Origin of the sequence: Lysinibacillus sp. RC46, from assembly GCF_041262385.1 — a bacterium.
Taxonomy (GTDB): Bacteria; Bacillota; Bacilli; order Bacillales_A; family Planococcaceae; genus Lysinibacillus.
Map to the genome: position 1 here is coordinate 57672 of NZ_JBGCCF010000001.1, position 115343 is coordinate 173014.

115 protein-coding genes, 1 pseudogene and 2 riboswitches (2 of these 118 cut by a window edge) are annotated in these 115343 nt (G+C 36.5%); of the genes and pseudogenes, 26 read left to right on the forward strand and 90 right to left on the reverse strand.

The annotated features are described in order from the left end of the window. The 3 genes in view from liaF to ABH966_RS00340 are tightly spaced (each overlapping or abutting the next) and all read left to right on the forward strand, a layout consistent with a single transcriptional unit that may run on beyond the window. Window positions 1-99 carry the end of a cell wall-active antibiotics response protein LiaF gene (gene liaF / locus ABH966_RS00330; RefSeq protein ID WP_370075067.1) on the forward strand. It extends 585 nt beyond the left edge of the window, so only the last 99 of its 684 coding nucleotides appear in the window; its start codon lies off the left edge, out of view; its stop codon occupies window positions 97-99. After that, window positions 96-1133 (forward strand): sensor histidine kinase, encoded by a 1038-nt coding sequence (locus ABH966_RS00335; protein WP_370075068.1) that lies wholly within the window; start codon window positions 96-98, stop codon window positions 1131-1133. Before liaF ends, ABH966_RS00335 begins: the two co-directional genes overlap by 4 nt. Then, window positions 1108-1740 carry a response regulator transcription factor gene (locus ABH966_RS00340; protein ID WP_370075069.1) on the forward strand — a complete coding sequence of 211 codons (633 nt, stop codon included), beginning with the start codon at window positions 1108-1110 and terminating at the stop codon, window positions 1738-1740. Before ABH966_RS00335 ends, ABH966_RS00340 begins: the two co-directional genes overlap by 26 nt. Before the next feature lie 172 nt (window positions 1741-1912). Here the strand turns inward: ABH966_RS00340 and ABH966_RS00345 are convergent, their stop codons facing one another. Both ABH966_RS00345 and ABH966_RS00350 read right to left on the reverse strand, forming a co-directional pair. Then, on the reverse strand, window positions 1913-2572 hold the full coding sequence (locus ABH966_RS00345) for an HAD family hydrolase (protein ID WP_370075070.1): 660 nt from the start codon (window positions 2570-2572) through the stop codon (window positions 1913-1915). Between the two features lie 26 nt (window positions 2573-2598). Further along, window positions 2599-3585, reverse strand: a complete 987-nt coding sequence (locus ABH966_RS00350; protein ID WP_370075071.1) for a serine hydrolase domain-containing protein — start codon at window positions 3583-3585, stop codon at window positions 2599-2601. A gap of 130 nt (window positions 3586-3715) precedes the next feature. Here ABH966_RS00350 and ABH966_RS00355 point away from each other — a divergent pair, with 130 nt between their 5' ends. Further along, complete coding sequence (locus ABH966_RS00355; protein ID WP_370075072.1) at window positions 3716-4063, forward strand: hypothetical protein; 348 nt, start codon at window positions 3716-3718, stop codon at window positions 4061-4063. A gap of 28 nt (window positions 4064-4091) precedes the next feature. Here the strand turns inward: ABH966_RS00355 and tkt are convergent, their stop codons facing one another. The 3 genes from tkt to ABH966_RS00370 all read right to left on the reverse strand — a co-directional run bounded on the left by tkt (window position 4092) and on the right by ABH966_RS00370 (window position 7319). Then, on the reverse strand, window positions 4092-6086 hold the full coding sequence (gene tkt / locus ABH966_RS00360; RefSeq protein WP_370075073.1) for a transketolase: 1995 nt from the start codon (window positions 6084-6086) through the stop codon (window positions 4092-4094). A 126-nt stretch (window positions 6087-6212) separates the two neighbouring features. Further along, entirely contained in the window at window positions 6213-6446 is a 234-nt protein-coding gene (locus ABH966_RS00365) for a DUF896 domain-containing protein (protein WP_132363207.1), read from the reverse strand. Between the two features lie 255 nt (window positions 6447-6701). Then, the gene (locus ABH966_RS00370; protein WP_370075074.1) at window positions 6702-7319 is read right to left on the reverse strand and encodes a CPBP family intramembrane glutamic endopeptidase; all 618 of its coding nucleotides are present in this window, start codon (window positions 7317-7319) and stop codon (window positions 6702-6704) included. 180 nt (window positions 7320-7499) lie between these two features. Between ABH966_RS00370 and ABH966_RS00375 the strand changes: the two genes are divergently transcribed. From ABH966_RS00375 to def, 6 genes and pseudogenes are all read left to right on the forward strand, one after another. After that, window positions 7500-7931 carry a LytTR family DNA-binding domain-containing protein gene (locus ABH966_RS00375; RefSeq protein WP_370075075.1) on the forward strand — a complete coding sequence of 144 codons (432 nt, stop codon included), beginning with the start codon at window positions 7500-7502 and terminating at the stop codon, window positions 7929-7931. Window positions 7932-7936: 5 nt separating this feature from the next. Then, window positions 7937-8362 (forward strand): DUF3021 domain-containing protein, encoded by a 426-nt coding sequence (locus ABH966_RS00380; protein ID WP_370075076.1) that lies wholly within the window; start codon window positions 7937-7939, stop codon window positions 8360-8362. Window positions 8363-8406: 44 nt separating this feature from the next. Then, entirely contained in the window at window positions 8407-8919 is a 513-nt protein-coding gene (locus ABH966_RS00385; RefSeq protein WP_370075077.1) for a GNAT family N-acetyltransferase, read from the forward strand. 70 nt (window positions 8920-8989) lie between these two features. Next, window positions 8990-9529, forward strand: a complete 540-nt coding sequence (locus tag ABH966_RS00390; protein ID WP_370075078.1) for a DJ-1/PfpI family protein — start codon at window positions 8990-8992, stop codon at window positions 9527-9529. A gap of 202 nt (window positions 9530-9731) precedes the next feature. Continuing rightward, window positions 9732-9923, forward strand: coding sequence for a helix-turn-helix transcriptional regulator (locus ABH966_RS00395; RefSeq protein WP_370075336.1), 192 nt, complete (start codon window positions 9732-9734; stop codon window positions 9921-9923). Beyond that, window positions 9916-10493, forward strand: a pseudogene (gene def / locus ABH966_RS00400) (peptide deformylase). The gene ABH966_RS00395 and the pseudogene def overlap by 8 nt, the downstream one beginning before the upstream one ends. 199 nt (window positions 10494-10692) lie before the next feature. On the opposite strand, the gene ABH966_RS00405 reads toward def, so the two are convergent. Both ABH966_RS00405 and yneA read right to left on the reverse strand, forming a co-directional pair. Next, complete coding sequence (locus ABH966_RS00405) at window positions 10693-11370, reverse strand: YneB family resolvase-like protein (protein WP_370075079.1); 678 nt, start codon at window positions 11368-11370, stop codon at window positions 10693-10695. Further along, window positions 11367-11681: a cell division suppressor protein YneA gene (yneA, locus tag ABH966_RS00410; RefSeq protein ID WP_370075080.1), complete on the reverse strand. Its 315-nt coding sequence runs from the start codon at window positions 11679-11681 to the stop codon at window positions 11367-11369. The genes ABH966_RS00405 and yneA overlap by 4 nt, the downstream gene beginning before the upstream one ends. A gap of 162 nt (window positions 11682-11843) precedes the next feature. Here yneA and lexA point away from each other — a divergent pair, with 162 nt between their 5' ends. Further along, window positions 11844-12461 carry a transcriptional repressor LexA gene (gene lexA, locus ABH966_RS00415; RefSeq protein WP_370075081.1) on the forward strand — a complete coding sequence of 206 codons (618 nt, stop codon included), beginning with the start codon at window positions 11844-11846 and terminating at the stop codon, window positions 12459-12461. A gap of 200 nt (window positions 12462-12661) precedes the next feature. Here the strand turns inward: lexA and ABH966_RS00420 are convergent, their stop codons facing one another. The 10 genes from ABH966_RS00420 to ABH966_RS00465 all read right to left on the reverse strand — a co-directional run bounded on the left by ABH966_RS00420 (window position 12662) and on the right by ABH966_RS00465 (window position 22523). Beyond that, the gene (locus ABH966_RS00420; protein WP_370075082.1) at window positions 12662-13384 is read right to left on the reverse strand and encodes a gamma-glutamyl-gamma-aminobutyrate hydrolase family protein; all 723 of its coding nucleotides are present in this window, start codon (window positions 13382-13384) and stop codon (window positions 12662-12664) included. A 94-nt stretch (window positions 13385-13478) separates the two neighbouring features. Continuing rightward, on the reverse strand, window positions 13479-14231 hold the full coding sequence (locus ABH966_RS00425; protein WP_370075083.1) for a prepilin peptidase: 753 nt from the start codon (window positions 14229-14231) through the stop codon (window positions 13479-13481). Window positions 14232-14288: 57 nt separating this feature from the next. Continuing rightward, on the reverse strand, window positions 14289-15014 hold the full coding sequence (locus ABH966_RS00430; RefSeq protein ID WP_370075084.1) for a potassium transporter: 726 nt from the start codon (window positions 15012-15014) through the stop codon (window positions 14289-14291). Then, entirely contained in the window at window positions 15011-15604 is a 594-nt protein-coding gene (locus ABH966_RS00435) for a PilN domain-containing protein (protein ID WP_370075085.1), read from the reverse strand. Before ABH966_RS00435 ends, ABH966_RS00430 begins: the two co-directional genes overlap by 4 nt. Beyond that, window positions 15604-16575 carry a type IV pilus biogenesis protein PilM gene (pilM, locus tag ABH966_RS00440; protein WP_370075086.1) on the reverse strand — a complete coding sequence of 324 codons (972 nt, stop codon included), beginning with the start codon at window positions 16573-16575 and terminating at the stop codon, window positions 15604-15606. Before pilM ends, ABH966_RS00435 begins: the two co-directional genes overlap by 1 nt. A 100-nt stretch (window positions 16576-16675) precedes the next feature. Continuing rightward, a complete protein-coding gene (locus ABH966_RS00445) occupies window positions 16676-17101 on the reverse strand; it encodes a prepilin-type N-terminal cleavage/methylation domain-containing protein (protein ID WP_370075087.1) in 426 nt (141 codons plus the stop codon). Between the two features lie 99 nt (window positions 17102-17200). Further along, window positions 17201-18406 (reverse strand): type II secretion system F family protein, encoded by a 1206-nt coding sequence (locus ABH966_RS00450; protein WP_370075088.1) that lies wholly within the window; start codon window positions 18404-18406, stop codon window positions 17201-17203. Then, window positions 18403-19452, reverse strand: a complete 1050-nt coding sequence (locus tag ABH966_RS00455) for a type IV pilus twitching motility protein PilT (protein WP_370075089.1) — start codon at window positions 19450-19452, stop codon at window positions 18403-18405. The genes ABH966_RS00450 and ABH966_RS00455 overlap by 4 nt, the downstream gene beginning before the upstream one ends. A gap of 14 nt (window positions 19453-19466) precedes the next feature. Further along, on the reverse strand, window positions 19467-21137 hold the full coding sequence (locus ABH966_RS00460) for a GspE/PulE family protein (RefSeq protein ID WP_370075090.1): 1671 nt from the start codon (window positions 21135-21137) through the stop codon (window positions 19467-19469). Between the two features lie 18 nt (window positions 21138-21155). Then, window positions 21156-22523 carry a VanW family protein gene (locus ABH966_RS00465; RefSeq protein ID WP_370075091.1) on the reverse strand — a complete coding sequence of 456 codons (1368 nt, stop codon included), beginning with the start codon at window positions 22521-22523 and terminating at the stop codon, window positions 21156-21158. A gap of 308 nt (window positions 22524-22831) precedes the next feature. Here ABH966_RS00465 and ABH966_RS00470 point away from each other — a divergent pair, with 308 nt between their 5' ends. Genes ABH966_RS00470 through ABH966_RS00480 form a run of 3 tightly spaced genes read left to right on the forward strand, consistent with a single transcriptional unit; the run spans window position 22832 to window position 25521 of the window. After that, window positions 22832-23287 carry a type IV pilus modification PilV family protein gene (locus tag ABH966_RS00470; protein WP_370075092.1) on the forward strand — a complete coding sequence of 152 codons (456 nt, stop codon included), beginning with the start codon at window positions 22832-22834 and terminating at the stop codon, window positions 23285-23287. Beyond that, a complete protein-coding gene (locus ABH966_RS00475) occupies window positions 23280-23849 on the forward strand; it encodes a PulJ/GspJ family protein (protein ID WP_370075093.1) in 570 nt (189 codons plus the stop codon). The genes ABH966_RS00470 and ABH966_RS00475 overlap by 8 nt, the downstream gene beginning before the upstream one ends. Window positions 23850-23871: 22 nt before the next feature. After that, window positions 23872-25521, forward strand: coding sequence for a hypothetical protein (locus ABH966_RS00480; protein WP_370075094.1), 1650 nt, complete (start codon window positions 23872-23874; stop codon window positions 25519-25521). A 153-nt stretch (window positions 25522-25674) separates the two neighbouring features. On the opposite strand, the gene ABH966_RS00485 is transcribed toward ABH966_RS00480, so the two are convergent. From ABH966_RS00485 to queF, 7 genes are all read right to left on the reverse strand, one after another. After that, window positions 25675-27210: a DUF7305 domain-containing protein gene (locus ABH966_RS00485; protein WP_370075095.1), complete on the reverse strand. Its 1536-nt coding sequence runs from the start codon at window positions 27208-27210 to the stop codon at window positions 25675-25677. Next, window positions 27211-27630: a hypothetical protein gene (locus ABH966_RS00490; protein ID WP_370075096.1), complete on the reverse strand. Its 420-nt coding sequence runs from the start codon at window positions 27628-27630 to the stop codon at window positions 27211-27213. Between the two features lie 44 nt (window positions 27631-27674). Beyond that, window positions 27675-28118, reverse strand: coding sequence for a type IV pilus modification PilV family protein (locus tag ABH966_RS00495; protein WP_370075097.1), 444 nt, complete (start codon window positions 28116-28118; stop codon window positions 27675-27677). A gap of 342 nt (window positions 28119-28460) precedes the next feature. Next, the gene (locus tag ABH966_RS00500; RefSeq protein WP_370075098.1) at window positions 28461-30566 is read right to left on the reverse strand and encodes a DUF2339 domain-containing protein; all 2106 of its coding nucleotides are present in this window, start codon (window positions 30564-30566) and stop codon (window positions 28461-28463) included. A gap of 94 nt (window positions 30567-30660) precedes the next feature. After that, window positions 30661-30912 carry a phage holin gene (locus tag ABH966_RS00505; RefSeq protein ID WP_370075099.1) on the reverse strand — a complete coding sequence of 84 codons (252 nt, stop codon included), beginning with the start codon at window positions 30910-30912 and terminating at the stop codon, window positions 30661-30663. Between the two features lie 359 nt (window positions 30913-31271). Further along, a complete protein-coding gene (locus tag ABH966_RS00510; RefSeq protein WP_370075337.1) occupies window positions 31272-31907 on the reverse strand; it encodes a queuosine precursor transporter in 636 nt (211 codons plus the stop codon). Next, window positions 31907-32407, reverse strand: a complete 501-nt coding sequence (queF, locus tag ABH966_RS00515; RefSeq protein WP_370075100.1) for a preQ(1) synthase — start codon at window positions 32405-32407, stop codon at window positions 31907-31909. The genes ABH966_RS00510 and queF overlap by 1 nt, the downstream gene beginning before the upstream one ends. A gap of 318 nt (window positions 32408-32725) precedes the next feature. Between queF and ABH966_RS00520 the strand changes: the two genes are divergently transcribed. The 4 genes from ABH966_RS00520 to ABH966_RS00535 all read left to right on the forward strand — a co-directional run bounded on the left by ABH966_RS00520 (window position 32726) and on the right by ABH966_RS00535 (window position 35287). Further along, a complete protein-coding gene (locus ABH966_RS00520; RefSeq protein WP_370075338.1) occupies window positions 32726-33043 on the forward strand; it encodes a GntR family transcriptional regulator in 318 nt (105 codons plus the stop codon). Window positions 33044-33046: 3 nt separating this feature from the next. Further along, window positions 33047-33913 carry an ABC transporter ATP-binding protein gene (locus tag ABH966_RS00525; protein ID WP_370075101.1) on the forward strand — a complete coding sequence of 289 codons (867 nt, stop codon included), beginning with the start codon at window positions 33047-33049 and terminating at the stop codon, window positions 33911-33913. After that, window positions 33910-34593: a hypothetical protein gene (locus ABH966_RS00530; protein ID WP_370075102.1), complete on the forward strand. Its 684-nt coding sequence runs from the start codon at window positions 33910-33912 to the stop codon at window positions 34591-34593. The genes ABH966_RS00525 and ABH966_RS00530 overlap by 4 nt, the downstream gene beginning before the upstream one ends. A 91-nt stretch (window positions 34594-34684) precedes the next feature. After that, on the forward strand, window positions 34685-35287 hold the full coding sequence (locus ABH966_RS00535) for a DUF7010 family protein (protein ID WP_370075103.1): 603 nt from the start codon (window positions 34685-34687) through the stop codon (window positions 35285-35287). Between the two features lie 207 nt (window positions 35288-35494). On the opposite strand, the gene ABH966_RS00540 is transcribed toward ABH966_RS00535, so the two are convergent. Together ABH966_RS00540 and ABH966_RS00545 are read right to left on the reverse strand one after the other, a co-directional pair. Further along, window positions 35495-36052 carry a hypothetical protein gene (locus tag ABH966_RS00540; RefSeq protein ID WP_370075104.1) on the reverse strand — a complete coding sequence of 186 codons (558 nt, stop codon included), beginning with the start codon at window positions 36050-36052 and terminating at the stop codon, window positions 35495-35497. A gap of 155 nt (window positions 36053-36207) precedes the next feature. Beyond that, window positions 36208-37563: a YjiH family protein gene (locus ABH966_RS00545; RefSeq protein ID WP_370075339.1), complete on the reverse strand. Its 1356-nt coding sequence runs from the start codon at window positions 37561-37563 to the stop codon at window positions 36208-36210. Window positions 37564-38459: 896 nt separating this feature from the next. Here ABH966_RS00545 and ABH966_RS00550 point away from each other — a divergent pair. After that, window positions 38460-38867 carry a hypothetical protein gene (locus ABH966_RS00550; RefSeq protein WP_370075105.1) on the forward strand — a complete coding sequence of 136 codons (408 nt, stop codon included), beginning with the start codon at window positions 38460-38462 and terminating at the stop codon, window positions 38865-38867. A 146-nt stretch (window positions 38868-39013) separates the two neighbouring features. Here ABH966_RS00550 and glnA read toward each other — a convergent pair whose 3' ends face one another. From glnA to ABH966_RS00565, 3 genes are all read right to left on the reverse strand, one after another. After that, window positions 39014-40348, reverse strand: a complete 1335-nt coding sequence (gene glnA, locus ABH966_RS00555) for a type I glutamate--ammonia ligase (RefSeq protein ID WP_370075106.1) — start codon at window positions 40346-40348, stop codon at window positions 39014-39016. An 83-nt stretch (window positions 40349-40431) separates the two neighbouring features. Next, entirely contained in the window at window positions 40432-40806 is a 375-nt protein-coding gene (locus ABH966_RS00560; protein WP_370042727.1) for a MerR family transcriptional regulator, read from the reverse strand. A gap of 248 nt (window positions 40807-41054) precedes the next feature. After that, window positions 41055-42305, reverse strand: coding sequence for a methionine gamma-lyase family protein (locus ABH966_RS00565; protein WP_370075107.1), 1251 nt, complete (start codon window positions 42303-42305; stop codon window positions 41055-41057). 277 nt (window positions 42306-42582) lie between these two features. Here ABH966_RS00565 and ABH966_RS00570 point away from each other — a divergent pair, with 277 nt between their 5' ends. Next, complete coding sequence (locus ABH966_RS00570; protein WP_370075108.1) at window positions 42583-43188, forward strand: trimeric intracellular cation channel family protein; 606 nt, start codon at window positions 42583-42585, stop codon at window positions 43186-43188. 107 nt (window positions 43189-43295) lie between these two features. Here ABH966_RS00570 and cobT read toward each other — a convergent pair whose 3' ends face one another. Continuing rightward, complete coding sequence (gene cobT, locus ABH966_RS00575; protein WP_370075109.1) at window positions 43296-44351, reverse strand: nicotinate-nucleotide--dimethylbenzimidazole phosphoribosyltransferase; 1056 nt, start codon at window positions 44349-44351, stop codon at window positions 43296-43298. 114 nt (window positions 44352-44465) lie between these two features. Beyond that, window positions 44466-44642, reverse strand: a riboswitch (cobalamin riboswitch). Between the two features lie 268 nt (window positions 44643-44910). Next, the gene (locus tag ABH966_RS00580) at window positions 44911-45675 is read right to left on the reverse strand and encodes a YheC/YheD family protein (RefSeq protein ID WP_370075110.1); all 765 of its coding nucleotides are present in this window, start codon (window positions 45673-45675) and stop codon (window positions 44911-44913) included. A gap of 671 nt (window positions 45676-46346) precedes the next feature. Then, window positions 46347-46445, forward strand: a riboswitch (purine riboswitch). Window positions 46446-46509: 64 nt separating this feature from the next. Between ABH966_RS00580 and add the strand changes: the two genes are divergently transcribed. Next, window positions 46510-47502, forward strand: coding sequence for an adenosine deaminase (gene add, locus ABH966_RS00585; protein ID WP_370075111.1), 993 nt, complete (start codon window positions 46510-46512; stop codon window positions 47500-47502). 207 nt (window positions 47503-47709) lie between these two features. Here the strand turns inward: add and ABH966_RS00590 are convergent, their stop codons facing one another. From ABH966_RS00590 to miaB, 11 genes are all read right to left on the reverse strand, one after another. After that, window positions 47710-48480 (reverse strand): DMT family transporter, encoded by a 771-nt coding sequence (locus ABH966_RS00590; RefSeq protein WP_370075112.1) that lies wholly within the window; start codon window positions 48478-48480, stop codon window positions 47710-47712. Window positions 48481-48844: 364 nt separating this feature from the next. Further along, window positions 48845-49147, reverse strand: a complete 303-nt coding sequence (locus ABH966_RS00595; protein ID WP_370075113.1) for a rhodanese-like domain-containing protein — start codon at window positions 49145-49147, stop codon at window positions 48845-48847. A 100-nt stretch (window positions 49148-49247) separates the two neighbouring features. Continuing rightward, a complete protein-coding gene (gene hfq / locus ABH966_RS00600) occupies window positions 49248-49478 on the reverse strand; it encodes an RNA chaperone Hfq (RefSeq protein ID WP_370075114.1) in 231 nt (76 codons plus the stop codon). Between the two features lie 91 nt (window positions 49479-49569). Next, window positions 49570-50472, reverse strand: coding sequence for a tRNA (adenosine(37)-N6)-dimethylallyltransferase MiaA (gene miaA, locus ABH966_RS00605; RefSeq protein ID WP_370075115.1), 903 nt, complete (start codon window positions 50470-50472; stop codon window positions 49570-49572). After that, window positions 50459-51373, reverse strand: a complete 915-nt coding sequence (locus ABH966_RS00610) for an alpha/beta fold hydrolase (RefSeq protein WP_370075116.1) — start codon at window positions 51371-51373, stop codon at window positions 50459-50461. Before ABH966_RS00610 ends, miaA begins: the two co-directional genes overlap by 14 nt. 3 nt (window positions 51374-51376) lie before the next feature. Further along, window positions 51377-53023, reverse strand: coding sequence for a glycerol-3-phosphate dehydrogenase/oxidase (locus ABH966_RS00615; RefSeq protein ID WP_370075117.1), 1647 nt, complete (start codon window positions 53021-53023; stop codon window positions 51377-51379). A gap of 564 nt (window positions 53024-53587) precedes the next feature. Further along, the gene (gene mutL, locus ABH966_RS00620; RefSeq protein ID WP_370075118.1) at window positions 53588-55483 is read right to left on the reverse strand and encodes a DNA mismatch repair endonuclease MutL; all 1896 of its coding nucleotides are present in this window, start codon (window positions 55481-55483) and stop codon (window positions 53588-53590) included. Window positions 55484-55497: 14 nt separating this feature from the next. After that, window positions 55498-58104 (reverse strand): DNA mismatch repair protein MutS, encoded by a 2607-nt coding sequence (gene mutS / locus ABH966_RS00625; protein WP_370075119.1) that lies wholly within the window; start codon window positions 58102-58104, stop codon window positions 55498-55500. A gap of 120 nt (window positions 58105-58224) precedes the next feature. Beyond that, window positions 58225-58839, reverse strand: coding sequence for an outer spore coat protein CotE (gene cotE, locus ABH966_RS00630; RefSeq protein ID WP_370075120.1), 615 nt, complete (start codon window positions 58837-58839; stop codon window positions 58225-58227). A 162-nt stretch (window positions 58840-59001) separates the two neighbouring features. Further along, entirely contained in the window at window positions 59002-59439 is a 438-nt protein-coding gene (locus ABH966_RS00635; RefSeq protein ID WP_370075121.1) for a YlbF/YmcA family competence regulator, read from the reverse strand. Continuing rightward, complete coding sequence (gene miaB / locus ABH966_RS00640; protein ID WP_370075122.1) at window positions 59440-60984, reverse strand: tRNA (N6-isopentenyl adenosine(37)-C2)-methylthiotransferase MiaB; 1545 nt, start codon at window positions 60982-60984, stop codon at window positions 59440-59442. Window positions 60985-61185: 201 nt separating this feature from the next. Between miaB and ABH966_RS00645 the strand changes: the two genes are divergently transcribed. The 4 genes from ABH966_RS00645 to ABH966_RS00660 are packed head-to-tail and all read left to right on the forward strand — an operon-like array spanning window position 61186 to window position 62632. After that, complete coding sequence (locus ABH966_RS00645) at window positions 61186-61476, forward strand: hypothetical protein (RefSeq protein ID WP_370075123.1); 291 nt, start codon at window positions 61186-61188, stop codon at window positions 61474-61476. Continuing rightward, the gene (locus ABH966_RS00650) at window positions 61477-61689 is read left to right on the forward strand and encodes a hypothetical protein (RefSeq protein ID WP_370075124.1); all 213 of its coding nucleotides are present in this window, start codon (window positions 61477-61479) and stop codon (window positions 61687-61689) included. Next, window positions 61643-62263, forward strand: a complete 621-nt coding sequence (locus tag ABH966_RS00655; RefSeq protein WP_370075125.1) for a hypothetical protein — start codon at window positions 61643-61645, stop codon at window positions 62261-62263. The genes ABH966_RS00650 and ABH966_RS00655 overlap by 47 nt, the downstream gene beginning before the upstream one ends. Beyond that, window positions 62264-62632 (forward strand): hypothetical protein, encoded by a 369-nt coding sequence (locus ABH966_RS00660; protein WP_370075126.1) that lies wholly within the window; start codon window positions 62264-62266, stop codon window positions 62630-62632. Here ABH966_RS00660 and ABH966_RS00665 read toward each other — a convergent pair. From ABH966_RS00665 to ABH966_RS00745, 17 genes are all read right to left on the reverse strand, one after another. Continuing rightward, window positions 62565-63572: a histidinol phosphate phosphatase domain-containing protein gene (locus tag ABH966_RS00665; protein WP_370075127.1), complete on the reverse strand. Its 1008-nt coding sequence runs from the start codon at window positions 63570-63572 to the stop codon at window positions 62565-62567. The two genes, ABH966_RS00660 and ABH966_RS00665, sit on opposite strands and share 68 nt — an antisense overlap. Then, window positions 63565-64353: a DeoR/GlpR family DNA-binding transcription regulator gene (locus ABH966_RS00670; RefSeq protein WP_370075128.1), complete on the reverse strand. Its 789-nt coding sequence runs from the start codon at window positions 64351-64353 to the stop codon at window positions 63565-63567. The genes ABH966_RS00665 and ABH966_RS00670 overlap by 8 nt, the downstream gene beginning before the upstream one ends. Further along, a complete protein-coding gene (locus tag ABH966_RS00675) occupies window positions 64350-65351 on the reverse strand; it encodes an ABC transporter ATP-binding protein (protein WP_370075129.1) in 1002 nt (333 codons plus the stop codon). The genes ABH966_RS00670 and ABH966_RS00675 overlap by 4 nt, the downstream gene beginning before the upstream one ends. Then, window positions 65348-66133 (reverse strand): ABC transporter permease, encoded by a 786-nt coding sequence (locus tag ABH966_RS00680; RefSeq protein WP_370075130.1) that lies wholly within the window; start codon window positions 66131-66133, stop codon window positions 65348-65350. The genes ABH966_RS00675 and ABH966_RS00680 overlap by 4 nt, the downstream gene beginning before the upstream one ends. After that, on the reverse strand, window positions 66133-66975 hold the full coding sequence (locus ABH966_RS00685) for an ABC transporter permease (RefSeq protein ID WP_370075131.1): 843 nt from the start codon (window positions 66973-66975) through the stop codon (window positions 66133-66135). Before ABH966_RS00685 ends, ABH966_RS00680 begins: the two co-directional genes overlap by 1 nt. A gap of 280 nt (window positions 66976-67255) precedes the next feature. Continuing rightward, a complete protein-coding gene (locus ABH966_RS00690; RefSeq protein ID WP_370075132.1) occupies window positions 67256-68092 on the reverse strand; it encodes an alkaline phosphatase family protein in 837 nt (278 codons plus the stop codon). Further along, a complete protein-coding gene (locus tag ABH966_RS00695; protein ID WP_370075133.1) occupies window positions 68082-69170 on the reverse strand; it encodes an ABC transporter substrate-binding protein in 1089 nt (362 codons plus the stop codon). Before ABH966_RS00695 ends, ABH966_RS00690 begins: the two co-directional genes overlap by 11 nt. A 224-nt stretch (window positions 69171-69394) precedes the next feature. Then, window positions 69395-69772, reverse strand: a complete 378-nt coding sequence (locus ABH966_RS00700; RefSeq protein ID WP_370075134.1) for a 2-oxoglutarate ferredoxin oxidoreductase subunit beta — start codon at window positions 69770-69772, stop codon at window positions 69395-69397. A gap of 530 nt (window positions 69773-70302) precedes the next feature. Continuing rightward, window positions 70303-71688, reverse strand: coding sequence for a sensor histidine kinase (locus ABH966_RS00705; RefSeq protein WP_370075135.1), 1386 nt, complete (start codon window positions 71686-71688; stop codon window positions 70303-70305). Further along, window positions 71676-72338: a response regulator transcription factor gene (locus ABH966_RS00710; RefSeq protein ID WP_370075136.1), complete on the reverse strand. Its 663-nt coding sequence runs from the start codon at window positions 72336-72338 to the stop codon at window positions 71676-71678. The genes ABH966_RS00705 and ABH966_RS00710 overlap by 13 nt, the downstream gene beginning before the upstream one ends. A 22-nt stretch (window positions 72339-72360) precedes the next feature. Further along, complete coding sequence (locus tag ABH966_RS00715; protein ID WP_370075137.1) at window positions 72361-73116, reverse strand: lantibiotic immunity ABC transporter MutG family permease subunit; 756 nt, start codon at window positions 73114-73116, stop codon at window positions 72361-72363. A gap of 3 nt (window positions 73117-73119) precedes the next feature. Beyond that, window positions 73120-73848 (reverse strand): lantibiotic immunity ABC transporter MutE/EpiE family permease subunit, encoded by a 729-nt coding sequence (locus ABH966_RS00720; RefSeq protein ID WP_370075138.1) that lies wholly within the window; start codon window positions 73846-73848, stop codon window positions 73120-73122. A 1-nt stretch (window position 73849) separates the two neighbouring features. Beyond that, window positions 73850-74557 (reverse strand): lantibiotic protection ABC transporter ATP-binding protein, encoded by a 708-nt coding sequence (locus ABH966_RS00725; RefSeq protein WP_370075139.1) that lies wholly within the window; start codon window positions 74555-74557, stop codon window positions 73850-73852. Between the two features lie 644 nt (window positions 74558-75201). Next, a complete protein-coding gene (locus ABH966_RS00730) occupies window positions 75202-76401 on the reverse strand; it encodes an MFS transporter (protein WP_370075140.1) in 1200 nt (399 codons plus the stop codon). After that, the gene (locus ABH966_RS00735; protein ID WP_370075141.1) at window positions 76394-76603 is read right to left on the reverse strand and encodes a hypothetical protein; all 210 of its coding nucleotides are present in this window, start codon (window positions 76601-76603) and stop codon (window positions 76394-76396) included. Before ABH966_RS00735 ends, ABH966_RS00730 begins: the two co-directional genes overlap by 8 nt. A 308-nt stretch (window positions 76604-76911) precedes the next feature. Next, on the reverse strand, window positions 76912-77058 hold the full coding sequence (locus ABH966_RS00740; protein ID WP_370075142.1) for a hypothetical protein: 147 nt from the start codon (window positions 77056-77058) through the stop codon (window positions 76912-76914). Next, the gene (locus ABH966_RS00745; protein ID WP_370075143.1) at window positions 77048-77953 is read right to left on the reverse strand and encodes a DMT family transporter; all 906 of its coding nucleotides are present in this window, start codon (window positions 77951-77953) and stop codon (window positions 77048-77050) included. The genes ABH966_RS00740 and ABH966_RS00745 overlap by 11 nt, the downstream gene beginning before the upstream one ends. Window positions 77954-78098: 145 nt before the next feature. On the opposite strand from ABH966_RS00745, the gene ABH966_RS00750 reads away from it, so the two are divergent. After that, window positions 78099-79424, forward strand: coding sequence for an aminotransferase-like domain-containing protein (locus ABH966_RS00750; RefSeq protein ID WP_370075144.1), 1326 nt, complete (start codon window positions 78099-78101; stop codon window positions 79422-79424). 168 nt (window positions 79425-79592) lie between these two features. Here ABH966_RS00750 and ABH966_RS00755 read toward each other — a convergent pair whose 3' ends face one another. The 31 genes from ABH966_RS00755 to ymfI form a co-directional block, all read right to left on the reverse strand. Further along, a complete protein-coding gene (locus tag ABH966_RS00755) occupies window positions 79593-80459 on the reverse strand; it encodes a 2-oxoacid:ferredoxin oxidoreductase subunit beta (RefSeq protein WP_370075145.1) in 867 nt (288 codons plus the stop codon). Further along, entirely contained in the window at window positions 80459-82198 is a 1740-nt protein-coding gene (locus tag ABH966_RS00760; protein ID WP_370075146.1) for a 2-oxoacid:acceptor oxidoreductase subunit alpha, read from the reverse strand. Before ABH966_RS00760 ends, ABH966_RS00755 begins: the two co-directional genes overlap by 1 nt. Window positions 82199-82508: 310 nt before the next feature. Beyond that, window positions 82509-82775 (reverse strand): stage V sporulation protein S, encoded by a 267-nt coding sequence (locus ABH966_RS00765; RefSeq protein WP_010858535.1) that lies wholly within the window; start codon window positions 82773-82775, stop codon window positions 82509-82511. 441 nt (window positions 82776-83216) lie between these two features. Then, a complete protein-coding gene (locus tag ABH966_RS00770) occupies window positions 83217-84014 on the reverse strand; it encodes a TIGR00282 family metallophosphoesterase (protein WP_370075147.1) in 798 nt (265 codons plus the stop codon). A 115-nt stretch (window positions 84015-84129) separates the two neighbouring features. Further along, on the reverse strand, window positions 84130-84837 hold the full coding sequence (locus ABH966_RS00775; RefSeq protein WP_370075148.1) for a CpsD/CapB family tyrosine-protein kinase: 708 nt from the start codon (window positions 84835-84837) through the stop codon (window positions 84130-84132). 2 nt (window positions 84838-84839) lie between these two features. Continuing rightward, window positions 84840-85553 (reverse strand): YveK family protein, encoded by a 714-nt coding sequence (locus ABH966_RS00780; RefSeq protein ID WP_370075149.1) that lies wholly within the window; start codon window positions 85551-85553, stop codon window positions 84840-84842. A 301-nt stretch (window positions 85554-85854) separates the two neighbouring features. Then, complete coding sequence (locus tag ABH966_RS00785) at window positions 85855-87207, reverse strand: glucose-6-phosphate isomerase (protein ID WP_370075150.1); 1353 nt, start codon at window positions 87205-87207, stop codon at window positions 85855-85857. A 45-nt stretch (window positions 87208-87252) separates the two neighbouring features. Further along, complete coding sequence (gene galU / locus ABH966_RS00790; RefSeq protein WP_370075151.1) at window positions 87253-88146, reverse strand: UTP--glucose-1-phosphate uridylyltransferase GalU; 894 nt, start codon at window positions 88144-88146, stop codon at window positions 87253-87255. A 443-nt stretch (window positions 88147-88589) separates the two neighbouring features. Further along, complete coding sequence (gene rfbA / locus ABH966_RS00795) at window positions 88590-89480, reverse strand: glucose-1-phosphate thymidylyltransferase RfbA (RefSeq protein ID WP_370075152.1); 891 nt, start codon at window positions 89478-89480, stop codon at window positions 88590-88592. A 278-nt stretch (window positions 89481-89758) separates the two neighbouring features. Further along, window positions 89759-90532, reverse strand: coding sequence for a glycosyltransferase family 2 protein (locus ABH966_RS00800; protein WP_370075153.1), 774 nt, complete (start codon window positions 90530-90532; stop codon window positions 89759-89761). Window positions 90533-90541: 9 nt separating this feature from the next. Then, complete coding sequence (locus tag ABH966_RS00805) at window positions 90542-91579, reverse strand: glycosyltransferase family 2 protein (protein ID WP_370075154.1); 1038 nt, start codon at window positions 91577-91579, stop codon at window positions 90542-90544. Between the two features lie 25 nt (window positions 91580-91604). After that, entirely contained in the window at window positions 91605-92825 is a 1221-nt protein-coding gene (locus tag ABH966_RS00810; protein WP_370075155.1) for an O-antigen ligase family protein, read from the reverse strand. Between the two features lie 238 nt (window positions 92826-93063). Then, window positions 93064-93999, reverse strand: a complete 936-nt coding sequence (locus tag ABH966_RS00815) for a glycosyltransferase family 2 protein (RefSeq protein ID WP_370075156.1) — start codon at window positions 93997-93999, stop codon at window positions 93064-93066. 425 nt (window positions 94000-94424) lie between these two features. Further along, window positions 94425-95396 (reverse strand): UDP-glucose 4-epimerase GalE, encoded by a 972-nt coding sequence (galE, locus tag ABH966_RS00820; protein ID WP_370075157.1) that lies wholly within the window; start codon window positions 95394-95396, stop codon window positions 94425-94427. Window positions 95397-95780: 384 nt separating this feature from the next. Further along, complete coding sequence (gene rfbB / locus ABH966_RS00825) at window positions 95781-96797, reverse strand: dTDP-glucose 4,6-dehydratase (protein WP_370075340.1); 1017 nt, start codon at window positions 96795-96797, stop codon at window positions 95781-95783. 151 nt (window positions 96798-96948) lie between these two features. Further along, on the reverse strand, window positions 96949-97641 hold the full coding sequence (locus tag ABH966_RS00830) for a WbqC family protein (RefSeq protein ID WP_370075158.1): 693 nt from the start codon (window positions 97639-97641) through the stop codon (window positions 96949-96951). A gap of 260 nt (window positions 97642-97901) precedes the next feature. After that, on the reverse strand, window positions 97902-98993 hold the full coding sequence (locus tag ABH966_RS00835) for a DegT/DnrJ/EryC1/StrS family aminotransferase (RefSeq protein WP_370075159.1): 1092 nt from the start codon (window positions 98991-98993) through the stop codon (window positions 97902-97904). After that, window positions 98990-100231: an ATP-grasp domain-containing protein gene (locus ABH966_RS00840; RefSeq protein ID WP_370075160.1), complete on the reverse strand. Its 1242-nt coding sequence runs from the start codon at window positions 100229-100231 to the stop codon at window positions 98990-98992. Before ABH966_RS00840 ends, ABH966_RS00835 begins: the two co-directional genes overlap by 4 nt. After that, window positions 100228-101715 (reverse strand): lipopolysaccharide biosynthesis protein, encoded by a 1488-nt coding sequence (locus tag ABH966_RS00845; RefSeq protein WP_370075161.1) that lies wholly within the window; start codon window positions 101713-101715, stop codon window positions 100228-100230. The genes ABH966_RS00840 and ABH966_RS00845 overlap by 4 nt, the downstream gene beginning before the upstream one ends. Beyond that, the gene (locus tag ABH966_RS00850; protein ID WP_370075162.1) at window positions 101700-102674 is read right to left on the reverse strand and encodes a glycosyltransferase family 2 protein; all 975 of its coding nucleotides are present in this window, start codon (window positions 102672-102674) and stop codon (window positions 101700-101702) included. The genes ABH966_RS00845 and ABH966_RS00850 overlap by 16 nt, the downstream gene beginning before the upstream one ends. A 332-nt stretch (window positions 102675-103006) precedes the next feature. Further along, entirely contained in the window at window positions 103007-103990 is a 984-nt protein-coding gene (locus ABH966_RS00855; RefSeq protein ID WP_370075163.1) for an ATP-grasp domain-containing protein, read from the reverse strand. A 211-nt stretch (window positions 103991-104201) separates the two neighbouring features. Continuing rightward, window positions 104202-105911 (reverse strand): phospho-sugar mutase, encoded by a 1710-nt coding sequence (locus tag ABH966_RS00860; protein WP_370075164.1) that lies wholly within the window; start codon window positions 105909-105911, stop codon window positions 104202-104204. 192 nt (window positions 105912-106103) lie between these two features. Next, a complete protein-coding gene (locus ABH966_RS00865; protein WP_370075165.1) occupies window positions 106104-106868 on the reverse strand; it encodes a tyrosine-protein phosphatase in 765 nt (254 codons plus the stop codon). A gap of 331 nt (window positions 106869-107199) precedes the next feature. Continuing rightward, a complete protein-coding gene (rny, locus tag ABH966_RS00870) occupies window positions 107200-108759 on the reverse strand; it encodes a ribonuclease Y (RefSeq protein ID WP_370075166.1) in 1560 nt (519 codons plus the stop codon). A gap of 646 nt (window positions 108760-109405) precedes the next feature. Beyond that, a complete protein-coding gene (gene recA, locus ABH966_RS00875; RefSeq protein ID WP_370075167.1) occupies window positions 109406-110470 on the reverse strand; it encodes a recombinase RecA in 1065 nt (354 codons plus the stop codon). 454 nt (window positions 110471-110924) lie between these two features. Continuing rightward, the gene (locus tag ABH966_RS00880) at window positions 110925-112181 is read right to left on the reverse strand and encodes a competence/damage-inducible protein A (protein ID WP_370075168.1); all 1257 of its coding nucleotides are present in this window, start codon (window positions 112179-112181) and stop codon (window positions 110925-110927) included. A 17-nt stretch (window positions 112182-112198) separates the two neighbouring features. Further along, window positions 112199-112777 (reverse strand): CDP-diacylglycerol--glycerol-3-phosphate 3-phosphatidyltransferase, encoded by a 579-nt coding sequence (pgsA, locus tag ABH966_RS00885; RefSeq protein ID WP_370075169.1) that lies wholly within the window; start codon window positions 112775-112777, stop codon window positions 112199-112201. Between the two features lie 47 nt (window positions 112778-112824). Then, window positions 112825-113739, reverse strand: coding sequence for a helix-turn-helix domain-containing protein (locus ABH966_RS00890; protein ID WP_370075170.1), 915 nt, complete (start codon window positions 113737-113739; stop codon window positions 112825-112827). Window positions 113740-113764: 25 nt separating this feature from the next. Next, window positions 113765-114553 carry a DUF3388 domain-containing protein gene (locus ABH966_RS00895; RefSeq protein WP_142507413.1) on the reverse strand — a complete coding sequence of 263 codons (789 nt, stop codon included), beginning with the start codon at window positions 114551-114553 and terminating at the stop codon, window positions 113765-113767. 228 nt (window positions 114554-114781) lie between these two features. After that, window positions 114782-115039: a DUF3243 domain-containing protein gene (locus ABH966_RS00900; protein WP_370075171.1), complete on the reverse strand. Its 258-nt coding sequence runs from the start codon at window positions 115037-115039 to the stop codon at window positions 114782-114784. A gap of 44 nt (window positions 115040-115083) precedes the next feature. Continuing rightward, window positions 115084-115343: the end of an elongation factor P 5-aminopentanone reductase gene (gene ymfI / locus ABH966_RS00905; protein WP_370075172.1), read on the reverse strand. 469 nt of this gene lie beyond the right edge of the window; 260 of the gene's 729 nt are visible here — the last part of the coding sequence; its start codon lies off the right edge, out of view; the stop codon is at window positions 115084-115086.

Genomic DNA, 115343 nt, shown 5'->3' on the forward strand with positions numbered 1-115343 from the left:
AGTGTAAGTTTTTCAGATGGGAACCCTGAGGATGCAAAACGTACACTTGTCATACACGTTGCAACATGGCTCGGGGACTTGGAGGTGCTACGTAAATGATTGCCTTTATCTCAAGAATATTTACTTTACTTTTTATGTTGATGAGTGCTACATTCGGTCTCCTTGTCGCTGTTTGGGGCGAGCCAAACGAGAAAACATGGGAGCCATTATGGCAACAGAATTATAATAATATTCCACTCGGTGGTTTTATTGTCGTCACCCTTTTTGCAATTAGTTTACTGGTTGCAAGCTGGATTAGTATGACTGCCCGTGCAAGAGAAGCTCAGGCAACCCGCATCGTGAAACAGCTAGTTGAACCTGATTTTGTATTACCAAAAAAACAGCCTTTACCAAAGCCTTTGAAAAAAGCTTTAGTTCAAACAAGCGAGCTAATTGATACTCAACGAAAAAGCCTACAGCGCTTATCCAATGAACGTGCAGAAGCTAACGATAAAATTATTCAAGAGCGCATTATTGCTGAACGTCAACGCCTTGCTCGTGAGCTCCATGATTCTGTATCACAGCAATTATTTGCCGCTTCGATGTTACTGTCCGCATTAACCGAAACCGATGAAAATGCTACAAGCTTAAAGCAGGTTGAAAAAGTTGTGCAACAGGCACAGCTTGAAATGCGCGCACTATTATTACATTTACGTCCAGTAGCTCTGCACAATAAAACGCTAGCACAAGGTCTTGAGGAGCTCATTATTGAGCTACAACAAAAAGTATTCTTTCATATTGAATATGAGCTTGAGGAAATGGCATTATCCAAAGCGGAGGAGGATCATTTATTCCGTATTGCACAGGAGGCGTTATCGAATACGCTACGCCATGCCAAAGCGAGCGAAGTTGAATTACTGCTCGTTGCCCGCGATGATTTAGCCATTTTACGTATCCAGGACAATGGCCTCGGCTTTGATGTCGAAGCCGATAAATCTACTTCTTACGGACTTCAAAACATTGCTGAACGTGCTGTAGAGATTGGCTGTACGTACAAAATTGTATCAGTGCCTGGAGAAGGTACAATTGTAGAGGTTAAAGTTCCTCTACAAAAGGAGGTTGAAGTGAATGATTCAAGTGTTAATAGTGGATGACCACGAAATGGTGCGGATTGGTGTTTCTGCCTATCTATCAGCACAACCAGATATCACTGTTGTAGGTGAAGCTGAAAATGGTAAAGAGGCAGTGGAACGTGCTCTTGAGCTGCGTCCTGACATTATTTTAATGGACAATGTAATGCCAGTCATGACAGGAGCTGAAGCGACAGCTGAAATTTTAGCAGCATGGCCAGAAGCAAAAATTATGATGGTAACAAGTTTTTTAGATGATGATAAAGTTTACCCTGCATTAGAGGCTGGTGCAGTCAGCTATATTTTAAAAACATCAAATGCGAAGCAAATCGCTGATGCCATTCGTAAAACAATGGGCGGTGAAACTGTTTTAGAGCCAGAAGTAACATCAAAAATGATGCATCGCATGCGCCACGGCAATAGTACACCACTGTATGAGCAACTTACCGAACGTGAAATGGAAGTATTATTGCTAATGGCTAAAGGCAAAGCAAATCAGGAAATTGCCGACGATTTATACATTGCATTAAAAACCGTAAAAACACATGTCAGCAATATTTTAGCGAAGCTCGATGTTCAAGATCGCACACAAGCCGTTGTCTACGCTTTTCAAAACGGACTTGCGAAGTAGTTTTTCTTGAGTCGTTTGGTTTATCAGCGATATTGTTGGGTTTATCAGCGATTTTTGCACTTTTATCAGCGATTCTACCTGGGCTATCAGCGATTTTCGCGCTTTTATCAGCGATTCTATCTGTTTTCCAAAAAAATACGAAACTGCATTTTTCCAATGCAGTTTCATTTTTTTAACCTAATCTATTAAAAAGTTCTTGTAGCTCGTTTACACTGTTCACTATGTATGTTGCTTGTGCATCCGTTAATTCTTCGAGTGAGCCATAACCATAAGTAACACCGATAGAATCAATTTGATTTTCATGTGCCCCAACAATATCGTATTTACGATCTCCAATCATAATTAATTGATCAATATTAACCTCGTTATAATGTTCACGTGCAAATGCGATAACTTCTCCTTTAGCTGATCGTGTACCATCTAAATTACTACCAGCGACAAAGTCAAAAAAACGTTCAAGGTTGAAATATTGTATAATTCGTTCTGCAAATACAGTTGGCTTAGATGTGGCTATTGCTAATTGATAACCCTCCTTTTGTAAATATTCTAATAAAGATGATATATTTTGATACAATTTATTCTCATATATGCCGGTTTGGATAAAACGTTCACGGTAATAAGCAATCGCTTGCTGTATTTGAACATCATCCATTCCATATATTTCTCTAAATGATACTTGCAGCGGTGGCCCAATGAACGTTTCAAGATGATCTAGGTCTTCTTCAACTATACCGATTTTTTCCAAAGCATATTGAACAGATTTCGTTATCCCTATTTTAGGATCAGATATTGTACCGTCTAAATCAAATAACACTACGCTATACTTTTTCATTACTAGCTCCTTTTTTTATTATCCCTTTATTGAATTGATTGATATACGCTAGAACCAAAATCATGAATATCCTTGATGTAATCAAACCCTTCAGGTGAACCAAAGCTATTAAATCCACGAACTGCCACAATATTTTCTTTAGGAATTACCAATAGAGCAACACTTGTGAAACCAAGTAGTTGAAAGCTTCCTTGTGGTAATATTGGGCTTAACTCTGTAATCCCTTCTCTCTGTTGTGGCTGAACAAACCAGAAAAAACCATTAGTTGGCAAGTTCTTTGGTTTAGTATTCGGGGATTGAATTGTCGTTAATAACTGTATAATTTCTTCAGGTATAATTTGTTTTCCGTGTAATCTCCCTTTATCAAGATGCACTTGTCCCCACTTAGCTAGCTCTCTTAAGGTGCTATACATATTCATTTTGCTGCCATCACATACGTCGCTTTCATACCAAAATGGACTATCATTATGTATTACTTCTATTTGCTGTTCGTTTTTTTCACTGAACCAATTTGTTTCAGTAATAGACAATGGCTGAAATACTTGCTCATCCACAATTTCTGCAATAGTTTTTCCAGTTGCTTTAAAAATGACTTTAGCAAGTAGTTCTACATTGATATCTCGGTATGCCCAGTTATATCCTGCTTTGAATTCCTCCATTACTTTTTCATTTTGCCTACGCAAACCGTGAGTATGGGTGAGTAGATGTCTAATTGATACATCAGCAAATATTTTTTCATTCTCTAAATAATCACTTAGTTTATCATCTATTGAAGCAATATAGTTATGATAAAGAGCATATGCTACAGCAAATCCTACATATGTTTTACGAACAGAAGCAAGATGAAAAAGAGTATGTGGTCCTACACTTTTGGCGTCTTTTTGTTGTCCTTGCACAACAAAATATTCTTCTAGTACGGTTTGACCATGCTTATTAATAATAACTCCGCCACCTGTACAATCTAATTGCGAGAAAGTTTTCTTTACTTGTGTAAGTATAGCTTGTGAATTCATTTAAATACCTCTCAACATTTCTAGTTCGATGCCTACATTTATTATTGTATACCAAATGGAAATTAATACTAGATGAGTTTCAAGAAACCTTTTATTACCAAAAACGTTATTAATTTTAAGGAGGGGTTGTGTGGATACTCAATTTACTTATAAGCATTTCGTAAATGAAAATACGTTTTCACTTCTTGATCCGATTTTTGAAGCTACCCTACTTTTTGCTGTTTTACTACTTATTATTGTGATTGTAAAAAAAGTATCTATTTGGTTTTGTATACTTTTTGCAAGCCTCTCAGTAATTGTCACAGGTCAGCTTCTTTGGTTTAGTGGCATTATAGCTGATGAGCTAAACCTTGGAGGAGGTACCAAGGGCTTTTACTGTTTTGTCATTATGCTGCTAATTCATTGTGCAGCTATTTGGATTTCTTTAGTGAAGTCCTCTAAACATGAAAAAATACCGCAGTACTCAGAGGAGATTTAACCTACTGAGTATTGCGGTATTTTATAAATTATAGAGCTTTTACCTTCGCTACAACATTTTCTACTGTGAATCCGTATTTTTCCATTACTAATTCACCTGGTGCAGAAGCGCCGAACTTGTCAATTGCAAGAACGTCCCCTTCAAAACCAGTGTATTTATGCCAGCCGAATGATGAGCCCATTTCGATTGCAAGACGTTTTGTTACAGCTTTTGGAAGAACAGATTCTTTGTAGGCTGCGTCTTGTTTTTCGAAGCGATCCATAGATGGCATTGAAACAACTGCCACATCTACACCATCAGCTTTTAATGCTTTTTGTGCTTCAACTGCAAGTGAAACCTCAGAGCCTGTTGCAATTAAAATGGCATCTGCCACTTCTTTTGTAGCAGGAGACACTGTATAAGCACCTTTAGTAACACCGTCACGTACTGTATCAATAGATGCGTCAAGAACAGGTAAGTTTTGACGAGATAATACTAAAACAGTTGGTGTTTTTTCAGATGCTACTGCTAGTTCCCATGCAACTGCTGATTCATTTGCATCAGCTGGGCGAACAACAGATAAATTTGGCATTGCACGTAAAGATGAAAGGTGTTCGATTGGTTCATGTGTCGGGCCATCTTCCCCTACAGCAATTGAGTCATGTGTAAATACATAAGTAACAGGAAGACCCATTAGTGCAGAAAGACGTACAGCTGGACGAACATAATCAGAGAATACGAAGAATGTACCACCGAATACGTTAACACCACCGTGAAGTGCCATACCATTCATAGCAGCACCCATTGCAAACTCACGTACACCGAACCAAATATTACGGCCAGCATAATCGTCAGCAGAGAAATCTCCAGCGTCTTTCATCGTTGTTTTATTTGAGCCAGCAAGGTCAGCTGAACCACCGAAGAATGATGGAGTTTTCTTCGCAATGGCATTGATTGCATCTCCAGAAGATGAACGAGTTGCTACTGATTTACCTGCTTCATAAACTGGTAATTCTGAAGCGAAATCCTCTGGTAGTTGACCATTCATTGCATTTTCAAATTGTGCTGCTAATTCTGGGAACTCTTGCTTATATGCTTCAAACTTAGCATTCCAAGCCTCTTCGGGTTGTGCCCCTTGTACTTCAGCAGCTGCTGCGAATGTATCATATGCTTCAGCAGGAATATGGAATGGCTCGTGTGCCCATTCATAAGCTGCTTTTGTTAAAACGACCTCATCTTGACCAAGTGGTGCACCGTGAGAAGCAGCTTTACCTGATTTGTTTGGTGAACCAAAACCAATAACAGTTTTCACTTCGATAAGTGTTGGCTTGCCAGTTGATTTTTTAGCTTCTTCGATAGCTGCGTTAATTGCTTCAACATCTGTACCATCAGCAACTTTTAAATAGTTCCAGCCGTAAGATTCAAAACGTTTTTGAACATTTTCTGAGAATGATTTTTCTAAATCGCCATCTAAAGAAATATCGTTTGAATCATATAAAACGATTAACTTTTCAAGTTTTAAGTGACCTGCTAAAGAGATAGCTTCAGCTGCTACACCTTCCATTAAATCGCCATCGCCACAAAGTGCAAATGTATAGTGATCAACGATGTCATGTCCTGGTTTATTGTAAGTAGCTGCTAAATGGCGCTCAGCCATTGCCATACCAACTGTCATAGCAATACCCTGACCTAGAGGACCTGTTGTTGCCTCTACCCCAACAGTATGACCATATTCAGGATGTCCTGGAGTTAATGAATCCCATTGACGGAAGTTTTGAATTTCTTCCATTGGTAAGCCGTAGCCACCTAGATGAAGTAGGCTATATAAAAGCATAGAGCCATGACCTGCAGACAGTACAAAACGATCGCGGTTAAACCATTTTGGATTAGCCGGATTATGGCGAAGTTGTTTTGTCCAAAGCGTATAAGCCATTGGCGCTGCCCCCATCGGTAAACCTGGGTGACCTGAGTTTGCTTTTTCAATTGCATCGATTGACAAAGTTCGGATAGCATTAATCGCTAGTTGATCCGCATGTTGAGTCATTATTTTGTGACATCCTTTCTCGTCCTATATATTGTTCTTATACAGTTTAGTCAACATTACTTCAGAAAACAATGGTTTTGTTATACTATTAACGTTTTATTACATACTTTATAGAAATGTGACACATTAATTTAGAAATTTATTTTTTTTCGCTTGTTTAACTTTTTCTGGCGTTACATCATTTCCTTCAGCATCTACCACTTTTACGTTTTCAATTGTATCACGCATAGTTGATCTAAATGTATCTAGATATTCTTTACGAAGCGCTGATCGTTCCTTAGCTTCTGCCTCTGTTAATGTACCACTTTTAGCCTTAGCAGAAAGTTCATTGATTCGGTTAATTTTTTCTTTTGATAACATAGTTACACACCTTTCAATACATATCTTAATGAATATGGTATGCAAAGTATAGCATGTTTTCCCTTGAAATGCAGTTACACCAACCTTTCAAGTATCAGTTTATTCTTTAGTGTAGTATAAAGAGAATTTCTAGAAACATTACTCGAAACTCACTTGGAAGGAAATAAAAACACAGGTTAAGGACAATTAGCAAGCTAGGTAGCCTAACACGCTGTCATGGCTACACGTTTTTATAAAATATAAATACATAATCAATTAGTTACCATCCCATTTTCCAGAAACTGCAGATAACATTAGCCATGGTTCAATAAACATATTAATTAAAATATGAGCTACAATTGGTGCAAAGGTACTTCGTCCAGTTATAATATAAAGCGTTGCGAGAAGACTTCCTAATATTGTGGTACTTATAATAGCAGGTAATGCAAACTTCCAATCCCCTTTCAAAAGTACCCATACACCATGAGCAATTCCAAAAAGCATCCCTGAAATTAGTATTTGTGTCACGTCTGACAATGCAAGAGTTAATAAGTATTCCATAAGTAAATGTCTGAAAACAACTTCTTCTACTATTCCTGTCACAATGGCAGCCCATATTCCAATTACTTTAAGCCAAGAAATAGTCAATAAATGAGCTTTTACAAAAGGTATTGCAATGAGTGTATAAGCAATGTATCCCGTTATGATAAAAAGCGTAAAAATCCAAATAAATATATTCGAAAATACATCTGTCCTAAAGCCAATTCCATTTTCAATAAAACCTTCAGGATTATTATAGAACCAAAGGATTATACTCGCTGTGAGCATAGTTGAAATACTTGCTAATATCCAACCAGTTTTATTTCTTTCACTTGAAGTAGTTAATTCATTCATAATATCCATAGCCCCCTTTTAACTGAACTCAATATATCGAACGAAATGTACCCCAACAATACGTTTGGAGTAACATGTTGTTATGATTGTGTAAGATGCCTTTTTCAAAGAATGACCTGCATTTTCCAAAACGATGTATATGCTATAATTTTTTGAGAGGTGATAAAGCTGAAAATAGAGGTGAAAATAGATTCAGAGTATGAAGAGCCACATGTAACAATTTGTACAGCAAAACTTACTCCTACGATACAAGCTGCTATTTCTTTATTACAACAAGAGCAAGAAGAACAAATTTTAACAGGGATAGCAAATAATAAAACATATATCATTGATCCAAATTCAATAATTGTTATTCGAACGGAAGGAAGAGAATTAGCTTTATATGATGTAGATAATAATCGTCTCATATTGAATAAACCTTTATATGAATTAGAGCGACAATTAGGGAATGATTTTATACGGATTTCTAAATCCGCAATTATAAATCTAACAAAAGTTAAAAATATTGAAGCCTCATTTAATGGAACAATGGAAATTGAGTTAGTTTTAGGCATTAAAGAAGTAATTTCTCGTAATTATCGAAAGCAATTTAAAAACCGTTTGGGGGTTTAATATAGGTGCATTTTTTTAAAAATGTAGCGTTTGGGGTAAGTATGGGCTGTACAGTTTTTGTTTTTATTAATCTTTTTGGTTCTTGGATTTTTGGAGATATTTTTTTAGAAGCTATTACGGCAGACTTTATACAACAATCTCTAGGTTCAATTATTGTGGGGCTTGCTTGTGTATTACCATCATATATTTATCAAGTAGAACGTTTAACGTTTTTACTACAAACAGCTATCCATTTTGCAATTTCTTTAGGTACTTTTATTGTTGTTGCACTATTTTTAAATTGGCTTCCCACATCATCTATAGGAATAACTATGTTAATGCTATTCTTTAGTGTTTTGCTATTTACTCTAATTTGGCTGTTATTTTATCTATATAACAAATCAGAAGTAAAAAAAATGAATAAAAAGATTGATGAGCTGATAAATAAATAGAAAGTAAAACAAATGTGAAATTTCTTGACTTGGGGGAAAATGAAATGTTTATCAAAACAAAAAGACTATTAATAAGAGAATTTGAGGTCCAAGATTGGCAAGCTGTCTATGAATATACTTCGAATCCAAATGTGATGAAGTATATTCCCGAGGGAGTTTTTAATGAGGAAGAAGCTAAAAAGTTCGTTTCAGAAAATAGAGGTGAAAAAGCAAAATACTTCCCTATTATTTTAGTAAGCGAAAATATTGTTATTGGTCATATTGTTTTCCATCAATATTTTGGTGACCATACATATGAAATTGGCTGGGTATTGAATCCGAACTATTACAATAATGGATATGCCTCTGAAGCAGCAAAAGCTGTACTGGATTACGGATTTAAAGAAAAGAAACTTCATAGAATTATTGCAACATGCCAACCAGAAAACATCCCATCCTATCGAGTAATGGAGAAAATCGGCATGAGGCGAGAGGGTTATTTTAAAAAATGCATACCAAACGGAGATGAGTGGTGGGATGAATACTACTATGCTGTCTTAGATGAGGAATGGGCATAAGATCCTTTCAGGTATTAATAAAATCTACCTTACTACTATGTCTATTTCGATTTCTAGAGGAGAGATTTATATGAAAAAGACCGCTGTATTATTGTATCCCCAATTTAGTGAATATGAATTGAGCGTAGTATTATCTATATTAATGCAAGGAGATAAACCCGTTATAACTGTTGGATTAAACAGCGAAAAAATTAAAGGGGAGTCTGGGTTATCTTGTATAGCCGATACACAAATAAGTGAAGTTAATCTTGACGAAATCGATAGCCTGATATTACCTGGGTGTATGGATATAGCTTTACTAATACACGAGCAAAAATTAATTGATTTTATTGGAAATGCAAATGCCAAAGGTGCGATCATTGCAAGCATCTCTAGCAGCCCAACTCTTTTAGCAAAAGCTGGAGTATTAAAGAACAAAAAATATACTGTAGGATTATCACCAGAAGGTATGGATAAGTTAGGTTTCTTTGATCTTAATCATTTCTCTGAAGAACTAGTTGTACAAGACGGCAACATAATAACTGCGAGAGGTAGAGGTTTTATAAAGTTTGGCATTACTGTGGGTAAAGCCCTCCATCTCCCTTTTGATGAAAATTGGTACCTGGAATAACGAAATAGAGCTAATTAATATGAAAACTTAGTTATAGTAATAGATGATATAAATGTTTTTCAACATTATAGAGAATTCATGAGGAAGAGAGGTAGAATTCGCTACTTCTCTTCTTTCATTCCCAAAATGTCCAATACGTTGGACATTTGTGAATTTATTTCTTATAATGGTGTCCAATACTTTAGATAAAAGAGGGATAAATCTGAAAAACATTATTAAAGCTTTAAGAAAAAAATTAAGAATGACTCAAGAGGCCCTAGCAAGGGAGTGTAGCGTCGTAAGACAAACCATTAATTGTATTGAAAATGATAAGTATGACCCTACTCTTGAATTAGCCTTTAAAATTGCTAAAGCTCTTAATAGAAAAGTAGATGAGGTGTTTATATATGAGTAAGTTCCGTCCAGCGTATATGATAACAATGAAAGATTTCGTTAAAGAGAGTGCTGCAATATTACGTAAGAATACCCAAGAGGTTACGTTACCTGTATCAGAAGATGATAAAGATAGTTTATTATGCATGCTTCAATACTTGAGAAATAGCCAAGATCCGGATCTTTCCAAAAAACACAAATTGCGTCCTGGATCAGGGTTATCGGCTAATCAAATTGGTCTAAAGAACGAATGTTTGCTGCATTTTTTCAAGATGGAGATAAAAGTCATGAATATATGTTAATTAATCCAAAAATCATTAGTCACTCTTTAAACATGATTTATTTACCTGAGGGGGAAGGATGTCTTTCGGTTAATAGAAGAGTTAGTGGATTTGTTCCAAGATATGAGAGAATTAAAGTCAAAGCATACGATATACATGGGCAAGAAGCCATATTTCAATTTAATGGATATGGTTCAATCTTAATGCAACATGAAATAGATCATTTAAATGGGATCATGTTTTATGACAGAATAAATAAAGAAAATCCATTCAAACTACCAGACAATGTGACTATTGAAAGTTTGTATTAATTTATTACTTAAGGATAGATGGAACTTAGTTATTCCTTGTACCTATCATTTTGATGGTAAAACCCGTCTCTACGGTTCTTCTATCCTTTACTTCGGTTGCTGTATCCATCAATTCGCTGTTCTATCCATCACTTCTCGGCCCTTCACCAACATCTAGTGCCTTAAAAAAAAAACAGCGGGACGATAAAACTCCCACTGATTAAAACGTCACTTTATTTTGCCCGCTTCCCTCTTGATGTTCCCGATATCTCCTATGGACTGTAGCTTTGCTTACTTCAAAACCTAGACCTCTAAGAGTCATGGCGATTTCCTCAAAGGTGAAGCCTCGATTACGTAGGTTGACAATTTCGTCTACAGGGACTTCCTTACGTTCTTGACCATTTGGATTTCCACGGTTAGATAAATTGTTTTCTGGGCGATAGCCATTTTCAACGGCACGACGCATGCCACGACATATTTTAGCATTATGGATTCTGCGCTGGTACTCCTCTACGATTGCTAAAATTTCTAGGAGCATCGTATCCATTTCATTTAATTGTATTGGCCCCTCGTCTCGCATAGAAAAAACATCAGTTTCAGTTTTCTGCAATAAATGCAATACTGCCATTCGAGCATTCCCACGTCCTAAGCGTGTTTCATCCTGCACAAATAAAGCTTCTATCTCTTTTTCTTTAATGAAATCGAGCATTTCTAGTAAACCTTCACGTTCCACATCATAACCGCTATGCTTGTCCTTAAAAACACGCATGACTTCGTAGCCCTGTTCTTTAGCATAGCGCATCAACTCCTCTTGCTGACGCTCCAACGAGGAACTTTGTGTCTCTTTTTCTGTACTCACACGGCAATAGACAACAGCCGATTGTTGATTCATCATCATTTTTCGTTTCTCGCAATTTCAATTGAATTTATAGGATAGGATTGGTCACCCACTACTGGAATCACTAGGGATTTGCCTGCAATAATTTGTATGTTCGATAATTCATTTTCTGTTTTCACAAGCTTAATCCATTCATCCGTTTTCATTTTACCACGGTATTGATCGGCTAACGACCATAAGCTATCACCATGTGCGATTTCAATTTCTGTGTACGTTACATCGCCTGGGTCTGTTATAAAAAGGTATGCTGCAAAAAGTAGACAAGCTCCTAATAAAGTTGTAATATGTGGATTTTTCTTTAACCAGTTCATGTTTAAAACCCCTTTTCTAGAATGTTTGTTCGGAATATATGTTCTCATATTAATACGAACAAACGTTTTTGTCAAACACTTTTCGAACCTATGTTTGCTTAAGTGTTCGCATTCTGCTATACTATTAATAAGTAGAATGATTAAAAAAAGAGGTGAGCAATTATGAAAAAAGTTTCGAAAAGACAAGAGGCCATATTAGATTTCATTAAAGAAGAAGTACGAGCAAAGGGGTATCCACCATCTGTACGTGAGATTGGTGAGGCAGTTGGACTTGCTTCAAGCTCAACAGTTCATGGGCATTTAGCTCGTTTAGAACAAAAAGGCTTGATTCGACGCGATCCAACTAAACCACGTGCTATTGAAATTTTAGAGCCAGAGGATTCTATTCAAAAGCAACATGTTATTCATGTCCCATTAGTCGGGAAGGTTACTGCAGGTTCTCCGATAACTGCTGTTGAAAATATCGATGAATATTTCCCACTACCAGATATTTATGGGACAAGTGAAGATCAATTATTTATGCTAGAAATTATGGGTGAATCAATGATTGAAGCTGGCATTTTAGACGGAGATTTAGTAATTGTTAAACAAAAATCAACAGCTGATAATGGTGATATTGTCGTAGCAATGACTGAAGAGAATGAAGCAACTGTAAAGCGTTTCTTTAAGGAAAAAAGTCATTTTCGTTTACAGCCTGAAAACTCAACAATGGAGCCAATTATCGTAGATCAAGTTTCTATTTTGGGACATGTTGTAGGTCTATATCGTCGTGTACATTAAAAGTATCTCAATTTTAAAATATAAAAAGAGGATATTATGTTCACAAATGGGCATATACCTCTTTTTCTTATGTTTTGAGTGCTATTTTATACACTAAAAAAGAACCCACTTTACAATGGATTCTTTACACCTAGCAATGTATTCATGTTTATCACGAAGGTTATCTTAGCCTTGGATAAAAAAATAATGCTTATAAAGTTTTATGCCTCTACTTTAAACTTTAAACTTGCCTTTACAAATGCAGCAAATAGTTTCTTTGATACTCCATCTCCTGCAATGGCTAGCTCTTCAGGATGCCATTGTACTGCTAGACAAAATGGTAAATCAACATGCTCTACCGCTTCAATGATACCATCACTTGATTTTGCTACCACTTTCAACTTTTCTGCTACTACATTTATTGCCTGATGATGAAATGAATTCACAGCAATTTTTTCTTCCTCAATAATCGTTTTTAATAATGTATCCGGTGTTAAATTTACATAATGTGTTGCAACACCTCGCGCTGCTTGTTGCACATGCTTTATTAATTTTTTACTATGATACTCACTTTCAATATCCTGATAGACTGTGCCTCCAAAGGCAACATTTAGTATTTGAAGCCCTCGACAGATTCCGAGAATCGGCATTTTCCGAATATTGGCTGCATTAATTAAAGCAAGCTCCACTGAATCTCGTTCAGGATGAACCTTCCCTAATTTCGGTGTAGGTTCTGCGTCAAAGAGGAATGGATGTACATCATAGCCACCCGAAAGTAATAATCCGTCCGTCAATGATAAAATTTGTGCTACATCCTCTTCAACGCCAAGTGGAATTATAAGTGGAACTCCCCCTGCTTCAATTATACTTTTGCTATATGCAGCATTTAATCTTGAGGACAAATCATCCTCCGCAAAAGCCGTTATTCCGATAATTGGTTTCATCCTATCCCCTCCATGATCTTTATCTTGCAATAATTGCCTGTAAAAGCCAAATTGGTGAAGATATTAATCATTGAAGGAATCCATCACTGATTAATTACCAAAATCCAAGATACCAATTCATCAACGCATCCCCATAGAAATAGATGATAATAGCTGCCAGAGCAATAGAAGGTCCGAATGGTATAGGCGTTTTTCTTCCCTGTCCGCGTACCTTTAATACAACGATGCCAACAATCATGCCAATTACTGCCGCTACAAATAACGTCAGAATTGTATGTATTGTCCCGAGTACGAGACCAAGTAAAAAGAATAATTTAATATCACCACCACCCATTCCACCTCTTGATAGAACAGCTATACAATATAATATGCCAAAACCTACGACAGCACCAACTATACTGTCCCACCACGGTGACAAAGGAGATATCACGCGTCCAAAAACTAGCAATGGTAAAAAGAATAATAGCACCTTATCGGGAATTAGCATATACGCAAAATCCGATACAACAATAATGACTAATAATGAAATCAATAATAGCGCTACAAAAAATTCTGCACTAAAGCCTAATTTCCAATAAGCAAAAGCAAATAATAGGCCTGTTATAAGTTCCATCAGTGGATAAATCCAAGAAATTTTTTGCCTACAGCTACGGCATTTTCCACCTAAAAATAAATAAGACAAAACAGGCACCAAATCAAGCGCCGTCAACTGTCTCTTACAAGAAGTGCAATGCGAGGGTGGACGCACAATGGACTCTTTCAAAGGCACCCGTAAGCCAACCACATTAAAAAATGAGCCAAGAACAAGCCCAAATATTAAAACTGTAATTGTATAAGCAATTTCCATTTTATGTCCTCCTATACTAATAGACGCCCATACATTTAAGTATGCGCGCCATTTAGATTATTGTTGTCCTTCATAATAGAACGTCGTTACTTGTATGGTTGCTTTTAAGGTTGAATCAGCGTCCTCCTTGAATTTCGCTTCTTCACCAGTTAATGTGAAATCGATCGCATCAATTTTCATCACACGATCAATTTTTTCAATCTCTTTTATAAACTCAACCATTGCTTTATTATCCATTGCGACAACATCAATATCAAATGTTACTAGTTTTAATTCCGTTGGTAAGGATTCTTTAGTAAAAGTAGCAGTTGGCATTTTATCTTTCACTTCAGGAGTTTCATCATTCTTAGCAACAGCTTGTTCATCCGCTTCAGTTGCGGATTGCTGTGTATCAGCCTGTTCATCAGAATTTGTCGAGTTGGGATCTGTAATAGTAGAATCCGCTACGAGGGAATCATAATTATTAAAGTCCATAGCTTCTACCCGTGTCCCTGTCACCACTTCTATCTCTTCAATATTTCGAATTACCTCATCAATAGCTCGAGTTTGAGGTACTTTTTTACGCAATGTTAAATTACTTGCACCATTTGATTTGCCATTCTTTTCAATTAAAGCAATCTGCTCCTGAATAGTAGATATTTCTTGTTGAAGGGCGATATTCGAGCTTTCTTTCGCATCTACTTCTTCTAATTTAGGTGTTACTATATAGTAATATAGCGCAAATAAAATGGCTGCAATGAATGCTGTTAAGATAAGAATCGTTGAATTTTTACTACTTGTCATGATTCTCTACCTCCAGCGAGAAATTTAAAATCAATTCCTAATGTAATAGTTGCAGAATAACGTGGTATTTCCTTAAACTTGTTCTTTGCACTTTTTTCCTCTTGGTTTCCAATAACAACATCAAAATTAGAAATAGTATCAACCTGTATATCATTGAAATAGTGGCTTGCAGTTAGCTTTTCTAAATAAGATGATATAGCTGACATCGTTTCAAAATCAGCTGTAATTTCAACATTTTTCTCACCAAATACATAGTTCCTTAAATACGTTTGCTCTGGTAACAATACTTGTGTTTCATCCATTAAAGGTGTCACAGGATAGGATACGTTTTCCACAAATTGTACGGATTGCTCCAATGAGCCTTGGTTCGCATTTCGCTTACCATCTAACTCCATTTGAAGTTGTTCGCGTTGCGATGAAAGCTCCACTTCCTGTGCATTTAATTTTGTAAAATCACTTTTTGCTTGGAAAAACAAGAAAATCATATATCCTACTATCATACCAATAAGAATAATAAATACTACATATATTAAAGTAGGTGTTGAATGCTTCTTCTCCAAATTCGGCAAGAGGTTAATTTCTGGTACCATCAGTTAACCTCCTTTAATGCAAGTCCAATTAAGCTTGCAAATTTCTCCGAAAATTGAGGGAAAGATTTTTGAATAACTGAATCATTTAACATAATAATTGGTGTCGAAAAATTATTTTCTAAAAACTCTTTAACGGTTGAAAGTAGTGGATTATCTCCTAAAATGATAATCTCATCTACACTTTTCTCACCTTTATGTAAGGAAAACTTAAAAAAATTCATAATACGATCGATTTCAAGCATTTGATCAGTAAGAATCATACGATACTCATCTTCGACTTCTAAACGATAAGAAAAACGATACTCTTCAATCTCTTCAGGCTTCCATTTCGATAAATCTGTATCAAATGATTGGTATCGTAAAAACTCCAGTTGACCAAATGAAAAAATACTTATCGACAATTCATTGATTGACCAATCCGCTATTAAATAAGTTCGATTGTCCTTTATTAACTGCAAATACTCTAACAGACGAATATTACACAATGCTCGAATATCAGCTGCTTGTGGTTCTAATGTAGCATCGAGTAAAAGCCCAATCATTTTAGAAACTTCTTCTGAAGGTGCTGCAAATAGCATGGCCTGTCCATCACTAGGATTTGGGTCATACACATCAATAAGAGGCTCTTGAAATGGAAGATGAATGGAATGACCAAGTTCCATCTCTACATAACCTTTTAATTCATTCCACTCTATATCATCAGGATGCTCAAAGCTCTTCAACAAAACGGAAGTATCCGGTACAAAAATACGCGCATTTTGCTTTTTACCAGCCCATTTTGCCACATCATTTTTCATTACATCAAACAATTCCATTTCATCATGAATAACAGATCCTTCAACAATTCCCTGTGCTAACGGCATTTCATAGCCTTTCCATTGCGACGGATCAGCACCTTTTGCCACAATCGCACGCAATATATAATCTTTTATTTCAATAGACACATGCGATTTTTTCTTTTTTGTAAACATATGAAAAGATGCCTCCTTTTGAACTTAAGCTCTAATAATTAACCATCCATTTCCCAACCAGAAGCGCAGATAAACTACGCCTCTGAGTGGGTTGGGAGGGTTAATTACCATCTAGTATTGCTTTCATTTTTTCTTCTGTATAATCATCTTTACCTAATGTATATTTTGTTCCCTTAAAATCACCGTATTTAGAGAATTCAGTTAACGTCCAAACATTTCCCTTTAAAGTAACAGTATATGTTGGACTTCCAGTAATCCCCTCTACATAGTCTCCTATTGTTTTGTCACTACAAGGCTTCGTATCACCATCACAAACGCCATCCATTTTAGCAATTTTTGCTCCTGAGATAATATTTAATCCCTCTGAAATTATTGCTTTGTCTCGAGAATTATTAATAATATTCCCGATTGCAGGAATTGCTATAGCAGCAATAATCGCTAGAATGACGATTACAGCTAATAGCTCGATTAGCGTTAAACCTTTTTGATTTTTTAATAGTTTTTTGTTTAAGATTTTTTTGAACATCAGTGTTCCTCCTTATAAATTGTTATGATTAGTCCGAAAACATGTACACCTATTACTACTGCAGTCTTTTCTATACCACCCCCTTTAAAGTTAGTACGCTTACATATTTTCGTATAATGCGAACATTGGTAGGAAAATTGCTGCGACAATCACACCTACAACCGCTGCTAAAATTAATATCATCAATGGTTCTACGAGCGATTTTAATGTATCCACTGAGCGATCTACCTCATCCTCATAGAAATCGGCTATCTTCTCGAGCATATAATCAAGAGAACCTGTTTTTTCCCCGATTGATGTCATTTGGGTTACTAACGGAGGAAATATCCAACTTTTTTCTAATGGCTCAGATAAGGTACCGCCTTTTTCTAGGTTATCTCTTGCCTCCAGTACAACCTGTCCTACTACTGGATTGCCTACAATCTTTTCTACAATTGTAAGTGCCTGTAGAATTGGTACTGAACTACTGAACAAAGAAGATAAGGTTCTAGTCATACGAGCAATTACATTTTTTTGCATCAAAATACCAAATACAGGTATTCTTAATAATGCATAATTTACATTGTAATGAAATTGCTTATTATTTTTATAGAAAAATCTAAATAGAATAATGGATAGTAAGAGAATCCCAATTGCAAAATACCAGTATGCTATTAACCAATCCGAAATACTAACAACAATGACAGTTAAGATTGGCATTTCTATGTCCATTTCTTTAAAAGTAGCCATAAACGTTGGAACGATAAATACCATTAGAAACATACCTACTGCGATTGTCAGCACAGATAAAATAGCCGGATATGCCAATGCCGATTGTACTTTCTTCTTAATTTTAAATTGTTTTTCCAGTGTCCCTGCTAAACGCTCTAAAGTCACATCAATATTCCCTGTTGCCTCACCTGAGCGCATCATATTAACAAACATTACAGGAAAAACCTTTGGGTGTTTGGCCGCTGCTTCAGAAAACGCTGTTCCCCCGCGTATATCCTCTTCCACTTGTTCTAATGCTTTTTTCAATGCTTTACTTTTCGTTTGAGCACTTAAAATATGTGTCGCTTCTACAATTGAAACGCCGGCACGGATTAGTGTTGCATATTGACGACAGTAAATAACAAAATCCTGGTGCTTTACTTTACCGCCAATATTTAAGTCTTTGTGTAAAATGCTTTTAGACTCTTCCAGCTCACGGGCATTAATGCCTTGTGCTCTTAATTTTTCAAGTGCTACTTTTTTGTTAATCGCGTCAATGATTCCTTTTTTGTGTGAACCAGTTTTTGTGCGTCCACTATATCGAAAAACGGTCAATTATAATCCCCCGCATTCATATATGGCCTTGCTTCTTCCAAAGAGATTTTCCCCATTGCTATTAGCTGCTGCATAGAGGATTCTAAAGTATGCATACCTAAAGCTTTACTCGTCTGCATAACAGTAGGAATTTGGTGAACTTTTTCATTTCGAATTAAATTTGAAATAGATGGTGCTTGTACTAATATTTCAGTTGCAGCAATACGTCCCTTGGCATCCTTACGTACAAATAATCGTTGTGAAACAATGCCCACCAAAACATTCGCTAGTTGTACACGAATTTGTCCTTGCTGATGTGGTGGAAAAACATCTATAATACGATCAATCGTAGTCGGAGCACTACTTGTATGTAATGTCGCCATCACTAAATGGCCCGTTTCTGCCGCTGTAATGGCTGTTGAAATCGTTTCATAGTCCCGCATCTCACCTACTAAAATAATGTCGGGGTCCTGACGAAGAGCAGCACGCAAACCATTGGAAAAGCTCTGAGTATCAACCCCTACTTCACGTTGATTGATAATTGATTTTTTATGTGCATGTAAATATTCAATCGGGTCCTCAAGTGTGATAATATGCTTTGATTTTGTTTCATTAATATGATCAATCATTGCAGCAAGTGTTGTAGATTTACCCGAACCTGTTGGACCAGTCACTAAAATAAGTCCCTGTGGTTTTTCTGCTAATTGATACAGTACCTGTGGCATATTTAACGATTCAATGGAAGGGATTTCTGCTTCTATTAAACGGGCAGCTATTGTCACTTCATTGCGTTGATGATATGCATTTACACGAAAACGACATTTCCCGGGCAATGAATAGTTAAAATCAGTTTCCCCTTTATCGTGAAATTCTTGTAATTTATGTTCTGGTAAAATAGTTTTCACCATTGTCTGTAATTCTTCGGAAGTTAGTAATTCACTCCCATAATGTTCAAGTTGTCCATGGATACGATAAACAGGCGGGATCCCTTTTGTTAAATGAAGGTCAGACGCTTTTTCTTCAAATGCGCGCGTTAATAGCTCATCAATATTTCTACATGTTGTCATGAACGATTCACATCCTAATCTACATTTGCTACACGCAATACTTCTGAAGTAGTTGTTTGTCCTTCTACTACTTTTAACAACCCATCTACTAGTAATGTGTAATAGCCTTCTTGTTTCATATAATTGCGGATCACACTATCGCTACTTCGGCTTAAAATCATTTCTTTAATATTGCGGTCGATTGGTAAAATTTCATGAATAGCCATCCGTCCACGATACCCTGTTTGATTACACGAAGGGCAGCCTCTTCCACGTCTACCACGTGTTACACCTTCAATGCCGTTGTTACGCATTATTTCCAATTCGTGGTTGGTAAAAGTATAGTCTTCTCCACAATCTCGACAAATTCGTCGTACTAAGCGCTGTGCCATAATTCCTACAAGTGAGGAGGATAATAAAAATGGCTCTACCCCCATATCCTGAAGTCGAGAAATCGACTCGACTGCACTATTTGTATGTAAAGTACTTAAGACTAAATGCCCTGTTAACGAGGCACGTACTGCTATTTGCGCCGTTTCGAAATCCCTAACTTCACCTATCATTACAATATCTGGATCCTGACGCAAAATTGAACGCAATCCAGTGGCAAAAGTTAAGCCTACTTCTTCTTTCACTTGAATTTGGTTTATCCCATCAAGCTGATATTCAACCGGATCCTCAACTGTAATAATGTTGACACCCTCTTCATTCAAGTTAGTTAAAGCAGCATATAATGTTGATGATTTCCCTGATCCTGTAGGGCCGGTAATGAGCAGAATCCCATTCGGATTGGCAATCATGTTTCGGAAAAGGGCCTCGTTTTGCTCTGTAAAACCAAGCTTATCAATAGAATTGGCAACACTACTTAAGTCTAAAATACGCATTACCACTTTTTCTCCATAAACAGTTGGAAGTGTCGAAAGTCGAATATCTACTGGCCTGAAATTAACATTCGTTTTAATACGTCCATCTTGAGGAATTCGATTTTCCGTAATATTTAAATTCCCCATAATTTTAATACGTGCTAACACTATATTTTGCATATGTTTCGGTAACGAGCGCTCTGTTCTCAAAACGCCATCCACTCGATAACGAACCCTTAACTCCGTCTCCTGTGGGTCAAAGTGGATATCGCTCGCACGTTGGGCAACTCCGTTTGCGATGATCTGGTTAACTAGGCGAACAATTGGAGAATCCTCTCGTTCAATTTCCTCCTGAGTTTCAGCAACTGTCGCACCTATATCGAGCAATGCAGCTTCCATAGATTCTTGCAAATCATAGTATTTCGTTAGCGTACGATATAAATCATCCTTAGCTGCAATACTTGTTTCGATTTGGCAGCCCGTCGCCATACGTACTTCTTCAATTGCAAAATAATCCATCGGGTCAGCCATCGCTATGAACAGTTTATTTTTTTCACGACGAATCGGAATAATATTTGTTCGTTTAGCGAGTTCAGCCGGAACAAGTTGAAGTAAATCTGGGCTGATTGAATATTGATTCAAATGAATATGTGGGATTCCTAACTGAAACTCGAGTACTTCGATTAACTGTTGCTCGGTTAGAATATTTTCTTTTATAAGAAAATCGCCTAATTTCTCGTCTTTTGTTTTGTTTGTAAGAGCAAATTCTAATTGCACATTTGTAATAACACCAGATTCGACAAGTAAATCACCTAATCGTTTTCGTCCAGTTTTTACGACCATTCGCGTTTGCTCCTCTCTTTACGGGCTTGTTTGTATAAAATTCCCACCTTTATCGTAGTAACCGTATACAAGTTCAGGGTCATTCGGGTCTTTTGAAGTGTTCGTATTTGCAGATGTATCTTTATTCGTTTTTGTAGCATTATTACCGGATTTTTTATTTTCAGATTGTGTATCTGGTAATCCATCTCCGTCTAAATCCATTTGTAAGTCGGGATCACTCGAGTCTGAGTTTCCGCTACTATTTTCAGTAACAACGGGCTGTCTTGAAGATTTCACAATAATTTTATTAACTGGTGGATAATAGTCACGGCTAACAAGTTCATCCATAGTGCTACCATTTTCTGAAATCGAGCGATAAACTTCTACTCGTACGCCTTCTTGACCTTTTTGAATAACTTCTTCTCTACCTATTGGTAAATCTTTAGAATAGCGAGTAATGACTCGCGGTTGTATGATTTTATCTTTACTAACACGAACTGAGATTTCTTTTTCTTTCTTTTGAGCTAGTAATTCCACTTTTAAAGATTCGCCTTCTACTGTGAGTTTTAATTTATTCGGTTGATCCGAATGGTTTATAAATTGCAAATCTTTATCTAACGCTCGATTTACCCTCGCATCCAAACCTTGCTGTAAATATTTTGGCTTCTCTCCTTGGGAATGTCTCTCTGAAATCTCATAATCGATTTGAAGAGCAACATGATAAAGCATAGAGGCTACGAAATTAATCGCTTCACTATCTGATTCTTCATATTTTTCTTCTATCATTCTTAAAAAAGAAAACGGTTCATTCGGTAAAACAATAGAATCATTTAACAAATTCGCTAATTTATCAACACCCATTGCATTTGTAGGGATTTCCTCAATTGATAGAGCTAAACGCTCCGATTCTATTAAATTAGTATCTGCCACTGTTGCAGCGACTTCGTGACTTTTTAAATTGGAAGCTTCGGTGATAATCGTATTTAAAGTCTTTTCAACTTCCCATACACCAGTAGCCTCAAGCTGTTTCTTCACTTGATCATCAACTACCACATGTAAGGGTATATGTACTACTTGTCTTTGCTTCCAGAAAGCAAGCCAAGACCTGTCAGTTAAACTATGATATTCAGTCATCGTACTCTCTACATCAAATACAAACAGTTTAGGGTCGAGTGAAATCGTAACCTTAGCACCTTCTACATCGATAGGAGCCTCTTGCCAAGTATTTATGGCCTCTCGTAAAGTATTTTCAATAGCATCATCTTCTAAGTCCTTAACTGATATTCCACCGATTGTAGATTCATCACCTTTAGCTAATGCTCTTTCAATAATTAAATTTGGTACCCAGACTGTTAATAAAATGATTAGAACAGCTACTATTGAACCTATCTTCAAATGTAATTTCATAGTCTTACCGCCTTTACAAATATATCCAAAAATAAAATGTCTAATTACTCACGTCTCTCCGTTACTTTTTATTCATATTTTTACCATACAGCATACTAGATATTATTTAATGAGTCTTTTTAACTAAAAAAAGTTAAAATTTTATGAACTAAAAATTATTAATGTGTAATTAAAATCATTAACAACACATTGTCAATAAGGTAAACACCCTATATAATGAGGTTATATTTACCTACACAATTCCGAATCAAGCTTATTTAATCAACTTTTCTAGATAAAAAAACTATTAGATCGGAGGCGAGTTTTTTATGTTGATAAAATCACAGAGAGGATTTTCTTTAATCGAAGTAGTTGCATCACTTGTATTAATATCCATTATTCTCTTATCCTTTGCCCAAATATTTATATCTACGAATAAAACAGCCACAGTAAATACCGAAAAATTAGTCACTGTAAATTTAGCCGATGCTGTATTAGCTAAATTAAAATCTGACCCCCTTACCAAAATAGCTACAAAAGACTTAAATGATTATTTTAAAGATACCGGTGAACCACCAGATGCCAAAAAGAAAAACCCACCTCTCGAGATAGATTTAAACGGAAAAACATATACAATTACATATACCCCTAGTCAAAATTCTAATAAATATGTAAATTCAGATTTCACAGAAAAAGATTTAAATCTAATAAAAGTAGTTGTAACAGTAACTTCTCAAAATGGAAAAACAAAAGGCTCGTCGGAAGGATATGTTTCAATTGAATAAATATATTAAGAATCAAAATGGTTTAACACTAATTGAATTACTCGCAACGATTGTTATTCTAGCAATCGTCTCCACCCTTATCTTTTCAATCCTTGTGAAAACTTTAGAAACTAATCAAAATATTCAACAAGAAACTATGCTTAGAGATGAAGCAGATATAATCATAAGTAAATTTATTAAAACCCTCTATACAACAAACCAAAGTCATATTGTAAGGAATATCAGTAATCAATATATTGAAGTAACCAATGATCTGTCTAAATGTAAAAAAAACGATGATGGTAAATGGACTATTACTAGCGAATGCGAAAAGACTCTTGAGCCTATAGGATTTAAAACTGAAAATAGCACTACCTATATCTATTTTAAAAAGGAGAAATATAAAGTTCAAAACAGCAACATTGAAATTTCTAAAAATTCAGAAATAACAGGAAACCCTACAGTTGAATCCATTTACACAATCAATTTAAAGCTTGAGATTATAAAAAAACGTTCAGGTAATGACCAAACAAAAACTATGGAATTTAAAAATCAGATTCAACCTATTGTAAGCTCAAAATAGTTTAAATAAAGGAGATTGTCATATGAAAATTTTCCGGCAAAATGAAAATGGCTATTCATTGTTAATAACATTTGCAGTCATCATCATCTTCACTATACTCGGTTTGAGTCTTATCACTTTAACGTCAAGCGGTATTACAAAAAACAACACTCGAGAGGAAGTAGTACAAGCTCAAGATTTATCAGATAAAGGGATAGACTATGCCGTTAATGATATTCAAGCTGTTCTAAAAAAAGAAATTAAAGATAAACCAATGGGAAAGACTGCATTCGAAACCTTCCTCGTTACTACCTTGACTGCTACAAAGCTAAGTTGCTCGCAAGGCATTAACATCCCTGCAGAAAATGCTAATCAAACAAACGTCTGCATCGAGAAAGTAGAACTAATTTCAAATGAAGAGAAGGATCGTTATAAACGCCTAGTAACATTTAAAAGTACGGGAAAAGTAAATAGTAAAGAGCATATTACATATTCACAGATTATTATCGGTACAGATGCAATTCCAGATCAATTACGCTACGCTGTTTCAACGAATGACGAGGGGAATCTTTATTTACATGGTGGTGTTGAAATTCAGGGAGATATCAAAACAGATGGTCATTTAATTATCTCTGAAAAAGCCCATTGGCTAAAAAATAATATTGCACAATGGCCAGATAGCGTTTTTCCCAGAATAATTCCAGACTCTAAAAGTGTTACCCCAAAAATAATTATGAGGGAATCAGAAAAAAATATATATTATGTAAATAATACTGTTGATTATCCTTCACACATATCTGGCAACACAAACTATTTAAACGGTTCTAAATATATAAAATTCACCCCTTCAAATCCTGCTACAAAAAGCGAATTACAGAATCGTTTGTTTTTAACGAAAAATGTATCCCTTGTAACAAAAAGCCTACCCGGAGATAATCTTGAAATAACAGAGAAAGTTATACCTTTGTATACAAATAAAAATTATAATAAAAACTATCCTACTGGCTTAAGTGTCTCGAACACAAATCACGAAACATCTAAATTTAATAGAGACAATATCATTTTCATACATGGAGAAAAAGAAGAATGTAATACTTGGGGTTTATTTGGATGCAAGAAAACCCTCGATAGAGGAAATTTTAATATTAATGGAAGTGGAAAAACCTTAAATTTGTCGGGCACCTATTTTATTAATGGAGATTTCATTGTAAACAATACTAATTTACGTAGCGATGCCATGCTATATGTAAATGGTAACGTTGATATTAAGGATAGTACTTTAAATGGAATAAATTCAAATAGCACCCTCTTTATTTTCGCAACAGGGGACATTTCAATTAGTAATATTTCTGTTGATAGTGCTACGCCTAGTATGCTTAAAGGCTTTTTCTATTCAAAACAAAATATGATTATGTATGGCGTTGGCTCGAATATTAACTTGTATGGAGGAATTTCAGCAAGACGAACAATTCTAACTGCAGTACGTGGTAATAGTCAAAACTATACTTATGAAAGCTCTAAAAACCAAAAAGAAACCGTTATTACAAATGGTGTTGAAGTACCTAAAAGGAATTCCAGATTGAAAATAACCTATGACGAAAATTTAATAGCTCAATACACATCCTTTAAACGTGATGAAGAAGAAGAATTTATTACTGAATTGAACGAACCCGAGACAATTAATCGTTATTAAAATAAGGGTTGTTTAGAAAGTCTGATTTCACACAGTCATTTTAAACAACCCTTTTCCAATATTTCCTCAAGAACAGTCCTGACAAATCGAAGAGTATAGGTTTTTTAAAAGCTATACAGTTAGGCTTAATGCGCGTTTATTTATACGTGATATTTAGTCTACTTCAAGCATACCATTAGAAATTGTTAAATTGTTATTTTCTTCAAAAATTAAGCCACCATTTGATATTGTATCTTCAATCGTTTTCTGTTTGTAAGTAACAGCTGGATCTCCACTAGTCTTTACTGTATGAGCCATTATTCCGCCTATAACTGTTCCTGATCCCCCCAATAAGACTCTTGCGTTAGGGGCATATATATATAAGTTGTGATTATAAGACCCTCCTTCAATAGTGATATTTGTTCCACCTGCATATATATTTCCTTGTACACTACCAGAACCATCAATTTCTATATTGGCTGATTTAGCATATATAGAGGCTTTTGTTCTTGTATTACCAGTAAAATTCATCGACGAAGTGCCTGCATAATATATACTTAATTGGCCTATGTCCCCTGTATTATTCATACTTGAATCCCCCTCTAAATCAAAAGCATTCTTTATGTACAAAGTTAATTTACCACTTCCTATAATATTTAAATGACCTTGAGAGAAGTCAAAGTTATCTATAAATAAATTTTTGTCTGAATTACCGACATCAATCGTTAATGTATTATTCGAAGCAACCATAAGCGTCTTTACGTACATATCCTGAGAAATCGGAAGAATACCACTGAAATTTGGAGTACCATTTATCTTTCTATCCCCATCAATCTTAATTGAATTTTTATCTAATGAGAGTTGTCTTTGCTCCCCATCGATTGTAACTTGTATTGAATTCGTATAGGGTCTTGTGCTTAAATTAGTAAATTGATTATCTGGGAAAGGTGGTAATATATCTTCAGGAAATGCAACATTCCCTATAATCTCATTTGTAATATTGATCCAGTCTGGTTTTGAAAACTTATCTGAAGTTGTTCCAATTTTTCCATTAATTTTTGTTTCATCTTGTGTAATATCAATATTCCCACTTTCAGATACAACATCCCCTTTAAACTTACCGCCCCCAAGTTCGATGTTTTCAATAGCGTGGATAGCAGCGGCATTTGAAAAAGTAGGGCCAGTTTCCGTTCCACTTCCTAAATTAAATGTAATTGTTTGCACTACGGTTCTTGTTTTCTTTCCAATATAACCAACAGATGTTATTTTATATTGCAAAGGTTCTGTATTTTCTTGAACAATTGTTACATTCGCAATAGGCTTTTCTTTAAATTGTTCATCAAAGGTGACTGTAGCAGTATATGATGATTGAGTATTCTCTTCAAAGATTTTTTTTAAGCTACTTTCAAATGCATCTATAAAATCTAACTTAAATTTTTCCGGCTTTCTTTTATCAAGAGGTAGCTTATTGAAATCCTTTCTATTTTGATCATATGTAATTTTAGCTAATTGTTCTACTTTGCTTTTTGTACTGTTTAAACCACCTTCTGCAATGAAAAATACAGATTGGTCATCTCGCTCACTAGTAGAAATCTTTAATGAATTTGCAGTAAGTGTTAAAAGCATAATTCCAAGAACTGATAGTAAAGCAATTGCCAAAATTGCTAAAAGTAACGAATACCCATTTTCTTGTTTTAGATATTTAAACATCTAGCTACCTCCTCTGAAATATATAGTTGATGAAAAGGGCTTATTATTTGGCGTTGTAATATCAATAATTATATGACTCCGTTTATCTTTAATTTTAAAATCAAGTACATTCACTGCAATTATTTCATCATCCCTTGCAATTGTCTGATTATTTCGATGAAATACGTAGTTATATTTTTGATTATTTTGATTATTCGTTAATATATATTCTGTACAATCATCAAAGTCTTTCGTAATAATTTCTGTAGACTTACGAGTATCTTTAGTGACAACTTTCAAAATATAGGTTGCATCAGATAATTGTACACTCGATTTCATTTGTTTATCGCTAGTATTCATCCCATTCGTTAAGATCGACATTAGAACAATAGAAACGAGCGTAACTATTATGGTAACAGCCAAAACTTCTAGTAAGGTCACGCCTCTCTCATTATGAAATTTAGACATACGCACCACCTCTTTCCTTATAAGCTAAAGATATTTTGCACTTTTGCTTTTAATATCTTCCCTCTTGAATCATAGACTTCGATAGTAATCCTAACTGTTTTTTCCGGCGACATATCTTCAGCTTTCACTATTATGATTTCCTTATTTTTAGCATTTACGGGTGTTACTTTATACTGAGTTGTATTACCGCTCGATTTCTCTTCATCCTTTTCGTATGGAAAATCAGATTCCCAAGTTTCGATTTTGGTGGATTTGAAGTAGTTATACATTTTCTCCATTTCCTTTTGCGCTAAATAGGTTGCATCAATAATTTGTTCAGAGCTTTTTCCTGTTTTATTCGATTGAATGAGTAAGCCAAAAAAGGATAATAAGATGATAGTTATTATAACTAAAGAAGCAATAACCTCAATTAAAGTGAATCCCCCTTGACTGTTAAATAATTCTCTATTTTTACGCTTCATTTCCGCCCTCCTTCTGCCGATAATACTTTTATTGATATAAGATATCAATAAAAGTCTATTAGTCTTAAACACTATAATAACAGTGCTTACAGTAAATAAAGTTTCCTAGTTATTTAATTAAATACTATTTTATGATAATTACACTATTCCATATATAAACAATATTTACAAGACCACTTCTTCATATGAATATATATATTTTCAAAATTTTCCATTCCCAATAATATGTAAAGCGAACTACGTTTAAATTACAATAAAAAGCAATACGATGTAAAAAAACGTTTACCCCAAATTAAGGTAAACGTTTTTTGTGAAAACATACTTAGTGTCTAAATAATTTATTCATTTCCTCAACAACCTACCCGACAACAGCAACCCAATCCCACCAATTGTAATAAACAGGACTGCTCGTATTAGTAAGTCTAGAGCGGACAAATCAAAGAATATAAGCTTAATAAACGCAATAACTAAGATGATAAAACCTGTTATGCGTAATGTTCGTAAGTTGCGCACGTTGCTAAGCCAAAGCGAGATACTTGCTGTCAGGAATAATGTAATCGTTGAGAAGGCGATGCTTAGCTTCCAATCAAGCAAACTGTTGTAGGAAAGTTGGGATATGAGACCCCAAACAGATATCATCGTAAGCACCACACCTGCACTTACAATTGGATCAAGAAGTTTCTCTATTTGCTCTTGATAGCTTTGATAAATGCGCCCTTTCATCAGTAAATCGATCATAATTGCTACGATAACAGCAATATATACGATTCTTGTTACTATATTTAACCACTCAACACCTTGCATATTGTACGGAATTATTTCAAGCATTATTGTGAAGAGAATGAAAAATACACTGAGGACTGGCGTTAATGCGCGCCCTTTGTATTTTGTTGGTACTAAAAGTGATCCCACGAAAAGTAAAGCGAGGATTATACACATTAGATGCGGAATATTACCAGCACCTGCAAAGTACGTTCCATCTAGCTTTCCGATATAAGCTAAGAAATAACCAGTCGTTATTACTGCTAAAAAATCAATCACATATAGTTCCTTCATTGCCTTTTCAAATGCAGTCTGTGTCTCTTTTGGACGTCTTGCATATACATAAATAATCAGGAGATATATTCCTGGCATGATCAAGCTAACATGGTCTATGCTGAAAAATGGTGTTGGCTCATGAATTATAAAGCTTAAAGCGAGTGTAATCATAAATAAAAATGAGCTGACAACCTTCATCATACTAGCTCGTAAACGTAAACTCATCATTACGCCCGCAAAGGTAATGAATGGGATGAGCAAATGATCCACTTTCTCCGGGAAATTCATAACTAGTAACGTATTACATAGTGTAATAAATGCGAGTGTTACGGCACTATCAAATGCCTCCTGCCATTTTTGCTTATAGCCATAACCCGCTAAAGCTGCAAACAAGAAAACTAATATGAGTAATAGTGCTTCACTATATTCAATAGGACTAATGATAAAGTTCAAGAGCAATAAACTAAAGGCTCCTAGGCTAAATTGAAGTCCAACGTGAATATATTTCAATTTAGACTCTGCATTATATAAACGGCACCAACTCGTGTAAAAAATAGATAAAACAACAAGGAAACCTATTGCAAAAACAGCTCGATTGTCATGATTCATAAACGCTATAATGCTGACCGCTAGCACTGAGAAAAAGGTTGCTATATAGAGCGCCAATTTCTGCTTGTGTTGATGAATGACAAATTGCAGCATCGTAAATAGGACAACCACATAGATTAAAATAATTATTGGACTAAAATCCATATATTCTAGTAAATAAGGTAGTAATAATGAAGTAAACGCTACAAATATTGTTAGTACTTCATTTTTCTTTAAATAGCTAATAGCAATACCGTAGCCGATATAAACAACGGCAATAACAAGTGCCATCGTTAAACCGATGATTTCATACAATATCGCACTAGCCGCTGTTGTTAATATTCCAACAATAAACGCTCCGCCGTACAAAGAAATCGTGATGGCTGAGGATCCTATTTTTTTATGCTCCAACACATAAGCTGTTGCTGCTAAAGCAAGCGATAATGCGTAGGCGAGGATGATTTTAACCTCATTCGATAAATAGCCATAATCACTCACAAGCTTAAGACCCCAAAGCACCCCCATCACTAAAATTACCATAAATACTTTTGGAAGTGCCCACATAATACGCTCTTCCAACGTTCGCTGTGGCTCCATCTTTTTTTCTGGAGCTGGCATTGTTTTTGGCTTTGGTTCCAAGTTTGAATTTGGCTTTAGGTTTTGTGCTAGTTTTGGCGTAGATTGTTCAATAATGGATTTTCTGGCGTCCAATGTACTTGTTTTAGCAACAGATTGCTGACGCTTTAAGCCCTCTAATTCCTGCCGTAGATCCATCATTTCCTGCTCGAGCATGGCAACTCTCCGCTCCATTTCAAGCGACATTCAATCATCCTCCCTGCATTATCAATTTTTTAACATTATAACATATTTATCCTTATTGTAAAATTACACTTTTGATTTATTTTTACTCCCCTGTTTATCTAGGTCTTCGATACATTAAAGCACGTTGACTATCACTGGTTCCCCGCGTTGTTGGATCTACAACAACTCCTAATAAAACGAAAATTGATAATACGATATTTAAGATGGTCATTGCCTGATCACTCATTGCACTCGTTAAATCGTAGCCAAAAATAGCTGCTACTTGTTGTGCGAGTAATAAAATCAACGAAAATAGCGCAAGTAAAAATGGTTTATGCTGAAAACGGATCATCCAGTTAATTCTCATATATACTCACCTCCTCCCTTCTCATACACAGTATATGCTCCGCCGCATTACTGCACATATGCAAAAATGGAGCTATAAACGTAGAGTAAGAGGGATTTTTATACCACAAATATTATGAAGTACAAATTTGCAACGCTAGTTTTCGCAAAGCACACACTAAAAAGCCATCTCAGGTATGAGATGGCTTCTAGTTGTTGAAAATCTATTATGTTAATGAAATTAAGTATAGCTCTTCGGCAAACTAGGGGTTAATTTCAGTTCCGATTGGGCGTTGTTATTGCTAAAGCAGAGAGTTACGAAGGTAAGCGACACAACACTTCTTATATCCCCATTTTTGTTTTTCATCACTTTGAATCATCTCAATAATGAGATGGTTCAAAGCCTTTACGTTTATCAAATCTTCGCGCAACGAAAACTAGCCCATAAACAAGTGGAGTTGCTACAATGGACGCAAAAAATTTAAACAAATACTGTGTTATAAATAATGTCAGTAACACTTTAATTGGCATTATTCCATAAAAGGCTATCGTAATAAATAATGCCGTATCGATGAGTTGGCTTAGCATCGTAGAAGCATTGTTTCGAAGCCAAAGCTTACCGCTTCCATGCTTTTCCTTAAATTTATTAAATATCACTACATCCAAATTAACACTGACCGTATAGGCTACAAGACTTGCAATAATGACGCGCATACTGCCGCCGAGAATTGTCTCAAACTCCTGTTGATGACCAAAGGCTTCTGCAGGTGGTAGTGCAATGGCTATCGCGATAAAGCATGCCGCAAACACCTGTGCCATAAGCCCTGTTCTTACCGTGCGACCGCCCGCTTCTTTGCCATATACTTCACAAATTACATCAATAAGAGGATACGTAAAAATAATTAAAATCGCTGCTGCCGGAAGCATTATCCATTCGCCTATACTAAACACTTTAACAGCTAAAACATTTGCTAAAATTAAAAACCCTACAAACAATCCGTTTAAATAGTAAAGCATCAACGATTATCCACCTTTTCAGGATACAGATCGTGGTTCATCAAACGATGCTCCGCCATTTTTTCATATTTTGTGCCCGGGCGACCATAGTTACACCATGGATCAATGGATAGGCCACCACGTGGCGTAAACTTGCCCCATACTTCAATATAGCGTGGCTCGATCAGCTTAATTAAATCATTCATGATGATGTTAACACAATCCTCATGGAAATCCCCGTGATTACGGAAGCTAAATAAATAGAGCTTTAAAGATTTACTCTCTACTAGCTTTTTATCTGGAATAAAAGATATATACATTGTCGCAAAGTCAGGCTGCCCTGTCATTGGACATAGACTCGTGAATTCCGGACAATTAAATTTCACAAAAAAATCGTTTTTCGTATGTAAATTGTCAACTGCCTCAAGTATCTCCGGAGAGTATTCAAATAAATACTTTGTGTTTTGGTTACCTAGTAGGGTTAAATCCTGTAATCCTTGTTCTTCATTTCTTCCTGCCATAAAAATGCCTCCTCAAGTTGTGAGAAGTCCATTACGCATTAAATCTAATAAAAAAAACGCCATATCCGCATTTTTGGGATATGGCGTAAATGACGTCATCCATAGTTTTTTATAGAGGGTATGCGCTATGAACCTCTTTCTTATTCGCTAGTAATATTAACTTAATGAATGCATTCCGTCAACTAAATTTTTCATAATTTAGCATTGACAAAAATATCCTATCGTTATATGGTTAGTTACATAAGTAATTAACCAGTTAACATAAGGAGGTGGATTGTAATTCACTCTTTAAATAGCGAAAAGCCCATTTTCCAGCAAATACGCGAACGAATAGAGGATGGGATTTTAGATGGCCACCTACAACCAGAAGATCGCATTCCATCTACAAATGAGTTTGCAAAGGAATATCAAATTAATCCCGCAACAGCTGGAAAGGGCGTGAACGAATTAGTGGACAAAGGCGTAATTTATAAAAAACGAGGTGTCGGCATGTTTGTTAGTGCTGACGCTCGCGAAATATTAATTGCGGAGCGTAGAGAAAATTTTTTTAATCAACATATAGAGCCATTGAAGAAAGAAGCAATAAGATTAGGTATTTCAGATGTAGAATTACAAAATATGTTACAAAGGGGTTAACGTATGAAAATTGAAGTGAGAAATGTTAGTAAATCATATAGACATAAGGAAGCTTTAAAAAATATCTCTTTTACAATTGAAGGACCTAAAATCATTGGGTTTTTGGGCCATAATGGCGCTGGCAAAACTACATTCTTAAATTTATTATCAGGACTTATTGCTACAACTAACGGGAACATCACTGTCAATGGAGAAAATGTATTTAATGTACCTTTAACTCTACGTGATATTTGTTTTGTTGCAGAGAGTGAAAACTTTCAAGAGGAAATGACCATTGCACAAACGTTAAAGGCGAATAGCTTCTTTTATCCAAAATGGGATGGGAATCTTGCAATGGAGCTACTAGAAGTTTTTGCTCTAAATCCAAAAGATAAGGTTCGCAGCTTATCAAAAGGAATGGTGTCTGCGTTAGGCATTATTACAGGTTTTGCGAGTAATGCAGGTATTACGATCTTCGATGAGCCTTATATCGAACTTGATGTTGCTGCTCGAAATACTTTTTATGATTTATTGATTGAACAACAAACCGAAAATCCAAGACTTTTTATTTTGTCTACACATTTAATTGATGAGGCAAGTGGGCTATTTGAAGAAATACTTATTTTACACGAAGGACAATTACTGCTTCAGAAAACATCGGAACAATGGCATGAGCATATTGTTGCAGTAAAAGGTAGTGCTTCTGATGTCGAGCAAGCAATACGTGGTCTAGAAGTTATTTACAAACATACATTTATGCAGGAGCTAACTGCAATTGTATTCGCTGATGGTCAATCCATTGAAGGACAGAATATTATGCTTGAACGTGTTTCATTACAGGATATGTTGGTGTATTTAAGTAAACAGCAGAAAGCGAGGGCTATTAAATGAATACAGTAAAGGGTAGTTTGTATGTATTATTTCAAAGCTATAAAAAACAAATTATAACTTTTTGGTGCATTTTATTTTCAATCGTCCTATTTTCGCTTTTCATAGATACTTTTTTTGAACTTCATAATTATTCTTTTTCCATCATGATTTCTATACCTGTTTATATCTTTTCCAGTGTCATGGCAGCAAAGTTACTAAATAAAACCTTGTCTTATTTTTTAAGGCTTGGTTTATGTCGCATGCAATTTATGTTCAATGTGGGGTTCTTTTTCATCTGTTGGAGCTTAGTAGGTGCCTTCATAATTGGTTGTACACAAAAAATAATTACTTTCGTTTCTAACATATTCATTATTCATCCTATTTTATTTTTTAATAATTCCCCATCATTTTTACAAACGATGGCATTGGATACTGTTTTACTGCTCTTCTTCCTAACAGCTGGTCTTTTATTGAATGTTGTCTTTTATCGCTTAGGAACTGTTGGTGGTTACAGTTTTATCGGGTTACTAGTCTTAATTCCCATTGTTACAATTATCTTCAAGTGGTATTCTTCTTTGTTTGACCTACTATCAAATATATCTACCTTTACTTTATTAAGTAGTTTATTAATTTTTAGTATATTACTTTACTCAATCATAACAATGGCAATCCGAAATGCTTCGGTCAATCCAGCAGCATAATTCTAGAAGCATTTCGGAATCCTGTTTATTACGATAACTATAAGCTGTTATACTATGAGAATTTATATTACTTTAAGAAGGAGACATTAATATGAGGATACCATTTGTACCTAATAATGTTATGGTTCATAGGGATAGGTTCGATTTTATACAGCAATATCGCGGCGGTGGTTTTATGCTCATAGCTGGTTCTATATATTGGCTGTTGGCATTTGCATTAACTTACGTTCTTGATGAAACTTTATTAACCAAGGTTTACATATGGGGTGGTTTATTAGTCCCGATAATAGGAAGCCTATTTTATAAATTGTTGAAAATGAAAGCAAATCCAAGCCAGTATACATCATTGGTCGGATTTGCTTCAGCGATAACTGTTTGTTGTTTTCCAGTACTGTTATTAGTTAATCAATTAGATTCGACAAAGATATTGCCAATCCTTTGCATTATTAACGCCACACATTTAATCATTCTTTGTTGGGTTCATCTAGAGTATCTATATTTCATTATGGTGATGGTGGGTGTGTGCCTCAGTATGGCGTTCATCTATTCCATCCCAAGTGTATACGTACACTTTATTTGTTTGATATGGGGGTTAATCTCCCTAATATTTGGAGTAATCATTCATATTAATTCAAAAATACCTCTCAAAGGCTATGATTATCAAATTATAGATGAAAAAGTGTATGGTATATAAAAAGTATGAGCATTTGACTTAACAGGTAGGAGAAGGCCTTATTGCTAGATGTTTTTGTCAAATACCATTAAAAAGTATCGCCTAATTTTATATAATCTGTATCACCAAATAAAAAGCATTGGGAAATCAATACCCAATGCTTTTTCGATGTTTTTAAGTTTATTGAGTAAAATCACATCTTGAAGTAAAGGACTTGGCATTTTTATATTAACCCTGTTCATCCTCTTGCGTTGTGTAGTCAATAGAATTGGCTATGTCTACTAAAACTTCAGGTGTTACCTTATTTGAAACCCTTTTATCAATCCACAGCATATATTGCCAATCTTCTCTTTTAAATGCAAGTACATTGAAACCTGAAATTTCCATATAATTTGAAGTCGTTCCGTTTTTCAACTTGTATGTCTTTACTATATTTTCTTTTTTAGATGGATACTTAAACTGAATAGGTCGAACCGTTATTTTATAATGATGCTCAGGAAGTTGATGATTAATAAATGTCGCTTCAAAAAAATCGTTCATGTCACCATCAAGATCATTAAAACGACCAAAATGATGTGTAAAACTAATAGAAGGTACTCGAAGTGGTAGCTTTAGCCCTTGATGATAGTGCCGTTCAAAATCGGAGGCAGCTGCTTCAACCGTTTTATAGCCTATTTCAGGATAAATTTCTTCATAAGAACTGAGCGAATCATTGATATAGGCATCACTTGGTTGAGAAAATAATAAATAACAGGAACTTAAGCAGAGAGAAAAAATTCTGTCCATTTTATCACCTCAGTATCACTTTAAGTGTAGTTTTTCCCAACTCAATGAAATTATGTGTCAAGTTGTATTCTGTTCAATTTATTCTTTTAACACGCATTTAGATAAGAAAAAAGCAATTGTTCGCGTTAGTAAATTCGAACAATTGCCTTTTTAGTCTAAAAGAGTATATGCGCAACTAATGCTGCGATTGGTAGTGAAATAATCGTACGTATTAAGAAAATTACAATTAGATCTAAAAATTTAAGTGGAATCTTTGTACCTAAAATAAGTCCACCGACTTCAGACATATAAATAAGCTGTGTCACAGAAACGACAGCAATTACAAATCGTGTAGTGTCAGCTTCAATCCCTGCCCCTAAAATTGAAGGTAGGAACATGTCAGCAAAGCCAACAACCATCGTTTGTGCTGCCTCAGCTGCTTCTGGTAAACCAAGCACTGTTAAAATAGGTTCAAACGGCTTTCCTAAAAATGCAAAAACATTCGTAAATTCAGCAAGCATTAAAGCAACCGTACCAAAAGCCATAACAACCGGTGCTACACCAACCCATAAATCCAAAACATTTCTAATTCCATCTTTCAAAAATTGACGTGGGTCACGATTTGCATGCGCAACGGCTAAAGCATTTTCTAAGCCATGTGACACAGAATTATAGCCTTCTGGTAATTCCTCACGCGATGGATCTACTGGTGTACCGTCGATATAAGTGTCTTCTTTGTTAGAAAGTGGGAAAATTCGTGGCATTACTATCGCTAACACAAGACCACAAAGGACAACCGTTAAGTAATATGGAATAAAATAGCGTGACAAATGCACTGTATCTAACACTACGATACAGAATGTGATGGATACTACCGAGAAGCTCGTTGCAATAATGGCAGACTCTTTTTTCGTGTAGTTCCCCATTTCATATTGCTTACTCGTCATAAGAACACCAATTGTTCCATCTCCAACCCACGATGTAAGTGCATCAACCGATGAGCGACCAGGGCTTTTAAAGAGAGGACGCATGATTTTTACCATCATCGTTCCGAAAAATTCAAGCAGGCCGAAGTTTGTTAAAAACGGTAATAGAATGCCTGCAAATAAGAAAATCGTGAATAAAAATGTTACTAAACCATCGTCTGGGTTCATTAATAATCCACCAGTATTTTCATTATTAATCGCCGATGGTCCAAAATCAAAGACAACCATTGAAGCAAATACTAAACCAATGACTCTTATAATTGTCCAAAACCAATTTACATAAAATAATGTCTCTAAAATACTAGGCTCTTTTGAATTATTTCGTGGAATAAATTTGGCAATAAGTGAACCAATTGCCGAAATCGCGAATATAATTATAGTAAAATAACTAATAACCGGAGCAACAAAACCTGCTAGTAAATTTGCTAAAATAGCAATTGGAACTTTCCATCCATCTTCCGTTAAGACTGGTGTCATAAATAACAGGACACCAATAAGAGACGGAATTATGAAGAAAAAGTATGTAGAAAAAGGATATTTTTTCATCATTTAAAGCCTCATTTCTCTAGGTTTTTTCAAAGTTTTATACATCAAGCTTGTTAGTTATGGACTGATCAATTATGCCTCGGCATAATTGCGTCCGGAATCGGCTTTGTGCTTAGGCCTGCGTGACACAGGTCAGTTAGCCGTTATCGCATGGATGCGATGATCTTAGGCTAACATCCTATGTGAACTCCTTTCCGATTCCGTGACATCCGCCAAGAAATGTATATCTATACTTTAATCAGCGGGAATTTCTTATTCCTCACTGAACATTAGTCTTTACCTCTCAGGCATTTACGAGCCGTTAATCTCCCACCTATATTCTTTACTTTCGCTGAATTTCGATGCGGGATTCTTGTACCTGACGCTTCGCTTTTGATACAGATCAATTACTGTCGTTAATGCGAGATAAAGATAGAATACGGATAAAATAAAAAAACATCCCTCTAAAAAGTAATAAAGGAATGTCCAAACATACTTTTTTATAATTAACATCCGCAATGCAAAATCTCTATTCTTTAAGTCATAGCTATAAAATATCATAAGCCAACAATACATCGGTTAATTCTACAACAAAATGCATTTTTATTCAATCCATAAAAATTTGTTATTGTTATAATTCTCTTTTAATTATCCACACTTCTTCTTAGTATCATTATCTTTCGACAAAGATCAATTAAGCCTTGCATAATTGCATCCGGAGGCTTTAACTTCTCTCAGCAGGTGTCCAAACATCCGCTGAGAGAAGTTAAAGCTTGGTGAAACTCTCCATTAATCATACCTATTTTGATTGCCTAAGAGATTTAACTAGCCCTTAATAGGCATACAAATAGACCATACTGTCTTTCATCTCATATGTTAATTATGAACCACAACTTATCAAAACAGGAGGTTTTACCATGCATAGACGTATGCATCATCATCATCATCATCACGCAGGTCCACATTGTTGTCCACCGCAGCATTGCCCAACTCAATTTGAACAACCACATTGTTGTCCACCAGAGGAATATGTACGCACTAATTACATCCATACGGTCGTACCTCATGTACAACCAGCACATATTACAACAGTTAACAAACATATAATTGATCATCAATATCATTTCCCTTGCACTGAATGTGTAGTGGAAGAATGTTGCGAAACACACACACTTTGCGAGATGCCACCTGAGCCTTGCCATATGCCACATCATCATATGGGACATCATCATATGGGGCACCATCACATGGGCCATCATCATATGGGTCATCATATGTGCCATCCTATGGATCATCATATGGGTCATCATCATATGGGCTATTAAAAAATATGCGATGAGGTTAGTAATACCTCATCGCTTCATTTTTTTATAGCATACTCCTATGAAAATACCTATTTCTATCTTTACTATCGATCTCTTAATTTCATAAGAAAAACCGAGCACCTATACTAGGCACTCGGTTAATATTTTTAGTACATTTTTAAATATTGATCGCGTTCCCATTGGTGTACTGTTGTACGATACATGTCAAACTCGATTTCTTTTGCTTCTTTAAAGTTTGCATAAATATGCTCACCTAAAGCTGCTTGAGCTACTTCATCTTTAGCAAGTAATGCTAAAGCATCATCAAGTGCTGGTGGTAAGTTTGCGATACCATTCGCTTTACGCTCTTCATCAGACATCACGTAGATGTTTCGATTAATAGCAGCTGGTGGTGTTAAGTTTCGACGGATCCCTTCAAGACCAGCTTCTAAAATAACAGCCATCGCTAAATACGGATTAGCAGATGGGTCCACAGAGCGTACTTCTACACGAGTTGAAAGACCACGTGCTGATGGGATACGGATAAGTGGTGAACGGTTTTGAGCTGACCATGCTACATAACATGGCGCTTCATAACCTGGTACAAGACGTTTATAAGAGTTAACTGTTGGATTTGTCACAGCTGTGAAGCCTTGAACGTGGCCAAGCACACCTGCCATGAATTGCATTGCTGTTTCAGAAAGGCCTAATTCAGTAGATTCATCGTAGAATGCATTCTCTTTACCTTTAAATAACGAAACATTAAAGTGCATACCAGAACCCGCTTCACCGAATAATGGCTTCGGCATGAATGTAGCATGTAGACCGTGTTTACGTGCAATTGTTTTAACAACTAATTTGAACGTTTGAATATTGTCACAAGCTGTGATTGCGTTTGCATATTTGAAGTCGATTTCATGTTGTCCAGGAGCTACCTCATGGTGAGACGCTTCAATTTCAAAGCCCATTTCTTCTAGCTCTAATACGATATCACGACGGCAGTTTTCGCCAAGATCAGTTGGTGCTAAGTCGAAGTAACCACCGTGGTCGTTCACTTCTAATGTCGGTTCACCTTTTGCATCTAATTTAAATAAGAAGAATTCTGGCTCAGGTCCTAAATTGAAGCTTGAGAATCCCATATCTTCCATTTTCTTAAGGATACGTTTTAAGTTGTTTCGTGGGTCACCAGCAAATGGCTCGCCTTTAGCAGTGTATACATCACAGATGAAACGTGCTACTTTCCCTTTTTCAGAAGTCCAAGGGAACACTACGAAAGAATCTAGATCAGGATATAAATACATATCTGATTCTTCGATACGTACGAAGCCTTCAATGGATGAGCCATCAAACATCATTTTGTTTTCTAGTGCTTTGTCTAGTTGGCTTACAGGAATCTCAACGTTTTTGATTGTGCCAAGAATATCTGTAAATTGTAGACGTATAAAGCTTACGTTTTTTTCTTCGATTAGACGTTTAATGTCCTCTTTAGTGTATTTACCCACAGTTTTCCACACTCCTATAAATTGTCTAGCTTTTTATTATTACCCTACTCTATTAATAAAGAAATGAATGATGTTGCTTTTTATTAATAGAATCGAGATAAATCCCCACGTCGGATGGATGATTTTTGCATGCGCTGCGCTTGACGCACTTCTTCACGCATGATGTGACGTAATTCTGAGTCACTTAAATCACGTTCATCTGTTGAAACAGGTTCATTCTTTTTAGCGAACAGCTTTTTAATTTTCGCCATGTTCATACCCTGATCCAAATAATCTTTAATTTCCAGCAGTGTATCGACGTCATTTAATGAAAACATTCGACGGTTGCCTTCTGTTCGGTGCGGCTCAATTAAATGGTGTTCTTCATAATAACGAATCTGACGTGCCGAAAGCTCTGTCAATTGCATTACGATATTCATAGATAATAACGGCATAGTTCGTCTAATTTCACGACTCATTTAAGTCCCCTCCAATACCTGCTAATAATATAACGAAAAATTTACACTGTCAACCACTCATGTAAGGTTTCCTAACATGAGATAAAATAATTTTTTTGAACTGACGAAAAATTGTAAAAAACTAAGTTTATGATCCTAACGTAGGAGTGATTTCTGCTAATATACGTTTTAACAAAGGTCACCTTCAACTTTTCGTCCATCAATAAAAAAACTATTCAAAATGGAAGTTTTGAATAGTTTTTCGTTACCTATTTTTGGATTTTTTGAACAGCACTACAAATTGCAAATTTTACGTGCTCGTATGTTAACCCACCTTGAATAAATGCTGTAAATGGCGGACGAATAGGACCGTCTGCTGTCAGCTCAATACTTGAACCTTGAATGAATGTTCCAGCTGCCATGATGACATCATCCTCATAGCCAGGCATATACGCCGGTTCTGGTGCATAATGCGCATTAATTGGTGAGTTCGCTTGAATTTCACGGCAAAAAGCAATCATTTGTTCCGCGGTTTGGAAAGAAACCGATTGAATTAAATCTGTACGATTAGCATCATAGCTTGGTGATGTATTCATGCCAATTTCCCCTAGCATAGCAGCTGTGAAAATGGCACCTTTTAATGCTTGAGATACTACATGTGGTGCAAGGAAAAATCCTTGATAGAAGTCACCAAGCGTATTTAATGTTGCTCCTGCTTCAGCACCAATACCTGGTGATGTCATTCGATAAGCACATTTTTCTACTAAATCTGCACGCCCCGCAATGTAACCACCAATTTTCGCTAAGCCTCCGCCAGGATTTTTAATGAGCGAGCCTGCTATTAAATCAGCCCCAACCTCGGTCGGTTCCTGTGCCTCAACAAATTCACCGTAGCAATTATCAACGAAAATAACCGCATTTGGTGCTAATTCACGGATTTTTGCACACATTTCTGTAATTTGCGAAATGGTAAAGGATGGGCGTGTTGCATAGCCTTTCGAACGTTGGATAGCAATCATTTTTGTGTTTGCTGTAATTGCAGCTGCAACACCTTCCCAATCGATCTCTTGATTATCGATTAAATCCACATGGCTATAACCGATTTTATAATCTTTTAACGAGCCAGTATCCTTATCGCCACCATCAACTATTGATTGCAATGTATCATACGGCTGACCCGAAATATAAAGTAATTCATCACCTGGACGTAGTACTCCGAATAAGCTAAGTGTAATTGCATGTGTACCAGAAATAATTTGCGGACGTACAATGGCAGCCTCCGCTCCAAAGACCTCTGCATAAACTCGTTCTAGATTGTCACGCCCCTCATCATCATAGCCATAACCATTAGACGGGTGCAGATGATAATCACTAACTTGATGCTTTCGGAACGCAGCAAGCACTTTTTGTTGATTGAAGAATGCCATGTCTTCTACCTTTGCATGAAAAGGGCGTACCTTTTCTTCTATTTTAGCAGCTAATGCTAGTGTTTCTTCTGATAAATTGGTTGTAAAAGTCATTATGTTCTTCTCCATTTCACATTTGTTCAAATCTTATCTTATCAATTTGTGAGCTTGCCTGCAAAGCTTGCTAATTTCATTAGGCACTAAGCTAAATGACCAACTAAATCTATTTAATTCTGTTATAATAAGGTATTTGATATCTGATAATTCCGAATCAAAAGTCGATGCTTTTCTTTGCAAAAACTTCTAGATACAAAAAAAGGTAACTTTAATATTTTCTAGTAACTAATCTACAACAACATGAAATGATTTATTCACATAAGGGGTGAAAGGGTTGGCTTGGGAGGTTTTTAGTATCATTGGAACAATTGCCTTCGCAATTTCCGGGGCAATAATTGCAATGGAGGAAGAATACGATTTATTCGGTGTCTATATACTCGGTATCGTAACTGCTTTCGGCGGTGGAGCTATACGAAATCTACTCATAGGTTTACCTGTAACAACATTGTGGGGTCAAGATATGATGTTTCAAATCGCCATTGCAGCCATCACAATTTTTTTCTTATTTCCACATCGTCTCATTCAGCATTGGCATCGCTGGGGCAATTTCACTGATGCTATCGGATTATCGGCATTTGCGATTCAAGGTGCCCTTTATGCTGTGAAGCTCGACATGCCTATTAGTGCCGTTATTGTAGCTGCTGTCTTAACAGGGTCAGGTGGTGGAATTGTTCGCGATTTATTAGCTAGACGTAAACCGTTAGTTCTTCGTGATGAAATCTATGGTGTTTGGGCAGCGCTAGCCGGGCTTATCATCGGACTTCAACTATTTTCAGGGGATATCTTTTTATATGTATTATTTGGAGTGATCACAGTACTAAGAATACTTTCATACATGAAGAAATGGCGTTTACCGTTACGGAGGTTGAATCGAGCATAGTTATACTGTTGCATAATTAAAAAGCCCAAATATCAGATTTGGGCTTTTTTGAATTTATAAATTCCTTATTTATCACAAACTCCGTACATCCTCAGCAGCGACTAAAGTTAATCTTTCAACAGCAACATAGCTTCTTCTAAAGTAGCCATATTTTTCATCATAGAGCATGCTGCGTCTAAAATAGGAAAGGCTAAAGCTGCACCAGAGCCCTCACCCAATCGCATATTCATCTGCAACATCGGTTCAACTCCGAGCATTTCAGCAGCAATTTTTGCACCTGGTTCTTCAGAGGCATGAGATGGAATGATATAGTCTTTTACGTTTGGTTCGAGTTCGTATGCAATAAGTGAAGCAATAGTAGAAATAAAGCCATCAATAACAACTGGTTTACGATGTGCAGCTGCGGCAAGTATTACTCCAGCCATAGCGCCTATTTCTAATCCACCGACCTTTGCAAGAATATCAATAGCATCATCGCGATTTGGTTTATTTAATGCAATAGCATTGTGAATGACTTCTACTTTATGTGCTATCCCCCCTGGTCCTACTCCTGCACCAAAGCCTGTCACTTCATTTGGATGACATTCGTGAAGAACCGATAATATTGCAGCACTTGGAGTCGTATTACCGATCCCCATTTCGCCTGTCCCGAGTACATTGATTCCTTTTTTAATTTCTTCCGTTGCTACCTCAATTCCTACTTCAATGGATTGAATGGCTTCTTCCCTTGACATAGCAGGACCTTTTGCCATATTGTCCGTGCCATATTTAATTTTTTTCATGATAACACCAGCATCATGTGGAATATCCTCTTTTACACCAACGTCTACTGTAACAATTTTTGCATCTGTGATTTTTGCGATAGCACAGACACCTGTTCCTCCTCTAGGAAAATTTAATGTTTGAAAGACCGTCACATTTTGTGGATTAGGTGTTACCCCTTCATCACAAACACCATGGTCTGCTGCACAGACAATTATCGCCTTTTTATCAATCGCAGGAAATAGGTCTCCTGTAATTCCAGATAGTTGTACAGCAAGAGCCTCCAGTTTCCCCAAGCTTCCAGGAGGCTTGCAAAGTGCATCTATGCGTTCCCTTGCCTTCTCCATCATTTTGTGGTCAGCACTTTGAATGTTTTGAATCGTCTGTTGTAATAATTGCATGAAAATTTCCCCTTTCTTTTTTGCCCTTGTTACTCGAAGAATGATTTAGAGAAAAAAATAAAAAGCCTGTAGTTTATTCCATAACAAATAAACTACAGACTTTTCCATCGTCTATATAACCGAAGCAGATAGGCAGGTCTCCTGGCTCAATTTCAACATTTCATAGAACCTTCCCAGCAAGACGCTAGTGGCATTCTCTATGAAACTCCCTTTTACAGTGGTGGGACCGCTAAAGCTTTTCACTTTATTCCCTATTCTCCCGCAATGGGCACCTAATGCTTTTATGCAATTACTTTAAATCTACGTCAAAGTGGTTTTTGTGTCAATATATTTGATTAAACGGAAAATTGTTCCAGGCATTCCTTCGAAAATTGATTCATATCGCGCCTACCCAACCATAATCCATTTTTTCTAGGTAAATCCCTAATCGTTCACAAGTAACGGATGCAATTAAGTTTCTTCTTTCCTAAAATTATAGTAGGGAAAGTAATTTTTTGATGTAAGTCTATTGAATAGAAATATGCTGATGACTAACATGAAAAATAACTACATTTCAAACTTAGCCTTCATTTTGCATTTTCCTAATCTCAACAATATTCTTCCAGATCGCCCTATCAACTTTGGCAAAACTACGTATGCTTGGCGTTGTATTTACTTCAAATAATATAGGTTTTCCTTCAAGATTTATTCCAAAATCAATGCCATATTCTCTACAAGGAAAGTGGGATGCTATTACTTCAGATGCTAAAATTGAATCTTCTTTTAGAGAGTCTATTGTTTGATCTTTCTTTGTATTATCCATCATCAAATAACCTGATAATAATTCTTCAATCGATATTGCTTGAGAACCCCGATTTGAATTGACAATCCCATGATCCTCAGTTGCAAGCCTTCCGTAAATTCCACCAATTATCCATTTTCCCTTTAGATTTTGAACATGAACACGAATGGATATTGAATCCCCATCAGGGGTTAGACTTTTAACCCCCTCCTGTATAATATAAATTCCGCTTAATCTACCGTGTTTCTCATATGGATGTAGAACTTGGTGGAAATCCTCAATTGCTGCCACACATTTACTTATTTCTTCACCTTGCATGGTAAATCCGTTAAAACAATAGTGTCCATCTTTTCTTTTGCAGACTTTATAAATTGCTCTTCCTTGTCCAGCGCTATTATGTTTCACATAAACATACTCATACCTATTTAATAAATAGATTAGATTTTCTAGACTGTAAAGTGTTGTTTCTGGAATGCAGTCAGTTGTTAAAGGATTTTGTTTTAAAAGTAAGAATTGTTCCCATTTTCCAAGTCCATTTTTCAATAAACTCACCTCATTTAGTTAGATATTTTTATTTCTTTTGTATTAATAGTGTAGTCCTCCCCACTTATGGAGGTTACTGTATTGTATGTAAATAGATTTATCTTGCATGGGTGAGTGAGACTTGGTAACGCGACTAATATCTCCTATTTTTCTGTTAGAGTCATAATAAATTTTCTACACTAGAAAAGTAGCATTATGATTGTTCTCAATGCATCCATTTTATTGATTTCAAAATCATTAGCTTCTAATATATTTGCCCTGCTAATCTTTACTTTTAGTCATATAGACATGTCGAGTATGGGGAGATGGGAGATATTGAAAAAAAGGACGAATTTTTTTTAAAAAATATATTCAGACAAACTTGAATTTTTAATGGAATCCCATAACGGTCTTTCCGCAAAAGTTGTAGAGGAAGTCGGTTTTAAAGGGATTTGGGCGAGTGGTCTATCGATATAAGGATCATTAGGTGTAAGAGATAATAATGAATGTTGGCATTCGGTACTCCGAAATGTAAATCAAAAGAGCCTTTTCCTCTTAATAACAACAAATAACTATTTGAAGAAATGTACTTAAACGAACGAAGCAGTTTTGTTGAAAAAGGTATGGACCATGTTGACAATCCGAAATTTTTCTATTATCATATTGAAAATCACAAATGAATTCAATAATATATTTCGTATAACAATATATTTCGTATAACCCCAATAATATGGTTTGGGGGTCTCTACCAGGAACCGAAATTCCTGATTACGAAGAAAGTACAAAACTTGTATTTTCTTTGTAGTCAGGAATTTTTTGTATTTTAATCTAAAAATTTATTTCAGGAGGTCAAAAATGAACTTTTTAGCATTGCCCAAAATTGAACTACACTGTCATTTGGATGGAAGCCTTAGGGCTGAAACTATTATCGATATTGCACAGAAGGAAGGCATTCAGTTACCCTCTTTTGATAAGGATGTACTGCAAAAGGAGCTGATTGCTCCGTTAGAATGTGAATCCCTTGACGAATATTTAAAAAGATTTTCTCTTCCTAATTTAGTAATGCAGTCTAAGGAGAACTTAAGAAGAATTACTTTTGAGCTATTTGAGAATGCAACAAGGGAAAATGTGAAATATTTAGAAGTCAGATTTGCCCCGTTACTTCACACATTACAAGGTCTTGGTGTTGAAGAAGTTATTCAAGCTGTTATAGATGGGATGAGAGACGCCGAAAGCTGCTACGAAATAAAGGGAAATATAATCCTGTCTTGCATGAGGACTATGTCTGTAGAAAGCGCATTTGAGGTGGTTGAAAAGGGGAAAAAGTTCCTTGGAAAAGGTGTGGTGGCAATTGACCTATGTGCATCCGAAGAAGAAGGCTTTTGTGAAAAATTCGTAGATCCAATTGCTTTAGCCAAAGAATATGGCTACAGAGTCACTATTCATGCCGGTGAAACAGGAATTGGTAAAAATGTTCTAGAGGCTGTTGAACTGTTGGGTGCTGAAAGAATAGGACACGGAGTATTTATTAAAGATTGTGCCGAGGCATATAAGATTGTGAAAGAAAGACAGGTAGTGCTTGAAATGTGTCCAACAAGTAATGTCCAAACGAAAGCTGTTCATCATTATTCTGAACATCCGATTTATAAGTTTCATAAAGATGGAATAAAAGTGACATTTAATACGGATAACAGAACAGTATCTGATACTACAATGGCAAAAGAAATCCATTTAGTTAACAATGAATTTAATCTAAGCGAAGAAGATTATCGACAAATTTATATAAATAGTGTAGAAGCATCCTTTGCCGACCAAGAAACTAAAGAATGGTGCTTGGCACAATATTAAAGAAAATTAATAAATTATGCAGAATATATTCAAAGTGCTTCTATTACAGAAAAAGATCAAGGTTGCTAACGTCGTGGAACTGAGAAGCTACAACATCAAGCTTTGCTAAGTGGCGAGTAGTTCACTTCTTTATTCTTCATAATTCTATTCCCTATGCTAGAAAAAGCTCCCTAATGCCAAATAGGCTTTTGGGAGCTTTCTGTCCGTTTATTGCTGTGATATCAACTTTGTTTTATCTATTTCACTCAGAAATGTTGCGCCGAGTAAAAGGATAGCGCCTAGTATTTGTAGGGTCGCCATTTTCTCTCCTATAATCATCGTCGAAATTACTAATGATGTCAGTGGATCAATATAGCTTAAAATAGCTATACTTTGCCCTTTTAGATGACGCATTCCCAAAAAGAACAGATAGAAGCCTATTCCAGCATGGACAATGCCCAACGCTATAAGTAAACTAATTGATTTTATATCGATTTTCATTATTTGGAACCCATTAGTCCCAAAAAGGTAAAGAGCAAGGAATAACGCTGCTAAAGCAAGTTGAATAATCGTATTATCGGGCTCTTTTAATCCATGAATATACTTATTGGTGAATGTAACTATTGTATAGAAACAAGCTGCAATAAGCCCATATACAATACCGATATAATGTTCGCTCGTTTCGGTAGTTTGGCTTTGAACGATAAAATACAGACCTACAAGCGCAACACAAACATAAAAAATTTTTCTTAATATTATTTTCTCTTTCAAAACTATAGGTGACAAACAAATCACTAGTACTGGCGCAAAATAGTAGCTTAGAGCTGCATTTGCGATAGTTGTTTCCTTGTACGCTTGGAAAAGGAAAATCCAATTTCCGCATAAGGCAAAGCTCGAAAGTACCAATGGCCATTTATTTTGCAAAATAGTTGTTTTCGTAAATCTTTCTTTTTTTGATAGGAAAATCAAAAGTAAAAAACAAGAGCCAATGAGACTCATTCAAAAGGCTATTTCACTTGAAGGTAACTTAATATATTTTGCAAAAACACCGACAGCTCCAAAAATAATCATTGATAAAATAAAAGATAGTTTCCCGCTCATTTCTAATTCCTACTTTCTACATGTATATAGTCTTCATATACAGTAGAATCTATTGAGAATTAGCAAGCTTTTATTGAATGCCTAAACAGCAGATTCTACTGTAAAGACATTGTTGGGGGTGCTATTGTTCGATACATACTAATCCCTCCTTACATGTTGCAATTATAACACATTTTACCAAACGATAATGAATTGCTTCAATCTTATATCAACTCGAATGTATAAGAAAAACCCTCGCCTAAACGAGGGTTTTAAACGACAATTATTTAAATTCTAACTCTCCATCATAAGCAAGCATGCCGCCTTCAAGGTTTGTTACGTCAAAGCCTTGAGCTTCTAGGTATGCACAAGCATTTGCTGAACGACCGCCTGCCTTACAAACGATAATGTATGGCTTAGAAGCATCTAATTCATTTAAGCGCTCAGGGATTGTCCCAAGAGCAATGTGTTGCGCACCAGGGATCATGCCTTGTGCTACCTCATCATCTTCACGAACATCAATAATGTATAGGTCTTCGTTCGCATCTAATAGTTCTAATATTTCTGTTGTATCCATAGTTTTCATCTGTGTAGTCCTCCAATATGTCGATTTCCTCTTACATTATAGCCTGAAGGCAAAAAAACAGCTAGTGTCATGAACACTAACTGTTTTACTTCTAATGTTTCTATTCTTCAGTTTCTAAAAAATCTACTTGCTTTGCTGGAACAAATGTAGAAATAGCGTGTTTGTAAATAAGATGTTGCTTGCTTTCAGCATCTAGTAATAAAATTGTAAAATTATCATAGGATTTCACAGTTCCTTTTAACTGAAATCCGTTTAACAAAAACACAGTGACAAAAACATTGTTTTTACGTAGATGGTTTAAGAATGTATCTTGCAAGTTAATTGATTTCATCAAATATGCCTCCCTATGCTCTCTTTCTACCTCTTCATTCCTATATTAGCACATTCTACCAATTTAGCAATTAGTGATTTTTAAGAATTAGTTAAAGTTTTTCGTCATTATTAACAAAATATACATCCATTTTGTTTCGGAAGTAAGTTAGTTGTCTTTTCGCATAGCGGCGAGAATTTTGCTTTAAGCTGTCAATAGCTTCATCTAAAGAACATTTTCCATCTAGGTAATCATATAATTCCTTGTAGCCGATTGCTTGTATTGACTGTACACCTCGTATATTTTGCTGCCATAAGCCTTTTACTTCTTCTAAAAGCCCTTTTTCCATCATTATATCGACACGACGGTTAATACGATCATAGAGCACTTCACGTGACATATTTTGCCCAAGCCCTATAATCACATGATTGTAAAGTGGAACTTCTCCACGATTTTGGGCTTCGGATGCCTTTGAAACGCCACTAAGCTCAATCATCTCTAACGCACGTATAACACGGCGAGTATTATTTGGATGAATTGTCTCAGCTGTTTGTGGATCAAGTTTTTTAAGCTTAGCATGCATTGCCTCTGGACCTAATTTCTCCAGTTCTGCATAATAGGCTTTTCGTGCCTCTTCATCTACCTGCTCCTCTGTAAATTGAAAATCAAAGAGTACTGCCTGCACATATAAACCTGAGCCTCCTACAATAATCGGTAGCTTACCACTCGCTTGAATTTCTGCAATTTTAGCTCGCACTAATTTTTGATAGTCTGCTACTGAAAAGGACTCTGTCGGCTCTTTGAAGCTTAGTAAATGATGGGGTACACCCTCCATCTCTTCCTCAGTAATTTTCGCTGTACCAATATCTAAGCCTTGATAGATTTGCATGGAGTCACCGTTGATGATTTCGCCATTATATTTTTTTGCTAACTCAATGCTTAGTGCTGTTTTCCCAGAAGCAGTAGGCCCTACGATTGCTACGACCTCTGCCTGCTGTAATTTATCTTGTATCATATTTTTCTAACCACCGTAATAAAACTTGATAGACAGCCTCTTGATTGTCTTCGTTTAGGATTTCATGGCGCTTATCCTCAAATAAGTAAACCGTTACATCCTGTATGCCCGCTTCCGCCAATTGTTGTGCTACAGCGTATACACCTTGGCCTTGTTCTCCGACTGGATCCTTACTACCACTTATCAATAATATAGGTAAGTCTTTTTTTGTTTTGGCTATCTCTTTTTTACGATTTAACGACATAAATCCTGTTGTTAAATCGACAAAAAATTGATTTGTTGGAATAAAGCCGCAATACGGATCATCGATATATTTTTGCACCTCATCTTCTGCTGAACATATCCAGTCATACGCAGTCTTCGAATTTGGGAACTGTTTATTAAAGCTACCAAAGCTCAGCTTATTTAATAACTTGCTCTCCGTATCTTTACCAAGCTGTTTGGCCATTACTTTTGCTACTAGATTCCCCATCGTATGCAATGTTGTAACGCTTCCTGTTCCACAAAGAATCACATTATCCACTTGATCGCTGTACAATTGAATATATCTTCTAGTAATGAACGATCCCATACTATGACCAAATAAAATCAAAGGTACATCTGTAAATTGTTCATGCAATATTGTAACTACTTCATGTGCATCCTCTACGACGCGATCAAACCCATTTTCTTCAGCAAAAAAACCTAGTGTGCCATTATAAGCTGCTGTTTCTCCATGCCCTCGATGATCATGCATTGTCACTGCATAGCCAGCTTCATTTAGGCTATTGGCAAATTTAACATAACGTCCACTATGCTCCGCCATACCATGTAAAATATGAATATGGCCAATACATGGCTTCGATGGCTTTAATGTGCGAGTAAACAGAAAATGGCCATCTGACATTTCAATATAACGCATTGCCTACACTCCTTCCTCCGCAAAATTTGTTGCATCTACAAGAGCTTGCTCTAGTTGAGCGACATAAGTATTTCTTTGTGACTCTGTATAGTTAAAATGTTGTTGCATAACTTGAATGACCTGCTGTTTATAACATTTTACCGCATCAATATCGAAGTATAATAAGCCTGTTCGACGGATAAAGAAATCACTTGGTGTGTACACCATTTCCGCTTCTATGCCATAAAGTAGCATTGCATGTAGGGCCAGGGGCATCGAACTTCCATGTTCATGCAAATATTTCACCTGGTTATATAATGCATCGACATTCGTGCCATATTTTTGTACAAGCTGTTTTGCTTCATCATAATTTAGACCATACTGAACGCCCTCTTTAGCTTTATACGTACTATAATCAGTGAAATTAATGGCATTAATGCCTTTTGCACCAGAAAGTGATAATTCACGTGTTACACATGGACTTGCGTGCTTATATTTATGGGTTTTCACAATTTTATCAACGATTGTTTCTGCCATTTGACGGTAGCCCGTTAGTTTGCCACCCGCAATCGTCATTAGTCCACTCGGAGCCGTCCATATCTCATCTTTGCGTGAAATTTCGGATGGATCCTTTCCTTTTTCAAAAATAAGTGGACGCACACCTGCCCACGACGATTCTATTGTATCTCTTGAAATATTTGCCGTTGGAAAGACAGTTTTTGCAGCAGCAATTAAATAGTCAACATCTTCTTGGGTAGCGACAGGATGTACAGGGTCTCCCTCGTAAACTGTATCTGTTGTCCCTACATAGGCTTTACCATCACGTGGAATTGCAAAGGCCATACGCCCATCTACTATATCAAAGTACACTGCTTGTCGTAATGGAAAATCCTTTTGATCAAAGACAATATGAACTCCTTTCGTGAGACGTAATTGCTTTTTGTCTGCTACTTTATCCTTTTGGCGAACCTCGTCCACCCAAGGTCCAGTTGCATTAACGATTTGCGCAGCATGTACTTCAATCGTTTTCCCTGTAACATGATCCTTCACTTGTACCCCAACAAGCTTTTTCTTCTCATATAAAAATTCTGTCATCTCCGCATAATTTAAACAAAGCGCCCCATATTCTACAGCTTTTTTCAGCACTTCAATTGTCAGACGGGCATCATCCGTACGATATTCAACGTAATAGCCACCACCAATAAGTTCATCTTGATTGAGTAAAGGCTCTAGCGCTGCCGTTTCCTGAGCGTTTAACATTGTTCTACGTTCATGCTTTTTAACACCTGCTAATCGATCATATACCTTCAGTGCCATTGATGTTGTAAATGGTCCAAGTGAGCCCTTCTTATATAATGGTAGTAGCATTTTTTCAGGAGTTGTCACGTGAACAGCATTGTCATAAACAATTTCACGCTCACGCCCAACCTCGGCTACTACACCAACTTCAAGTTGCTTTAAATAACGAAGCCCACCATGAATAAGCTTTGTTGAACGGCTTGATGTGCCAGCAGAAAAATCCTGCTTCTCAATCAAAGCGACCGATAGCCCTCTAGATGCTGCATCAAGCGCAATGCCAGCACCAGTAATGCCGCCACCAATGACTAAAACATCAAAGCTATATTGCTCTAAAAAATGCATAATTTTAGGACGATGTTCAAATGAAAACATAACTTTTTTCCCCCATTAGCTATAATTTGAAAATATGTGTAACCTCTATTGCGTATGACAGCCTGTATAACTAGCAATAACTTTAAGCATAGAAATTCTAATGTCATTTGTATAGTTCATCACCATAACGTGTGGTTGATTTCCGTTCCGACTGGGCGCTTTGTAGCTGCCGCTTTGCTTTCGCTACAGAAACCAATTGTTGCTGTCGCTTCGCTTTCGCATAGATAAAACATTTGCCGCTGACGCTTCGCTTTCGCGCAGAGCAGAGCTTCCTGGGGGCATCCGATGAGCCGCTTCGCTTCGCTGCAGGGTCTCGGGCCAACAGGATGTTGGTCACGAAGGCGTTATCACAGGACGTGATGCTTTTAGCCTTCATTCCTCTATATCGCTAATCCCCAAGGAGTCGCCCAGTCTCCACTCCAATCAACTTATGGCATACGTTTTAACAAATGGCATCCACAACTTTTGGTGATGAGTCATTTGTATTATGCTTTACCTATAAAATTCCTTTTATGCGCATGGACTGTTCATGTTGTTCTTGAACTGTTGTTCTAGGAGTTACAACTACATTACCCGTTTAAACATTTTTTCCACTTCATACGTTGTAAAATGTATCAGCACTGGACGTCCGTGTGGGCAAGTAAATGGATTGTCGGCGTTGCGTAAATCTTGCAGTAACGTATCCATTTGCTCTTTCGTTAAATAATGATTGGCCTTTATCGACTTTTTACAGCTCATCATAATTGCTGCTGCCTCACGTAATTTTTTGACGTCCGCCTTTTTAGTTGTCAATACCTGTTCAATTAAGTCCTCAATAATTTCTTGTTCTTCTCCCTTAGGGAACCAGCTAGGATGCTCTCTCACTACAAATGAAGCCTGTCCAAATTCCTCTAAAAATACGCCAACAGCTTCTAACTCCTGTCTATTTTCTCTTAATATAAGAGCCTCGTCAGCAGCATAATGGAAGGTCAATGGAAGCAATAAAGCCTGACGCTCATTTGGGTTCACCTGACCGACCTTTTCACGGAAAAATTCATATTTAATACGCTCCTGAGCAGCGTGCTGATCAATTAAATAAAAGCCATCCTCCATTTGTGCAACAATATACGTGCCGTGAATTTGCCCTACCACTTCAAGCGCAGGAAATGGTTCTTTAGCTGGCTCATCCTCTAGAATTTCCACTGGCTCCTCTAGCTTCAATTCTTCAGGAGGATTCACAAGATTCACTTCTTCAGGAAAATTCACTTCCATCACTGGTGTCGGTTGCCAGCTATCTTCAATGGTAGTAGGGACGGCTTCAGGTTGTGGCACTATAGGGTCTAATGTGTTCGATTCCTGCACTGTTTGCACATCATAAAGTTTTTCTACAATGGCATTCATTTTCTCCACATTAAGCTTTGGTGCTGGTTTCCAAATATTTAACTGCTCCGTCGCAGGCTTTACCACTTTCTCCTTCTTTTCCATTAGCGGTACTCGAATAACGTTGCGGATTTTCTCTCGTATTGTTTCTTCAATTAACTTAAGAAGCTCAGGCTCCTTACTTAAACGAATTTGATGTTTGGCAGGATGAACATTGACATCTGTTAAATAAGGATCCCCCTCTATATAGAGCGCTACAATTGGAAAACGTTCAATAGGCAAATACGTATGATAAGCGTCTACAATCGCTTTTTGTACCAAATAATGCTTCACCCAGCGACCATTCACAAACAACGACATATAGTTTTTCGAAGCACGAGTCACCTCTGGTAATGATACGAAACCGGAAATTTTATAATCATGTGACTCTCCATTGAATGCCACCATTTTTTTAGCATTATGCACACCGTAAATGGCAGCTAATACTTGCTGTACGTCTCCTCGTCCATTTGTTTGTAACAATTGCTGGCCATTATGCAATAATCTAAACGCAATTTGTGGATTTCCGAGTGCAAGACGGTTCATCAGATCAATTGTATGTCCAAGCTCGGTCTGTATTGTTTTCATATATTTTAATCGAGCAGGTGTATTGAAAAATAGCTGTGCCACTGTAATATCTGTTCCCTTGCGCAAAGGGCCAGGTTTATGTGTAGCAATATGCCCACCCTCAAGCTCTAAATACGTTCCTGATTCACCATTAGATGTAATTAGTGTCATTTTTGACACCGATGCAATGGAAGCTAAGGCCTCACCACGGAAGCCAAGGGTACGAATACGAAATAAATCGTGTTCTTGATGAATTTTACTTGTCGCATGGCGAGAGAATGATATTAATGCATCCTCTTCATCCATACCACTACCATTATCAATTATTTGAATTGAAGTGAGGCCCGCTTCTAGTAAAAAAACATCAATGGACGTACTTCCTGCATCAATGGCATTTTCAACAAGCTCTTTTACTACAGAGGCTGGTCTTTCAACTACTTCCCCTGCCGCAATTTTATTGGACAGCCACTCGTCCATAATTTGTATTTTTCCCATAGCGCATCACTCCTTTACTTTTTTGCGTTTACTAGTTGCTGCTGTAATTCGTATAAAATATTCATCGCTTGCATCGGTGAAGTGCCCAGAATATTTACTTTTTCTAGGTTTTTAAGCACCTCTGTCTCTGCTGGAGAGATTACTTCTTCCTCCGTAAATAGTGACATTTGCTTTGGCTGTTCAACAACTGGCTTTTCATCAACTTCCTGTAAGACGGCTACTTCGTTTCCAGCTTCGTTTCCAGCTTCGTTTCCGGCCTCGAAGTTTTCAAGCAGCACTTGTGCTCTTGCTAAAATTTCCTCTGGCAATTGTGCAAGCTGTGCTACATGAATTCCGTAAGATTTATCAGCAGCGCCCTTTTTCACCTTATGCAAAAAGACAACCGTGCCGTTTTTTTCAGTAGCCGATACGTGTACATTTTGCAGTCGAGAAAGCTCCTTTTCGAGTGCCGTTAATTCATGATAGTGAGTTGAAAATAGCGTGTTTGCTCCAATTTTGTCATGGATGTATTCCATCATGGATTGAGCAAGACTCATACCATCATAAGTAGATGTCCCACGACCAATTTCATCAAACAACATTAAACTATTTTTTGTAGCATGCGTAATGGCGTGCTGAGATTCTAACATCTCCACCATAAATGTTGATTGTCCCGCAGCTAAATCATCTGCTGCACCGATGCGTGTAAAGATTTGATCTGTAATTGGTAATCTAGCTTTTTCAGCAGGCACATAACAGCCCATTTGCGCCATGACAACAATTAGTGCAACTTGACGCATATACGTACTTTTACCGGACATATTCGGACCTGTAATAAGCATCATATTGTTGTTTTCCTCAAGTACACAATCATTTGGTACATACATTTGCTTATTAAGCATTTTCTCAACAACCGGATGGCGCCCTTCAATAATTTCTAGCGAACGTCCGCCATGAAACTCCGGCTTCGTAAAACGGTATTTCTCTGAAACACTCGCAAAGCTTAATAGTACATCTAGCTCACTAATGCTTGACGCTAATGCTTGGACACGTGGAATAAATACCTTTAATTCATCACGTATTGCCACAAATAAGTTATACTCTAACGTTAAACTTTCTTCCTCAGCATTTAAAATTAACGCTTCTTTTTCTTTAAGCTCTTGTGTAATATAACGCTCGGCATTTGCCAACGTTTGCTTACGTTCATAACGTGTTAAATCTGCTAAATGGATATTAGATTTCGTAATTTCAATATAATAACCGAAAATTCGATTGTAGCCGATTTTCAAGTTTTTAATGCCAGTTTTCGCCCGTTCCTCTTGCTCTAGCTGTGCAATCCAATCTTTCCCATTACGAGACGCATAACGTAGTTCATCTAAGCGCGCATCATAGCCATCGCGAATGACGTCACCCTCTTTAATTGTAATTGGTGGATTGTCTGTAATAGCACGAGCTAATAGTGCCTCTACATCTGCACACATATCAAGCGCTGCACCTAGCTTTTGCAATGTTTCTTTATCAGTACCAAGTAATTGCTGCTGAATAGCAGGTACTTGACGCAATGAATCACGTAGCTGCGCTAAATCTCGTCCACCAACATTACCAAAAGCTACACGCCCAGCTAAACGCTCTAAATCATATACTTGTTTTAAAGAGGCCTGAAGCTCTGTTCTTACAAAGTATTCCTCTAATAAATCAGTGACGTTTGCTAGTCTTTCTTCAATGGCAGCACGTGAAGCAAGAGGTTGGTGTAACCATTGTTTTAACTTACGTCCACCCATTGCTGTCACTGTATCATCTAACAACCATAAAAGTGTGCCCTTTTGATCGCCACCGCGAATAGACTGAATAAGCTCTAAATTACGCTTTGAGCTAGAGTCAATACGTAAATAATTTTTCATTTCATTGTAAGTAAATGCTTGAATATGTGATAAAGAACGCATTTGTGTTTTATCGATATAAGCGAGCAAACGAAGACACGCAATTTGCAAATCATTTGGCACCGCATCTAAATAATGCGCGGCTTTATCCATTGTCATTTCATCTGTTCCAATAGAAAGGACGATACCTGCGTTTACTGCATGCTCTGCTAAAAGAAGCTGCAAACTTTCTGTTACAATTAATTCACGAATACCGTATGCTTGCATTTGCAATAAAAGTGCTTTACCGTCGCCCTCAATCGAGGAGGCTACTGCTTCACCTGTAGATAAGTCTAAATAAGCGTAGCCAAATGTCATATCGTCGAATTGCTCCGCAGCACCAATAAAATGATTGGTTTTACCATCAAGCGCCTTACCTTCCATGATCGTACCTGGTGTAATAAGCTGTACAACTTCACGCTTCACTACACCCTTTGCTTGCTTTGGATCTTCTGTTTGCTCACAAACTGCAACCTTATAACCCTTTTGCACAAGAGTTTCAATATAATTTTTTGCCGAATGATGCGGAACGCCACACATTGGAATACGCTCTTTTGCACCCGCGTCCCGGCTCGTTAATGTAATTTCTAAAAGCTGAGAGGCATTAATAGCGTCCTCAAAAAACATCTCGTAAAAATCGCCTAATCTAAAAAATAAAAAGGCATCCTTGTAATCTTCCTTTACCTGCAAATACTGTTGCATCATTGGTGTATATGTTGTCATTTTAAAATTTACCTCGCTCTAACCATATAGATATTTTTATTATAACAAAAGATACATGCGAAACGCTTAATTCACCTTTTTTTAAGATGCTAGCGCTTCGCATGTATAAAATCTTCAGTATTATCTTGGTCGTTCATCAGGAAACGATGAGGACTCTAAAACATACCTACCTTCTTCACTCGAGCTAGACGATGAGCTGGAACTGGAGCTAGATGAAGACGAAGATGAGCTCTCATCAAAGTTCCATTCCTCTTCGAAATCTAGTGGATGTACACTAATGCAAATCGTCGTTTCTCCCATTACCTCTACTACAACTTCACGTTCTACTACGATTTCAAACTTCGTACCACATGGAGAGATGATTGCCTCTATGCAGTTTGGCTCTTGAACGACACGTACACGAACATCATCACCAGTACTCACTTCGCCTTCTCTAAATGAAAGCTTCACTTTGTCTTTATAGTGCACCGTTTCAGAAAACACTGCTGTTTTCGAATGACTACTATAGGCATACCATACATTGACATCAAACTTCCCTGATACTTCTACAAACTTACCGACTTTTTTCGCGGAGCAAGTATGATTGATAACCCAGCACCCGAGTATACTCGTCGGTTTATTCGATGGACTTAATGTTACACGTTCTTCCGTTCTCTTCTTCCCTTTGGCAACTACTGCTCTCGTCACGATTTGTCGTAAACGTTTCAGCGCAATTCCTCCTTTGACTCTTTTCACTCCATCATATGCAGGTAGCGCCTATTGGGTGAACATATATTTTTATAGAATCAAATTACTGACTTTTTCATACTTTTTTGTCTGAATTGCGCTAATTTCTACGAGTATTAAACCCATAAAAATAGCCCGAATGCAGCATTCGAGCTATTACTTCTATTATGTTTATGAGCAGCTGCCTGGTGTTGTATTGGCTACGTATGAGCCAGTTTCTCCACGAAGTAAATCCCCACCAGTTGAGCGGACAATTTCATTTGTAACATTGTTAGCAATTGTGTTCGAAACTAATTGCAATAAATCATTGACATCAACTTGAGATTCTTTAAATTGTTGAACCACTGGGATTGAGTTGATTTCTTCTTCAATTTTTTCGATTTTATCTTCAATTAATTTAAGCGCTTTTTCTTTCCCTAAGTGTTGGAAGTTAACAGCTTGCTTCTGTAGGCTTTTTAGGCCTGCAATACGCTCACGTACTTGTTGGTTTTCATTAATTTGCGCTTCAGCCTTTTTGAAAAATTCAACTTCTGGCGTATTGGCAATCATATGCGCAATTTCGTGTGACTTCTTGATTAAATCATCTTTTGTATATAATACTTGTGACATTTACGCTTCCACCTTTTCATTTTTTACTACTTCTACGAACTCACCACTTAGTGAATAAGAAGTAGCCTCAACTATTTTTACCTTCACTAATTGACCAATTAGATCTGCTGGCGCTTTAAAGTTTACAAGACGATTTTTACGCGTATAGCCAGCTAACACATCCTCGCGTTTTTTACTTGTACCTTCGACTAAGACTTCTACTACTTCACCTTTCAAGCCCTCTAATGCTTTGCGAGAGTATTCTCCTACAACTTCATTTAAACGGTGGAGACGTTCTTTTTTCACTTCTTCAGGTACATTATCCACCATTTTGGCAGCAGGTGTACCCTCTCGAGGAGAATAAATATAAGTAAAGGCCATTTCAAAGCCTACTTCACGGTACAAGGATAATGTCTCCTCAAATTGCTCCTCTGTTTCATTAGGGTAGCCTACGATAATATCAGTCGTTAGTGTTACTTCCGGAATAGCCGCTTTAATTTTCGCTACTAATCCAAGGAAATGCTCACGTGTATACTTACGCGCCATAATTTTTAGCACATCATTTGAACCAGATTGTACTGGTAAATGAATATGTTCAACTAAGTTACCACGTTTTGTAAGAACTTCGATTAAATGATCATCGAAGTCACGTGGATGACTCGTTGTAAAACGAATGCGTGGAATATCAATTTTTCGTAATTCATCCATTAAATCACCAAGTCGATATTCAATATCCTCAAAATCCTTGCCGTAAGCGTTGACATTTTGCCCCAGCAGCATAATTTCTTTATAGCCCGCAGCCGCTAATTCACGAACTTCAGCAATAATCTCCTCTGGACGGCGACTACGCTCCTTACCACGCGTATAAGGTACAATACAATACGTACAGAATTTATCACAGCCGTACATAATATTTACCCAAGCTTTAATGGAACCAAGACGTTTTTTCGGCAGATTCTCAATAACATCGCCTTCTTTAGACCAAACCTCAATGACCATTTCCTTAGACATATATGCTTCTTTTAAAATGTTCGGTAAACGGTGAATATTATGTGTACCAAACACCATATCGACATGTGGATAACTTCTTAAAATTTTATTTACAACGGATTCTTCCTGTGACATACAGCCACAAACCCCAATAAGCATTTCTGGATTTTTACGTTTATATTTTAGTAGGAAGCCCAGTTCTCCAAATACTTTGTTTTCTGCATTTTCACGGATAGCACACGTATTCAGTAGCACTACATCAGCTTCATCAATCACATCTGTAGGCGTATAACCTAGCTGCATAAAAATCCCAGCCATCACTTCCGTATCATGCTCGTTCATTTGGCAGCCATACGTACGAATATAAAAAGTACGCCCCGTACCCACACCTGCAAACTCTTCTGCAATGTTAAAGTCCTTATGGTACTTAACTTCTTCTTTCCCACGTTTTTTAGCATCTTTTAATGAAGGTGCCGTAAAGACCGTTTCAAAATATTTACTATAATCCTTTTCAGGCTTATCTTCTTTTTTTGGTTGATTGACTTGTTGATTTGCTAAGCGTTGTTCTTCATTCATTGCAATCAGGTAACTCCTTTCAAACGAATTCCATACATTTGAATTCCCATTTTACTATTATACTGAATAATGGCAACATCCTACAAGGTTTGCGTACTAAATGTCGCGGTTTAGACTTAATTACGCTTAGCTAGATGAATATTTTTGTTAGGTTGCAGGGGGGATTCGTCAGTTTTGCGGGGGCGGGGGTTATCCATCACTTTGGCGCTTCTATCCATCATTTTGATGGTTCTATCCACGATTTTGACTTTTCTATCCGTCGCTCTGCCGGTTCTTTCCGTCGCTTCCCCGGTTCTTTCCTTCGCTTTGACTGCTACCCTTCACTTCTATAGTTTCTACCGTTGCCTCGTCGATTTTATCCATCATTTTGACGGTTCTATCCACGTTATTGACGGCTCTATCCACGATTTTGACTTTTCTATCCGTCGCTTGGACGATTCCTTCCGTCACTTCGCCAGTTCTTTCCGTCGCTGGATGATTCTATCCACGTAATTGACGGTTCTATCCACGACTTTGCCTTTTCTTTCCGTCACTTCGCAGGTTCCTTCCGTCACTTGGTCGGTTCTTTCCGTCGCTTTGATTTCTATCCGTCATTTCGGCAGTTCTTTCCGTCGCTTGGATGATTACTTCCGTCGCTTCGTCGGTTCTTTCCGTCGCTTTGATTTCTATCCGTCATTTCGGCAGTTCTTTCCGTCGCTTGGATGATTACTTCCGTCGCTTCGTCGGTTCTTTCCGTCGCTTTGATTTCTATCCGTCATTTCGGCAGTTCTTTCCGTCGCTTGGACGATTCCTTCCGTCTCTTCGCCAGTTCTTTCCGTCGCTGGATGATTCTATCCACGTAATTGACGGTTCTATCCACGACTTTGCCTTTTCTTTCCGTCACTTCGCCGGTTCCTTCCGTCATTTCGGCAGTTCTTTCCGTCGCTTGGATGATTCCTTCCGTCGCTTCGTCGGTTCTTTCCGTCGCTTTGATTTCTATCCGTCATTTCGGCAGTTCTTTCCGTCGCTTCGCTGGTTCTTTCCGTCGCTGGATGATTCTATCCACGATTTTGACCTTTCTATCCACGACTTTGCCTTTTCTATCCGTCGCTCTGCCGGTTCTTTCCGTCGCTTTGGCATATCTTACCGTCACTTCGGCAGTTCTTTCCGTCGTTTTGGCATATCTTACCGTCACTTCGGCAGTTCTTTCCGTCGCTTGGACGATTCCTTCCGTCGCTTCGTCGGTTCCTTCCGTCACTTCGCCGGTTCTTTCCGTCGCTGGATGATTCTATCCACGTAATTGACAGTTCTATCCACGATTTTGACCTTTCTATCCACGGCTTTGCCTTTTCTATCCGTCACTCTGCCGGTTCTTTCCGTCGCTTTGATTTCTATCCATCACTTCGTCAGTTCCTTCTGTCGCTCTGCCTTTTCTTTCCGTCGCTCTGATCAATCTATCCATCATTTCGCTGGCTCCATCCTTCACTTTAATGATTATACCCGTCGCTTTGCTCAACCTATCCATCACCTCACCGAAGCCCATCCACCACCCTTCCTAAAAACAAAAAATCACCGAAGATATTCATCAACGGCGACGTTTATTATAGTTCTATATATTGTTTTTCGCGTTGATCAAATCCAACAATCGATTGAACGCCGAAGCTCTTAAGCAAATCTACATTGGCAAATGTATGTTTGCCTAAATCGTCCGGGAAATGCGCATCTGAGGAAACTGTAAAGGCTACACCGTGTTCAATTAAAATTTGCAAGAAACGGGAGCCAGGGCACATTTCCTTTACTGGATAGCGATAATATAAACCGGCATTTATTTCAGTGGTAGTTTGTGTGGTCACAAGTGCCTTTGCAATTCTTTCATACCAAGAGTCAAGAAAAGCCGTGTCCTTCACTTGATAGTCGAACACTTTAAAGTTGTCTAAATGCGCCACAAAATCAAACATATTCGAGATGATCATTTTTTCTACTGTAGCAAAAAATCGTGCAAAGTTATCCTGTAAGGCTGCTACATCCATGTCCTCAAATATATATTGTGTTTGAGGATTATCAAAGCCCCAGCCATCGACAAAATGGACAGATCCGATGACATAATCCCACGGATATCCTTCTAATAATGATGCTAATTCTTCCTCACCATCGACAAAATAATCTGCCTCGATGCCAAGCTTTAAGGAAATACCATGGCGACTCCACTTTTCCTTTGATCGATTAATAGCTGACACAAAATCATCCATGCTTTCCGTCATCACACGATCAAGCCAGTAACGCTGAATTCTACCAACTTCATTGTCATCTAACTGCATATATCGCTCAAAGTATGCTCGCGTCTCTTTGAAACGATATAGATGGTCGACAATCCCAACCTCGCGCAAACCAAGCTGCTTTGCTTGTTGTAAATATAAATCTAACCATTCTTCACTATAGCACCCATTCTGTAAACGCTTTGATAACTGCTGCATTTGTAGCTCTATAAATGCTTTAGAACCTTTTGTTGCTCCTTCATCTTCATTAAAAAATCTAATTGCCTGAGAAGTACGCTCCAGCCATCGAAATGAATATGGCCCCTCCTCTAAATGTACATGATAATCAATCATCCGATTTCCCTCCATTGCATACAGTCCACTTTCCCTCATACATTTGCCACTCTAATGGGCAAGATATATCACAAAGAATTTCTGAGTACTCTTCAATGTGACAAATTTGATAAAAGGACTTACCATTTATTTTAGATGCATCCGCTAATAATAAGTTCATCTTGCTACGGTCAAGCATTTTTTTAGAAATTAACGATTCATCCAAATCATAATCGTACACGATACCATCACTTATACCACCACACGATATAAATGCTTTATCAAAATTCATATTTCCTAATAATTCTAATGTCATAGCTCCTGTTACTGAGGATTGCCTTGGATTGGTCGTTCCTCCAAGTAATATAACTTTCCCCGTCATCCGCCGCTCTTCTATAGCCAAATTAAATTGTACAGCTGCAGCGATTGAATTGGTTACGACAGTTATATCGTTGACTGCCAATAAAAAATCTGCAATATGCACAGTCGTTGTCCCTGTATCCACCGCGATAGTATCCCCATCACATATACGACTAGCTGCTAAACGAGCTATATCGCGCTTTGCCTCTTTTTGCATTTGAAGCTTGCGCAAAAATGCTGGTTCATTTCTAACGTTCGTATACTTTACAGCTCCTCCGTGTACTCTCGTTAATAAATGCTGTTGCTCTAGTTCATCAAAATCCCTACGAATCGTTTCTGGTGCCACTTGTAATTCTTCTGCAATATTGGCAACAATAATTTTTTCATCAGCCTCTAATTGTTTTAAAATAAATTCAAAACGTTCAATTTTTGCATATGTCATGATAATGCAATCACATCTTCCCTCGCCACATAGCACACATATTGCTTACCAAGTTCAAACGAATGCCCTCGTTGGTGTAGCTGTTCCATCGTAAAGAGACTTTCACCCTCTAACGTTGTCCGAATAACATTGCCGCTCATTAATGACTGCTTCGCCTCTCCAGTCATACAAACATCCCCCTGCCTCTGATTGAGATGTATGGCTTCTGGTCGAATCGCAAATTTTGAGTATTCTTTTGGCAATGTCTCGCCAATCATTTTCTCAAGGGCTTGACGCGTAAAAACATTGTAATGTCCGATAAAATTAGCGATAAATTCACTTTCAGGGCTTGTATAAATCGCAGTAGGTGTTCCACTTTGTGCAATCATCCCATTATTCATCACAAATATTCTGTCAGAAACAGCCATTGCTTCCTCTTGGTCATGCGTCACTAAAATCATCGTTATACCTAGCTTTTGTTGAATCGCTCGTAAGTCTGCTTGAAGTTTCTTACGAATTTGGGCATCTAACGCACTGAGCGGCTCATCTAACAGCAATACTTTTGGACGTACAATTAGCGCTCGAGCAAGGGCAACACGCTGTTGCTGACCTCCAGATAATTCTTTCGGATATGCATTCGCTTTTTCACTTAAATGCACGATTTCAAGCATTTCTTGAACACGTTGATCCACTTCAGCAGTATTTACTTTTTGCATGCGTAAACCGAAGGCTACATTTTCTTTCACTGTCATATTTGGAAATAGCGCATATGATTGAAACACCATACCAACTTGGCGATCCTTTGATTGAACACCATTCATATCCTTGTCTTCTATGATAATTTTTCCCGCAGATGCATCTGTTAAGCCTGCTAATATACGTAGGATTGTACTCTTACCACAGCCACTCGGACCTAAAAGAGTTATAAATTCACCTTTTTCAATCTTCATATTTATATTTGATAAAACCGTCGTTGATCCATATTTTTTATGAAGTCCTTCAATCACAATATAACTCATAGATTTGTAGCACCTTTCGATCGTTTCGTTAATGTTGCAATAGCGAATGTTAATAAGCCCATAAGAACGATATAAATAAAGACAACTGCACTAGCAATATGTCCACTTGTACTAAGCTTCTTCATTAAATAAATTTGTACTGTTTCAAAGCGAGAACCGACAACAAGATTAATCAGTACAAATTCTCCAAAAAGTACGGAAAACGATAATAATGCACCTGCAAATAAGCCTGGGTAAACAGTAGGTAATAATATTTTAGTAAATGCCTGCACTTTCGATGCTCCCAGTAATTGTGCTGCATCTAAAAGCTGCCGTGCATCTACATTCCGTAAACTATTGCGTGTCCCCTGATAAATGTAAGGTAGGATACCGATAACATATGCCCCTAAAACTACGAGAATCATCGGCACACCAAATTTGCTGTAAACACGAATGAGCCCAACTGCTAAAATAATTCCAGGAAATGAATACACCATCACAACAGCCATCTGAATCCATTTTTCGTATTTTGGAAAATACAACACGATCACAAAAATAGCTGGTACGATAACGAGCAATGCAACCACTACAGCCCCACTCGACAATAAAACAGAACGTCCAAACGCCTGTATAAATTCTGCATCCTGAAATAATGTAGCAAGCCATTTAAATGTTAATCCTTCTGGCAAAATGGTCTTATTCCATTTTGTCGCAAAGGCGTAAAGCATTGTTGCAGCAACTGGCAACACTAAATACACCACTAACAGGAGGAAAAATAAATCAGCAAAGCCTCTTTTTTTCACTATAACTTCCTCCTTGTTTTTGAAATGCTCCATTCACTTAACAGCATCGCCGTCACCATCGTTACTGCTAGTATTACAGCAATAGCACTTGCCAGCTCTGGTTGAGCAAAAATATCTCCCTTAATAAGAGAGCCAATACGAATGGCTACTAAATTGTAATTACTGCTAGTTAGCGCATAGGCTGAGGCATACGCACCCATTGCATTGGCAAACAATACGCTATATGTTCCAACAATCCCTGGAAGCATAACAGGGATCCCAATCTTCATCCAAAACTGCCAAGTAGAAGCTCCCAGTAATGCTGCTGCGTCCTTCCATTGTTGCTGAATTCCATCATAGATTGGGTATAAAAGCATTAAAGCTAATGGTAGCTGAAAATAAATATAAATCAGTAACAAGCCACCCCAGCTATAAAGAGAAAATGATGATAATGTGCCGATACCCCATTTATCGAATAGCAATGTAAAAAGCCCACTATTACCAAGTAATACGATAAACGCAAAAGCTAACGGAATACCTGAAAAATTTGATGTTAAGTTTGTCAGTATTAAAATTTTCTCGCGCACTGGCTCAGAAAATCTCATAATCGCATAAACAGCAAATAGGGTAACAATTAAGGCAATGACTGCCGAAATAACGGACAGTGTAATACTATTTTTAAAGCCTTGTAAAATGTAATCATTCGTTAGTACAGATTGATATTGTGCGAGTGTAAAACCATCACTATTTTGAAAGCTTGTGATGAGCATATACAGTAACGGTACTAAGAAAAATAACAAGACAAGTACTAGAAAAGGAGAAAGCCAGGCAACTGTTTGCCGCTTCGAAATCAAAACAATCACTTCTTTCTTTATTTAATAGCGGCCATTTAGATTAATGTTGATTTAATCACTTCATTTAGAAGAATTATCACCATAGCGTGGGGTTGATTTCCGTTCCGACTGGGCGCTTTCCTGGGGGCGTCCGATGAGCCGCTTCGCTGCAGGGTCTCATCTGTGACGCTGATCCCCAAGGAGTCGCCCAGTCTCCACTCCAATCAACTAATACAAGGCATATGTTTTAAAAATGTCATTACCAAACTTCGATAATGAATCAATTACACACTTGAATAAATAATGATAATTAAGCCTTTTTTAAAGAATGCATCCCCTCTATTAACAGCGGAACCATTTCATCAGATGGTTCGATATTCAATAAATGACAGCATAGCGGAGCAATTTGTAACTGTGATACAACCTCATCCTTAACGCCCGCTTTAACATAATTCGAAATAACAAACATCGGTACATGACGATCCTCACCTGTTGTGCCTCCATGGTTACCATCACTCGTCATCCCATGATCTGCTGTCACGATCACTTCATAGCCTTGTGCAAGACATTTTGGGATAAATAAAGATAATAAAGCATCCACTGCTAAAACACGATTTCGATATTGCGCAGAGTCAGCCGTAAATTTATGACCGTCATCATCTACATTCATCGGATGAATATATAAGAAATCTGGTTGCTTTTGATCCATTAGCCAAGCAGCTTCCGCAAATAAATGACTGTCTGGATAGTGATCCTCAAAGTAGAACAGTCCATTCTCAATCGGCAAATGTGTATCTAATTGTAGCCTGTCCTCCATATGCACAAATGGTGAACGATTATATAGCTCACTTACCCAATAATAGGCAGCTGCTGCTGTAGACAGACCGTTTTCTTTCGCTAAATGAAATAAACTATTTTGCGTGGATAAACGCACTGTCATATTGCTCGTTACTCCATGTACAATGGGTGGTGTCCCCGTTAAAATCGTTTCATATAAAGGCCTTGATAGTGATGGGACCTCTGAGCAAACCTTGTAGCGTGCCGCAATTTTACGTTCAACTAAATGGTGCATAAATCCCATATGGGTACAGGCTGTATCAAAGCGAAGTGCATCTACGACAATTAAAACAACTTTATTATTTTCCATGGATTAATACCTGCTCTTGATATAGTTGTGGAATTTGCTTTGTTGTTTCTTCCCATTTCTTTTGGTCTTTTACTGGCTGTGCATTTTTGTACATGTCCGCAGGTAATAATAGCTTCTGAACATCTTGAGACAATTGAACTTTGTCACGAATTGGACGAGCATAACCCTTTGCTAAATTTTCTTGTCCTGCATCGGATAAAATGTATTCACGAGCTAACATTGCTGCATAAGGATTTTTAGCGTATTTATTAATGATCGTTGCATAGCCTGATGTTACAGAACCTTCTGATGGAATAACGACATCAAAACGTTTCTCATCAATTTGGTGTCGATAGCCAAGTGCATTAAAATCCCATAAGATGGCTACGTCAATTTCGCCTTTTTCTAAATTCGCTACAGTCGGATCTCCTTTTAAACGCCCTTGTTTTGCTAAGTCTGTAAAAAAGTCTATTCCAGGTTGAATATTCGATTCATCGCCACCAAATGCCATTGAAGCTGCTAAAATAGCAAACTGTGCTTGATTCGCTGTTAAAGCATCACCAATGCTGACAGTGTAATCTCCGTTTTTAATGTCCTCCCAAGATTTCGGGGCATTTTTGACGTTGTTTTTATCAGTTAAAAATGAAATGGTTCCAGTGTAACCCACGATCCAATGGCCTTCATTGTCCTTTGCCCAGTCAGGTATTTCATCCCAATAAGATGTTTTGTACGGTAATGTTAAACCTTTGTCCTTAGCAATCGGTCCAAAGGCAATTCCGACGTCACCAATATCCGCAGTGGCATCATCCTTTTCCGCCTCAAACTTCGCTAGCTCCTCAGCACTCGACATGTCTGTATCCTTATGCTTAAGGCTATATTCAGTACCAAGATCATCCCAAGTCTCTACCCAGTTAGCCCAAGTATCTGGCATACCGACCGAATTTACAGTGCCTTCTTCTTGTGCTTTTTTCGTCATCTCTTCAAGTGTCAAATCACTTTTCACTTCATTCGAACTAGATGAACTGTCAGAACAAGCTGCCAACATTGAAATTGCTAATGCTCCGATTAGACCTTTCTTCCACAACTTTTGAATTGCCATGAGTTGGAACCTCCATTTGTTTATGTTTGTTTTCATTTGCCTTACAACATTTATGTTAGGAAACAAACATTAAGCAAGTATGGAGGACGTTAAAATATTCAGTAAAAATTATTAAGGAATTATTAATTGAAGGGGAGATTGTAAAAGTTTTAGAGGAGTAAGTAGGAATCTAGTTCTGTATGCGCACGTTTATGTAGCGTTCCAGGACGTGCACATACTCTAGATTAATTTTGTAAACCAAGAAAATCTGCATATGTATGCGGCTCGTTTTCCTTTAAAATTGTTAAAAATGTAAAAGCAAGCTGTACAACTGACCACCATTTCATATTGTAGGACATTTCGAAGCGGGCAGGTTCTAATGTAAAAACATCCTGAAAAATATCAAGTGGATCAATTTTTTCATCTTTTAATATCGAGAGAAAACCTAAAAACAACGTATGGTCCTTGACCTCAATCATTTTTCCATCAACAAGTGCATCAATATTTTCTGGTTGATGAAAATCACATTGTGTCGCAACATACCTTTCTAAATCCTGGGCACGTTGTCTTTCTTCGCGTTCTTTTTTCTTTGCAATAAAATCAATGACGTTATCCACGTGCATCGCCTCTTCTTTTTTTCTTTTATTGTAGCATTTTTTACAATACTATTGCCCAAACACGCTCCCCATTTTTTCCCTTTCCAACAAAAACAAAAAAGAATGATATTAGCAAATTTGCCAAAATCATTCTTTTCTCAAGGTATTTATTAATTTAAGGCTCGCCATCATAACGTGAGGTTGATTTCCGTTCCGGCTGGGCGCTTTGTTGCTGCCGCTACGTTAGCACTACGCTTTCGCACAGAGCAAAGCTTCCTGGGGGCATCCGATGAGCCGCTTCACTCGCGTTGCTCGCTCCAGGGTCTCATCTGTGACGCTAATCCCCAAGGAGTCGCCCAGCCTCCACTCCAATCAACTTATATACACGGTATACATTTTATCTAATATCATATTAATAAACACTCTATTAGAAGACTCTCTAATTTTTGTTGCGCACCAAAATAGGCATAAGCAAAAAATCCTTCTATCGGTAAATAATTAACCGCATTTTGAATAATTTTGTTTATCTTCCGAAAACAAAGTGACAGGAAAGGCAATTACGTCAGGGAGAAATTGATTGGGATTGTTATGGTCACTTTACCCCCACCAGCTGATGAATCATTGGAAATTAGCAGTTTTCCACCATGACTCTGAACAATGGACTGGGCAATATAAAGTCCCATCCCATGGTGATCTCCTGCATTTCTGCTTGGATCTCCGCGATAAAATTGTTTGGTAGCCTCATTTAAATCTCTCGGAGAAAATCCACGGCCGCTATCGGTAACGGTAAACTGAATAAAGTCAGAAGCGCTTTGAACAGTTAATGTCACCTTAGAGTTTTCAGGTGTGTGCTCTACAGCATTGGCAATGACATTTAAAATCGCACGATAGAACCGCTCTTCATCAAGCAATATAAGTGCAGGAAGCATTTCCTTTTGGACATCCACTTGAAGCCTTTTTTCCAACGAAAGAGCTCTCATTTGATCTTCTACTTCTGTCATCAATGCATCCGTTTTAACATTCGTTTTTTCCCGAACGATATTTTTCTCCATTTTCGATATATCAATTAGCTCTTTCGTGAATCTTTCTATTTCCATTGTATTTTTCAAAATATAGTCATTATATTCCCTTTGTATATCATCTTGAACCGTATCCTGCAAAAGCTCTGCATTCCCCCGAATAATTGTGAGCGGTGTTTTTAGATCATGAGCAAGAGCAGAAATTTGTTCTCTACGTGCCTGTTCTGATTCCCATTGTTGTTTTAAGGAGATGTTTAGAGCCTCTCTCATTTGCTCAAGAGAAATGGATATTTCATCTATTTCACGTATTCCAGAAGGGCTTATCGTAAAATCCAAATTTTGATTTTGTATTTTTTCAATCGCTTCCTGCAAACCAAACATTTTTTTCTTAAGCTTTCTTCCGAAATGGATCGCAAGGCCAGTTGCTATAGTTATAACCCCTATAATAAACAATAGAATATCTAACAGTTGTGGATTAGGTAAATACTTCCTCATAATAGCCGAACGATACTGTGGCACTAAATCATACCGTAATATACAAATCTCATTTTCTCGCTCTATAAACGAGTAAAATTGGGCGATACTTTGAGATTGTTCTTTTTTCATTGCATCCCAAGCTTTAAAAGCTTCCTTCTCTGAAAGATTTCCTTCAAGAAGTTCACCTTCTTTAGAGAAGACTGCGTAATCAACAAGGTCTGGGATCATATCAGCTGTAACTGAACTACTAGACGCAATACGATCCCTTGATAATGAAATTTGAGTTTCTGCATAATTTGCTGGTAATACGATGTTGGTAGAAAGGGCAAACAACGTTAAACCGATCAGTAGTACTACTAACAGAATGACGCCTAAACTTAGGAAAAAGAGATAACGAAGAAAAAAAGTATGTAAACGTGTTCCTTTATTGGGCCTCATTGTCTCCATTTATATCCGATCCCCCAAACAGTGTCAATGGCGTCAACATTAAAAGTATGTAGCTTTGAACGAATATTTTTAATATGCTCAGTAATAGCAGTACTGTCACTTTTCCCATCAAATCCAAAAATAGTTTCATAAATCTTTTCTTTAGAAAACACCTGTCCTCTATTTCGAGCTAGATATTCGCATATTTCGTATTCACTTTTTGTCAGCATTACCTTCTCTTCATTTACAAACAGCTCTTTGCCCGATAGATTGAAGTGAACATTATCTACAAAAAGAATACTACGTCTCTCTCTTTTTTCGCGTCTCAAATGTGCATTCACTCTCGCACGTAGCTCTCCGATTCCAAACGGCTTGATAATATAATCATCTGCGCCAAGACCTAGTCCATACATTAGATCCTCCTCCAACGATTTAGCCGTTAAAAAAAGGATAGGACAATCTACAGCATGACGTATTTGGCCACATAAAGTAAATCCATCAATTTCGGGCATCATCACATCCAATAAAATTAAATCAAAGGCACCAAGATTCATTTTACTTACTTCTGTTGCATCAGAGACTGCCGTTACTAAATGCTCGTCTTTTAGTAATGCATTTTTTATCAATACTAAAATACCTTTTTCATCATCTACTGCTAATACTTTTGCCATATTTCTACCCTCATCATTTTCCCTAACCTTCTGTTTTTCTTCCTTCCCATTTCCAAAACCATAAACAAGATAGGACTAACACTAGCAATGTTCCACAAACTGAAGCAATAATACCTTCCCGTAGTCCTACTTCCACCGTTGATAGGTCAAGCCCTGACGCCTTCATTGTCCATAATGTAACAAAGTGACCACCCCAACCATAAGGTATAAATGACCAAATACCATCACCTAGTCCAGTAAGCAGTAAGGCTACTAAAAGTGATTCCACAATCCCTAACCCGATTGAGGCGCCTTTACCAAAATGAAGACTAACAAAAAAATGTAAAATATATAAAAATGCAAAGCTTACAAATAGAATACATCCAGCTATAAAATAAAATTGATAACCAAAAGTATCTTCATGCAAAAGGTCAATAAAACCAACACTAAAAATACCGACAGACAGTAATATTGCTCCAAAACTATATAATAATAACAATAGTAACTTGCTTAAATAGGCAACTATTTTTGTTTTAGTAGCTGTTAGCATCTCCTGAAAATGTCCTGCAGTTGCTTCTTGCTCAGCTACCATTGCACAAACTAATCCAATAATAATTGGAAACCCGCATGCAACTCCTTGAAGATAAGCCGTTACCCTATCAGTAAAACCCCATGGTGAGTAAGTATAGTATGCTAAAAATATCCCTGAAATAATAATAGGTACAATTAGATGTGTGAGCAAAAATGGCGTTCTTTTTGTTTTAAGAAACTCTGCTCTAAGTAATCTTAACATTACCATACACTATTTCGCCTCCCTTTTTTGAAACCAACGTGCAGTAAAGAAGCTAAGTAATGCAAACCATGCTAAAGCAATTAATATACCTGGAACTATAACCGACATGCTTAATAAAGGGCTACCCTCAGGCACTGGCAGACCATTTGGTAAAATCTCTAATGTTGGACATATTAGTCTTGCTGTAATGGCGTAAGGAACACTATACCAAAAATCCCCAATAGCAAATGCAATCATACCAGCAAGATTGCCGACTAAATTTATAAAAATAGCCATATAAGTTCCTAATTTTGCCGTAAGGAATAAACAAAGTGGAATTTGCCATAAAAACGTTACGAAAATTAACAAACTACCTGTAAGACTATTTATGAAAGAAAAGCTATTACCAAAAAGTATTCCACCAGCAGTAATTCCTGCAAAGAAAATAAGTGAAATTAATAACAACCAGGCACTACATGCAAGTATTTTGCCAAACCAAATCTTCTTCAGATCAATCGGCATTGCGAGAATACTATGATATTTCAATTTAGCATCTTTTTCCACCACTATTGCACAACATATCGTCAGAGCACCTGGTAAGAGCATTGTATACCACCAATTATAAGCACCCTTTTGAAAATAGCTTCCTCCCATTAATAATGCAGTTAGTACTATCCCCACTATGGGTGCTAGCCAAACTAATTTAACAATAAAAGTCTTTTTCCATTTTAATCTTTCAGCCTTCATAATTGATATCATGTTACATGCCTGCCTTTCTATTGGTAGACACTACTTGCATAAATAATGATTCTAATTCCTGTCCTTGTGGCGCAACTCCCTGATAACCTAATTTTCCTCCCGCTATAATGCCAATTTCATCAACGACCTGCTCTACCTCTGACAGGATATGGCTAGATAAAATGACAGTAATCCCTTGCTCTGGAAAAGAGCGAATCAGTTTCCGAAGCTCTTGAATGCCGATTGGATCGAGGCCATTCGTTGGCTCATCAAGTATTAAAAGCTTTGGATAGTTTAATAACGCAATAGCTATTCCTAGGCGTTGTTTCATTCCTAACGAAAACTGTCCTGCTCGTTTTTTTCCTGTATTGGTTAAGTCAACAATTCTTAATACTTCATCAATACGTGACTGTGGCAATCCGAGGGCAATCGTTCGAACCTTTAGATTTTCTCTTGCCGTTAAATTTTCATAAAGCGGTGGTGTTTCAATTAATACACCAATGTCTTTTAAATCATTTCGATTCCATTCACGTCCATTCAAAAGAATCTTTCCTGCATTCGGACGCAGCATCCCTGTTATCATTTTTAACGCTGTTGATTTCCCAGCACCATTTGGACCAAGTAAACCGTAAACAGTATTGCGAGGTATCGTTAACGACAAGTCCTCTACAATTTTTTGCCCCTTAAAGCTTTTACTAAGATTTTCTGTTTGTAAAATAATATCTTCCATCTATAATCATCTTCCTTTCGATGACTATAGTGTAGGAAATGATTATAAGGATTTTATAAGGATATCGAAATTTTTTGTGGAGAATTACTTAGAAAACAATGATAGATTATAGCTTCGGCAAAGCGAGGGGTTGATTTCCGTTCCGACTGAGCGCTTTCCTGGGGGCGTCCGATGAGCCGCTTCACTCGCGCTGCTCGCTCCAGGGTCTCATCTGTGACGCTAATCCCCAAGGAGTCGCTCAGTCTCCACTCCAATCAACCACTTCACTTATCGTGTACCTCTTGTTATAAAACGAAAAAATACAAAGGCTAACACTATGCCAGCCATTAGCGGAGATTTCCATACGAAAACTTCGGGATGAACAAGAAAATTCCTATTGAGGCATGGATGAAGATATGCACGATTGTTTACTAATGCAGTCTATTTTAGTTTTTAAATTTTAGTGAAGTACGATTAGCATTTATCAATCTGAAGATGAATGATATTTGGATTAAGTAGGATTTCACAAAAAAACAAAACATTCCTGCTTGTTTTATTTTCATTGAACAAGCAGAAATGTAAATGGTGTTTCTTTTATCAAAGTTTCGACATATTCACTGAGATAAACATTTAATGACTCTAATAAAATTTTAATATACTACTATTTACTGCCGACGAGGCTTAAATGCTTGTTCTTTTTTTCTGTATACTATCAATAAACCAATTAAACTTAATAATAAAAGTATCCAAGGAAAAGAACCTGCTCCCATTTGATTTAACATTAATCCACCTACAAATCCACCACCAGCTACGGAAAGGTTGAATATCGTTACAAAAATAGATTGTGCAACATCTGCACCTTCTCCGGTAGCATCTGCCATGGCTGTTTGCAATAACGTTGGTGCTCCGCCAAAAGTTAGTCCCCAAGCAGCTATGGAAAGAAAAATGAGCAGTGTCATCCCATTTGCGATTCCTAACACCAAGGAACTAATTGCAAAAGCTCCCAGACTAATTATTGTCATCAAGCGTAAATGATGATCAATATATATACCAATGATCCAAATGCCTACTATCGACGTAATACCAAAAGTAAATAAAGCAAAACCTACATGATTGGCAAGTCCGACATGAGTCATGTATGGGGCAATATAGGTGTAGAGAATATTATGACCCAAGATCCATACCAATACAACACACAGTATTGGACGTACACCAGGCAATCTGAGGATCTCATAAATAGATTGACGCTGTCCGGTAGTTTGTCCAGGATAATCTGGTACTTTCGTATAAATCCATATCATTAAAAGGAGTGTCCCCCCGCTGATAATTAAAAAGATGGCTTGCCATTCCAGATACATCCCCAACCAAGTTCCAATTGGTACACCCAGTGACAATGCAATCGGCTGTCCTGTTCCTGCGATAGCTAGTGCACGACCTTGTAAAGGCGGTGCTACCATACGACGCGCATATCCTGCTACCAGTCCCCAGAGCAATCCAGTAGCCATTCCTGCAATAAAACGTAATACCAAGGTAAGCACATAATACGGTGAAAGTGCTGTTAATGTATTGGCAAAAAACAAAATACATAGTGCCATTAACAACACTTTTTTCCGGTACCATCTTTGTGTTAATGCAACAAGTGGGATAGCTGCTACAACCGATCCAATTGCAAAAAGTGTGACAAACTGACCTGCCAATGCCTCTGAAATATCAAGCCCTTGACTGATTTGCGGAAGTAAGCCGGCAGGTATCGTTTCTGTCATAATGGCAAGAAAACTGGCAACTGATAGTGCGATGAGATTCCATATTGGGAGTTTTTCGGTGTGTAATGCTTCTTGATTGTCTAGTCTAATCGATTTATTCACCTTTTTTCCCTGCTAACCGGGAAGCTGCCATATCTTTGTCACCATGTCCTTTATCAACCGCACGTTGAAACCTTTGTAATCCGGCACGTGTAATATCAAACTTATGTTTTTGTAAATTTGCAGTCACAGGAGCACCTACAATTCCTGTACCAAGTACAGGAATTGTTTTTACTTCTGATTTTATACCATTAATATGAACCATTTATATACCTCCAGTAAATAAACTATTATCAAAATACAATCCTTGGTACTGCTCCAGCCCTTTTCAATTAAGCATCTATCACTCCTAATCAGTCTGTTAATCCTCATTATGATAGAAGTTTTGACTTTGTGTTCTAAAAAATAATGCATTTGTATCGGTACGAATGCATCAGACTGTAGATAAACTCGAGAAAATTTGAGAGTTTATCTACAGTCTTTGTATGAAGTAAAGCTGTTAATTTCCTCTATGGGCGAATGCTTTCCGTAGGCGGGATTGAGCTACTTCCCTCCACCTTTTTTGCATAACAGTTACTGCGATTCTCGTAGTCGCAAAATAGATTTTTCAAAACCATACGATGATACACCGCGCTGAATATCCTCATAAATACTTCCTTCCAAAACATTGCGTTTTTTCTTATTTCCATCAAATTCTTGAATGGCATTTTTATGCTGCATTAGAGCAATCCGTTTTCTTCTTAGCGTTCACCAAAATAACTCCTAAAATAATTACCACCGCACCGATAACATGGTAATAATGGAACGACTCGCTTAAAAACAATACGCCCGAAAGAATTGTTATCAAAGTAGTAACATTGTTAAATACACTCACTTGAATAACCGGTAATTTGGATACGGCGTAAATAGACAATAATGACGTACCGAGTGTAGATAGAACTCCTAAAAATAAAATCGATAACAAATAAGGAATCTCCTTTACGGAATCCACATATTCATTGACAGACCCTCCGTTTATAAAGTACATAGCATTAAAGAATAGAAAGCCACTGAACATGATATATATCGTAATTTGGATTGGAGCCACTGTTTTTGTTGCGCTTCTAGACATCACTTGCCAAATGGCCATTGCCAAAATAGAAAATATAATCAACAGGTTACCGATTAGATGAAATTCATATCCTCCCGAGTTATTCATCAGCTGTAAAAAAACGACTCCTGCAACGCTCAAAGAGATTCCTATTCCTTGTATTCTTTGAATCTGTTCTTTCAAAAATAATCGTGCCAATAGAACCGTTATGGCAGGAGCAATAGCTTGGATGATTCCTGCTTCTGTAACAGTTGTCTGATTAAGTCCAAGTATCTGGCTGCTAAAAAACAGAATCGGATAAATCAGCGAAATAACCAACACCAACATAACTTCCTTCCGATTTAACCTTAAGTTAATCGGTCTTATGGCTAGTAATAGAAGCAATCCTAAAAAGGCAAATGTAAATCGTTGCGCTAATATTAGTAATTGTCCTTCATATGTTAAGGCAATTTTGATAAACATAAAGGAAAATCCAATAATAATGGAAAAAACAACGGCTGCCACTAATGCACTATTTTTTCTCACGATTTCCTCCCTCCTTCTTTTTTAGAATAAAGGAAGAATGTTGTATACATTGAATTTCTTTTTATCTCTGTATCGATACGGACAAGGCATAATCAAGCATAGCTAGAATAAATTCATGGTAATCTATTGTTATGGGAGGGATAGCATGCGGAAACATCAACTGATTGCAAATAGCATACTGCAAGATATTGAGCAGGGAAAATATAATGAGCGTCTCCCATCTGTAAGGAAATTGATGGATACTTTTGGAGTGAGTCAAGTCACGATAACACAAGCACTGCAACATTTGATTGGAATGAATAGAATATACGCTAAGCCAAATGTAGGCTATTTTATTATTTCAAAAAAAGGAAAAGCTGCTTCTTTTAATGGAATATACGACTTTTCCACTGCCTCTACTTCCTGGACGGACTTTCCATTGGACAGTTATTCGCAATGTTTGGAAACAGCTATTCAAAATGGAAAATCAGAATTATTCACCTATGGAGCAACAACCGGTAATGAGGAACTGAAAAGCTTATTTCAAAAATTATTAGCAGAAGATCAGATTTTCTCTAAAAAAGAACAAATCATGATAACAAGCGGTACACAGCAAGCTTTGCATATTCTGGCTTTAATAATGATGACCAAAAAAGAATCCATTCTGATAGAGCAGCCAACCTATCATCAGATCATAAATCTGATTGAACGTCTCCATTTGGATTATATTACCTGCTACCGAGATTTTGACAAGATAGATTTAAAAGAATTAGAAGAAATGATTAAAATCAAGCGTCCCAACTATGTCTATTTAATGCCACGGCTTCATAATCCACTTGGTACTACCATGGATGAACAGGAAAAATGTATGCTTTTAGATTATGCGAAAAAGTACCATTTTTATATAATAGAAGATGATTATTTGGGTGATTTTGAAGGAAGCAATAGCTACAAAACACTTTATGAAATGGATACGAATCAGTGCGTAATTTATTTAAAGAGCTTTTCTAAAATTATGTTTCCTGGTCAGAGGTTAGGTATCACTGTTCTGCCCGAGGACATGATCGAGACCTTTCGAAGCTTTAAAGAGGTTATTGATATCCATACGAATTCTTTAAGTCAAGTTATTATGCAGACGTTTATGGAAAGTGGGTTATATGCACACCATAAGGATAAAATCGTGTTCAGACATCAACAGAAAGCAAACACTCTGCGTGAGGTACTAAGAACTTACTTTTCTGACTATCAATTTAATGATAATCATCAAATGCATACGGTAATCAAGCTTCCGAAACAAATAAATATGAATAAGCTTCACGAAGAATTAGCCAAACGACAAGTTTTAGTAGATGATTACAAAAAAAATTATATAGCTGGATATAAACATAATCATAAATTTCTTAAGCTGAACACAACTAGTATCCCAGAAAATAAAATTGGCGAAGGGATTCATTTAATTCAGGAAGCTATAGAAACAAGTAAATTATTTTGATATTTTACTTTGTATCGTTACAAAGTCATTTTCATGATCACTATCAGCGTTACATGCTATGCCTTACTCATGGTTCAATAGCGAATACCTGCTACGTCGTTCCCCACGAATTACACAAAAAAAAGCATTTGGAATGTCATCATTCCAAATGCTTTGATTTTATCATTCTTACATAAATTCTTTCACTAATTCATTAAAATCATTTTCGCTCATTTTAATATCAATATCCGTTAATGGTAGCTCTGAATAGCCTGGTACTTTTTCTTGATATGAAGCTGTTTCAGTATCCTGATAAATAATACCTGTTACTAAACCTTCATGCTCCATCACTGTACGCATTGCCATACTACGGTCAGAATTGTCATAGCCTTCAATATCAGCAAGCTTCGTTAAGTTTTCTTTAAACCAATCATACGTGTTCACTTTGTTATACGTAACACAAGGTGAGAATACGTTGATGAATGAAAAGCCTTTATGATTAATGCCCGCTTCAATTAAAGCTGTTAACTCTTTAATATCCGTTGAGAAACCTTGTGCGACAAAAGTAGCTCCGCTTGTTAAAGCTACTTCTAATGGTTTTAATGAAGGCTCAATCGCACCACCTGGCGTAGATTTTGTAATAAACCCTGCAGCAGAACGTGGAGATGTTTGCCCCTTTGTTAAACCATAAATTTGGTTATCCATAACGACGTATGTGATGTCAATATTACGACGGATAGCATGAATTGTATGACCCATACCAATCGCAAATCCATCGCCGTCACCACCAGAAGCAATAACGTTTAACTCACGGTTAGCCATTTTTAAACCTTGTGCAATTGGTAATGCACGACCATGAATACCGTGGAAGCCGTAAGAATTAATGTAGCCTGAAATACGACCAGAACAGCCAATCCCAGAGATAACGGCTAATTCGTTTGGTTCAATACCAACATTTGCCGCGGCGCGCTGAATCGCTGCTTGAACAGAGAAGTCACCACAGCCTGGGCACCAGTTTGGTTTCACTGTATTACGAAAATCCTTAAATGTTGCCATTAGCGAGTCAACTCCTTCACACGATTTTCTAATTCACCTGGCAAGAATGGTGTACCATCATATTTCGTAATAGTCTCGATTTTATCGTGACCACCAACATTCATCTTCATAATATTTGCCAATTGACCTGTGTAGTTATTTTCTACAACGATTACTTTTTTCGCTTTTGCTACAAGTGGTGCCACCTCAGCAGATGGGAATGGGTGAATTAAACGAATATGTGCATGGTTCACCTTCATACCTTGAGCATTTAAGCGTTCTTGTACTTCTTCAATTGCTCCACGTGTTGAGTTAAAGCCCACTAATAAAACATCGGCTTCTTCGTGTGGCGCGTTTGAATATACTGGATGATCAAATTTCAATGCCGCTAGCTTACGGAAACGTTTATCCATTTGTACTTGACGGTTACCAGATGCTTCAGATGGTTTACCTGTTTCATCATGCTCAACCCCTGTTACATGGTGAATACCATTCATCGTACCAGGTAGCACACGTGGTGAAATACCATCTTCCGTATCTTCATAACGTTTGAAGTATGCTTTATCAGCTGCTTCTTCAATGTCGCCTGTAACAATTTTACCACGACGAATTTCAATTTTATTGTAATCGAATGGCTCTACAGATTGTTTACCAAGAGATAATTGCAAGTCAGTCATTAAAATAACTGGTAATTGTAATTCCTCTGCAATGTTAAATGCTTGGATTGTGTCAAAGAATGCTTCTTCCATTGTAGATGGTGCAATGACTACTTTTGGAATTTCACCATGTGTACCATATAACATCGCCATTAAATCTGATTGCTCTTGTTTTGTTGGTAATCCTGTAGATGGACCACCACGTTGTGTGTCAACAACAACTAGTGGCTGCTCTGTCATACCTGAAAGACCAAGTGCTTCCATCATTAATGAAAGACCAGGGCCAGCAGAAGCTGTAAAGGCACGAACACCACCAAAGTTTGCCCCAATTGCCATTGTCGCTGCAGCAATTTCGTCTTCTGTTTGAATAACCGCACCACCGAATTTCGGTAATTTTTTAATAAGATATTCCATAATCTCAGAAGCTGGTGTAATTGGGTAGGCTGCCATAAAGCGTGTCCCAGCTGCAAGTGCACCAAGTGCTACTGCATCGTTTCCGATCATGAACATACGGCGTTTACCGTCTGCTGGTGCTAAAGCCCAGTCACCTACACGATCGCCTAACAGCTCATTCATTAATTCATGACCGCGTGCAATGGCCTCCATATTTTTTTGAACAACTTCTTCACCTTTTTTGCCAAAAATATCATCAACAACATTTTGGAACACTTCGTCCTCTAGATTTAGCAATGAAGCTGTTGCTCCGATCGCCACCATATTTTTCATCAACGAAGTACCAAGCTCTGCCGCTACCTCTGTAAAAGGTACTACAAATATTGGCGCTTTTGAATCTTCTGGCTTCACTGGAGTAAATTTTGAATCCGCTAAAATAATGCCTGTTTCTGTTAATTCTTTATAATTGACGTCGATTGTTTCTTGATCGAACGCTACTAAAATATCTAAATCATCCGCAATTGAACGTACTTCTGTTGGACGAACTGTAATTTTATTATTCGTATGGCCACCTTTAATTCGAGAAGAGAAATGACGATAACCGTACAGGAAGTAACCTAAACGATTCATTGCCGTTGAGAAAATTTCGCCTGTACTTTCAATCCCTTCACCCTGTTGCCCACCGACTTTCCATGAAAGCTGATGTAACATGTCAACAACTCCTTAGATCCAATGTATATACTATTATTTTTCCTTCATAAGTTTAACACGAAGAAACGGTCTGCACTATTGTTATTCCTCGATTTAAAAGAAATTCAGACCTTTGACTGAAAATAGCGTTCATAAAGTTGTAATTTTAAAATCAATTAAGTTTAAAAAATTAATTTGCGGATTTCAAGTGACATTTAACATATTAGTATGTAGAGCATGGAGGATTCTCTTCCTCAAATCCCGATTGTCTTATAAACAAAAAAAATGCCTTGCAGCTTATTATGTGCAAGGCATTTTACTTTATTACTTTTTATCGAACACGTTTTTCCACAAGAAGCTTTAAGGCTGTACGTTCCTCACCAGCAATTAAAATATCGGCAAACGCCGGTGCGCAAATTAAATCCGTGCCACTTGGCGCTACAAATCCGCGTGCAATGGCCACTGCTTTCACGGCTTGGTTAAGTGCCCCTGCCCCAACTGCCTGCATTTCTGCTTGCCCTTTTTCTCTGATTACCGCGACTAATGCACCTGCAACTGAATTTGGATTAGAGCGTGATGATACTTTTAATGAATCCACAATTATTCCTCCCCGTTTCGCGAATAGTGTTTACGCTCAACAACTCATGTCCCCCTTGTTTGGACCTTAAGTTATTGTCGATAGGTCATTTTATGCTCGGCGAGAAGGAAATAGACTATTTTCATTTCTTATATATTGAAACAATCAAAAAAGACTGAAAATTTCATGTGGAAAATTTACTGGATCGATGAAATAAAGATATCATATTAAAAATAGTGGGGCTCATCAAAACGTGAGGGTGATTTCCGTTCCAGGCTACTCGCTTTGCTGCTGTAGCGAAAGCAAAGCGGCAGCTACAAAGCGCCCAGTCGGAACGGAAATCAACCCTCGTTTTGCCGAAGAGCCTTATTATATTTAATAGATGCTTTAATTTCATTGACATAACAGTTTTTCAACACAAAAAAACTATTGTGCATTTTTAATACACAATAGTTTCTCTTCTTATGCTTGGAACGGATAATCTTCGTTTATATAAATTCGCTCGCAACGTAGTGCTTTTCCTGTTTTATCATCAATCTCTACAAAGAAACCACTTAACACATCGCGTCCTTTTTTAGGCACTTCAAAACGAGATGGCATGTTTGTTTGGAATTTATAAATGACACTTTCCTTCGTCATCCCTAAAATTTCATCGTATGGACCTGTCATACCAACATCCGTAATATAGGCTGTTCCATTTGGATAAATACGTGCATCAGCTGTTTGCACATGCGTATGTGTACCAACGACTGCTGAGGCCTTTCCATCTAAGTGCCATCCAAGTGCAATTTTTTCACTTGTCGCTTCTGCATGAAAATCCACGAATACAAGCGGTGACGTTTTATGTGCTTCTTCGATTAATTTCTCTGCCATCGCAAACGGATCCTCATGAGGAGGTAAAAATACCCGTCCATGTAAATTAATAACAGATAGTGTTACACCGTTTTTTGAAATTTGCACCATTCCTTTACCTGGTGCATCATTTGAAAAGTTCGCCGGGCGTATTAAATACTCTGCATCATCAATAAAATCAAAAATATCTTTATTATCCCAAGTATGATTGCCCATTGTGATAACATCTACACCCATTTGCAATAGATCATTATAAATATTTCGTGTAATGCCGCGACCTGCTGCTGCATTTTCACCATTGGCAATAATAACGTCTGTGTTATATTTTCTCTTTAAGCGTGGTAAATATTTTTCCACTGCATCGCGGCCGATTGAACCGACGATATCCCCAATAAATAGTACTTTCATTTGCAAGACCACTCTTTCTTTAATTAGCATCTTTTAGTTTACCATCTACCCCTAGTAAATCGCAAAATAAAACGCAAACCCATCCTGGATTTGCGACTAAGAAAGTTATTAAATTTTAATTATCTGTATATTGATAATAATATTGGCTTTTTGGCATGCTATATTTATTTAACACAACACCAATAATATTGGCTTTCGAAGCAGCTAAGAGTGTTTTCGCTTTTCCTACATCCTCTTTTTCTGCAATACCCGCACCGACAATTAATAGCGAACCATCGCATTTATTAGATAAAATTTGAGCATCAGCTACAGGTAATAGCGGAGGGGTATCAAAAATGATAAGATCAAATTTTTGATTCACCTCTTCTAAAAATCTATCCATAGTATAGGATAACAGTAATTCCGCTGGATTCGTTGGGATTGGTCCACTTGTAATGATAAACAACCCTTCCACAGATGTGTCCTGTAATACTTCATCATATTGACATTTTCTTTCTAATATTGATGATAACCCAAATAAATTGATAATATTAAATATATTATGCAACGTCGGTTTACGCATATCAGCATCTACGAGCAATACCCGTTTTCCTTCTTGTGCAAAAACAACACCAAGATTGGCAGCATTTGTTGACTTTCCTTCACCTGGTATAGAAGACGTAACTACTATCGTTTTAAGACCTTGCTTTGGCATAGCAAACTTAATATTCGTACGAATGGTCTTAAATTGCTCAGAAATCATTGATTTCGCATCCAAAACTGTAATAAGTTGACGCGGTTTTGTTAACAGTTTCTGGTTCTTTTTCTTTTTGGAACGAAGCATTTTTATGTCCTCCTAGCTTTACGGGATTTATAATTTTTTTCGGTGGGAAAAGCACCAACCAACCCCATAATAGGCAATGCTAAATCTTCAATATCCGACTCCGTCTTTATTGTTGTATCTAAAAACTCCAACAATAGAGCAATCCCTACACTAATTACAAACCCAATTACGGCACCCATGACAATATTAAGTAGTTTATTTGGTTTCACAGGGCTAGAATCTTTACTTATTTTTGCCTCTGATAAAATATTTATATTATCAACATTCATTAGTTTCGGTATTTCTTCTTTAAATATAGTGGCAACTGTATTCGAGATGGTAACTGCTTTTTCTAAATCTGTATCTAAAACTTTAATATTAACCACTTTGGAGTTACTTTCGCTAGAAACGGTTATTTGCTCTGCCAACATTTCTGTTGTAATGTTTAGTTCAAGCTTATCAATAACTTTGTTTAAAATAGCAGGACTCTTAATAATAACATTATACGTATTGATTAATTGTAAATCCGTCTCTAGCTGTTGTGCCTGGGCATACGCTTCTTGATCATTAACTTTTTGATTCACTAAAAATTGCGTTTGTGCTTGATAGATAGGCGTAATTACAAAGTAACTTAGAGCAGCTGTAATGCCAATCGCAACAATAGTAAGACTTAGAATAAGGTATATACGCTTACGCAATATTTTAAATAATTTTTTCAAGTCAATTAGTTCTTCCACCTAAATTCCCTCCCTCGCCAAACCATTGTCGATGAATCAACTAAACGATTATATTTATCTTTCATATTGTTCGGCATCACTTTAATAGTTCCATTTACTTCGATTCTTCACCAAAACATGTACTGGATCGTATATACCACTATGGGTTGACGCTTTTCTTCAGGGCTTTCAACTTGTATACTGACGCTACACATAGTCGTAGAAAAACATTGCTGTTCCCGCTGGAGTCGCAACTTTTTTAAATTATCACTAAAGCACATTTAATCATAATTTCAATAGATTATTCATTTGCATTTCCCAATCAATATTCATTTCGAATATAAACGCTACTTTTTGGTAGTTCCATGCCTAATGAATCTATCTTGATGGAATTATTAAATGTTTGTAATAGTTCTAACGTCTTTCGTTTATACGCTTCTACACCTGGCTGATCAAACGGATTTACTCCTAGAAGACTTGCACTCATTGCACATGCCTTCATAAAGAAATAGATTAAATAACCTATGTGATAGGCATCTAGTTTTGGGAGCATCAATTGAATAACAGGTACACCACCCTCTGCATGAGCAAGTGCTGTCCCATTCATGGAAAGCCCATTAATTTCATTGAATGTTCGTTTCGATAGATAATTCAAACCATCCTCATCTCGCACATCATATGGCACTTTACAATCATTTTCTATTTCCTTAAAATGCAGTAATGTTTCAAATAGGATCGGACTTCCTTCTTGAATAAACTGACCTATAGCATGTAAATCAGTTGAATAATTAACTGTCGTAGGAAATAGACCTTTTCGCTGTTTCCCTTCACTTTCACCAAACAACTGCATCCACCATTCATGGAACTTACATAATGCAGGTTCAAATGAAGCGAGCAGCTCCACTCTATACCCTCGGTTAAACATCACATGTCGCAACACTGCATATTGATAGGCTTCATTTCGCTCTAGCGCTGTATCTTGCAATGTTAACGCAGCATCCCTAGCACCTGCCATAAGCATCCGAATATCAACACCCGCAACCGCTGCTGGTAATAGCCCAACCGGAGTTAACACCGAATAGCGACCACCAATATCGGCTGGAATGGTAAATTGTCTATAACCTATGCGATCTGCTATCTGTTTCAAACGTCCGTTTTCCGCATCAGTCGTCACAATAATTCTGTCAACAGCCTCTTCCCCGTAACGTTTTTCCATAAACTGTCGCAACACACGAAATGCGAGTGCTGGTTCCATCGTTTCCCCAGACTTCGAAATGACGTTCACATACACACTTTTATTCGCTAAATATTGAAGCAAACTATCAATATAGGAACCACTCATATTTTGTCCAACATATATCACTTCAATACCATCAGTAGGACGAGTAAAATAAGGTGACAACGCATCTTGGATGGCACGTGCCCCTAAAAATGATCCCCCCACGCCAATAACAACAAGTACATCTGCATACGCATGAATTTCTCGCTTAGTATCCTCAATACGTTGCAATAAAGCACGCTGATCTTCAAGAGGTACATGTAACCAACCCGTTAACATCTCGCTACTCTCCGCTAAATGACGGTGAATCCACTCTACTTCCGCCTCATATATTGACCAATCTTGCTTAGTCATTTCAAAATTGAAAATGCTCATTTGAATAGTACGAATCGTCAAATCATCTCGTCCAATCCTATAATTTGGAATTCCTACTGACGTAAATCATTTTAATTCGAAGTGACTCTCCCTAAGTTGCTTCACTTTATTCAACAGTAAATTGGTAATCGCTTCATGTAACTCATCACGATCCAACGCAAAATCAATAATTGTATTAATAAAGCCAATATGCTCTCCAACATCATAGCGGCTTCCTTCTATTTCAAATGCAAATACACGCTGACAACTATTTAATGCTTCAATCGCATCTGTTAATTGAATTTCACCGCCCTTACCTTTTTTTTGTTCATCTAAAAAGGTGAAAATTTTTGGAGTTAAAATATACCTTCCTATGATTGCAAAATTTGAGGGGGCATCTCCGAAAGCAGGCTTCTCGATAAATTCCCTTACTTCCATCAAACGATTTTCTGTTGAAATCGGGTCAATGATTCCATAACGATGAACATCTACATCTGGAACCTTTTGCACACCTATAATACTCGAATACGTTTGATCATATTGCTCGATTAATTGTTTCAGACACGGAATCTCATTTTTTACAATATCATCCCCTAAAAGTACCGCAAAAGGTTCTTCCCCAATAAACTTACGTGCACACCATATCGCATGACCAAGGCCTAGAGGTTCCTTCTGACGAATATAGTGTATATCTACTTTAGAGGAGGCCTTTACTTTCTCAAGCATATCGAACTTCCCTTTTTCTAGTAAATTTGCCTCGAGCTCAAACGCATTATCAAAATGATCCTCAATTGCCCTTTTATTTTTACCTGTAACAATAATGATATCCTCAATACCTGAAGCTACTGCCTCTTCAACGATATATTGAATAGTCGGTTTATCAACAATCGGCAACATTTCCTTCGGCATTGCCTTGGTAGCTGGCAAAAAACGCGTACCTAATCCTGCTGCGGGTATAATGGCTTTACGTATTTTTTTCATTTAATCTCCCTTCGTGTAAGGTGTAAGGCTGTCCTCTCCTATGGCATGTTGTTAATTTATTAATTCACGATCACGATTTAATTTACTTTTTAATATATTAATAACGATTACTTTTTATTCAAATATGTAATTGTCTTTTCCAATTTTAGTTAGTAATTATAAAAGTGCTACCTTATGCAGCAAACATTACAAAAGATAGCACTTTTCATTCTCATTAATACTGGCTCGTCACCAAAACTCGAGAATGACATCTGGCTAAGAGATATTTTAATAATAAAATACTGGGTAATTGGAGTGAAGGGTTAACCAGTGTAGCTAACAACATTCACCTTCCGCTACAGAGCAAAGTTTCATTGCCTCCAATAAATCCCGCTTCACCCGTGACAAGCACATTTTTTGTCCACCATTTCACCTTCGCTTTAACAATTCCCACTATAAAACCGCTACACGAAAATATGAGATTGCTTAAATGATTGAGAAACTTCCATTAAATATTTCCCATAGTCTGTTTTCATCAGCGGTTTTGCAAGTTCAATTAACTGTTGTTTTGTAATATACCCTTTTCTGAAAGCAATTTCTTCTATACAAGCAATGTACAACCCTTGCCTTTTTTGAATAGCTTCCACAAAATTTGATGCTTCTAGTAATGACTCATGCGTTCCAGTATCTAACCACGCCAACCCACGTCCGGTAAGTTCCACCTTTAATTCGCCTTTGAGTAAATATTCTCCAATAATCGATGTAATCTCTAATTCTCCTCGTGCTGACGGTTTTACATTTTTAGCGATGGCCACTACATTATTATCAAAAAAATACAAACCCGGTACAGCATAGGAAGATTTCGGAAATGCAGGTTTTTCTTCTATTGAAATAGCATTCATTTGCTCATCCACTTCAACGACTCCATAGGCTCTTGGATCGTTGACATAACAACCAAAAATTATACTCCCAGTCTTTAATGTAGCCGCTTCTTGTAATAGAACACTGAAATTGGAACCGTAGAAAATATTATCGCCTAACACTAAAGCGACCGACGAATCTCCAATAAATGACTCTCCGATAATGAAAGCCTCGGCTAAACCATTCGGATACTCTTGAATGGCATAATCAATAGACATACCCAAGTCTTGACCGTCACCTAAAAGCTCTCTAAATCCAGTCACATCACGAGGTGTTGATATAATAAGTACCTCTGTAATACCAGCAAGCATTAATACAGACAGTGGATAATAAATCATAGGTTTGTCATAAACCGGCAATATTTGTTTTGAAACCGACTTTGTCAGCGGATAAAGCCGCGTCCCTGAACCTCCTGCTAATATAATTCCTTTCATCCATATCCCCCCATACCTAAGACGTGTTCATCACTTACTTTACTAATTCGTATGTGCTAACTTTTTATATCGTTAAACATCATGGCATCAATAGCGGAAAGGCTCGGTATAAAATCATTTTCTTTATTGGTCGTAAGGGGTTATCGTTGGTTTAATAAATTCTATCTTTAAGTCATGTTCTTGATATTTTTCTGAATCATAAAATTCTTTACCTCTAATTGCATTTAGCCTTATACCTCAAATGCTTTTATATCTGTTCAAGAGCCTTTTCACCATTCTTAACCTGTCAATCTAGTTGAAACGTATTTTATCGAAATATTAAGCAAGAAAATACACATCCGGTAGACAGATTGAATTGTCGTCATACCAAGATGATTTTTATAAATTTTCCAGTTCCACGTTATACCTTTGAATTTATTTCTGCTTATGGAACCTGGTGTAATTCGATAATAAGCTAATACTTCATCCATTCCGTATGCCTTTATCTCATAATCTTTTAAAATATCTAGCCAAAGAACATAATCTTCATGCTTAGTCTCCTTGAAAAATGGTTTAGCTATTTTACGTGTATCTAATACAACTGTTAAACATCCAATGTAATTAACACGCAATAATTTTTTATAATCCACTGGTTTTTTGCATACCTTAACAATTTTTCGTGTTCGTTTATTATTTTCTGTTATTTCTTGATATTGTGTATAGGAAAATGCCACATCAAGTTCTTGCATGAAATCGAGTTGTTTGGATAATTTTTCAGGATGCCATAAATCATCACTATCAAGAAAAGCTAAAAATTGTCCTTTTGCTTTTTCAATACCAGCATTTCTAGCATTCGCAACACCACCGTTTTGTGTCAAATTAATAATTTTTATTCGACTATCCTTATATCCTAGTAGTATTTGCTGACTATTGTCTGTTGACTTGTCATTAATAATTATCAATTCCCAATTTTTGTACGTTTGATTTAGAACAGATTCAATGGATTGGCCAACATACTTATCCGCATTGTAAACAGGCATAATAATTGAAACTAGAAAGTTATTTTTATGCAATAAACCATCCTATTTCATAATATTTTTAAATGTATATGCGAGGATCAAATTAAACTTTAATGTATAACAAACTGCATACATCTTGACGAATAAAGGTGTCAATAATTTTGTTCGATTACTCTGACAGTATGCTATTACTTCTTTATTTGTTTTCAAAATAGCCATTAATTGCATTATTTCTCTATTTTGCGTTTTATCAATGGCCGCTGTTATTTGTGAAATGCTTGCACCCGATTTGACATAGTTTTTTAGTGAACTATTAAACAAATGAAATACTAAGATAGAGTATATACTTGTCATATCCAAATTATTCCTTTTTAAATAATCGATGTACTTTTCCGCCAAGTTTAAGTACTGTTCTATAATTTCAGGTTTAGGTTGTTGCATGAGCGATCCATTTCGTTGCAAATAATTATAAAAAGATGAATCGATACTTATTATTTTTTTTATATGCACTAAGTAATATAGATTAAATAGCTTATCTTCTGAGAATATCTCACTATTTGGTTCAAATCGTATATGGTGTTCTTTAATAATCGTATTTTTATACAATTTATTACAAACTTCATCCCCATGTTTGTAGTTAAAGAAGTATTCATATAGGTATCCTTTTAATCCTAACTTCCCAATATCGATCGTCTCTTGCTTAATTTCTAAAAAATTCTTCTCTATTTTTTCTTCGTATACTTTCGTATAATCACATACTACTAACTCTGCTTCATGCTGTTCCATTTCATGTACCATGGATTCAATCATATTCAACTCTATCCAATCATCAGCATCCACGAATATGATATAAGTTCCACTGACCTTATCTAATGCAGCATTTCTTGCAGAAGACAGGCCCCCGTTCGGCTTATGAATTACTTTAATCCTTGAATCTTCAACAGCTAATTCATCCACTATCTTTCCACAATTATCCGCTGAACCATCATTGACTAAAAATATTTCTAGATTTGTATACGTTTGATTTTGAACTGATTGTACACATTTTTGTAAGTATTGCTCTACATTATAAATTGGAATAATTACACTGACTAACTTCATAGTTTCCCCCAATTTTATAATTTTTTTATTCAAACTTAATCTGTTCACGGTACAGATATTCTTTTTCTGTAATACTGTATCGCCAAATAAGCGCTAGAAATAAAAATAGATATTCACTCGCAATTAGTGAAAGGAACATTAAAGAAATTGAAATTGAAACATAAGTCCCTAGGAGAAATACCTTTGATTTATCCATCCTTACAATGAACATTATTCTAAAAAATAATAGTGTCCAAAATATAAAGAATAATCCAAAGCCAATTACACCCGACTCAACTAATATTTCTAAAAAAGTATTGTGCATATAAATTCCTTCACCAAAAAATTCCGCACTATAATCCCTAAAATTATAAATACCAATTCCTTGTACAGGATGGTTTGAAAAGAGTGACAAACCATTGTTCCATATTTCAACTCTGCCACTACCGCCATCCTTACCAACAGATTCCATTCTTTTTATCAAAATCTGATAGATATCGATATGCGTCACTTTTAATACGGTAAAGTAACTTATCCATGTAATTACAGGTACGACAAAAAAAATTTTTATTTTTGTTTTTACAGTAAAAAAAGCGATAGTAATCACAACCCCTATTAAGGTTGCTAATATGCCCCCCCTTGAAAAAGTTAGTAAAGTTGTAATTAAAGCTAAAACAAATCCAACCTTCCCTTTATTGTCTTTCATATTTACTAGGAAAAAGAACAAGAAGAACGAATTGGATACAACAAATATATTAGGGTCTGATAAAATACCGATTAATCTGGGCATATTTCTATCTAGCATTAAGCCATAAACTCTAATGCCATTCCCATAAAAATTAAATTTATTAGAAATTAAACCAAATAGATAAAACAATAATGAAATTACGTTATATAGTATTCCTACTGTCCCAATTATTCGTTCAAATTCTTTTAATGTAATATTAGAAAATAAAAATTTATATATAAAGTATGAAAAAAGGCCGATTAAAATAGCAATAGTCAAACGAATACTTGCCAACGGATATGTAGAAAATACTCCAGTAAAACAGTAGAAAACATAGAAGAAAATCATAAAGGTTTCATGAATTTGAGGCTTATGAAAAACAATTTTACTAAGGGTAAGCATAAAAATTACGACCATTAATACCATATGTGGTTTTAACGAAAAACCAATGTTTACATTCAGATTACCTAAAAAAACACTGAATACTAAAATAAATATTAGAAAATAATTATTTGAAATTCTTTTTTTTTCGTAAATCACTTTTCTCTCCCCTTACTACCCCTCTTTAAGAGTGCAAACTAATAGTGCTTTTTCAGGTCAAGAATCTGCCACCATTTCTTTATAATGCCAGTAGGTTGAAAACCGACTAACACGTCGCTATTTTCATACGCAGCACATAGCTTCATAAAAAGCATCGAAACCTGCTCTTGATTGCTTCGGAGCACTCGTCCTCTCTCATCAAGCGCGCATGCCTAATGTGTATGCTTGGCAATTACTATCACCTTTTAACTAGTCTAATAGTTCTGATAAATAACATGTTTTTACACCTTTCAAGGAAATATTTCGAGGTTTTTAAGGCAATAATTAAATTTAATACCATTTTAAAGAACTCGCCTTCTTCTTTATAAACTAATGCTTCCTTAAAATAGAGCTGTGTTTTATCAAAATTTTCTACCTTATTTTGTGTAGTCCTCTTATTTACATACTTATCGATTTCTGATTGGTTAATTAAATCAATATTTTTATAGTTTTTTTGTAAATACTTCGCAGATAAAAGTTGTCTTAAAGCATTCGATCTTGAAATACTAATAGAATTGAGCCTATAAGTAAGCGTTACATCATTACAATTACCAATCCGATATTTTTGGGAGCACCGCAATAAAAAATCATAATCTTCACAGGTGTGTAAATTCCGATATCCATTTAAGTCAGTATATACTTCTCTTTTGACAAACCATGTTGGATGAGGAATACAATTATCATATTTCAAAATACTATTAATAATATTATTTGAAACGGGATGATTAGAAGATTTTTGTATAACATTCCCACTCTCATCAATACTTCTAATTTTCGATCCAATTAAGTCATAGTTATACTTTTTCAAGTAAAGCAATTGCTTTTCTAGTCTGTTATTATCTGAGATGTCATCCGCATCCATTCTTGCTATATATTCACCCTTACAATATTCTAAAGCTTTATTTAAACTATTGGTTAGTCCGATGTTTTTATCATTTTCAACAACGATTATACGCTCATCTCTATTTGCATAATCAGATACAACTCTTTTAATCATAGTATTATCTGGATTATCTAATACAATAATAAATTCAATTTTTGAATATGTTTGATTCAAAATCGATTCAATACTCGCTTTTAACCATTCCATCTTTTCATTATAAGTACTCATTATTACTGAAATTAGATCCTTCATTATACACATCCCCATTAGTCATGATCCCACTGATGAAATTTATGGCTATCCTTTTCTTTCTTATTAAAAAGATTGGTCACGAAAACCAAAAACTATCAAATTAAAATGCTGACATCATTCTATTGCGAAATTCCACGATTGGTGGAAAAATTCCGGTAACTATAAGAATATGCTTTTCAATTTGTATATGAAAAACTTAGCCTCGTTTGTACAAACACTTTGCTATTTACTACTTATATGAAGGTGAATTTCTCTTTATACATGGTGAAGAACTTTCAATTGTTATTCAAAAGTAAACAAATTGACTAATTGGTGAAAAATATAAAAGTGCTAACTTTTACACCTGGTTTTAGGTAAAATTCAGCACTTTTGTTATAACGATGAATATTTTAGTCAATCACATTTCAAATTAAGTTCTAAGCCCTTCAGTATCTTTGATTGTTATGCCATTTCCAAGCATCTTCAATAATTTCCACTAAGCTTTTTTCCGCCCTCCACCCAAGTTCATCAAAAATCTTTTTAGATGAAGCAATAAGTCTAGCAGGATCTCCTTCACGTCTTTCAGAGAGTTCAATATTTGCCCTTTTACCTGTTACTGCCTCGCAAGTTTCTATTACTTCTTTTACTGTATAGCCACGACCATTCCCTAAGTTATAAATTGCCTCTTTATTTTTATTCTCAAGTAATGAATTCAAGGCAAAAATATGTGCTATTGCTAAATCTGTAACATGTATATAATCACGAATGCATGTGCCATCGGGTGTTTCATAGTCTGTACCATAAATACACACCTTCTCCCTATCACCAGCTAAATGTTGCAATACAATTGGAATAAGATGCGTTTCTGGGTTATGGCTTTCGCCAATTTCCGCTGTTTCATAGGCCCCGGCTGCGTTAAAATATCTTAAAACTACGTAACGTAAATCATAGGCTGTTGCATAATCCATGAGAACTTGTTCAATCATAAGCTTTGATCTTCCATAAGGATTTATTGGATTTGGCACAATTGTTTCATCAATCATGTTTAGGTTAGGAACCCCATATGTCGCAGCAGTTGATGAAAATATAATATTTTTCACGTTATACTTTAACATTACACTTAATAAAGTTAATGTAGATATAACGTTGTTCTCATAATATTTCTGCGGATTTACTACAGATTCACCGACTAGACTACTCGCAGCAAAGTGCATTACTGCTTTAATGGAATATTGCGAAAAAACGTGCTCCAAATCGCTTCTTTTTCCTAAATCCCCCTGCACAAAAATCGCCTTTTCATCAATCGACTCCCGGTGACCAGTTGAAAGATTATCCAATACAATAACTGCTTCTTTCTTTACTAACTCTTTTACAAGATGACTACCTATATATCCCGCTCCACCGATAACTAATATCAAATGGTTGTCTCCCTTTTCATTTTTCTTTTACTAATAATACGCGCTTTGAAAATAGCCATAGTTGCGCGAAAGCCTATTATTTTACACAAAACACTAGCGATTATATGGTTATTATTATTTCGATATTGTAATAAAAATCGATTTTCTTTAACAGAAGAAAGTATTTGTTTGTTTTCTTTCTTCTCTGTCTACGAATCCCGCAAGCTTTATACAGAAATAATATCTATTTAGCAATAATCTTTTATTTCACTTATGTCATGAATTATGAACCAAGTTCTCTTCGCTAAATTTTGAAGCTTTTTGGACTTCAATCTTTTCTAGATGCTATCAATAATTGAGGTGTTTGAATTGTAATTTTCGTCTGAGCTTTTCTAGCTTCCATCATCATAAATATTGCTTTTCAAAATACTCTCGATATTGTCCACTTATAATTTGCTCCCACCATGTGTTGTTTTCAACATACCAATGAATCGTTTGCGCAATGCCAGTTTCAAATGTGTATATGGGCTTCCAACCTAATTGCTCTATTTTAGTTGGGTCAATGGCATAGCGTTTATCATGAGCTAAACGATCTGTTACATACTTTATAAGTTTTTCTGATTTCCCTAATGTCTTAATAATTGTTTGAACAACTTCTAAATTGGTGCGTTCATTATGCCCACCAATATTATATATCTCTCCGTTGACACCTTCATGTAACACCAAATCAATGGCCGTACAATGATCAAAAACATGTAACCAATCTCGTATGTTTTGTCCGTCACCATATATAGGAATTTTTTCATCCTTTAACACACGAGAAATAGTTAAAGGAATTAATTTTTCTGGAAACTGATATGGTCCATAGTTATTCGAACAACGCGTAATATTCATTGGTAATCCATATGTTTTATAATAAGCACGGACTAAACAATCAGAAGAAGCTTTACTTGCACTATAAGGGCTATTTGGTAGTAATGATGTCTCTTCTGTAAAAAAAGTAGATGGTTCAAAATCCAATTCCCCATAAACTTCATCCGTAGATACATGGACAAATTTTGAAATACCTACTTGCATCGCTGCTTCTAATAATACTTGTGTCCCTAATACATTTGTTCGAACAAATACCGATGGATCTGTAATTGAGCGGTCCACATGACTTTCTGCTGCAAAATGAACCACATAATCGAATTGTTCCTTCTTAAAAAAAGTCATAACCAACTCACGATTTACAATATCGCCTTTTACAAATGTATAGTTATCATTTGTTTCAAATGCTCGATGTTTACCTAGATCACCTGCATACGTCAATAAATCTAAATTATAAATTTCATAGGAAGGATACTTACAAATTAAATATTGAATAAAATTACCTCCGATAAATCCTGCACCGCCAGTAACTAATATTTTTTTCTTTACCACCATTCCTACCTCTTTCAATGTATTGTTGTAAGTGAATGATCCAAGGCATAAGGTACTTCCAGCAAATACTTACCATATTCTGTTTTCATAAGTGGTTGAGCAAGCTCCTCTTTCTTTTTTTATTGCTCAATATCGTTATTTTTCGTTTTTATTATCTAACTAATTCATGAATATCTAACATTTCTTTAATTTTACTAATATCGTTAAACATCATGACGTCAATTATTGAAAGGCCAGGCATAAAATCATTTGAGTATTGTTTGTATGGTGTTAGTATTGGTTGAATAAATTGAATTTCCAAATCATTGTCTATATATTTTTGCTGATTGTAAAAATCCTTGCCACCAATCGCATTAATATAGGTAGTCGCATTTAATGCCCTAGATACTTTAATTCCCCATTCATCTGCTGCATTAGCCTCTTTAATAGTAGGGAATTTTTGCGACAGAATAGTAATACTCGTTTCTATACCTAATAATGTGCAAGTCTTTCTTAGAACTAAAGTAATGAATTGACTTAAATTGCTGTTACTATTTGTTAAACAATCCGTTACGAATTCCATAACATTCATAAAAAATGGCGCGTTTTTATAAAATATTAATTGATTGAGAATCTTTTCTTGCCAATGCATATTACTATTTATGACAATGTCTTTAATTTTAGTTTCTCTAGAAGCTTTACATACTGGAACATTGAAATATATACTTTTTCCATGCTCACTCAAGATTCGGTTCCTATTTATCCAACTTCTTCTCGTATATTGAGCATTATCAAAAATGACAAATTCATCTACCGAGTGTATCAGTTGGAAATATCCTAGATACGGAAAAAAATAAGGTTGCATTAAGGCTATCCTCATTCTAAGTGTCCCTTCTTAAGTTAATAAAACTACTAATAAGTATCTTGATCATCATGGAATTCTAACTCCATGTAAATTTCCTCTTGTCTACAAAATACAATATAAAGATCATCTTTTGGAAATTAGAGGAACGAAGTAAAGATATTGTTCTCTCCCATTCCAATATTTTTTCATTAAATTAAATAGCCCTTCTACTATATAATTTATGGCTTGCAAATTCTTTTGTTTTACAGATAACTTGTACACTATTCTTTCAAAAGTATACAAATTTTATCTACATCTTCTAGCATGAGATCCCCATACAATGGTAGTGTTAAAACTCTCTCTGCAATATATTTTGCGACAGGTGTATCTTCAGCATTGAACTTTTCTCTGAAACATTCAAAGCTATTCGTTAAAGGATAAAAATACTTTCGGGGAAAAATATTATGTTTCATTAATTTCTCATACACTTCATCCCGCGAAAGTTGGAAACCATCAAATACAACAGGGAAGTATGCATAATTACTCGACACATCTTTTGGAGGAGGCAATAATTTAATACCTCTGATACTACTGAGATGTTCAACATATCTCTCAAATACTTTCTTTCGCTTCCCTATTTCCATATCTATATTCCGGAGATTGCACAAACCCATCGCTGCTTGAAATTCATTCATCTTAGCATTACCACCTATATACTGAATTGTTTCAGGTCCAGTAATACCAAAATTTTTATAAATATTTAATAAGTCTTTTATGTTAGAATCTTTAACGGTTAGTGCTCCACCCTCAATAGTGTGAAAAACTTTAGTTGCATGGAAACTAAACATGGAAGCATCACCAAAGTTTGCAACACTTTCACCACCTACCGTTACCCCGAAGGCATGAGCAGCATCAAATATGACCTTTAGATTATATTTACTTGCTATACTTTCAATCTCTTTTATATTACATACATTTCCGTACACATGAACGGCTATAATAGCGGAAGTTTTATCTGTTATTAACCTTTCAATATTATCTGTTTCTATGGTGTAATCATTAAGATTAATGTCAGCAAAAACTGGTGTTAAACCTTTTCGTACGATTGCATGCGTTGTCGATGCAAATGTAAAAGGTGTGGTGATAACTTCGCCAGTTAATTGAAATGCTTCAATCGCGTATTCTAATGCTAGGTGCCCGTTAGAAAATAGCGTAATATTTTTTGTATTCAAATACCGTTTCAATTCAGTTTCTAAAGCATTATGCTTTACACCCATGTTGGTCAACCAGCGACTATCCCAAAGATCTCTAATTTCTTCAGAGAATTCCGTAAAACCAGGCATTGATGATTGTGTTACTTGAATAGGCTTCATATATTCACCTTCTTGACGTTATTTATTTTCACAAATGAATACTCAACATTTACCTTCACGAAGTTTGTGATATGCTCCATTTTTTCTAACATGTCATCTTCTGAAGGAAATTGTAGTATCATAGTGCCCAATTTTTCATTAGATCCTGAAAATGCTTTAATGTGACTTTTTGATTTAACTAGCAATTCATATTCAACAATGCCATTTTCTATTTCATCATGCATTTCCACATTTATAAATACTCCGCTAGTTTCACTATTCAATACATACACCGACCAATATCCTTGTGGTTCAACCATAGTCAAATCATTACAATCCTCACCTAAAGCCGCCTTAATAGTATATTCGATCATATCTACACCAGTTGCATATTTTGTTACTTGTGGAATCCAATCGCCACCATTCCTAGCAGCTATCTCAATAAGATAAATATTTTCTTGTTCGTCCACTCGAATATCAAAATTATAGGCACCTGATTTCATATTGAGTAAAGTCAACGCTCTTTGAATCTCTTTATGAATTTTTTGTTGAATATGCTCAGACATTTTGCATGGCCAGCTTGAACCAACTGGGACAAATGGATTTGGTGATGTTAATGTCGGAAAGTGCTCATTCGTAAAACTACGAAAAACAAGCTTTCCATTTACAGAAAAACCATCCCCCCCAACATGATAACCATGCTTTTCTATATACTCTTCCACAATAAAACGTTTCACTTTCGAAAAACTTAAAGCGTACTCTATTTTTTCCTGCAAAATGTCAATGGAATCTATTTTTGAGACTCCTCTACTGCCTGAAGAATCAACAGGTTTTATCATTACAGGCATTTTAAAATCATGAAAATCAGCTTTAGCTTCTTCCACCGCTCGATAGCCCTTTGCTCTTGGAACGTTAAAATTATTATTCTTCTGAAACTCCCGAAACAAATCCTTATTTGACAATATCTCTACAGATTCATAAGGATGTGACGGTAGTCCTAGCCTTTCAGCAACATAAGCCGCAGTAGGTGCTGCAGGTTCAGACGCATAACTAACTATGCCATCAATGTTTAACGATTTTGCTAATGATAAGACACCTTCCTTATCCGTAGTGTTGACATTATAGTAATCATGAGCATATTGATGCCCTGGATTTTCTTTTATATAATCACAAGTAATAACATAGTGACCCATTTCTCTTGCTTTTTTTATTGCTGGAATTTGAGAATGTGCACCACCAAGCATTAATAATTTTTTCATTCTGTGGCCTCCTCATTTACAATAATTTTAGTAGTGGTATTCCTTCTAAACAGACCTTTTATAATCGATAGTAAATAAGTAAAGGCATCAAAATTAAATACTTTTGCTAACCCTACATATAAAACGATCCCTACAATTATTTGAATAATGAGCGTCACAATCTCAGTCAACCCAATCAAGTGGATTGGAAAAACAATAGCCCCCATCACTAAAGATGTTAGCAAAGATGGTTTTATATCTCTCCACTGTTCTTGAATGCTATAGTTTAGTAATTGTAAATTTGGATATGCGTTAATAAAAGTCGATAAAATTCCAACTCCGAGCACTCCTAAAGCCATCATATGAACACCGAATGGGATACTGACAGCTAAAATAATCAATCCTAATATAGTTTTCACAATTTCTAGTTTTAAAAAAATATCACTACGTCCCAAAGCGTTAATTGCTTGTAAATTTGCAGTATGTATAGGCCATAATGCATAACTAATACAAAAAATTTGTAAGAATGGCACGGAAGGTAGCCATTTTTCTGTTAACAAAATTTTAACTAAAGGCTCAGCAATAGCTACAAGTCCGAACATCATCGGAAAAATTACAAATGAGCTCATAATGATTGAACGACGTACCATAGCCTTAACTCTTTCTGTATTATCTTGATGGAAGGATAAAGTAGGAAACATTACGGATTGTATTGAACCATTAATGTTGTTAATAATTACGCTAGGAAATTGCTCACCCCGATTATAAAAACCTAATAATGCAGGGCTATACATTTTACCAATTAGTAGATTCCGAATGTTGGAATTAATGGTATCAATCAATGATGAAGCTAATAATTTCCATCCAAACACAAATAAACTTCCGAGCCTCTCCATTGAAAAGATAAGCTTCGGTCGCCAATTTACTGTAAACCATAAAATGACCGTTACTATAAGCTGGTTTGTAATTTGATGTCCAATTAAAGCCCAAACTCCATATCCTGCATAGGCCATTGTTATACCAACAACACCAGATATAATAACGGCTCCCAAACTACTAAAGAACAGTTTTTTAAACTGCATATTGCGTGCAATAACTGCATGTTGAATTGAATTAAACGCACCGAAAAACAATGTTAAGGAAAGAATTCTTAAGACAGATAGTAGTTGGGGTTCTGCAAAAAATGAGGCTATGAATGGGGCTATAAAAAAGAGTATGACATACAGGTTAATGGCAACAAATAAGTTTAAATAAAATACAGATGAATAATCCGCTTCATCCACTTTTTTCTTTTGTATCAATGCTGTGTTAAATCCACTCTGCACTATCACACCAGCTATTGTTATGAAAATGGTAACTAGAACGAGTAACCCAAAGTCCTCTGGAAGAAGTAGACGGGCTAGTACAATCAACACCATAAATTGAATTCCCTGCGTCCCTCCTCGTTCTAACAGCTTCCATAATAGAGAAGAAAGGACTTTAGATTTTGTTATATCATCGTCCAATTTATGATCCTCCTTTTAACAAATCTAAGAAGCTTTGAGATACTTGGACTATATTGATTTATAAATAATATTGTTTTTTTCTTTAATCCTAAATTTAAATATAGCTCTCTATATTCTCCTGTTTTTGCTTCTTTAAATCTCCCCTGTTCAAGTAAAAGGAAAAACTGAGTACTATTCTTTCTCCTATCAATAGCATCCTTAAATTTATTGTTCGTATATAGATTTATTTCATCCAACATATCTTCTATTTCACGATAATGCTGCTTCTTTGTTTCTATATCAGAAAAAGTTCTGCCTGTCCAAGAAGTACTATCACCTACTCGATACGAAGACATCAACTCATCCATATAGTACACCGTACCTAGCAATGATAAATAAATAGCTAAAGGGTAATCGCCAACAGGGGCATTTACAAGAAAGTCTGGTCCCTCCTTCCCAAACTTCAGTCGGTAAAACATGGAATTTGTTAAAAAAAGACCTCCTCCTCCTTCAATTACTTCTTCAACTGAGAATTCCTTATTTCCTTTATTTAGACGGTTAAATAATACACATTTCTTATCCGAAGCATTTACTACATTTCCACCATGAACACATAGGCTACATTCAGGATGCTTCTCCATATAATCGAATTGTTTTTGTAATTTATAAGGATCTATCCAATAATCATCCCCCTCACAAATAGCAATATATTTCCCGCTTGCTCTGCTAATATTAATTGTACTTACAGAAACACCTTTGGAATACTGATTTTCAGTTTGATAGATAGGCTTTATCAAATTAGGGTATTTCTTCTCATACTCTCTAATAATGTCTGCAGTTCTATCTGTCGAGGCATCATCATGTATTAATATTTCAAATTTGAAATTTGTTTTTTGCATTAAAAAACTTTCAATCGCATCCGCTATATATTGTTCGTGATTATACGCGAGACAGTGAATACTGACCAAGATATTTTCCACCTGATTTTCTCCCCCTGATTGTAGTACTAACTGTTTTTTTCTCTCAATCTATAAATTCATTTCCGCTTTATAGCGATTAATTATTAATAAAACCAAAACAGGAAGGTATACTCGATTTTTATCCTAATATACGAAGTTAGTTTATACTTTATTCCACCAGCGTCGCATTAAAATAATTCAACGCGTTTCTGGAAACGAATTTTCTGCAATATTATTTAGACATAAAAAAGCCTTTATAATGGTTGGGTGGTAGTAAATCATCCAAATCCAAAATAAAGGACATAAGCATGGATAAGTTTACACGAAAAACATCCGCTCCCTCTCTGTTAATTCTAAACACCTATTATTTCGTTTGCTGCTTTAAACATAATCCTTTCATATTTCATCATTAAAATACCATCACTGTAGTTGCCAATATTCTTCACATTCGTTTTACCATTTATATTGTTTATTAATAATTCAAGGAAGTTTACACCGCACCCGTAAGCACATATATAGTTCGCACCAAACCTAGGATTGATTTCCCCTATATAATATTCTCCATTAACCTTGAACACATCTACATCAATAGGACCAGTAATATTGAGTTTATTAGATAAATCTTCAATAAGGTCAAATAGCTTAAGATCCTTATAAGAAATGACTTTATCAGCACCACCTATAGTCACTGAGAGTTTTTCCTTTGCAAATATTGATACCATTTTTTGTGAATTAATATCAATATATGCATCTATATCATACTCAGTACCATTTAAAAACTCCTGTATTATATTTTTATGTCCATTATGAAAACTCTTTTCTAGTTCTTTCAAATTGGTACATTTAATAACTCCCCTACTACCATCAGCACTATTTGGTTTGACTATTACAGGGAACGAGATTTTATTTTTACTATAATCATCTTCAAAAGTTTCTAAATCATTGTATGACTTTGCACAGCGAATCCCATTTGTTGTCAAAAATTCATACGTTAAATACTTGTCATCACAAGTCTTTGCAATACTTAAATTAGGTAAGATTGGGATAACCCCAATTTCTTTAAATTTATCAATATTTTTAGAGAGAACCATTATATCTTTATCTAACATAGTTAGAATTGCTTTAACTTTATTCTCTTTACAAATTTCCAAAAGTTCTTCAACATAATTATCATCTTCTAACGATGGTACTATATATGAATTTTCCACCGAATATAGGGCTGGTAATATATTTGAATTACCTGTAGCTATTATCTCCATGTTAAATTTCGCAAATTCACGATTAAACACTTCTAACATTTCTACTCTTTTTCCAGGACAGCTAATAAGAATATTCATCCGGCATTTCTCCTTTAAGGTTAATAATAGGAACTTTTTTTCATCTTGCTCTATAAAAAAGGCCTATTAACATCTTTGGATCTATTTACTCCTTTTCTTAAAAGTACAGATTTTATAGTATAAAAATTTTTTTGGAATCAAGCCAAAAACTAAGACCTGCTGCTGGGATAATTATTTTTTTGGCTTTCTTCATCGCTCTATGTCCATTCTTTCAACTAATTGCTGTCATAAAGGCTGCCTGTAATTGTTGTAGCTTATGCTGTGCTTGTTCTTTCGTATTAGCTACTGTACCAAAGTAAAACTTACATTTTGGCTCTGTTCCGGAAGGGCGAATCGCTATCCATGATTGATCTTCTAAAATAAACTTTAAAACATTTTCTTTAGGTAATTTAATTGAGGAAATCGAGCCATCTTGATGAATGGCTTGTTGCGTTAAGTAATCTTCTATTACCATTACTTTTTGATCTGCAATATCAAAAATTCTATTTTCCCTAAGGTTTTGAAGTAAAGCTTGCATTTCCTTTTGACCAGAAATACCTTCAAATATTTGTGACTGTAATGCTTCTTGATAATAGCCATATTTATTAAATAAACTGTCCAGAGCATCTAGTAATGTTTGTTGTTTTGTTGCATAATAGGCTGCCATCTCTGCTACTACCAACGCAACTTGAACAGCATCTTTATCACGCACAAAGCTTTGAACCAAATAGCCATAACTTTCTTCATAGCCGAATAGGAACGTTTTTTCCTTCGATTCGTCATACTCAGCAATCTTTTCTGCAATGTATTTAAAACCTGTCAGTGTGTTCACAGTTTCAACTCCGTATTGTTGAGCAATTACTGCACCAAGTTCAGAGGTAACAATTGTTTTGAATAATACGCCGTTTTCAGGTAGCGCATTTTTTTCTTTTTTCGCCTCAAGCAAATACTGTAAGATAAGTGCACCTAGCTGATTACCTGTTAATAATTGATAACCATGCTCTGTTATTACTGCCACACCTAATCGATCGGCATCTGGGTCGGTTGCTAATAGTATTTGTGCACCTGTTTCGTTACCTTTTTGTATTGCATACGTAAAGGCTGCTGCTTCCTCTGGGTTTGGATAAGGAACCGTTGGAAAATCTCCATCTTGTACGGCTTGCTGTTCTACAATATGGACATTTGTAAAACCAAATGCTTGTAAACCTTGTTGTACCGATATTAGCCCTGCACCATGAAGAGGTGAGTAAACAATTGGTATGGTGAAGTCAATATTTGTACGTTGTTTTAAACCGAGTAATTTTTCTTGATAGGCTTGGTCAATATTAAGTAACATCCATTCTACAGTTCGATGCTGCTCTAATGTGTGCCATGATGTTGTTGGAATGTCAAAAATATTTTGGATATCATCGAGTTTTTCAACGATAGTTTGAATAGCAGATGGCGTCAGTTGTGCCCCGTCCCCCCCATAAACTTTAAATCCATTATATTGTTTGGGATTGTGACTAGCGGTAATGACCACACCTGCAAAAGCGTTTAAATACCTTACTGCAAAAGATAATTCAGGTGTTGGGCGTGCATCGCGAAAAACGAATACTTTTACCCCTAATACCCCCAGCACTTGAGCTGTTTCAATAGCAAAATCCTTTGAGAAATGCCGTGTATCATAGGCAATGACAACACCCCGCTGTTTGGCTATTTCCCCGTTTTCTGTGATATACTGCGCTAGCCCGTATGCAGCTCTGCGAATTGTGTAGATATTCATCCGATTTGTACCAGCACCTAACACACCACGCATACCTGCTGTACCAAATTGTAGGTATTGATAAAATCGATCTTCAATTTGTGTTGCATCATTGACAATGGCTAGTAATTCTTCTTTTAAATAGGAGGGGACAGTTTCCTTTATCCATTGCCTATAGTGATCATCTACAATACTCAATATGACACCTTCTGTTCATTCAATAATTTCAAATCTGTAGAGACGTTTACGCTTGTCGGATATATCCCTATGTCGACAAGACCCATCTGGCCACAGCAATTTACCGTCAACGATTTCAATAATGACATTAAAGCTGTCCGTATTTTTCATTTACATATATCTCAAGATAATTACACTTCTTTTTTCTTAATCCTAAAAAATCTTCCACCATTTCCTCTCTTCGATTTTACAAGGTTCTTGTATAATAAAAGGCTGGTTTTCAATTATTCTTGCATTATTTTCGAGTAATATATCGATCGCATCTAACTCTTTTTTCTTTTCTAAATAACAAAGTCCTGCATCAAAAAAAAATGGTCGAGATGATAGATTGTGTACATCCGATCCATAGGTATGAACTAAATTAGCCCTAACTAGCTCAAGTGAGCGCTTTTGTATTGTGCGTCCAAAATAACCAGCTAAGCTGCCAGCAGTTATTTGTGCTTTTGCTCCTTCGCAAATTAATCGTTCTAAGTAAACAGGCCTTTCAACAATGGCTTTATTTCGTTCTGGATGCGCAATAATTGGGGTAATTCCTTCAGACAGTAATGCACGAATAATTATTATTGTATAAGCAGGTACAATATAGGAGGGTAATTCTAACAACATATAATTAGAGCATGCTAATGTGTGGATTTGATTTGTTTTGTAGAGTGGCATGATTTTTTCTGATAATCGTACTTCATGACCGGTAAAAAGTGTGAGAGGAATACTTTTTTTTATGAGTTCAGATTGTAATAAGTGAATTTGATTTTTCACTGCGCTGTAATTTGCATGATATTGTGGGTGATGGCAATGGGGAGTGGCTATTATTTCTTTAATTCCTTCTTTAACCGCTTGTTCAAACAATCGCATAGTATCTGCCATTGTTTTTGGTCCATCATCTACATTCCATAAGATATGACTATGCATATCAACCATCAATATCCTCCTCTCTAATTAGAAAAGGTCCAATACTTTTATTATGCTCAATCTATAAATATTATGAGTACTATTAAGGAAGTGCTTATTGGATAACTAAAGAGCAAATAAAAATAGGCAACTCTTTGTTCGAAACCGAACAAGAAGTTGCCTATTTTTTCAAGAAATCAACTTTAATTGCTAAAGTTTTCAGTGCTTCATTAATATGAAAAACATTTCGAGCCCGCAATCCGCGACAAGGTTTTCCTGTGATTATCTAGTACAATTATCCACCTAGCATATCGACTCGAAAATTCTATTCTTTCTTTTGAAATAAAATCTATTAATGATTTTATTTCGCATATTCCACGGCACGTGTTTCACGAATAACCGTTACTTTAATATGACCTGGATAATCAAGTTCTTCTTCAATTCGCTTACGGATATCTCTCGCTAAGCGATGTGAAGCTAAGTCATCAATTTTTTCAGGTTGTACAATTATACGAATTTCACGACCAGCTTGAATCGCAAAGGATTTTTCTACGCCATCATAGCTTTCAGAAATTTCCTCTAACTTTTCAAGTCTGCGGATATAGTTTTCAAGCGTCTCACTTCGAGCACCTGGACGAGCTGCTGATAACGCATCAGCTGCAGCCACTAATACCGCGATGACAGATGTTGCTTCTGTATCACCATGGTGAGAAGCAATACTGTTTATAACGACCGGATGTTCCTTGTATTTTGTTGCCAATTCCACACCGATTTCGACATGGCTACCTTCAACTTCATGGTCAATTGCCTTACCAATATCATGTAATAAGCCTGCACGGCGAGCTAATGCTACATCTTCACCAAGTTCAGCAGCGAGCAAGCCTGCTAAATATGCGACCTCAATTGAGTGTTTTAGAACGTTTTGTCCATAACTTGTACGATATTTCATGCGGCCTAAAATCTTCATTAAATCTGGATGTAAATTATGAATGCCAATTTCAAATGTTGTCTGCTCACCTGTTTCGCGGATTTGTTCATCCACTTCACGTCGAGATTTTTCTACCATTTCCTCAATTCGAGCAGGGTGGATGCGGCCATCCTGTACAAGTTTTTCAAGTGCAAGTCGAGCCGTTTCACGACGAATTGGATCAAAGCCTGATAAAATAACCGCCTCTGGAGTATCATCAATAATTAAATCTATACCTGTTAACGTTTCCAAAGTACGGATGTTACGACCTTCACGACCAATAATACGACCTTTCATTTCATCATTTGGCAAGTTCACGACAGATACTGTTGTTTCAGCAACATGATCCGCTGCAAAACGTTGCAGTGCCAGTGATAAAATTTCACGTGCTTTTTTATCTGATTCTTCCTTCGCACGTGTTTCAGCTTCCTTCGTCATCACAGCAATATCAGTTGTTAGCTCTTTTTCTACTTCTCCTAAGATAATAGCTTTTGCTTCATCTCTAGTTAAAGCAGAAATTCGCTCTAGCTCTGATTTTTGCAAGGCAACGAGCTCGTCCACTTTGCTTTCCATCTGTTCCATATGCTGTTGTCTTTCGCTTAGCGCTTGTTCTTTACGCTCTAAGCTTGCTTCTCTCTTATTTAGAGCATCATCTTTGCGATCAAGATTCTCTTCTCTTTGCAATAAACGGTTCTCTTGTTTCTGAAGTTCTGAACGACGTTCACGAATGTCATTTTCTGCTTCAGTACGAAATTTGTGAGTTTCATCTTTGGCTTCAAGTAGTGCTTCTTTCTTCAATGCCTCCGCTTCTCGTTTTCCTTCTTCAACGATTGTTTCAGCGACATGTTTAGCACCAGTGATTTTTGAGTCATTCACTTTTTTCATGTAGATATAGCTAACAGCGGCACCAACGATGAGTCCAAGCAAAGCGGAGATGATAGTAATTCCATCCATATGAACACCTCCTCTTGCTATTTGGGTATTACAGTTTCAGTCGGCGCATACATCAATTTCGCCTCGGCATACTAATTGTGTCTCAGATTTTGAAATGTTTAGGTCTGCACGAGGAGCCGACACGATGTCGGGCATTCGGTATAGTCACGGGAAGTGGCGTTTTACCGATGCAGATACGTCAGCCGTTTTCGCAGGATGCGAAGATCTAAGGCTACCTTCTTATTATTCATTTCTTTCAAAATCCATAACATCTGCCAGAGTCTTCATCTTCACTTAAAATGAAGTCAGAATGTACTGCCTATTTAAAGTCATAATTCAGAAATTATACATTTTTAATTGTATAGCTAGCCTTAAGCTCTGTCAAGGATAGTCGGGCATCTGTTCGCCCTCTAAAGAGAAAAAGTAAGTCATATCCATTAAGAGAATTAATTACCTAATACTTTTACACTAATGCTTATTTTAACTTTTATCATTAATGCGTAGAAGCAGTACTTAGGAATTATTTTAAAAAATGGCATACACGACTTTTGAAGATGAGCCAAATATATGGATAACCTAACAAATATTATAAAACCATATTCTCCAATATGTGTAAATAAAAAAATGCATTGCTCACACTATAAAGAGTGGGAACAATGCATTTATATTATTCATCTTCAAGAAGAAGCTTTAATTCCTCATCCATATCTTCCTCTTCATCATGCGCAGCAATTGTGTAAGATGAAGATGCAATACCGTAAGAAGCACGGATTTTATTTGCGATGTCGTCTAGTACTGCTGGATTTTCTTTTAAATACTGTTTAGCATTTTCACGACCTTGACCTAGGCGCTCATCACCGTAAGCATACCAAGAACCGCTTTTTTGAACGATGTCTAGTTCAACACCTAAATCAACTGTTTCGCCCTCTTTTGAAATTCCTTCACCGTACATAATATCAACTTCAGCTGTACGGAATGGTGGTGCCACTTTGTTTTTGACAATTTTAATTTTTGTACGGTTACCCATAATGTCATTGCCTTGTTTAATAGCTTCCGCACGACGAACCTCTAAACGTACTGAGCTATAGAATTTAAGCGCACGTCCACCAGGTGTTGTTTCTGGGTTTCCGAACATAACACCAATTTTTTCACGAATTTGGTTAATGAAAATGGCGATTGTTTTTGATTTATTAATAGCACCTGAAAGCTTACGTAAGGCCTGAGACATTAAACGGGCTTGTAAACCAACATGCGAATCACCCATATCTCCTTCGATTTCCGCTTTCGGAACTAATGCTGCTACGGAGTCAATAACGATGATATCGATAGCACCACTACGTACTAATGCTTCTGCGATTTCAAGCGCCTGTTCTCCTGTATCTGGTTGAGATAATAGAAGTTCATCAATATTGACGCCTAATTTTTGTGCGTAAATTGGATCTAGTGCATGCTCAGCATCGATAAACGCTGCTTGTCCACCATTTGCCTGTACTTCTGCAATGGCATGAAGAGCAACCGTTGTTTTACCTGATGATTCAGGGCCATATACTTCAATAATACGTCCACGTGGATATCCACCAACACCTAATGCAGCATCAAGTGCTAGCGAACCACTTGAAGATGTAGCGATTTCTAAATCAGTCTTTTCGCCAAGTTTCATGATGGAACCTTTACCAAAATTCTTTTCAATTTGTTTTAACGCCTGTTCTAAGGCAGCTTTACGATCACTCATTCATTTTCCTCCTTCGAAAACTGTTCACTGTTTTTCTCTATCTCTACTATACTTGTTTTTGAGAGAAGACGCAAGAAAAAAGCGAACGTTTATTCGTTTTTCTTCAAAATAAAAATTTGGGTAACTTTCCATTACCCAAATTTCTATTTTCAACTATATTATGGATTACCACCAAAACGTGTGGTTGATTTCCGTTCCGACTGGGCGCTTTCCTGGGGGCGTCCGATGAGCCGCTTCACTCGCGTTGCTCGCTCCAGGGTCTCGGGCCAACACGATGTTGGTCACGAAGGCGTTATCACAGGACGTGATGATTTTAGCCTTCGTTCCTCTATTGCTAATCCCCAAGGAGTCGCCCAGCCTCCACTCCAATCAACTTATTTACATAGTAGACGTTTTAACAAAAGTCATCCGCAACTTTTTGGGATGAACCTATATTATGCCGGGGCATAATTGATTAACGTTTTTTAAAGCCTCTTTCTTCCAAAAGCTGCATTAAATAATGACAAGTAAATTTCGCCGCACGCAGTCGATTTGTATTACGCATACCCGATAAATGCAGTAAATACGTTATTGGTTTTTCATCGCCAATGGCAATACCTATCCAAACCGTTCCCGCTGGTTGATGATCATGGGCTGTAGGACCTGCCGCACCTGTTAATCCAATACCAATATCCGTATCAAACTTTTCACGTACAGCACTTGCCATAGCTGCTGCACATTCACTGCTTACAATCCCATGTGTAGTTAATAATTCCTTTGAAATACCGAGTTGCTTAATTTTAGCCTCTTCCGTATACGTAACAACGCCACCAACAAGGGCATCTCCTACACCTGGTATTTCAGCTAATTCTGACTGAAATAAACCTGCTGTTAAACTTTCTGCTGCAGAAATTGTTAACTTATTATCTAGTAACATTTCTACTGTTTTAGAGGCAAGAGAATCATCATCTATACCGTATTGATAGTCCCCAACAAGCGCTTGAATCTCAGCTACCTTTGCGGCAATAAGATGCTGCGCTTCTTGCTCCGTTTCTGCTTTAGCTGTTACACGTAATGTAACCTCGCCGTCAGAAGCAAGTGGAGCAACAGTTGGATTTGTTTGCGCATCTAAAATATGTTGGACACGAACCTCAAGCTCAGCCTCTCCAATGCCATAAAAACGCATAACATGCGATGTAATTACCTCTCCAGCATTTAACATCGCACCGAGTTTTGGCTTTGCTTCAAACTGGAACATTGGCTCAAGCTCTTTAGGTGGCCCCGGAAGTAAAATATACGTACGTTCATCCTTTGTTAATATCATGCCAGGTGCCATGCCGTGATGGTTTGCAAGCACCTCACTACCCGCTAGTATTAAAGCTTGCTTACGATTATTATCCGTCATTGGACGTCCTCGTTTGGCAAAAAACTGCTCAATATTAGCCAGTGCGATATCATCAAAATCGAGAGAAACGTCAAGATGACGCGCAATCGTTTCCTTTGTTAAATCATCCTTTGTAGGACCAAGCCCACCAGAGAAAATGATTAAATCAGCACGAGTCTCTGCAATGGAAATAGCCTCTTCTAAACGTTGTGCATTATCTCCAACAACAGTGTGATAATACACATTTATCCCTAACTCGGACAACTGACTAGAAATAAATCTGGCATTTGTGTTCGAAATCTGACCAAGCAATAACTCTGAGCCAACTGCAAGAATTTCAGCATTCATGATCCTCAAGACCTCTCTTATTTAGACTCAAGTAAGGCACGTCGATTTAGATAGAAATAATCCCATCCAGACCATAGCGTAAAGAACAATGCAATATATAGCATAATTGAATCGAATCGAAAACCGATAAGTGTAAAGACTGTATTGTGTAAAAGTGCTGCTCCGATGGCCACAATTTGGGCCCATGTTTTAATTTTACCAAGCTGGTTCGCCGCAACAACTTCTCCTTCACCTGCCAATATTAAACGAAGGCCAGTTACTGCAAATTCACGGCTAATAATAATTATTATTATCCATGCAGGCGCCATATCAAGCTCTACCATTAAAATAAAAGCTGCTGAAACTAGCAACTTGTCAGCAAGTGGGTCTAAAAATTTCCCAAATGTTGTCACAAGATTGTACTTACGTGCATAATAACCATCCACCCAATCAGTCGCTGAAGCAATAATAAAAATGAGTGCACCTACAAAATGATGAACAGGCATCGTCGCACCGAATAGTGACATTGTTCCCCAGCCAAAATCAAACATCATAACAATGACAAAGAACGGAATAAGTAAGATTCGAGAGATGGTAATTTTATTTGGAATGTTCATTTTTCTAACACCTTTCATGATGAAAGAAAGTAGTCATCACTAGATGACTACTGTTCTTTATTGAAATTGATGACGATGTTTTGCGTTACAATTTGCTGTGCATACGTTAAAGGCTCGTCATTAATGTATACTTTAGCTTGCGCTGAATTACCTAAGCGGATACGGGCGTAATTTTGAGATGTTGCGTCGAATTCTACTACTTCTCCTGCATTATAGACACGAGTATCTGATAGTAATTCTTGTTGCTGTTGGTTTCGAATACCGATAAATGTAGGACCGGATACTTCAATACGTATTTTAAATGCGTCTGCACCTGTTAACGTATAAGAAGTTGTAGCACCATCCGCTTCAATAGCCCCGGCTGAAATCGATTGCTTAACCTCTTCAGTTTGCTTTTCATCAGGTGTTTCTTGTGCTGAATCTTTTGAATCTGCTGAGTCTTGTTTGTTATTTGTTTGAGCTTTTTTCTCTTTTTCTTTTTCTTTTTCTGTATCTATTGGTTTTGCTTTTGTATCATATTCTATTTCTGATGGAGTATCTTCCATAACATCTGGCACTGCTTTATTTTTAGACTGCATTAGCACCCAAATCACCACAATAATGACAATGATAAATAAACCAACGATTATTTTCGGCATTGCTTCCATCATTTTAGTAGAAGGGCCTTTTGAAACTTTTCTTCTACTTGGACTAGTCGTCATCGATTGACTTACTTGATTGTTTGGAGTACCTGGTAGCTCGCTTTTATAAGTTTCTAAAAGCTCCTCTGCGTCCAAGCCAACAGCGTCAGCATATTGTTTAATAAAAGCTCGTACATAAAACGAACCAGGCATAATCGAATAATTGCCTTCTTCAATACCTATTAAATAACGCTTTTGAATTTTTGTTATTTCTTGTAAATCGTCTAAGCTGTAGCCTTTAGACAGTCTCGCCTCTTTCAGTCGAGTCCCTAATTCTGCCACTCATAACACCTACTTTAATATCAAATTAAAAATTAAATCCACCAAATGAATTAGATTCGGACATCATTTGGCTTTTTTCCATTATTTCATACGTAATTTCTTCATCTGGGTGATGACGCAATTCAATGATATAATCAAAGTCCTCTATCTTATATTCTGAATGCTGAACAAACATGTCTGGATGCTCGATGACCTTAATGGAAGGCATACTCATCATTTCACGCACTAGTTGCAAATGTCGCTCATCAGACGAACGACGTGTCACAATGCCATCTAATATAAAAATATTATTGTCACTGAATTCATCACCAGCAAGTTTATTGCGAACAGTTTGCTTAATCATTGTAGACGATAAAAAAATCCATTTTTTATTGGCACATACACTTGCCGCTACAATCGATTCAGTTTTTCCAACACGAGGCATTCCACGTATCCCAATAAGCTTATGCCCGTCTTTTTTAAAGAGCTCAGCCATAAAGTCAACTAAAATACCAAGTTCATCTCGTACGAAGCGGAAGGTATTTTTTTCATCTGCATCTCGTGGAATATAATGACCGTGCCTAATGGCTAAACGATCACGGAGCTTTGGTTGTCGAAATTTGGTAACGTTAATATGTTCCATTGTCGAAACAATTGTACGAAAACGCTCAATTGTCTCATCGTTGTCTGTATGCACTAACATACCACGTCGATCCTCATCGACACCATTTATTGAAATAATATTGACACGAAGCATCCCTAAAAGTGAAGCAATATCTCCTAATAATCCAGGGCGATTCACCTGAATTTCATATTCAAAGTACCAATCGCTCAAACACACTCGTTCCCTTCCTATTAGTTAACGTAAAAAATCCTTTATAAGTTCCATCATAGCTGATTTTTTATGTAATGGAAAGTTAGAATACGTGGAATTATGGCGTTATTTTTAAAAACTTACTATTTTTTTTTTGAACATACAGAATAGGCTTACATACGTTCCCTTTTCAATGCAAAAATCCTCTTTTATACAGAAAAAAAAGAGGAGATAGTTCTCCTCTTCGTTTTACTGCACAGGCTTATTTTCTACAAGTTTAATGACACAATTCGCCAATGCATGTTTTTCTTCTTCAGAGGCAACGCCCCATAAATCCGACAGCACTCGCTCTTGTTCATTTTTAGGATCGACATTTGTCGCCAAATATTCTCCAATTTGTACAGCAGCTTGTTGGATCATTTTCGTTGGCATCCCACTTGATTCTGCTCGCATAACATTTTGACCTAAAAACGATGTCCATTTTTGCCAGTTTTCTAAAATAGTCATATGTTTCTCCTCCTTTACACATGTAGTATGTGCAAAAAAGAACATTATATGTACCAGCCACCGTTTAATCGAATAACTTGTCCCGTTACATAATCTGCTTTTCCAGAAAGATAGAAACGTACCATTTCAGCAACATCCGTTGTTTGTCCAGTTATACCTAGTGGAATGTCCTCTAAAATATATTCAAGTTCCTCTTCGCTTAAATGATTGTTCATCGAGGTATTAATAAAACCAGGTGCAATGGCATTAACACGAATACGTGATAGTGCGGCTTCTTTCGCATATGACTTCACAAAAGCATGTT

Coding starts and splice junctions, on each gene's coding strand:
- ABH966_RS00695 (WP_370075133.1), bottom strand. CDS start 69,170: ATGGCAATTCAAAAGTTGTGGAAGAAAGGTCTAATCGGAGCATTAGCA.
- ABH966_RS00665 (WP_370075127.1), bottom strand. CDS start 63,572: ATGATTGATTATCATGTACATTTAGAGGAGGGGCCATATTCATTTCGA.
- ABH966_RS00590 (WP_370075112.1), bottom strand. CDS start 48,480: ATGAGTCTCATTGGCTCTTGTTTTTTACTTTTGATTTTCCTATCAAAA.
- ABH966_RS00535 (WP_370075103.1), top strand. CDS start 34,685: ATGAGGATACCATTTGTACCTAATAATGTTATGGTTCATAGGGATAGG.
- ABH966_RS00565 (WP_370075107.1), bottom strand. CDS start 42,305: ATGACTTTTACAACCAATTTATCAGAAGAAACACTAGCATTAGCTGCT.
- ABH966_RS00425 (WP_370075083.1), bottom strand. CDS start 14,231: ATGGAAATTGCTTATACAATTACAGTTTTAATATTTGGGCTTGTTCTT.
- ABH966_RS00675 (WP_370075129.1), bottom strand. CDS start 65,351: ATGAGTTATATTGTGATTGAAGGACTTCATAAAAAATATGGATCAACG.
- add (WP_370075111.1), top strand. CDS start 46,510: ATGAACTTTTTAGCATTGCCCAAAATTGAACTACACTGTCATTTGGAT.
- ABH966_RS00775 (WP_370075148.1), bottom strand. CDS start 84,837: ATGCTTCGTTCCAAAAAGAAAAAGAACCAGAAACTGTTAACAAAACCG.
- ABH966_RS00770 (WP_370075147.1), bottom strand. CDS start 84,014: ATGAAAGTACTATTTATTGGGGATATCGTCGGTTCAATCGGCCGCGAT.
- rny (WP_370075166.1), bottom strand. CDS start 108,759: ATGGATGGAATTACTATCATCTCCGCTTTGCTTGGACTCATCGTTGGT.
- ABH966_RS00345 (WP_370075070.1), bottom strand. CDS start 2,572: ATGAAAAAGTATAGCGTAGTGTTATTTGATTTAGACGGTACAATATCT.
- ABH966_RS00690 (WP_370075132.1), bottom strand. CDS start 68,092: ATGGAAAATAATAAAGTTGTTTTAATTGTCGTAGATGCACTTCGCTTT.
- ABH966_RS00805 (WP_370075154.1), bottom strand. CDS start 91,579: ATGAAGTTAGTCAGTGTAATTATTCCAATTTATAATGTAGAGCAATAC.
- ABH966_RS00445 (WP_370075087.1), bottom strand. CDS start 17,101: ATGTTCAAAAAAATCTTAAACAAAAAACTATTAAAAAATCAAAAAGGT.
- ABH966_RS00485 (WP_370075095.1), bottom strand. CDS start 27,210: ATGTTTAAATATCTAAAACAAGAAAATGGGTATTCGTTACTTTTAGCA.
- ABH966_RS00505 (WP_370075099.1), bottom strand. CDS start 30,912: ATGAGAATTAACTGGATGATCCGTTTTCAGCATAAACCATTTTTACTT.
- ABH966_RS00460 (WP_370075090.1), bottom strand. CDS start 21,137: ATGGTCGTAAAAACTGGACGAAAACGATTAGGTGATTTACTTGTCGAA.
- ABH966_RS00405 (WP_370075079.1), bottom strand. CDS start 11,370: ATGATGATGAATCAACAATCGGCTGTTGTCTATTGCCGTGTGAGTACA.
- ABH966_RS00525 (WP_370075101.1), top strand. CDS start 33,047: ATGAAAATTGAAGTGAGAAATGTTAGTAAATCATATAGACATAAGGAA.
- ABH966_RS00365 (WP_132363207.1), bottom strand. CDS start 6,446: ATGTTATCAAAAGAAAAAATTAACCGAATCAATGAACTTTCTGCTAAG.
- ABH966_RS00430 (WP_370075084.1), bottom strand. CDS start 15,014: ATGACAAGTAGTAAAAATTCAACGATTCTTATCTTAACAGCATTCATT.
- ABH966_RS00530 (WP_370075102.1), top strand. CDS start 33,910: ATGAATACAGTAAAGGGTAGTTTGTATGTATTATTTCAAAGCTATAAA.
- mutS (WP_370075119.1), bottom strand. CDS start 58,104: ATGACAACATATACACCAATGATGCAACAGTATTTGCAGGTAAAGGAA.
- ABH966_RS00760 (WP_370075146.1), bottom strand. CDS start 82,198: ATGTTACATCAGCTTTCATGGAAAGTCGGTGGGCAACAGGGTGAAGGG.
- ABH966_RS00670 (WP_370075128.1), bottom strand. CDS start 64,353: ATGACATATGCAAAAATTGAACGTTTTGAATTTATTTTAAAACAATTA.
- ABH966_RS00835 (WP_370075159.1), bottom strand. CDS start 98,993: ATGAAGCCTATTCAAGTAACACAATCATCAATGCCTGGTTTTACGGAA.
- rfbA (WP_370075152.1), bottom strand. CDS start 89,480: ATGAAAGGAATTATATTAGCAGGAGGTTCAGGGACGCGGCTTTATCCG.
- ABH966_RS00465 (WP_370075091.1), bottom strand. CDS start 22,523: ATGAAATTACATTTGAAGATAGGTTCAATAGTAGCTGTTCTAATCATT.
- pgsA (WP_370075169.1), bottom strand. CDS start 112,777: ATGAACATTCCAAATAAAATTACCATCTCTCGAATCTTACTTATTCCG.
- ABH966_RS00855 (WP_370075163.1), bottom strand. CDS start 103,990: ATGAATATTCTTATTAGCTGTCCTGGAAAAAGAGTAGAAATGTTAGAA.
- ABH966_RS00740 (WP_370075142.1), bottom strand. CDS start 77,058: ATGCAGCATAAAAATGCCATTCAAGAATTTGATGGAAATAAGAAAAAA.
- recA (WP_370075167.1), bottom strand. CDS start 110,470: ATGAGTGATCGTAAAGCTGCCTTAGAACAGGCGTTAAAACAAATTGAA.
- ABH966_RS00735 (WP_370075141.1), bottom strand. CDS start 76,603: ATGGTTCATATTAATGGTATAAAATCAGAAGTAAAAACAATTCCTGTA.
- ABH966_RS00335 (WP_370075068.1), top strand. CDS start 96: ATGATTGCCTTTATCTCAAGAATATTTACTTTACTTTTTATGTTGATG.
- tkt (WP_370075073.1), bottom strand. CDS start 6,086: ATGACTCAACATGCGGATCAACTAGCGATTAATGCTATCCGAACTTTG.
- ABH966_RS00720 (WP_370075138.1), bottom strand. CDS start 73,848: ATGATATCAATTATGAAGGCTGAAAGATTAAAATGGAAAAAGACTTTT.
- ABH966_RS00705 (WP_370075135.1), bottom strand. CDS start 71,688: ATGGAGACAATGAGGCCCAATAAAGGAACACGTTTACATACTTTTTTT.
- ABH966_RS00635 (WP_370075121.1), bottom strand. CDS start 59,439: ATGTCACAAGTATTATATACAAAAGATGATTTAATCAAGAAGTCACAC.
- ABH966_RS00715 (WP_370075137.1), bottom strand. CDS start 73,116: ATGGTAATGTTAAGATTACTTAGAGCAGAGTTTCTTAAAACAAAAAGA.
- ABH966_RS00815 (WP_370075156.1), bottom strand. CDS start 93,999: ATGAAGGATCTAATTTCAGTAATAATGAGTACTTATAATGAAAAGATG.
- galU (WP_370075151.1), bottom strand. CDS start 88,146: ATGAAAAAAATACGTAAAGCCATTATACCCGCAGCAGGATTAGGTACG.
- ABH966_RS00900 (WP_370075171.1), bottom strand. CDS start 115,039: ATGACTATTTTAGAAAACTGGCAAAAATGGACATCGTTTTTAGGTCAA.
- ABH966_RS00340 (WP_370075069.1), top strand. CDS start 1,108: ATGATTCAAGTGTTAATAGTGGATGACCACGAAATGGTGCGGATTGGT.
- ABH966_RS00615 (WP_370075117.1), bottom strand. CDS start 53,023: ATGTTTTCATTTGAACATCGTCCTAAAATTATGCATTTTTTAGAGCAA.
- hfq (WP_370075114.1), bottom strand. CDS start 49,478: ATGAAATCAATTAACTTGCAAGATACATTCTTAAACCATCTACGTAAA.
- ABH966_RS00865 (WP_370075165.1), bottom strand. CDS start 106,868: ATGGTTGATATGCATAGTCATATCTTATGGAATGTAGATGATGGACCA.
- ABH966_RS00700 (WP_370075134.1), bottom strand. CDS start 69,772: ATGCACGTGGATAACGTCATTGATTTTATTGCAAAGAAAAAAGAACGC.
- ABH966_RS00370 (WP_370075074.1), bottom strand. CDS start 7,319: ATGAATGAATTAACTACTTCAAGTGAAAGAAATAAAACTGGTTGGATA.
- ABH966_RS00755 (WP_370075145.1), bottom strand. CDS start 80,459: ATGGCAACATTTAAGGATTTTCGTAATACAGTGAAACCAAACTGGTGC.
- yneA (WP_370075080.1), bottom strand. CDS start 11,681: ATGAACTGGTTAAAGAAAAATCCACATATTACAACTTTATTAGGAGCT.
- ABH966_RS00830 (WP_370075158.1), bottom strand. CDS start 97,641: ATGCAACCTTATTTTTTTCCGTATCTAGGATATTTCCAACTGATACAC.
- ABH966_RS00840 (WP_370075160.1), bottom strand. CDS start 100,231: ATGAAAAAATTATTAATGCTTGGTGGTGCACATTCTCAAATTCCAGCA.
- ABH966_RS00500 (WP_370075098.1), bottom strand. CDS start 30,566: ATGTCGCTTGAAATGGAGCGGAGAGTTGCCATGCTCGAGCAGGAAATG.
- ABH966_RS00750 (WP_370075144.1), top strand. CDS start 78,099: ATGCGGAAACATCAACTGATTGCAAATAGCATACTGCAAGATATTGAG.
- miaA (WP_370075115.1), bottom strand. CDS start 50,472: ATGATACAAGATAAATTACAGCAGGCAGAGGTCGTAGCAATCGTAGGG.
- cobT (WP_370075109.1), bottom strand. CDS start 44,351: ATGCAATTATTACAACAGACGATTCAAAACATTCAAAGTGCTGACCAC.
- ABH966_RS00725 (WP_370075139.1), bottom strand. CDS start 74,557: ATGGAAGATATTATTTTACAAACAGAAAATCTTAGTAAAAGCTTTAAG.
- ABH966_RS00550 (WP_370075105.1), top strand. CDS start 38,460: ATGCATAGACGTATGCATCATCATCATCATCATCACGCAGGTCCACAT.
- pilM (WP_370075086.1), bottom strand. CDS start 16,575: ATGTTTACAAAAAAGAAAAAATCGCATGTGTCTATTGAAATAAAAGAT.
- ABH966_RS00385 (WP_370075077.1), top strand. CDS start 8,407: ATGTTTATCAAAACAAAAAGACTATTAATAAGAGAATTTGAGGTCCAA.
- ABH966_RS00390 (WP_370075078.1), top strand. CDS start 8,990: ATGAAAAAGACCGCTGTATTATTGTATCCCCAATTTAGTGAATATGAA.
- ABH966_RS00495 (WP_370075097.1), bottom strand. CDS start 28,118: ATGAAGCGTAAAAATAGAGAATTATTTAACAGTCAAGGGGGATTCACT.
- ABH966_RS00510 (WP_370075337.1), bottom strand. CDS start 31,907: ATGCTTTACTATTTAAACGGATTGTTTGTAGGGTTTTTAATTTTAGCA.
- ABH966_RS00470 (WP_370075092.1), top strand. CDS start 22,832: ATGTTGATAAAATCACAGAGAGGATTTTCTTTAATCGAAGTAGTTGCA.
- ABH966_RS00710 (WP_370075136.1), bottom strand. CDS start 72,338: ATGGCAAAAGTATTAGCAGTAGATGATGAAAAAGGTATTTTAGTATTG.
- ABH966_RS00480 (WP_370075094.1), top strand. CDS start 23,872: ATGAAAATTTTCCGGCAAAATGAAAATGGCTATTCATTGTTAATAACA.
- ABH966_RS00880 (WP_370075168.1), bottom strand. CDS start 112,181: ATGAATGCTGAAATTCTTGCAGTTGGCTCAGAGTTATTGCTTGGTCAG.
- ABH966_RS00435 (WP_370075085.1), bottom strand. CDS start 15,604: ATGGTACCAGAAATTAACCTCTTGCCGAATTTGGAGAAGAAGCATTCA.
- ABH966_RS00455 (WP_370075089.1), bottom strand. CDS start 19,452: ATGACAACATGTAGAAATATTGATGAGCTATTAACGCGCGCATTTGAA.
- ABH966_RS00595 (WP_370075113.1), bottom strand. CDS start 49,147: ATGAAAACTATGGATACAACAGAAATATTAGAACTATTAGATGCGAAC.
- queF (WP_370075100.1), bottom strand. CDS start 32,407: ATGGCAGGAAGAAATGAAGAACAAGGATTACAGGATTTAACCCTACTA.
- ABH966_RS00610 (WP_370075116.1), bottom strand. CDS start 51,373: ATGCGTTATATTGAAATGTCAGATGGCCATTTTCTGTTTACTCGCACA.
- ABH966_RS00420 (WP_370075082.1), bottom strand. CDS start 13,384: ATGAAACCAATTATCGGAATAACGGCTTTTGCGGAGGATGATTTGTCC.
- ABH966_RS00350 (WP_370075071.1), bottom strand. CDS start 3,585: ATGAATTCACAAGCTATACTTACACAAGTAAAGAAAACTTTCTCGCAA.
- ABH966_RS00540 (WP_370075104.1), bottom strand. CDS start 36,052: ATGGACAGAATTTTTTCTCTCTGCTTAAGTTCCTGTTATTTATTATTT.
- miaB (WP_370075122.1), bottom strand. CDS start 60,984: ATGAATGAAGAACAACGCTTAGCAAATCAACAAGTCAATCAACCAAAA.
- ABH966_RS00545 (WP_370075339.1), bottom strand. CDS start 37,563: ATGAAAAAATATCCTTTTTCTACATACTTTTTCTTCATAATTCCGTCT.
- mutL (WP_370075118.1), bottom strand. CDS start 55,483: ATGGGAAAAATACAAATTATGGACGAGTGGCTGTCCAATAAAATTGCG.
- ABH966_RS00560 (WP_370042727.1), bottom strand. CDS start 40,806: ATGAGTCGTGAAATTAGACGAACTATGCCGTTATTATCTATGAATATC.
- lexA (WP_370075081.1), top strand. CDS start 11,844: ATGAAAAAAGTTTCGAAAAGACAAGAGGCCATATTAGATTTCATTAAA.